Genomic DNA, 114,770 nt, shown 5'->3' on the forward strand with positions numbered 1-114,770 from the left:
TTCGACGCCGTCGGCAACGCGCTGCTCGGCGCCCGCACGCCGGCCCGGGTGGCGTTGCTGTTCGACTGGGACTCGTGGTGGGCGCGGGAGCTCACCGACGGCCACAGCCGCCACCTGCGATACCTCGACGTCGCACTCGCTCACCACCGAGCGCTCTGGGACGCCGGGGCCCAGGTCGACGTCGTGCCCGTGACCGCACGGCTCGAGGGCTACGACGTGGTGGTCGTCCCGACCCTCGAGATGGCCAAGGGGGACATCGCGGAGCGGCTCGAGGCCGTCGCCCGCCGCGGCGGCAGCGTCGTCATCACGGCCATGTCCGGGCGCGTCGACGAGGACGTCCTCGCGTTCCGCGCCGACCCGCCCGGCCCGTTCGCCGACCTCGCCGGGGTGCGCGTCGCCGAGACCGACGCCCGGTTCCCGGGCGAGCTGAACCCTGTGACGCTGGCGGCAGCCGGGTCCGAGTGCGCCACCAGCGGGGAGCACGTCTTCGAACTCCTGGAGGCCGCGGGGGCGGACGTCGTCGGCACCTACGGCTCCGACTTCTACGCCGGCACCCCGGCCGTCACCCGCAACCACGTGGGGGAGGGGGAGGTCTGGTACATCGGCACCGCACTGGACGGCGCCGGGCTGGACTGGGTGCACCGGGGCGTCCTCGCCAGACACGACCTCCTCGGCCCCTACGCGGATCACCCCGGGCTCGAGTACGCAGTTCGGACGGTCGGGGACCGCCGGTTCGAGTTCCTCCTGAACCATTCCGGGGAGGCCGTGGAGGTCCCGGCCGCGTCGGCGGGCACGGTCCTGGTGACGGGGGATCGGGTCGAGGGTGGTCAGCTGCTGCAGCTCCCGCCGACGGGGGTGCTCGTGCTCGAGGTCGAGCGGGTTCCCGGGCCCGGGCCGAAGTGAGGGAGGATGGGCGCGTGAGCCGAGCACGGGTGGACCCGACAGATCCCCGCAGCAGCGCCTTCGGGCGCCTGACGGGTGCGGTCTACTGGTTCCTCGTCATCGAGCTCTGCTTCCTGCTGGCGGCCGCGCCCGGCTTCGTCGGGCTGCTGCTGCTGGAGCGCGACGCCAGCAACATCCCGCTGTTCGCGTTGATGCTGGTCCCGGTGGCGCCAGCCTTCTCCGCGGCCATGCACGCGCTCGCCCGGCGCACCGCCGAGTCCGACCTCGTCGTGTGGCCGCGCTTCTGGCACGGCTGGGTGCTGAACGTCCTCGACGTGCTGAAGCTCTGGGTGCCCGCGCTGGTGCTGGGCGCGATGCTGGCGATCAACATCGTCGTCGGCGCCGCCGCGGGTGTCGGCCCCGCCCTGCGCGCCGCCTCCGGGGTGCTGCTGGCGCTGGTGGCCGTCTGGGCGGTGATCGCCGTCGTCATCGCCACGTTCTTCCGGTTCCGCACCCGCGACACCGCACGCCTCGCACTGTTCTACCTGGCCGCCCGACCGCTCACGGCGCTCGCAGTGGCGTCCTTCCTCGTGATCGTGGTGGGCCTGATCGCGTTCACCTCCGACTGGGTGGCGGCGCTGGCCGGTTCCCTCCTGGCGGCCTTCCTGCTGCTGGTGGCCAAGCCGGTGCTCGACGACTGCCGGGCGCGCTTCGTCGAGGCCGAGGAGGCCTGACCGCCGGCGCGTGGGAGGCTGGGCGCATGATCTCGGACCTCCAGGGAAGACTGCGACGCGTCGGCGTGAGCGACGAGGACGTGGCCGAACTCGGCGTCGCGCTGCACGAGATCCGCACGCATCCCCGACGCGCCGAGCTGGCCACCGCGCTGCGGGCGCAGGTCGGCCGGATCCTGGGGGACGACACCGTCTTCGAGCCCACCGACTTCGAGCTCGGGTCCGTGGTGGGGGCCGTGCCGCTGCTGGCGCTGCTCGACGTCTGCGGTGACGTCGAGGACCACCTCCGCGGCCGCGGGATGCCCGCCGACGTCCGCACCGCAACCCTCTCGGAGATTGGTCGCCAGACCACCAAGACCCGACGCGTCCGCGGCCACGCCGGGTTCCAGGACGCCGCTTGGGTGGAGAGGGTCTTCCGCGGCGGGTTCGCCAACGTCGAGCGCCTGCAGTTCGAGCTGCTGCGCGACGACTCCCGCGGCGAGCACGTGCTCAACACCCACATCCCGGCCGGAGGGCAGCTGCCGCCCGACGTCGTCGCTGACTCGCTGCGTCGCGGCCGACGGGTGATGGGGGACGCGTACCCGGAACTCGGCCCGTTCACCACGGCGGTGTGCAAGTCCTGGCTGCTCGATCCCCAACTGCAGGACCTGGTGCCGGGCTCCAACCTCGCATCCTTCGCGGCGCTCTGGGAGCTCGAGGACTCCGAGCCCGGCGACGGCGAGGTGCTGTTCTTCGTGTTCGACCTCCCGCGCGACTCGGGCGGCCGGCTGGCGGAGCTGCTGCCTCGCCTGCAACCCCGCTCCAGCCTGCAGCGGGCCCTGCTGGATCTCTGGCGAGCCGGCGGCTCCATCCGCGTCCACCGCGGCTCGCTCCCGCTGCCGTAGCGGCGAGGTTGTTTCACCTCCACGAGGATCGCAGGACCCATGCAGCCGTAGAGTGCGAGCAGCACCATCCCGACCCGGACTCAACGTCCGAGCACCAAGAGGAGAACAGACCATGACCATCAAGGACATCGGACCCCGCCCGAACGCGTTCGACATCGAAGGGGCCACCCGGGGCAACGAGAACTACCGCACCGTGGCGTGGACCGGCAAGTACCTGCAGGTCACGCTGATGTCCATCCCGGTCGGGAAGTCGATCGGTCTTGAGGTCCACCCCGAAACCGATCAGTTCCTGCGCCTCGATGCGGGACAGGGCAGGGCCGTCATGGGCCCGGCCGAGGACCAGCTCGACTTCGAGCAGGACGTCTCCGACGGATGGTCCATCCAGGTCCCCGCCGGTACCTGGCACGACGTGATCAACACCGGTGACGAGCCGCTGCGCCTCTACGCGATCTACGCCCCCGTGCACCACGCACCCGGCATCACACAGGAGACGAGCGCCAAGGCCGAACAGGACGAAGCCGCCGGCAAGGACGAGCCTCCCGCGTGGACGGTCCAGCCCGAGGACGACGCGGCCGACGAGCACGCCGGCTGACCCCGACTCAGAAGATCCGGCGGCCCCGCTCGTCGGGGATCCCGGACTTCCGGAGGAAGTACGTGTTGACCTGGTCGCGCCACTCGGTGGCGGAGCGCAGCTGCTCGGCGAGGCGCTCGGAGACCCGCTCGAACAGGTCGTCTGGGACCCGCCCGCGCGCCTGCTCCCACGAGGCGACCATCCGCTCCACCCGCTCCACGCCGTCGAAGTGGGAGTCGTAGATGTGCTGGACGACGGTCTTCCCGCTGTGCAGCCTGTGCCCGTAGGGCAGGTGGTGGAAGAACAGCACCAGCTCGTCGGGGGTGGTGGCCGGGTCCTCGTAGCGGCTGCGCCAGGGTTCTGGGTACTGTCCGGCGAAGCCGGTGCCGGTGGCCACGCTGCGGTCGACGCCCACGCCGTCGCGGTCCGCGAAGTGGTAGGTCCCCCAGGGCGAGTACTCGTAGCCGTCTACGCTCGGGCCGTAGTGCTGACCCGGGTTCACCATGAACCCCACCCCCAGCGGCGCCGTGTACGACTCGTAGGTCTCCCACGAGTCGTCGAGGATGCCGTGGACGGTGCGCGCGAGTTCCGGGTCGTCGCCGAAGGTCAGGGCGATCCACTCGTCCAGCACCGCCGACGGCGCCAGCTGCGGGTCCCAGGACAGGCGTCCGAACGCGTAGAGGTTGGACTGCGCCAGTGGGTGGCCGGTCCAGAAGAAGTCGTCGCCGACGTTGGAGACCGCCGCCAGCCCGCCGCCCGCCAGCTCTGAGACGGTGGGCCCGTCATCGCCGGAGGGGCGGAATCCCAGCACCTCGCTCCAGGGCCTGCCGAGGTGGACTGCGTGCTGCTGCTGGCCGCTGTACTCCTGCGTGACCTGCAGTTCCAGCGCCAGCCGTGTGCCAGGCATCGCGGCCAGCAGCGGCGAGACCGGCTCGCGCACCTGGAAGTCCATCGGTCCGTGCTTGACCTGGACCACCACGTTCTCGTCGAAGCGGCCGTCGAGCGGGGTGAAGTGGTCGAACGCGGCCCGGGCGCGGTCGGTGGAGCGGTCCCGCCAGTCCTGGGTGTGGTTGTAGACGAACGCGCGCCAGTGCACGATCCCGCCGTGGGGTGCCAGCGCCCGGGCCAGCAGGTTGGCGCCGTCGGCGTGGTCGCGGCCGTAGGAGAACGGCCCGGGCTGGCCCTCGGAGTCGGCCTTCACGAGCAGGCCGCCGAAGTCCGGGATGGCCTCGTACACGCGGGCGACGGCGTCGGCCCACCACTGCGCGACCTCGGCGTCCAGCGGGTCGGACGTCGGCAGTCCGCCCAGCAGGATGGGCGCGGCGAAGCTCACCGACAGGTGCACCCGGATCCCCCACGGCCGGAACTGCTCCGCGATCCGGACCACCTCGTGGAGGTCGTCGGTCAGCAACCGGGCCTCGCGGGCGTGGACGTTCACGTTGTTGACCGCCACCCGGTTGATGCCGACTGACGCCAACAGCCGGGCGTAGGCGCCGACGCGGCTGAGGTCGGCACGGACCTCGCCGGCGTCGTAGAAGATGGATCCGCCCGAGTAGCCGCGCTCGACCTGCCCCATCACCGGATGGACGTCGATGTTGTCCCAGTGGTCGAGCATGCGCATCGCGTGGGCCGGGCGGTTGACCTGCCCGGGTACGTCGTCACCGAGTGCCCTCGCGCCCAGGCGGACGAGTTCGAACCACCCGTAGAGGGCACCCCGCTCGTCGCCGGCGACGACGTTGGTCACGCCGTCGCGCCGCACCAGCCGGAACGTCTCGGGACCGAGGCTCTCGTCGAGGTCGATGGTGACGTCGGCGTCGGTGGTGGCGGGCAGCATCGCGGCACGAGCCGCCTCGCGCCGCACGGTGTCGAGGAGTACGCCCTCGCCGTCGACACGGAGCGTTCGCCCCCGGAGGTGGTCGGTGCTGGATTCGGGCAGCCACATCTCGTGGTGGGTCATCGTCGGCCTTCGTCAGGGAATGGTATTGCCACGATACTAATAAGTGGCTCCTTCGCGAGGCGGTGTCCCACGCGCCGACCCGGCGCCGGCCGTCAGCCCCCGAGGAGGCCCTTCTCCGTGAGCCAGTCGGTGGCGATGGTGGCTGGGGAGGCCTTCTCGTCGCCCTGGTTGCGCGCGTTCATGGCGATCAGGTCCTCGGTCGTCAGCGCGATGTTGACCGCGTCGATGATGCCCTCGGCGTCAACCGGGAACGCGTCGCTGGCCAGCGGCACCACGTTCTGCGCGATGATCATGTTCTCCGGGTCCTCGAGCACCACCAGCCCCTCGTCGCTGATTGCGGGCGTGGTGGTGTAGATGTCGGCCATGTCGACGTCGCCCGCCACGAGCGCCTGGACGGTGAGGGGGCCGCCGCCGTCGTCGATGGGCGTGAACTCGATGCTCTCGGCGGGGACCCCGTAGATCTCGGTGAGGCCGGGCGGGCCGTAGGGGCGCTCGGCGAGCTCGGGGTTGCCGGCCACGCGCAGGGTCCCCTCGAACCCGGCCAGGTCTGCCAGGGAAGTGATGCCGTTGGTCTCGGAGAACTCCGAGGTGACGCACCAGGAGTCCTTGTTCTCCGCCTTGGCCGGGTCCAGGACGCGCAGGCCCTCGGGCACCGCCTCCTCGAGGGCCGAGATGATCGCGTCCGGCTCGGCCGCCGTCGCCTCCGGGTCGAGGAACTGCAGCAGGTTGCCCGAGTACTCCGGGACGATGTCCACCGAGCCGTCGGTGAGGGCCCCGTAGTAGATGTCGCGGGCGCCGATCTGCATGTTGCGCTCGACCGTGTACCCGGCCTCCTCCAGGGCCTGGGCGTACACCTCGGCGATGATCTCGTTCTCGGTGAAGCCGGCGGAACCCACGCGGATCGGGCCACCTGCCGCGGGTTCGGAGGCGTCGTCGGTGGTGTCCGGATCCTGGCCCGGATCGGCGGTGCCGAGCGGATCGGCGTCGGAGCACCCCGCCAGTGCGAGGGCGGCGACCCCGGCGGAGGTCAGTACTGTGCGGCGACTGAATTGGAACGAGGGCATCTTCGATCTCCTAGGCGTCCGTTGGTCCGACGGCAACGTGGACGCCCCGCGGGACGACCAGACGTTGCACGACCAGGATGAGCCCGTCCACCGCCAGGGCCAACCCGCCCACCGCGATCGCGCCACCCAGCATACGGGGGTAGTCGCTCACCGACAGGCCGTCGAGGATGAACCGGCCGAGGCCGCCGAGGCCGAGGTAGGCGCTGATCGTGGCGGTGGCGAGCACCTGCAGCGCGGCCGCCCGCAGCCCGCCCACCATCAGCGGCAGCGCGAGCGGCAGTTCCACCCGGCCCACGATCTGGAGCTCGGAGAAGCCGGTGGCGCGGGCGCCGTCGACCACGTCGTCGGGCACCTGGTCGAAGCCGGAGTAGGTCGCGGCCAGCAGGGACGGGACAGCCAGCAGGGCCAGCACGATGGTCGACGGCACCACCGCCCAGCCCAGCCCCAGTCCCATCGAGACAGCCAACAGCGTGAGCAGGCCGAGCGACGGCAGCGCGCGCACGGCACCCGAGACGCCGACGGCGAACGTGCGGCCCTTGCCGGTGTGCCCGATGTACATGCCCAGCGGGACGGCGACGACGGCGCCCACCACCAGGGCGAGTGCCGTGTACCAGAGGTGCTCCCAGGTGCGCGCGAGGAGCCCTCCGGGGCCGGACCAGTTGGCGCCGTCGGCGAGCCACTGCAGGGCTGCGATCACCTGGTTCATGCGCGGGTCCTGTCCGTCGCGCGCACCCACGGCAGCAGGACGCGGCCGATGGCCACCAGCACCAGGTCGAACACGGCCGCCAGCACCACGGTGCCGATGATCCCAACCCAGATCTCGGTGGGGAACGCGCGGCGGTATCCGTCGGTGAAGAAGTAGCCAAGGGAGGGCACTCCGATCAGCGCCCCCACCGAGACCAGCGAGAGCGTCGACGCGCTCACGACCCGGAGGCCTGCCAGCAGCGCCGGACCGGCCAGCGGCAGCGCCACCCGCCAGAACACCTGCCCCGGGGAGTGCCCGTGGGCGAGGGCGTCGTCGCGGGTGGCGAGGCCGACGGTGTCGAAAGCGTCGGCCGCGGTGCGCACCAACAGGGCGACGCCGTAGACGGTCAGCGCGACCACGACGTTGACCGGGTCCAGGATCCTGGTCCCGAGGATCACCGGCAACAGCACGAACAACGGCAGCGACGGCACCGCGTACAGGATGCTGCTGAACGGCAGCAGGGTGCGGCGGGCCAGGCGGCTGCGGTGCGAGGCCCAGCCGATCGGCACGGCGATCACGAGGCTGAGCACCACCGGAACCAGCGCGATCAGGGCGTGCTGTACGGTCAGGTCCCAGATGCGGGGCCAGTTCGCGCTGACCCAGGCGAGGTTCACGCGGGCCCCGTCGGGTCGGTGGCCACGCCGGCGACCCGGCCGTCGGCGTCCACCACCAGCCGGCGGCCGTCGCGCACCTCGGTGTGCAGGTGCCGGCGGGAGCCGCCGATGAAGTGGTGCACGAAGTCGTCGGCCGGCTCGAGCAGGATCTCCGCCGGGGTGCCCTGCTGGGCCACCTCGGCGCCGGTGCGCAGCACCAGCACCTCCTGTCCCAGCAGGAACGCCTCGTCGACGTCGTGGGTCACGAACAAGATGGTCTTGGCGAGCTCGTCCTGGATCTGCAGGAGCCAGGCCTGCAGTTCGTTCCTCACCACAGGGTCCACCGCACCGAACGGTTCGTCCATCAGCAGGATGTTGGGGTCGGCGGCGAGTGCGCGCGCCACTCCGACCCGCTGCCGCTGGCCGCCGGAGAGCTGGCTGGGGTAGCGGCGGGCCACGGACTCCGGCAGGCCCACGAGTTCGAGCAGTTCGCGCGCCCGGGCGTGCGCGGCGCGGCGCGTGCTGCCGCCCAGCAGCGGCACGGTGGCGACGTTGTCGATGGTGCTGCGGTGCGGCAGCAGGCCGCCGGACTGCATCACGTAGCCGATGCGTCGGCGCAGCTTCACGGGGTCGAGGTCGGAGACGCGGTCGTCGTCGATCCAGACGTCGCCGCTGGTGGGTTCCACCATCCGGTTGACCATCCGCATCAGGGTGGTCTTGCCGCAGCCCGAGGATCCCAGCAGGACCGCCACCTGGTGCGAGGGCACCTCGAGCGAGAAGTCGGCGACGGCCACGGTGCCGTCGGGGTAGGTCTTGTTCACGTGCTCGAAACGGATCAAGGCTGCCTCCCGGAGGTTCGGTTTCCAGCCTAGGGGAATGAGCCGCCAGAGGGGTCAGCCCTGCTTCAGCAGCAGGTCCGGGTCCTCGACGGCCCGCGCGCTGGCACGGGTGGAACGGGGAGTGAGGTCCGGGGCGAGGGCCTCGCGGCCGTCGAACACGAAGCAGTCGCCGTCGTAGTGATCGCCGCCCACCTCCTCGAAGTACTTCAGGATCCCGCCGTCGAGCTGGAACACGTTGTCGAGCCCGAGTTCACGCATGAAGATCACGGCCTTCTCGCACCGGATCCCGCCCGTGCAGTAGCTGACCACCGTGGCCCCCTCCAGGTCGGCCAGGTTGGCCCGCACCGCGTCGGGGAACTGGGTGAACCTCTCGATCCGCCAGTCGATGGCGTCGTCGAAGGCGCCGTAGTCCACCTCGAAGGCGTTGCGGGTGTCGAGCAGCACCACGGGGCGCCCGTCGTCGTCGTGGCCCTGGTCGAGCCACCGGCGCAGCGTCAGTGGGGCGACGCCGGGGGCGCGGCCGGTGGCCGGCTCGACGGCGGGGTGGTCCATGCGGATGATCTCGCGCTTGAGCTTGACCAGCATCCGGCGGAAGGGCTGGTGCTCCGACCAGCTCTCCTTCGCCTCCAGTGCGGCGAAGCGGGGGTCGGTCCGCAGCTCGGCCAGGAAGCCGCGCACCCCGTCCTCGGGTCCGGCGAGGAACATGTTGATGCCCTCGGGGGCGAGCAGGATGGTGCCCATCAGCTCCGCCGCGACGGCGGTCTCGCGCAGGTGGGTGCGCAGCGTCGGCCTGTCCTCCAGCGGGGTGAACAGGTACGCGGCGATGTTCAGCACTCGGTCCATGGCCGGAATTCTAGGAGACGAGCAGCGTCGCTCCGCCAACGTCGCGCCCGGTACCGGGGCGGCCGCGGCCCCGGGCGGCATAGCCTTGGGGGATGGCCATCCTGATCGACCCGCCAGTCTGGCCGGCCCACGGCACGGTGTTCTCGCACCTGGTCTCGGACTCCTCGTACGAGGAGCTGCACGCGTTCGCCGCCCGGGCCGGGATCGCGGAGCGCGCCTTCGACCTGGACCACTACGACGTGCCCGAGCGGATGTACGCGGACCTCGTGGCACTCGGCGCGCAGCCCGTCCGGGCGCGCGTGCTGGTCAAGCGGCTGATCGCCAGCGGCCTGCGACGCCGCAAGCACCTGGAGCCGCGCAGTTGAGTGGAGGCGTGCCGCGCGGTCTTTCCGCGTGACACGCCTCGGGTTCGCCGGGACCGGGCCGGCGGCTCACTGGTCGGCGAGCAGCAGGTAGAGCTTGCTGCGCGCGTCCCTCAGGATCTCCGCAGCCTGGGTGCGCTGCTCGGGGTTGCCGGTGCGACCGACGCTGCGCGCGGCCTCCATCAGCCCGTGTAGCAGTTCCCGAAGGTTCACCCCGTCGGGATCGCCCTGCTGGAACGGGTCCGTCCACGACGCAGACTGCTCGGCGACGTAGGCCTGCCCGGCCTCGGTGAGGGCTGCGAGCTTGCGGCCGCCGTCGGCGGTCACGGTGACCAGGCCCTCGTCCTCTAGCTGGCTGAGGGTGGGGTAGATCGCGCCAGGGCTGGGGGACCAGTTCCCGTTGCTGCGCTCTGTGATCGTCTGCATCAGCTGGTAGCCGTGCATCGGCTCCTCAGCGAGGAGGGCGAGTACGGCGGTGCGGACGTCACCGCGGCTGCGACGACGGGGTCCGCCGGGACCGCGTCCCCGACCTGGGCCGCCCATCCCGGGAGGGCCGAAGCCGGGTCCACCCTCCCCGAACCCGGGTGCGTGGCGCCGGCCGCCACGGCGGTGGCCACGGTGTCCGTGACCTCGGCCAGCCTCGCGGCCGGCCTCGAAGTTCATGTCGAATCGCTCGTTCATGCGAAGCTCCTTCCATATCGACATGCATCACGATATATCGCGATGTGGCGTAGGTCAAGCGGCCCCACCGTGCCGGGAGGTGTGCGATCCGCACGGTGACTAATCTGGGCGACGTGCCCGATGCTCCCGTTCCGGACGTCGGCGGCTGGTTCCGCTCCGCCGTCGAACACGTCCCCAACGCGCCCAGGATCCGGCAGTGGGAACCCCTCGGCGGGTTCGGGCGGAACTCGCCGGACGCGGTGGTGGCCGAGGCGCTCGAGTTGTTCCGCAACCGCCCGACCATGGTGCTGACGGGGGCTGGCATGTCGACCGGCTCCGGGCTGCCGGACTACCGCGGTCGCGACGCCAGGGTGCGCAACCCCATGACCTTCCAGGAGTTCGTAGGTTCGGACCTCGCCCGCCGCCGGTACTGGGCGCGCAGCACCGTCGGCTGGCTGACATTCGGCGCGGCCCGTCCCGGTGCCGCGCACCGACTCCTGGCTGAACTGGAGGAGCACGTGGAGGTGACCGGCGTGGTCACCCAGAACGTCGACGGTCTCCACCGGGCGGCCGGCTCGGCCCGCGTCATCGACCTCCACGGCTCACTCGACGGCGCCTACTGCCTGGAGTGTGGCCATGCCGTGCACCGACAGGAACTGCAGCGCGTGATGCTGCAACTGAACCCGGAACTGGAGGGTCGGCTCCAGGAGCTGGCGCGGGACTCGGCAACCGCCCCCGATGGCGATGCCGAGGTGGATCGCACTGAAACCTTCGCCTACCCGGCGTGTGCCGTCTGCGGCGGAATCCTCAAGCCCGACGTGGTGTTCTTCGGCGAGAATGCGCGCCGCGAGGTGGTGGCGGAGGCCTTCGGCACCCTTGAGATCGCCGAGGCGCTCGTGGTTCTCGGGTCCAGCCTCACGGTGATGAGCGGGCTGCGCTTCGTGCGTCGAGCCGTCCGCGAAAGCATGCCGGTGGTGATCGTCAACGACGGAGAGACCCGCGGTGACCCCCTGGCCACCGTGCGGGTCCACGGTCGTCTGGAGACCGTTCTCGCGCGCTGGTTGGACCTCGCTCGCCAGGCCTGAACGCCCGCTCGCGACCGCAGCGAACCCCCGGGCGCTTGGTGCCACTGGCAATTATTCGAGTATCGATACATTGGTGATTCCTGTTCACGCCGAACCTCAAGATTCTGTAAATCTTGACCAAATACAGTGAAAACACGTCCCGCAGGCGTCGCGGAGCGCGTAGTGTCCTCCGTGTCGGGACTCCTCGGCACAACTGAATCCAAGGGGCTCGTCCCAAGGTCGCGGTGAGAATTGCGCCGAAGCCGGACGAGCATGGAGTTTCGCTGGTCGCCGTGATCGCGGCCCACAAGGCGCAGTTCAACTGCGCCGGGTCCGACAAGGGTGGCTTTCTGGGGGGAAACAGGCGAGACCGAAGGATTCGATCGCAGGAGCGCTCGCACTGGGAGCCGGCAGGTTGGGGGACCTGCCGGCTCCGGCGCGTCCGCGCGAGAAACGTTCCTCTGACAACCCGGTTTCCTCGTGGTTGTGGTGAACTGTTCCCATGCGTGGAACGAATGTGAAGCGGGCCGTCGTCGTCGAGGATGATGACGACATCCGGGGGCTGCTGGAGATCGTGCTGGGACAGATGGGTTTCGACGTCGTCGGAGCCGTCACCGGCGAGCGGGGAATCGACGAGGTGCGGGACCTGAGGCCCGAACTCGTGACCCTGGACATTGGCCTGCCCGGCGTCGACGGGCTCGAGGTGCTGACGCGGCTGCGCGAGTTCCACACGGGCACGGTGGTCGTGGTGAGCGCCCGCGGCCGGACCGCCGACGCCGAACGCGCCCTCGCCGCAGGTGCGGACGGTTATCTGGTCAAACCTTTCAGGCCGCGGACCCTCCGTGAGGACCTGGAACGTATCATCGCCGAATGAGCAATCAGCCGACAGGTACGGACGCTGAGGGCTCGGGCTTGATGCCCATGCTGTCGCAACCGTTCCACACCTACCGACTCCGGACGCGGATCTTCCTGTCCCAGATGCCGCTCATGGTCACCCTGACCGTGTGCCTCGCTTTCATGGTGCTGACCGTGCGGCACCCGTTCGACTCGACACCGTTCCAGGCCGGCCTCCTCCTGGTCACGGCCATCACCGTGGCCGCGGCGCTCGTGCCCTGGGACAAGACCCCCCACGGCACCTATCTGGTGCTGCCGATGCTCGACTTCGTGGCCATCGCGCTGCTCGCCCGCGGCCAGCCTGACGTCCCCGCCATAGCCACGCTCCTCGTCTTTCCCGTGCTCTGGCTGACCTGGTCGTCCATCAGCCCGAGGGTGATGATCGTGGTCTCCCTGGTCGTTCCCTTCGTCGTGGTGTTCGTCCCGCGCATGCTTCACGATCCGGATCCCCTGGCCAACGAGGTGCTGGGGCGCTCCCTGGTGCTGGCCACCGTCTGCTTCGGCGTGTCCGTCGCCACCACCTACATGCAGCGCGAGATGGAGCACCACCAGGAGCAGTTGGGGCGTGAGAAGGAGATCAGCAGCAGCCGCCACCGTGTCCTCGAGGCCATCATCAACACCGCAGACGTCGGCGTCCTCGCCATCGACAGCGAGGGCCGCGAGATCCTGAAGAACCGCCGCCAGCACCGGTTGCAGGCCAGGGCCGAGCCCATCGAGCCCTCCGACGACCCCGGTGAGGGTCGGCTGCTCGTCTACGGCGGCGCCACGCGCGAGTTGCTCCCCACGCAGGACCGGCCGGTCCGACGGGCCGCCCGCGCGGAGAGGTTCACGCGCGAGCGGCACTGGCTGGGGGCGGGGGCCGACCAGCGCGCGGTGAACGTCTCCGCCAGCCCGATGCGCGACGAGGCCGGAGAGTTCACCGGCTCCGTCCTGGTGTTCGAGGACGTCACCGAGCTCGTGGCTGCCCTGGCGGCGCAGGACGAGTTCGTCGCTGGCATCTCCCACGAGTTCCGGACGCCGCTGACCTCCATCATTGGCTACGCCGACATCCTCCTCGAGCGCCCGGAGGAGGCCTTCTCCGCCAACGACCGACGCAGTCTGATCGTGGTCCAGCGCAACGCCGAGCGTCTCCTGGGGCTCGTCAACGACCTGCTCGGCAGCGCCGCGGGAGTGATCGCCGTCACGCACGACCGGGTGGACCTCGCCGGGATCGCGAAGGAGTGCACGGAGGCGGCCGACCCGTCGGCACGCATGGCCGGTCTGACGCTGGAGCTGGAGTCCTCCGGCCCGGCCTGGGTGCTCGGCGACCGGGGCCGACTGGCGCAGGCCTTCGACAACCTGCTCTCCAATGCGATCAAGTACACCGAGAGCGGCGGGGTCGTGGTGCGGGTGGGCGTCCGCGACGGCCTCAGCTTCCTGGAGGTGGAGGACACCGGCGTCGGCCTGACCCCACAGGAGCAGCGGCAGATCTTCGATCGCTTCTACCGAACCGAGGGCGCCCGCGCGTCGACGGTGCCGGGCAGCGGCCTCGGGATGGCCGTGGTCAAGGCCATCGTGGACGCGCACCGCGGTGAACTGCGACTGGACAGCGAGGTCGGGCGCGGTACCCGCATGACCATCCTCATCGACTGCGCGGATCCGGCCGGTCCCTCGAAATCCAGGTCGATTCCCGGCGCAGCAAGGAGCGCTTGACGTCCTCGCCCCAGGCGAAGCCACCCAGGCTGCCGTCGCTGCGCAGCACTCTGTGGCACGGCACGAACAGCGCCGGCGCGTTGCGGGCGCAAATGCCTGCGGCGGCACGCACGGCCTGCGGTGACCCGATGACCTCGGCGAACGCCGTGTAGCTGAGCGGCTCGCCGGGACGGATCCGGCGCAGCGCCTCCCAGCCCGCGAGTTGCAGCGCAGTGCCGTGCTGCCGGACCGCGACCTCTTCGATGGCGGTGGGGTCGCCGTCGTAGTAGGAGGCCACGGCGACAGCAGCGGGGGAGTCTCCGGCGGTCACGACGTCGGGCCGCAGGCTGGGGTGGATGCGGGCGACGACGGCCTCGACGTCGCTGCTCCAGCCGGAGGCCAGCACGGCCCCGTCGGAGTCGACGACGATCGTGAACGGCCCGTCGGGGGTCTCGAGCGTCTGCACGGTGGCGGTCATGGTGTCTCCTTCTTGGCGGGTGCGGCGGCACGCCACAGGTGCATGGACAGGTAGCTGCGCCAGGGGGCCACCCTGGCGGCCCAGGCGGTGAGCGACTTGGGGTCGTGGGGGATGCCCGTGCGGGCGGCGCCCGAGCGGAGGGCCAGGTCGCCAGCGAGGAGGACGTCCGGATCGCCCAGCACGCGCATGCGGACGTAGTCGGCGGTCCAGGGGCCGATGCCGCGGCGCCCCAGCAGGAGCGTGCGCTGCTCGACGGGGTCATCGGCGTTGCCGAGGGACAGTTCGCCGGAGACCAGCGCGGCGGCGGTCTCCGTGATGGCGCGGATCCGCGCGGCCGGTCCGGTCAGGACGTCGGAGCCACGCTCGGCGATGTCGGCCATCGACGGGAACAGCCGCCGGTTCGTGCCGGCGACGGTGACCTCCCGGCCCAGCGCCGCCACCAGACGGCTGAGGTGCGTGCGCGCGGCGGCCACGGAGATCTGTTGCCCCACCATCGCGCGCACCAGGAGTTCCTGCGGGTCGACGACGCCGGGGAGCCGGATCCCCGGCGTGGCCGCCACGAGCGGGGCCAGTTCCGGGTGGGCTGCCAATGCCACGTCCACGGCCTGCGGGTCGGCGTCGAGGTCGAACAACCGGCGGACCCGGGCGACCAGCGTGGCCAGGTCGTCGAGGTGCTCGAGCTGGGCCTCCAGGCGCAGCCCGTCGGCGACGGCCAGCCGGAACCACCCGGTTCCCGAGGGCAGCTGCAGCGTGCGCTCGAAGGAGGTCGCGTCGCCCGCCTCCACGCCGTCGAGGGCGCGAGCGGCCAGCCACGCGAACAGGCCGGAGTGGTCGAAGGGTTCGCGAACCGGCAGCGCGAGAGTGAGCCCGGCCGGCGCGGTGCGGCCGCGACGCGTGGCCCGCAGCTGCGTGGGCGTCAGGTCGTAGACCTCGCGGATGGTGTCGTTGAACTGGCGCACGCTGGTGAAGCCGGAGGAGAAGGCGACGTCGGTCGCGCTCAGGTCCGTGCCCACCAGCAGCAGCCGGGCGGTGTTGGCTCGCTGGGCGCGGGCCAGTGCGAGGGGACCGGCGCCCAGTTCCGCCGCAAGCAGCCGTGTCAGGTGGCGGGGCGAGTAGCCCAGCCGGGCCGACAGGCCGGGGACACCCTCGCGTTCCACCACGCCGTCGGAGATGAGCCGCATGGCCCTGGCGACGGCGTCGCCCCGCAGGTTCCACTCCGGTGAGCCCGGTGCGGCCTCGGGGAGGCAGCGCTTGCAGGCGCGGTAGCCGGCCTCGTGCGCGGCGGCGCTGGTTGCGAAGAACGTGACGTTGGCGGGCTTCGGGGTGCGGGCGGGGCAGCTCGGGCGGCAGTAGATGCCCGTGGAGCGGACGGCCGTCACGAACTGGCCGTCGAAGCGGGTGTCCCGGGCGGAGATCGCCCGGTACCGCTCTTCGAAGCCCGGTCGCTGTGTCATGGATCCCACTCTGGCACGCCCGCGGGGCGCGCACTAGCGGGTTTCGGACATGACTGTGCGGACGTGTTGGGCCGCGCTGCCGGTCGGATGGAGGTCGGTGTGGCTAGTCTTGCCGCATGCGGGTGCGCGAGGACATCAAGAGCTGGCTGACGGACATGGATGGTGTGCTCGTCCACGAGAGCCATGCGCTCCCCGGTGCGCAGGAACTGATCCGGCAGTGGACCGAGGACGGCACCGAGTACCTCGTGCTCACCAACAACTCCATCTACACCCCGCGCGACCTGGCCGCCCGGCTGCGCGCCTCGGGCCTCGACGTCCCCGAGGAGCGGATTTGGACCTCCGCCCTCGCGACGGCGGACTTCGTGGCGTCGCAGAAGCCGGGAGGATCGGCGTACGTGATCGGCGAGGCCGGCATGATCACCGCCCTCCACGAGCGCGGCTTTATCATGACCGACCGTGACCCCGACTTCGTCATCGTCGGCGAGACGCGCACCTACTCGTTCGAGCAGGTGACCACCGCCATCCGCCTGATCGCCGCCGGCGCCCGCTTCGTCGTGACCAACCCCGACGCGACCGGTCCCAGTGCCGACGGGATCCTGCCCGCCACCGGCGCCATCGCCGCACTGATGACCAAGGCGACGGGGCTGCTCCCGTACGTCGTCGGCAAGCCGAACCCGATGATGTTCCGCTCCGCGCTCAACAAGATCGGGGCGCACTCCGAGGAGACGGGGATGATCGGTGACCGCATGGACACCGACATCGTCGCCGGCATGGAGGCCGGCCTGCACACCGTGCTGGTGCTGACCGGCATCGCAACGCGCGAGAACATCCAGACATTCCCCTTCCGGCCCGTGGAGATCCTCGACGGCGTGTACGAGCTCGTCCGGGACTACAGCCCCGGGGCCCCCGACGCCTAGCCGGCGCGCAATTCGCCCACCAGAGCGGACCATCTGGGAGAATGTGGACAAGCTTTCCGACGTCGCAAAGGACACCAATGGCTGGCTGGCCCCAACTCCAGACCGCACTCGCCGCGGCACTCGCCTCGCTCAACCCCGGGGGGAACCTCGTGGTGACGAAGGCGTCGCCGGAGGTGCGGATGCAGTTCTCGGTCTCGCCCGAAGGTGACCAGTTGCACGCGGAGGTCACCAACGGCACCGCCGACGACGACCGCCTGCCCGGCCGCGGGTGGGAGCTCTGCGACGCTTGGGGTGGCGTCTGGCGTCGCTCCACCGTCTGGCCCGCCACGACGGAGCAGGTCACCGAAACCGTGACCGAGGCGGCATTCGTGGTCCGCGGCCTGTGGGGCAACCCTCGGCCGGAGGGGTTCGGCTACCTCGCTTGGGAGGAGCCGGCGCCGGCGCCCGCGTGGCAGTTCTGGAAGTCGGCGAAGGAGAAGCCGCTGACGTTCCCGGACCTGGGCCTGCCCAAGGCACCCGAACCCGACCCGAACTCCTGACCCACAGCGCCAGCCACATGAGAGTTCTCTAATCCCACGCTCCGGCGGGCCTAATGTTCGGCCGGTTGACTGGAGCATGTCGAAGGAGGAGACGATGTCACCAGCCAAGAGAACGGTCACCTGGGTCGCTGCTGGCGCGCTCGGACTGGTGGTCGTCCTGGGCGGAGTGATCGCATCGGTCGCCAGCCCGGGCGACGACGGCGAGCGCGAGCCCGCGATCACCATCGCGCCCAGTTCCGTCCCCAGCAGCGCGTCGCCCAGCGAGTCCGCTGACCCGGCAACCAACTCCCCGACGCCCAGCCCCACGGCCACGCCGACGACCTCGGCGCCGACGACCACCCCGCCGGCCGCCACCGCGCCGGCCAACACACCGCCGCCGCCGGCACCGCAGACGACGAAAGCGGCGCCGCCGGCCAAACAGCCGGTCAAGCAGCCGGTGCAGCAGCCGGTCAAGCAGGTCCCACCGCCGCCGCCCGTGCAGGCCGACGACGACGACGATGACGACGACTGGGACGAACGCGATGACGACGATGATGACTACGACGACGATGACGACGATGACGACTGACTCGTCCAGCGTCTGACCCCCTGAACGGCTGCCCCGGTGTCCCCCGCGCCGGGGCAGCTCCTTGTTGAAACACCATGTTTACGTAACCATTCCTGTGTTACCGTGCACGCGGCAGCTACTTCCGGACTCAACGATGAGGGGAAATCGAATGCGCGTGAACAAGGGGACCAGGGTCGGTGCGCTCCTGGCCACGACGGCGATGGTGACCGCCGGTTTCGTCACCTCCCAGACCTCGGCGGCAGCGCCGGGCGACGACGTGGGCAGCGCGCCCGACGTCACCATCACCGTCGATCCCAGTTACGCCAACCCCGACTTCGAGGGCTGGGGCACCTCCCTGATCTGGTTCGCCAACGCCACGGGCGACTACCCCGACGAGGTCCGCGAGGCGCTCTACGAGCTGGTCTTCGGCCAGGAGGGCCTCAGGCTGAACATTGCCCGCTACAACGTCGGCGGCGGAAACGCGCCCGACGTCACCGACTACCTGCGCGCCGGCGGCGCCGTCGAGGGCTGGTGGCAGGCGCCGGAGGGCACCACCCGCGCGGACAAGGACTGGTGGGACCCGAACAACCCCGAGCACTGGAACGAAGACGCCGATGCCACCCAGCGCTGGTGGGTGGAACGCATCAAGGGCGACATCACGCACTGGGAGGCGTTCTCCAACTCGCCGCCGTGGTTCCAGACCGTCTCCGGCTACACCTCCGGGGGCTTCAACTCCAGCGCCGAGCAGATCAGGGCCGAGTCAGTCGAGGACTTCGCGGCCTACATGCTCGGCGTGGTGGAGCGGCTCGAGGACGCCCACGGCATCTCCGTCGACACCATCGACCCGCTCAACGAGCCCAACACCAACTACTGGGGAACCACCCTGGTGGACGGGGAGCCCGTGGGCGGCCGCCAGGAGGGCGCCCACGTCGGTCCGGCCAGGCAGGCCGAGATCCTGGACGCGCTCGCGGCCGGACTCGCTTCGGCGGATACCAGCACCGATGCCGTCATCTCCGCCATGGACGAGACCAACCCGGGCACCTTCGCCACCAACTGGCGCGCCTACGACGAGCAGACCCGCGCCGCCGTCAGCCAGTTGAACGTCCACACCTACGGCACGAACGGCCGCACCAGCGTGCGCGACATCGCCAAGATCGAAAACAAGCCGCTTTGGATGAGCGAGGTGGGCGGCAACTGGGGCGTGGGCCAGGACTTCGTGTCCATGGACCCGGGGCTCGGGCTGGCGCAGCACGTCGTCGACGACCTGCGGCTCCTCGAACCGGACGCCTGGGTGTTCTGGCAGCCCGTCGAGGACTTCGACAACATGGCCCCCGGCGGCGAGTCGGAACTGGGCATGAACTGGGGCTCCATCCAGCTGCCGTTCGACTGCACCGACACCGACACGCTCGAGACCTGCTCGATCCACACCAACTCGAAGTACGACACCGTGCGCAACTTCACCCACTACATCGAGCCCGGCTCCACCCTCGTGGCCACCGACGACGCCGACACAGTGGCGGCGGTCAACGCCTCCGGCGAGGGCGCCTCCGTGGTGCACGTGAACCCGAGCGCCGCCGAGCGGACCGTGAGGCTGGACCTCACCGGGTTCGCCGACGTCGCGGGCGCCACCGTGACGCCCGTGGTCACCACCGAGTCCTCACCGCTGGTGGCGGGCGAACCCGTCGCGGTGGTCGACGGCGTCGCCGACCTCTTGGTCCCCGCCCGTTCCGTGGTGACGTTCGAGGTGTCCGCGGTCTCCGGCATCGACGAGTCCGTCGCCCTCGGGCAGGAGGGCCACCTGTACCGGGTGGTCGGCACCCAGTCGGGCCGCGCGCTCGCCGACGGCCGCACCATCGAGGACGTCGACTCCTCCGACGCGTCCCAGGCCTGGTATCTCGAGCGCGTCTCCGGCGGCTTCACCAACAACGCCGCCTACACGCTCACCTCCGCCGCCGGGCAGGTCCTCACGTCCGACGACGGCGCCACCGAGTGGATTCTCTCCACCCCCGGCGACGGCACGTTCACCCTCGTCAACGCGCTGGACGAGCAGGTGTTGGAGGTCGGCAACCAGAACACGGCCGCCGGCTCCGACGTCACGATGTGGCAGCCGAACTCCGGCCCCAACCAGCAGTGGCGGATCGAGGACGTCACGCTGGCCACCGTCGACGACATCGAGGTCACCACCCTGGTGGGGACCCTGCCGGAACTGCCGGCCGAGGTCAGCGGCACCACCGTCGCCGGAACCTCCGAGACCGTCGCCGTCACGTGGGACGAGGTGCCCGCGTCCGCGGTCGCCGCACCGGGCACCTTCGCGGTCTCCGGGAGCTTCACCGACGTCGGCGGCACGGCCCACGACGTCAGTGCCACCGTCGCGGTGATCGCCGCCGAGTGCGTCCGGGACGCGCACACCACCGCCGCACCCGGAATCCTCGGGGAGCTGCCCACCACCGTCGCGGTGCTTGGCGCTGACCCGGCCGCCGGCGAGGTCCAGGTGCCCGTTGCCTGGGACCCGGTCACGGCCGCCGACGTGGCGGAACTGGGCCTCGTCGAGGTCGACGGCGTGGCCACGCTCCCCGACGGCACCACCGCCCCGGCCCGGCTGCTCGTGGACGTGCTCCCCGCCGTCGCCGCACCGATGGCGGTGAATCCGCAGGTCAGCGCCACCTTCGTCGAGCCCGGCTACGGGACCGCCGGTTTGGTCAACGGCAACCTCACCGACAAGGCCTGGTCCAACTGGAAGGCCAGCGACAAGAACCTGACCGACACCCTGACGGCGGCGTTCTCCTCCGAGCAGCAGATCGTCTCGGCCACCTGGCACTTCTACGCCGACGGCAGCTCCATGTCGTGGCCGGTGACGATCCAGGCCGAGGCGCTGCTCGAGGGCGCGTGGACGCCCGTCGGCGAGCCCGTCGAGGTGGGCGGGATCGCGGGCACCGGGCCCGTCGTCGAGGTTCCCCTGGACGTCGACGCCGCACAGGTGCGGTTCGTCTTCACCGCCCGCGACAACACCCACATGGTGGCCAGCGAGGTGACCTTCACCGGCATGGGCGTCAACCCCGTACTGCCCGAGCGCGAGCTGGGCTGCACCGCCCTCCCGGACACCGAGCCGACGGCCGAGCCCTCGAGCACGCCCTCCGAGACGCCCTCCTCGGAGCCGTCGGTGGAACCCAGCCAGGAGCCCTCGCGGACGGCGACGCCCTCACCCGCGCCGACGGTTACGGTCACCGTCGACGCGCCGGCTGGGGACGTCTACTCCATCCCCGGGTTCCACAACTTCGGCGGCCGGATGTGGCACACCACCTGTGAGCCCTACTCGCAGACGATCCGGTGCACCACGCAGATCTGGGCAAACAGCGTCACGGTGGTGGACGGCCGGTTCGTGCAGCGCAACGGCTGGGTGCACAACAACCTGACCTACCTGCCGTTCATGACGCGGGCCGCCTGGGCGACCAACCCGCTCGGCCACGACGCCGAGTGGATCGCCGCGGACGGCCGACGGTGGCGAACCGAGTGCGACACGGCCCAGACCGGCCGGAACGCCTGCCGCTCGTGGACGTGGTCGACGCTGGTCGCCTCGCAGCAGGGCGACGACGGCCGCTGGAGCCACCGGGTCACCCAGGACTGGGTGTTCAACAACATGGTCCGGTTCATGACCAGCTGAGGAGGCCTCAGACCAGGCGGTAGCCCATCCCGCGGACTGTCTCGAAGCGTTCCTTGCCCAGCTTGGTGCGCAGGTAGCGGACGTAGACGTCGACGACGTTGGAGCCGGGGTCGAAGTCGTAGCCCCAGACGTTGCTGAGCAGCTGCTCGCGGCTGAGCACCTGGCCGGCGTTCTGCAGGAAGGTGGCGGCCAGCGTGAACTCGCGGGCGGACAGGTCCACGGCCCTGCCGTCGACGAACGCCTGCCGGGTGCGCAGGTCCAGGCGCAGGCCGTTGTGCGAGAGCTCGGTGGCCGACGCGTCGGCCTGCGACTCCTTGCGCAGGCGCAGCCGGATCCGGGCCAGCAGCTCCTCGAAGCTGAACGGCTTGGGCATGTAGTCGTCGGCGCCACCCTCGAGGCCGGTGACGCGGTCGGTCACCGACGCTCGGGCGGTCAGCATGATGACGGGCACGTTGACGCCCTGGCCGCGGACGCGCTCGAGGACCTCGAAGCCGTCGATGTCCGGCAGTCCGACGTCGAGGATCACGAGGTCGAAGTTGCCGTGCACCGCGAGCGCGGCCCCCTCGGTGCCGGAGGCGGTGGTGTGCGTGGTGAAGCCGGCGGCCTTGAGGCCCTTGGCGACGAACGAGGCGATCCGCGCCTCGTCCTCGATGATCAGGATCGTGCTCATGTGTTCTCCTTCTCGGGGGCCAGCGGCAGCACGATGGTGAACCTCGACCCCACCCCGTACTCGGACTCGATTTCGAGGCGGCCCCCGTGCGCCTCGACGATGCTCTCGACGATGGACAGCCCGAGGCCTGCCCCGGCCTTCTCGGACACGCCCCGACCGCGCCCAAAGCGGGTGCGGATCTTGTCGATGTCGGCCTCGTGGATGCCGATGCCACGGTCCTCGACGCTCAGGCGAACCTCGCCGCGATCCAGTTCCGAGGCGAGCGTGATTGCGGAGCCGGGCTCGGAGTACTTCACGGCGTTGGCCACCAGCTGCAGCCACGCCTGCGTGATGCGGTCCGGGTCCAGCCACGCGTCTGCGGACTCGATGCCGCGCAGCCGCCAGCTGCGGTCGCCCAGGCCGCGGGACCGCTCGAGGACCTGGTCCGTCAGCGTCGCCAGGGAGAACCACTCCGGCTTCACGAAATCGCTCTGCTGCGACTTGGCGAGCGTCAGCAGGTCCCCGACCAGGCGACCCATCCGGTCCAGCTCGTCGAGCGCCAGTTCGCGGGTCTGGCCGACGTCGAGGGCATCGTCGACGTCCATCAGCTCGAGGTGCCCGCGCACGATCGTGAGGGGCGTGCGGAGTTCGTGGCCGACGTCGTCGAGCAGCCGGCGCTGGCCCTCCACGGACGTCTGGACCCGGTCCAGCATGCGGTTGATGCTGACCGAGAGCCTTGTCAGGTCGTCGTTGCCGCGCTCGGGCACGCGGCTGGTGAGGTCGTTCTCGTGGATGCTCTCCGCGGCCACCCGGAGCTCCTCGACCGGCTTGAGCAGCCTGCTGACCAGCAGCCACGACACGGCGGCCACGGCTAGCGTGGCCCCGGCCGCGACGAGGACGAACGCGAGCATCGTCTGGTGGAGTTCCTCGCGGGCGCCGTCGTAGTCGTGGACCTGGACCAGTGCTCCGATCTCGGTGGGGAAGTGCACCGGCGTGACCATGAACCGGTACTCGTGCTCGGCCGTGGTCACGGAGCCGCTCGAGACGTGGTCAAGGGTGGTCATGGGCTCGATGTGCGCCATCAGCTCGGCGTCCGACTCCGGCTTGAAGATGGCGTTGTCGGAGGACTGCCAGTAGAGCCGTCCATCGACGAAGCCCACCTCGCCCTCGTTCACGCTGAGGACCGAACGGGTCAGGTACAGGCCGAGGAGCTCCTGGGAGCCGGCGAACGGGAGTCCGGTCTCCGGGTCCATGCCCTCGGTGGCCAGCACGGTGAACTCCTGGCGGTTGCCCGCCAGTTCCGTCATGACCCGGCGCTCGATGGCCTCGGACTCCAGGAAGTAGACCAGCGTGCCCGTCACCGCGAGCGCGAACATGACCAGCAGCACCAGCGCCAGGGAGATCCGTTGCCGGATGGTCACCCGGCGCGGTTCCTTCCTCGGTCCGGTGGCGGTCACCACTCCATTCTTGCCCATCAGGCCCCGACCGTGGCCCGGGCGAGGACGGCGTCGAGGATCTCGGGGGAGTGGTGGCTGTGCGCTCCGAAGCGGGCGTTCACGCCCAGCACCACGGGCGTGCCGTTGCCGCGACGACGGATGTTCACCTCGGCCGGGCCCAGGATGCCGAGCTCGCGGCAGGCTGCCAGCGCCAGGGCTGCGACGTCGGGTGCGCTCACGCTCTCGACCGTCTCCCCTCCCTGCGCCCCGGAGTTGAGCGTGGTGGTGGTGGTGGTGACGACGTCGTCGCGCTCGTCCCGGGTGAGGTGCACGTCGGCGCGGTTGGCGGTCCCGGGGATGAACTCGGCCACGATCTCGGCGGAGGTGAACTGGGGTGCGTCCGCCCAGCTCTCGAACACCCGGATGCCGTCGCCACCCGCGGTGCGGGGACGGGCGACGAACGGCTCGCCGATGAGGTCGCGGACCGGCCGGGACACCTGCCAGCCGTGCACCGAGAGCGGAACCCCGATGCCGGCGGCAGCGAGCCGCCGGGTGGTGAGCCAGCGGTCGTTCGCGGCGATGACTGCCTCCAACGGCGCGATCACCGCCTGCGGCAGGTTGTTGGCTGCGGCGACCAGGTGCAGGTCGCCGCCAGTGGGGATCAACAGGTCGACGCGGTGTCGGGCCAGCAGTCCGGCGATTTCGTTGACGTAGTGGGGGTCCCCGACGCTGGGGAGGCGGAGCCACTCGTGGGTCCGGTCGGGAGCGGGCAGCTGGTCCGCGCCGATGCCGTGGAGACCGCGTTCGAGGAGTTGGTCGAGCACGCTGCGGCCCGGGGCGGTCGTGGCGCCGGTGACGAGGACGCGCATCACGCACCACCTCCTGCGAATGTGACGGACCACGTGTACATGCGCTGATTCAAGCGGGCGGGTCTGAGTGGCATGTGAGAACCAGATGAGAACGCCCTAATGCTGGCGGCGCGGCGTCTCTTTCAGACAGGTGGGGTGGGGGATCGGGATCACGAGCATAATGTCCGCCATGCCCAAGATCTCTGCGCCTACCGTTGCCGAGCACCGCGCGACGCGTCGCGCCGCCCTCATCCGCGCTGGCGAGGAGGCCCTGCGCGAGGGAGGGCTCGCCGCAGTCATCCCGCGTGGCGTCTGCGAACGCGCCGGACTGTCGCGGTCGAGCTTCTACGACTACTTCACGACGCGCGACGACCTCCTCGCGGCCATGGCCATCGAGGCCATCGAGCGGTGGGACGCGGAGCTGGACGTGGAGCTGGCGGGCGTCGAGCGGGGCCTGCCTGCGCTGCGCCGGTTCGTGGAGGCGACGATGTCGATGACGGCGGACGGTCGCCACGAGATCGCCGGCGTCCTCCGCGACGTCAACCTGGCGCCCAGCGACATGGAGGACCTGATGGAGCTGCACGAGGTGCTCATGCGCCCACTCCTGCGGATCCTGGGAGACCTCGAAATCGCCGAGCCGGGCACGGCCATGGTGCTCGTCAACGGGGTGCTCGGTGCCGGCATCCAGCTCGTGTCCCACGGCACCGACCACCGGTTGGTCTCCGAGGAGGTGTACCGACTCCTCACGAGCGGCCTGGTCGGGTGAGCGTTCCCGGCGGCCTGTCGGGATGATTTTGATGTGGGGGCAAGCGGATCTAGACTTGCAATGTTCCCGACACCGCGTCGGCAAACTTCACCCGCATAGGTCTCCCCATGTTTCTAGCCCTCCGCGAACTACAGTTCGCCCGTGGCCGGTTCACGTTGATGGGTATCGTGATCGCCCTCATCTCCGTGCTGGTCGTACTACTCTCCGGTCTCTCCTCCGGCCTCGTCAACCACGGGGTCTCCGGCCTCATGGCCATGCCCGTCACCAACTTCGCCTTCGACGGCGGGACCATCAAGGACAACGCCTTCAGCCGCTCCGTCGTGGAGGAGGACCAGCTGGCCGTCTGGCAGGACGCCGAAGGCATCACCGACGCCGAGCCGATGGGCGTCAACATCGTCAACGGTGTCGCCGACGACGGCACCCAGATCGACCTCACCCTGTTCGGCATCGAGCCCAGCGGCTTCCTCGCCCCGACGGTCTCCTCCGGCGAGCCACTCGGACCGCTGGACGGCATCGTCGTCTCCGAACCCCTGCGCGACAAGGGCATCGAGGTGGGCACCGTCGTGACTCTGGACCGCCTCGACCTCGAACTCACCGTCGTCGGCTTCACCGAGGGCCAGGCGACGTTCGGGCACGTCGACGTCGCCTACCTGCCGCTCGACACCTGGCGGCTGATGGCGGCCGGGCTGGCCGAGCCGGGAGCCCCGACGCAGGCGCAGGTGGACGGGATGGACTTCCCCTACTCCAGCGTGATCGCGCTGCTGGCCGACGATGGTGCCGACGTCGACCTCGCCGCCATCGACGCCGACGCCGGCACCATGACGATGTCACTGTCGGAGTCGTTCAACTCCTCGCCCGGCTACGAGGCGGAGACGCTCACCCTCAGCATGATCCAGATCTTCCTGTACGCGATCTGCGCGCTGGTGATCGGGGCGTTCTTCACCGTCTGGACGATCCAGCGCACCCACGACATCGCGGTGCTCCGCGCGATGGGTGCCTCCAGCGGCTACCTGCTGCGTGACAGTCTCACCCAGGCCATCCTGCTCCTGTTCGGCTTCTCGGCCCTCGGGTTGGCCGTCGGAGTGGGGATGGGTGTTGCGATGCCGGACGCCATGCCGTTCGACCTCGAGCCGGTCCCGATCGCAGTCTCCACCGCACTCACCATCGGCCTCGGCCTCGTGGGTGCAGCCGTCGCGGTCCTCCGCATCACCCGAGTCGACCCGCTCCGAGCCCTGGGAGGCCAGCGATGAACCAGCAAGACGTCTACGCACTCGACATCGATTCCGCCGTTCTCGAACTGGGCGACGGCGAGTCCAAGGTCCGCGCTCTCGACGAGGTCTCCATGGCCGTGCCGAGCGGCGAGTTCGTGGCTGTCGTCGGTCCCTCGGGATCTGGCAAGTCGTCGCTGCTGGCCATCGCCGGTGCGCTCACCCGGCCCGACAGCGGAACCGTCCGCGTGCACGGCACGGACCTCGCGACGCTGTCGCGCCGCGACACCACCGCGTTCCGCCTGCGCAACATCGGGTTCGTGTTCCAGTCCGGCAACCTGATCCCGGCGCTGACCGCGGCGGACCAGCTCCGACTCGCCGCCAAACTGGCCGGCAACGGCCACGTCGACCCCGGGCCGCTGCTGGAATCGGTCGGGATGGCGCACCGTGCGAAGCACCGTCCGGGTGAGCTGTCCGGCGGCGAGCGCCAGCGCATCGGCATCGCCCGGGCGCTGGTCAACAACCCCAGCCTGCTGCTGGTCGACGAGCCGACGGCCGCCCTGGACCGCCGGCGCAGCCACGAGGTGGTCCAGCTGCTCGCCGACCGCGCACACAGCGAGAACGTGGCCGTCGTCATGGTCACCCATGACCGCGACGTCCTCGAGCACTGCGACCGCATCCTCGAGATGGTCGACGGTCGACTGGGAGAGCCCGCACTCGTCCACTGACCAGGATGAATCCGCTGGTGTCAGCGCCGCTGGCGACCGCTGTTCCTCGGGTGGTCGCGGGCGGCGCGTTCGTTGCCGTGCCTGTAGTTGCCCGTCACCCGCGCCATCAACTGCTGTTCATCGCCCGCCCCCACGTCGGCGAGGAAGTCCGACGCCCGCCGGCCGCGCAGTACCCCGGCCTGTCGGCCATGGTGGGTGATGGCTACGGTGCCGTCCTTCCGGACGGAGTACTCGAAGCCCTCCGGTGCGTTGCCCATGTCGCCAGTAAACCCCGCCCCCACCCGTTGGTCGAGTAGGGCGCGGAACCACCGTTGGTCGAGTAGGGCGCCCCGCGCCCGTGTCGAGACCCCGCAACCGCTCCCCGACGTGCCCAGCGCCCTTCGCAGGAAGCCCGGTCAGGCAGTGATGTCCCAGTTGAGGAGCTTGGCCTTGTCAGCCTTGGACGTCGAGCCCTGCAGCGTCAGCAGTTCGGAGTAGATGCCTCCGGTGGTGGCCAGCTCGGCGGGCGTGCCCACCTCGTCGATGGCGCCGTCGCGGATGGTGACGATTCGGTCCACCGTGGAGATGGTGGACAGGCGGTGGGCGATGATCAGCGTGGTCCGGCCAGCCATCAGTTCCTCGAGGCCGGCCTGCACCTGCCGTTCGGCCTTCGTGTCGAGGGACGACGTCGCCTCGTCCAGCACCAGGATGGGAGCGTCCTTCAGCATGGCCCGCGCCACGGCGATCCGCTGCTTCTGGCCGCCGGAGAGCTTGACGCCGCGCTCCCCGATCTCGGTGTCGAACCCGCGGGGCAGCTTCTCGATGAAAGCCAGCGCGTTGGCTCGGCGGGCAGCCTCGCGCAGTTCCTCGTCGGTGACGTCGCTGGTGCCGTAGGCGATGTTGCCGCGGACGGTCCCGGAGAACAGCGAGGCGTCCTGGAACACGACGCCGATCTCCCCGCGCAACGCCGCCGTCGGCACCTCGGTGGTGGAGCGGCCGTTGACGGTGATGGTGCCTGAGGTGGGGACGTAGAGCTTCATCAGGAGGTTCACGAGCGTGGTCTTGCCGCCGCCGGACTCACCGACGAACGCGATCCGCTCGCCGCGTCGGATGGCCAGTGACACGTCGCGGAGCACCAGGTCGTCCTCGTAGCCGAAGTCGACGTCGTCGTAGGTGATGACCGGGTCGGTGTCCACCCACTCCACTTCGTGGGCGGCCTCGTCCATCGGGTTGTGGGGCTCGTCGGCCTGGTTCATGACGAGGTAGTACTCGTTGCTGCCCGTGATGGCGCGCTGGGTGCTGTCCACGATGTAGCTCATGCCGGTGATGGGCTGCTTGGCGATGTTGACCAGCTGCACCAGCAGCACCATGGTGCCGACAGTGAACTCGCCACGCGCGGTCTGGATGAAGATGATCAGGTACAGCCCGAAGAACACGAGGTCCAGCACCGCGCGGCGCAGCACGTCCATCGAGTGCCACCACCGGGACTGCTCCTGTGTGATGACCACGGCCTTCTCGAAGCGACCCGTGAACTGCTTCAGCTCCAGCCGCTCCGTGACGAAGGACTTCACCACGCGCATCTGGCCGATGACCTCGGCGAACCGGCCGCCGGCCTGGTCGTACTCCTCGTTCTTGAGCGTCTCCAGCTTCTGCCAGCGCCGCGACGTCAGAGCCGTCAGCCACACGAACGTCGGGTAGATGACCACCAGCAGCAGCGCCAGCCACGGGGAGTGGAACGCGGAGATCACCAGCACCGCCAGCACTGTCAGGATGGTGGTGAAGAAGCCGTTGGCGACGTTCTGCAGGTAGTCGGTGATCGAAGTGATGGAGCGGTTCAGGCGCGAGATGAGCGTGCCGGTGAGCTCCGAATCGAAGTAGCGCTGCGGCAGCCGCAGCAACTTGTCGAAGTAGCGCTGGGAGAGGATCACCCTCAGCCGCGTGCTCATGACGTCGCCGAGGTAGCCGCCGACGTTGGTCGAGAGCGTCGCTGTCAGCATGATCCCCAGCAGCGCCACCGCCAGCCAGACCAGCGTGGTGACGTCGCCGCCCTCGCCCGTGGCCATGTCGACGACAGTCTGCGTGGCCTGCGCGATCAGGAACGGCGCGAGCAGGGTGGTGGCTGCCGTCAGCACCGACGCGGCGATGATTCCGACGTAGAGCGGCCAGAGGGTCTGGGCGGTGCCCATGATGCGGGCGATGCTTCTCACGCCTCACACCCTATTCACCTGGGACAACCCCCGGTGGAGCGTGTCGAGACCACCCCGGCACAGGTCTCGACACGGGCGCGGGGCGCCCTACTCGACCAACGGGGGAGGAGAGGGCGCCCTACTCGACCAACGGGGGAGGAGGAGGGCGCCCCTTCCGTGTCAGCGCTTGAACAGCACCAGGTTGTTGAACACCTCAGTGCTCACCCAGCGGTAGCCGGTCGCAGTCGCCTCGACCACCCTTGCCTCGATGTGGCTGCGGCAACCACCACGACCCGTGGTGCTGGTGTCGCACTCGGTGACCTCCGTCCAGTCCTCACCGTCGTCGGAGACCGAGACGGTCACCTCGGCGGGTCGACCGTTGGCCGAACCCTGACGGGGCAGGAAGTTCAGCGCGCACAACTCCAGCGAATCACCGGCATCCATTTCAACCCAGTGCGGGTAGGCGGGCTCGGCCGAGGACCACTGCGAGTGCCAGTAGGTGCTGGGGTCGCCGTCGAAGGCGGCCGCGACGAAGCCGCTCGGCGCCGGCTCGCCGCTGGTCTGCTCGGAGGACACGTCCACGGGTGTGGGGGAGAAGGTGGGTCCGCAGGTCCCGGTGATGATCACCCCGGCGACGGTGGTGCCGCCGTCGTAGGTGACGGCGAAGCTGATCACGTTGGTGCCGATCGCACCGTCGGAGGCGACGGTGAAGGTCGCATCATGTACTCGTCGGCGCCCATGTGCCAGTAGTCGGTGGTGAAGACGCCGTCGTACTGGTCGACTAGACCGGTGTAGAAGTCCAGGGCCTCGGGATGGGACAGGTCGAGCTGGTTCTGGTTCCGGTTGCCCGCATTGTTGCGCAGCTGCAGATCCGGACGGTGCTCGAGCCAGATGCCCAGGTGGCCCGGGGAGTTGATCTCGGGAATCACGTCGATCCCCAGCACGTCGGCTTTGGCCACCAACTCCGCGACGTCGTCGCGCGTGTAGTAGGACCAGGTGTTGTTGCGCGGATCGTCGGTCTCGAGCTTCATCTCCAACAGGAGGTGGTTGAGCTTGAGGTCCGCCATGTCCGTCAGGAGACGGTCGATGAAGTCGGTCTGGATGTTGATCTGGCACGCGCACAGCGTGACGCCGCGCTCCTCGTACATCGGGACGTCGAGGGACGAACCTGCCGGGAGCGTCGTGGTCTGGCGCAGGAGCTGGGACAGGGAGCGGGTGCCGTAGAAGGCGCCGCGCTCGTCGGCAGCGGTGATGGTGACGCCGTCCGAGGCGATCTGCAGTTCATAGCCCTCGGTGCCCAGTTCGGTGGTGCGGGCGGTGTCGAGGACGATTTCGATGTCGTCGGCGTCTGCGCCGGACGTGGCGATCTCGACTGCCCCCGGGGTGGCCGGCACCAGATCGGTGGCGGCGTTGGCCGGGTTCAGGTAGACGTCAGTTCCTGTGCGAAGACAGCCGCGCGCGGTGCGAACTCGGCCGGCGCGACGATGCGGGTGCTCTCGCCGAGGCTCCACTGGCCCTCAGCGCCGGTCCAGTTGAGCGACGGGATGGTTGGGGGCAACTCCCCGGCGGCGAACGGCGTGATGCCGTCTTCCGGAACTGGGTCCGCGTTCGAGACCAGCGGGAGGCCGACGGTGGCGAACAGGGCCACCGCGGCCCCCAGGCCGATCCTGGCCCATGCGGTGGGTCCAGGTGCCGTCGGCCTGCTGGCTGGACTGCACGAGGGAGCCGAAGATGTAGCTGCGGCAGGCGCCGTTGCCCGTCACCGCGGTGTCGCACTCGGTGCGCCAGCGTCGTCCCTCGTCGGAGAGCCAGGTGCCGGTCTGCCCGAGCGGGTTCTGGCTCCACTGCGCCCTGGTCATTCCCGGCAGGTAGGTCAGGTTGTTGAACTTCCAGCCGGTGCTGCCGACGAAACGGCCGCCGACGAACTCCACCTGGGTGGCCCAGATCTGGGTGGTGCAGCGGGTGGTCTGCGAATACGGCTCGCACGCGGTGTACCAGAAGCGACCGTTCACGTTGTGGTAGCCGGGCTCGCCGTAGACATCGACCCTGCCGGAGGAGGTCGGCGCCGTGGTGGGCGCCTGCGTGGGTGGCGTCGGGCGGGCGGTCGGTTCCGTGGGTTCCCCCGTCGGCTCGGTCGGCTCCTGCGTCGGTCGGACGACTCCTGGGGTGTGGGCAGGACCTCGGACGGGGCGACGGCGCTCGCCGGAGACCCCGAGACCACGACTCCTGTGACCAGGAGTGCGGCCGAGGCCAGTACGCAGGCGAGCTTCTTCATCGGGTTCCCTTCACGACGCTGTGTGACGGGAGTCATGTTGCCCCGCCGCACCGACACCCTCGAGGGTTCAGCCCCAATCGCTCACTCGGCCTGCCGGCGTCACAAGGTTGCGCCGAACGCGAAACCGCCAGCCCCCCGAAGGGACTGGCGGCCTGCTGCAGCTTGGATCAGCGCTCGGTGATCGGCACGTAGTCGCGCTCGGTCTCGCCGATGTAGATCTGGCGCGGGCGGCCGATCTTGCGCTTCGGGTCCGCGTGCTCCTCGCGCCACTGGGCGATCCAGCCGGGGAGGCGGCCCAGGGCGAACAGCGCGGTGAAGTAGTTGGCCGGGAAGCCCATCGCCTCGTAGATCAGACCCGTGTAGAAGTCGACGTTCGGGTACAGCTTGCGCTCGATGAAGTACTCGTCGCTGAGGGCGGTGTCCTCGAGCTCCAGCGCCAGGTCCAGCAGGGCGTTCGACTTGCTGGAGTTGCGCAGCAGTTCGTCGACGTGGCTCTTGATGATGCGGGCGCGGGGGTCGTAGTTCTTGTAGACCCGGTGGCCGAATCCCATCAGCTTCACGCCGGACTTCTTGTCCTTGACCTGGTTCATGAAGGTCTTGGCGTCGAGGCCGTCCTCGCGGAGCTTGACCAGCATCTCCAGCACGGCCTGGTTCGCGCCGCCGTGCAGCGGGCCGGAAAGGGCGTTCACGCCGGCCGACATGGAGGCGTAGATGTTGGCGTCGGAGGAGCCGACCATGCGCACGGTGGCGGTGGAGCAGTTCTGCTCGTGGTCGGCGTGCAGGATGAACAGCGTCTCGAAGGCCTTGACCACCGCTGGGTCGATCTCGTACTCGGCGACGGGCGTGCCGAACGACAGGCGCAGGTAGTTCTCGACGTAGCTCAGTTTCTTCTGCGGGTACATGAACGGCTCGCCGACCGACGACTTGTAGGCGTAGGCGGCCAGCGTGGGCATGGATCCGATGAGGCGCAGCGTGGCCTCCTCGACCTGGGCGTCGTCGTGGGGGTCCAGGTTGTCGCGGTTGAAGGCGCCGAGCGCCATGATGCCGGCGGAGAGCACCTGCATCGGGTGGGCGCCCCGCGGGAACATCCGGTAGAGCTCGCGCATTCGCTCGTCGAGGAGCATGCGGTCGGAGACCTTGTGCTCGAAGTCGGCCAGCTCGTCGGCCGTGGGCAGCTGTCCGTAGATCAGCAGGTAGGAGGTCTCGAGGAAGGTGGCCTGGGAGGCGAGCTGCTCGATCGGGTAGCCGCGGTACTGCAGGACGCCGGCGTTGCCGTCGATGAAGGTGATTGCGGAGGAGCAGGAGGCAGTGTTCACGAAGCCGGGATCGAGCGTCACGTTGCCGGTGGTGGCGAGCAGCTTGGAGATGTCGTAGCCGTCATTGCCCTGTGCCGCCTCGACGAACGGGAGCTCCAGCTCGGTGTCGCCGTGCTTGAAAGTGGCGCTTTCGGTCATGTTCAGATGTGCCTTCCTGGGGACTACGACGTCTGTGCCGCGGTGTCATCAATGGCTGTGCCTGCGTGTGCCCAGCCAACCATACAGCGTTGAACCCAACACTATTCGGGCCGAGACGGGGCGCCTCGGCGGCTTTCAGCGTAAGCGCGGAGGCGCCCTTTGGCGAAAACATGTCCCCCCGGAACTGGTTGACTTTTCAACTAGATGGGTGCATAGTTGAGGATGCAAGCACTTCTACAGACACCCACCCGAGGAGAATCATCATGGCAAACCACCAGGAGCTGAACGGCGAGTACACCGTCGACGCGTCCCACACCACCCTGGCCTTCGTCGCCCGGCACGCGATGATCACCAAGGTCCGCGGCACCCTCGCCGCCTCCGGCCAGGCCGTCCTGAACGCCGCCGACCCCAAGGCCTCCAGCATCACCGTCACCGCCGACACCACCTCGGTGAACACCGGCAACGCCGACCGCGACGCCCACCTGCGCAGCGCCGACTTCTTCGAGTCCGAGACCTACCCGAACATCACCTTCACCTCCACCGATGTCACCGTCGTGGGCGACGACGAGCTCCAGGTCACGGGCGACCTTACGATCAAGGACGTCACCCAGAGCGTCACCATCCCGCTCGAGTACACCGGCACCGTCGTCGATCCCTTCGGCGCCACCCGCGCGGGCTTCGAGGGCAAGCTGCCCGTCAAGCGCTCCGAGTTCGGCCTGACTTGGAACGCGGCCCTCGAGGCGGGCGGCGTCCTCGTCTCCGACAAGGTCACCCTCGAGTTCGACGTGGCCCTGGTCAAGAACGCCTGATCCACCTCCTTCGGGAAGACGAAGGCCCGGACAGCTCTCAGCTGTCCGGGCCTTCGCGCCGTTGGTGAAAGGAATCAGATGCCGTCCCGCGTCTCAGAGCGGGTCACCTGGTCACCGGTGTTGGGGTCGTTCATGACGCGGGTCTCAGTGCTGCGATGCCGCTGCGAAGCGATGAGCGACCAGATCACGCCGAAGACACCGCAGGCCATCAGGATGTAGCCGGCGATGTTGATGTTGAAGAACGAAACCGTGTCCTCGCTGATCGCGAAGGCAAGGATCGCACCCAGCGCCAGCAGGAAGATCGAGGTACCGATACGCATGTCTTGTCCTCTCTAGTACGGAAGCGACCACGGGGGCCGCGTTTCGTCACTCTAGCGCCGACGCGTCCGATCCACGCGCCAGACACCTGCAGTTCACCAATCCTCGCTACGTTGAGCACGTGAACAGCAACCAGCCGCCGTCGGGGCACCTCTACGATCCCGCAACGGCCGACGACGTCGTCGACATCACCCTTGGCGCCCTGCCAGACACGCCCGCTCCCAAGTGGAAGGTCTTCAGTTGGGGCCTGTGGGACTGGGGCACGCAGCCGTTCAACACGGTCATCACCACGTTCGTGTTCTCGGTCTACATCACCTCCTCGGCGTTCGGCACCGAGAACCAGACCTCCATCGCCCTGTCCATCTCGACGGGCACCGCCGGCCTGCTGATCGCCCTGCTCGCCCCGATCCTAGGGCAGGGCGCAGACCGCTCCGGAAGACGCATGTTCCACCTGCGCTGGCAGACGTGGCTGCTCGCGGCCATCTCGGCGGCGCTCTGGTTCGTCGCGCCCGAGCCGTCATACCTCGTGCTCGGGCTGGTGCTGCTCGCCGCCGGCAACCTGGTGGGCGAGATCGCAAACGTCAACTACTACGCGGCCATCGACAAGGTCTCCACCCCCGGGACCGTGGGCCGCATCTCCGGGCTCGGCTGGGGTCTCGGCTACATCGGCGGCATCGCGATCCTGCTGCTGATCATCGCCCTGCGCGGCTCGGAGTTCGGCGCCGACGACGTGCGCTTCTCCATGATCGTGTGCGGCCTGTGGACGCTGGTGTTCACCATCCCGATCTTCGTCGCGCTCCGCGACGAGAAGGTCGAGAACCCGCCGCCGCGCCGGTCCCTGCCCGAGTGCTACCGCGACCTGTGGCGCTCGCTGCAGCGCGTCTACCGCGACAACCCCCACACCGTGTACTTCCTGCTCGCCTCCGCGCTGTTCCGCGACGGGCTCGGTGGCGTCTTCACCTTCGGCGCGGTCCTGGCCGCCGGCACCTTCGGGTTCGAGTTCTCCGAGGTGATCATCTTCGGCGTCGCCGCCAACCTCGTGGCCGGCGTCTCGACGATGGCCTTCGGCCTGCTCGACGACAAGCTCGGCCCCAAGAGGGTCATCCTGATCTCGCTGTCCTTCCTCGTCGTGCTGGGCCTCGGCGTGTTCTTCCTGCACGACCAGGGCAAGACCGTGTTCTGGGTCCTGGGCCTTGCCATGTGCATCTTCGTCGGCCCTGCCCAGTCCGCCAGCCGGTCGTTCCTCGCCCGCGCGATCCCGGAGGGCAAGTCCGGTGAGATCTTCGGCCTCTACGCCACCACCGGGCGTGCCGTCTCGTTCCTGTCCTCGACTTTCTTCGGCCTGTTCATCGTCATCGGCGCCGAGATCACCGGCAGCCAGGAGACGCAGTACTTCGGCATCCTCGGTGTCGTCGTCGTCCTGCTGGCCGGCCTGCTCGTCATGATCCCGGTCAAGGAGGGCGGCCACAGCTTCAGCAAGCAGTAGTCGGTATCAGCGGCCCCCCGGCCGCCTCTTCAGGAGAAGTAGCAGCATTCGTCCCGCCTGCGGGGGACAATCGTCGTGCGGGTCATCAGCGCTGGGGGGTGTGTGATGGGGTTTCGACGGCCTACGGAACCGCGTGTGCTGGCCTCGGCGCGCTCCCGCGGCGCGGCGCCCGTGGGTCCACGCACGAAGCAACAGGCACCCGCGCCCGACCTCGCCCTCCAGCACCCCGACGTCGTGGGTGCGCTGCTGGAGGCCACCGCCTGGACTTGCGCCTACTGCGAGCGCCCGCTGACCGGGTCCGGCCCTGACGGCGTCATCGCCACCCACCACCGCCCCACCTGGGGCGCCGTCGACACGGACGGCACAGTCACCTTGGATGCCTACCGCTGGCTCGCGCTGGTGTGGGACAACATCTACCCGGCCTGTGCCGACTGCGTCCGGGCCAAGGGGACCCGCTTCCCGGTCGACGGCCCCCGCGCGAGGCCCGACTCCGGCCTGTCGGCCGAGCGTGCCCTGCTGCTGGATCCCGCGGTCGACGACGCGGACGCCCACCTCCGGTACGGGGCCGATGGCCAGGTGGTGGCGCTCACCCGGCGGGGCAACGCGACCATCGAGGTGCTGGCGTTGAACCGGGACGCCCTCGTCGGCGCCCGGCGTCGCCTGGCCGAGGAGCCGGGCCAGGTGCTCGGGTTCCCCACGATGCGGCGCCAGGCCGGCGGTCTCCCCACGGGCGAACGGGTGGACCGCGAGGAGATGCAGGGGGCCGCCCCACCGCCGCAGTCCCTTCCGGCCGGGCCCGCCCTGCCGTCGGGCGAGACCGGCTACGACCTCAGCGTGCGGCTGGCCGACGGCGAGAAGCAGCAGTACTTCCAGGCCACACAGTGGATCGAGCGGGTGGTCATCCGGAACTTCCGCCCCATCCGGGAGCTCGAGGTGGACCTGGCGCGCTCCACCAGCGAGCAGGGCCCCTGGACGGTCCTCCTGGGCGAGAACGGCAGCGGCAAGAGCTCCATCCTGCAGGCCGTCGCGTTGACCCTGATGGGCGGTGAGCAGCGCCGCGCGCTGGGCATCGACGCCCGCAGCTACCTGCGCCACCGCGCGCGCAAGGGCCTGGTGCAGGTGTTCCTCACTGGCCGCCGGGAACCGCTCGAGCTGCGCTGGGAGCACGGCGACGTCGAGTTCACCGGCCCCGAGCCGGTGCCGGTGCTGCTGCTCGGCTACGGCGCCACGCGGCTGTTGCCGCGGCACGCCGACGCCGGTGCCGACTCGCGGGCCGTGCGTGTCGACAACCTCTTCGACCCGCTCCTGCCCCTCACCGACCCCACCTCCTGGCTCCTCTCCCTGGAAGACGACACCTTCGCCGACGTCGCGGCTGGCATCCACGACCTCCTCGCCCTCGACGGCGACTCCGAGCTCGTGCGCACCCGCGAGCACGTCCGCCTGCGCCAGGGGCGGGCCGAGTCGGACCTGACCACCCTCAGCGACGGCTACCAGGCCATGGTGGTGATGTCCTGCGACATCCTGCGCAGCGTGCTGACCATGTGGCCGCAGGCGTCGCTGGCCGAGGGCATCGTCCTGATCGACGAGGTGGGCGCCCACCTGCACCCCCGCTGGCGGATGCGGATCGTCACGGCCGTGCGGCAGCTCCTGCCGCGCGTGCAGTTCATCATCTCCACCCACGACCCGCTGTGCCTGCGCGGCGTCCTCGACGGCGAGGTGGTCGTCGTGCGCCGCAACAGCGAGGGCGACGTCGTCACCATCGTCGACCTGCCACCCGTGGCCGGCATGCGGATCGACCAACTGCTCACCTCCGAGCACTTCGGCCTGGGCAGCACCGACGACCCGGAGATCACCGAGCTGTGGGAGACGTACTACTCGCTGCAGGGCCTGCGGCGCCCGGACGACGAGCAGCTGGACCGGCTCGACGCCGTGCGCGCGCGCCTCGACGAACTCGAGCAGCTGGGGACCACCGAGCGCGAACGGCTGCTGCTGGCGGCCGCGGACCGCTACATCGCGCGCCGCCGCGAGGCCGGCGACGCGGTGACGCCGGGCCCGGCAGCCGTCACCGCGGAGCTCTCGCAGCTGTGGGCGGAGAACCTGCCCGGGGTGAAGAAATGAGGAAGGTGCCGCTCCCCGCCGCCCCGCCCGGGCTGGACTCGGAGCGGGCCAGGCAGGAGCGCGCCGACGCCCTCGCGTTCTACGAGGACTGGGACGGCGCCGCGAAGTTCGCGTTCGACGCCTACAAGGCCGCCGACGTGCGGCCCGCGCTGGAGGTGGCCTTCGGCGGCAAGTGCGCCTACTGCGAGACCTACTACGGGGCGACGCAGCCGGTGGCCATCGAGCACTACCGCCCCAAGGGCGCGGTGGTGGTCGAGGGCAGCACGAAGCCCAAGCCGCCCGGCTACTACTGGCTGGCCAGCGACTGGACCAACCTGCTGCCGTCGTGCACCGACTGCAACAGCCCGCGTGGCCAGGACCTGCCGGGGGAGCACCGCACCGCGGGGAAGGCGAACGCGTTCCCGCTGGCCTCCGAGGACACCCGGGCGCACGCGCCCGGGGAGGAGCAGGACGAGGACCGGCTGCTGCTGCATCCCTACTGGGACTTCCCCGAGAAACACCTCACGTTCGTGTGGGGCACCGACTCGGTCAGCGACGGCTGGGTCGAGCCCCGCCGCAGCAGCTCGGGCCGCGTGAGCGCGAAGGGGGACGCCACCATCAGGGTGTGCGCCCTGCAGCGCCGCGGCCTGGTCAAGGCCCGCCGGGAACGGCTGGTCGACCTCGTCGCCCACCTCGAGGGCGTCGTCGAGGCCCGCGACAACGCCGTCGCACACCCGGACGACGCGCGCTTCGTCGAGCAGTTCGCCCGGCGCGTGCGGGAGGTGGCCCGCTTCGTCGAGGACCACGCCCCCTACAGCGCCATGGCCAAACAGGTCGTGGCCGCCTACCACGACAGGCTCTTCGGTCCCAAGGAGGAACCATGACCCGCATCGACCACTACGCGGCGCCGCCCCTGGAGTGCGACATCGTCATGAAGGGCGGCATCACCAGTGGCGTCATCTACCCGAGGGCGGTCGCGGAACTGGCGCGCACCTACCGGCTGCGGTCGGTCGGTGGGGCGTCGGCCGGGGCCATCGCCGCGGCCGCCGCGGCCGCGGCGGAACTGGGTCGGGCAGAGGGCGGCTTCGAGGAACTCGACACCCTGCCCCGCGACCTCACCGCGCCCGGCCCGGACGGCCGCTCGACGCTGTCCACCCTGTTCCAGCCCACCCGGACCGCTGCGCCCCTGTTCCGGCTGCTCGGCGCCGTCGGCGACAAGGAGGGTGCCGCGAAGGGGGCTGCCGTCGTCGGCGGCCTGCTGCGCGGCTACTGGTGGGCTGCACTGCTGGGCGCGCTGCCGGGGCTGGCGCTGGTGGTGCTGGGAGCCCTCGGAACGGGGACCGGTCGGGTGGCCGGGATCATCGGCGGCGTCCTGCTGCTCCTGGTGGGTGTCGTTGTCGGGGTCGCGCTGGCCGCTGGCAGGACCCTGGGGCGCGTCGCCTCCGACGGGTTCGGGATGTGCACGGGCATGCCGGGCGTCGATTCCGGGGCCGCCCCGGCCCTGACGCCGTGGCTGCACGCGAAGGTCCAGTCGCTGGCACGGCGCGCTCCGGATGCGCCCCCGGTGACCTTCGGACAGCTCGACGACGCTGGCGTCAAGCTGCGCATGATGACCACGAACCTCACCCGCCACCAGCCGATGGCCATGCCGTGGCGCAGCCACGAGTACTTCTTCGACCCCCAGTACCTGCGCACCCTGTTCCCCGACGACGTCGTGGACTGGATGGTGGCGCACCCACCCGCGGCGGGAGGGTTCTCGTCGCAGCTGCTGCGCGCCCAGGCCGGGAACCTGCGGCCGTGGCCGGACGCGCGCGACCTGCCCGTTGTCGTCGCAACCCGGATGTCCCTGAGCTTTCCGGTGTTGATCCAGGCGGTCAGGCTGGCCGCCGTCGACTACGGCCAGCCCGGCAACCGCGTTGCCCGCGAGGCCGTCTCCGCGTGGCGCAGGGAGCACCGCGACGGCACCGTCGAGCAGGCGCTGGCCGAGCTGCAGCCGCCGGAGTTCTCGCCCGTCTGGTTCACCGACGGCGGCCTGTGCGCCAACCTGCCGGTCCACTTCTTCGACTCGCCGCTGCCCAAGCACCCGACGTTCGCGCTCAACCTCGGACCGTTCCCGCCCGGGCGCTCCAAGCGGCCCGACGAGCGCGCCAACAGCTACCTGCCGACCGTCAACCAGGGCGGCGCCACCCGTGGCTGGTTCCCGCTGCCGACCGACGGCCTCGGCGCCTGGGGAGGTTTCGCCGGGATCATGCTGCACACCGCCCGGGAGTGGGTGGACGCCGGGCAGATGACGATGCCCGGCTACCGCGACCGGATCGTGACCGTGCACCACACCGCCTCCGAGGGCGGGATGAACCTGGACATGCCGCACGAGGTGGTCTCCGCCCTGGCCGAACGTGGCCGCCAGGCGGCGGGCAAGCTGGTCGCGGCGTTCGGTCCCACAGGTGATGCCTGGACCTACCACCAGTGGATCCGGATGCGCACCTCCACCGCCGGCCTGAGTGGCTGGATGGCGGAGTTCCTCGACTCCTACCGGAGCCCGCAGCCGGTTCCGTACCCGAACCTCGCGGGGGAGGGTGCCGACGCCGAGCTGCCGTCGTACTCCGTGGGGGTGGGGGACCGGCGGCTGGTCAACCAGCACGTCGACGAGCTGGTGGACCTCGCCCGGTCGTGGGGCGGCGACGACGCTCTTGCCAAGGGGGCGCCCAGCCCGCGGCCGCAGCTGCGGCTGGTCCCCGACGACGGGACGGCGGAGGGTCTGAGCGAGTGAGCGTCGGGGCACCCGCCGCGCCCGGCCCGGGTGGCTAGCGGCTGCCCCACTCCCACGGGACGGTGCTGAGGAGGCCCTGGCCCTCCAGTCGGGTCTCGCCGACTTCCTTCACCAGGTGGTGGTGGGTGACGGCGTCCTCCGCGCCGAGCGCGAGCAGCGGCTGGATCAGTGCGTCGGAGTGTGAGACCACCATCACCTGGGTGCGTGTGGCGACGTCCGTCATCAGCCGTGCCAGCACCGGTAGCACGTGCGGGTGCAGGCTGGTCTCGGGCTCGTTGAGCACCAACAGGCTCGGCGGTTGCGGGCTGAGCAGCGCGGTGGCCAGCAGCAGGAACCGCAGCGTGCCGTCGCTCAACTCGTCGGCGCCCAGCGGGCGCAGCATTCCGGGTTGGCGCACCTGCAGGTGGAACCGCCCGTCGGTGCCCTCCGCGTCGATGAGGACCTCGCTGCCGGGGAACGCCTCCTCGAAGGCCCGTGCGAACGGCCCGGCCCAGGCCGACTCGAGGACGGTTTGTACCGCGGCGGCGAGGTCGTGGCCGTCGTCGGCGAGTACCGGGGTCCAGGTGCCGACGCAGGAGGAGCGGGCGGGGGCGGCGGAGTCGGTGCGGAAGCTGTCGTAGAAGCGCCAGCCCGAGACCACCTGCCGCATCCAGCCGATGTCCGGGTAGCCGTCGGGATCGGACAGTTCCGAGAGGATGCTGACCCGGGCCGAGAGCTTTGAGCCCACGGTGCGCGACTCGTCGTCGAAGACGGTCACCGTCGAGTTCTTGCGCTGCACCAGCCGGGAGGCCGGACGCAGGACGGGCGCGGCGAAGATCTCCTCGCGCTTGATCTGGGGGTCGCGGACGAAGGCGGTGGGGCTGGGGATTGGCAGCCCGATGTCGATCAGGTAGGCGAGTTCCGGGGTGGCGAACCCCAGCATCAGGCTGACCGGCTTGCTGCGCGACGAGGAGCCCTGCACTGCCACCTCCCCGCGGCGCATGGCTCCGGAGATCCGTTCGGGACCTGCCCACAGCACCCGGTCCAGGCCGCCTTCGGCGGCCAGGGAGCCGACGACCCCCGAGGTGGCGGTTCCCGCCAGCAGCCGCATCGCGCGGTAGAGGCTGGACTTGCCCGAACCGTTGGCGCCCGTGACCAGCGTGACGGGTGCCATCGGGACGGCGAGGTCGCGCAGCGAGCGGTAGCCGTGCACGGCGAGCGTGGTGATCATGGCGACAACCTACGGGGCCACACTGACGCCTCTCCCGGGCAACCCGCTGAGAACTGAACCGGGAACTCCGTGGGGCCGCGAATGAGTCGTTTCATTTTTTGTTCCGGGTCGCAGTATCAGCAGGGTCTCCGATCGCCCCGCGTGGCGGGGCCGACCTTCACGCCAGGATGGCCTCCACCGCCGCGTCGATCTCGCGCAGCATGGTGGGGTCGGTGCCGGGCATCGGCGCGATGATGGTGTCCCCGCGGGCGGCGTCGGAGGGGATCCCGAGCAGGTGGATGCGGTGCCGCCCGGCCGGTCCGATGAGTTCGCTGGTGACCTCGTCGATGGCGAAGGCCGGGCCGAGGGAGCGGTCGCCGTGGGCGGTCAACCTTCCGAACGGCTGCGCCAGGCCCTGCTCCAGCAGACCGGAGATGATCGGGTCCTGCGTGAACCGGCCGTCGTGCAGCCGAACCCACGCGTCCAGCAGCGCCGGCGCCTCCACCCGGGACCCCTCGATCAGCGGGGAGTGTGCCACGAATCCGGTCTCGCCCACCTCGACCGTGATCCTCGGTCCCACGAAGCGCACCAGTCCTGCGTCCACCAGGGCCAGCAGCTGCGCCGCCCGGAAGGCCGGCGGCCCGGAGCCGATGGTGCCGCCGAAGGAGAGGAACTCGCGCAGGTCACCCTCGTAGCCCTCGGCGTCGATGCCGTCGAAGGCGGCCAGCTCGGTGAGGAACCTGCGCGCGGCGTTGGCCTCCCACAGCCCGGCCTTGAACGGTGAGTCGAGCCCGAGGCGGGCCTCGGCGAGGTCCGAGGCCACCCGGTCGACGATGAACTCCTCGTAGGAGTCCCGGCCCTGCGGGTGGACGTGCTCGTGGAGGAGGGCGTGGAAGTCGAAGGGTGGTAGCTCGTCGGGGAGGAGGTGCACGATGGCCGGGGCCAGCTCCCACGGCTCGTTGGCGTCGATGAGTTCGATGATCGCGTCCAGGTCGATGTCGTGGAACCGGGCCGCGGTCTCGTAGTAGGCCTGGGTGGCGTCGCGGGCGAGCAGGGGGAGGAAGTCCTCGGTGAACCGCAGGGGCCGGCGGGCCCGCCAGTCGACTGCGCAGACGCGGGCCAGCTTCACCGCCGGCGGCAGACCCTCGTAGACCGACTTGGCGCGGAACGGCAGCCCCTTGCGGGAGCCGACGTGCAGGATCGGCTCCTGCCCGCTCGGCACGTAGCGCAGGCGCTCGCCGTCGGGCTCGAACCGGCCGCCGCGGCCGATGGTGAGCATGGACATCGAGTCGAAGAAGCCCATCCCGAATCCGCGCACGATCACCGGCTCGCCGGCACGGATCCCGGAGAGGTCCTGCTCGATGGGGCTGTCCGGCGGCACCCACGTCACGTCCACGCCGGAGGACTCCACGGCGGCCGCGAGCGCCTTGTCCGCGTGGTTGGGCTCGCTCTCGAGCCACCCCAGGGCCAGGGCCACGGCGTCGGCCCGCAGCACCTCGCCGTCGGCCAGCTCCACGACGGGGCGCCCTGCATCGTCGGTGGTGACCCGGGTGGCGCGGGTGCGGTGCCAGACCACCTGCACGTCGGGGCCCAGCTTCGCCAGTGCGGTGCGCAGCACCCAGTCCTGGTAGAGCCCGAACAGGGCACGGCTGGGGTGCGAGCCGGGGCCGGCGGCGGCGACCTCCGCGCGGAACGCCTCGTCGGCGGCGACCAGCTCGACGTCGGCCCCCTCCAGGAACGCGCGGCGGTGGGAGTCGGGGATCGGCGGCGCGTCGGCGGGCTCGCCGGTGATGGTCTCGTGGGCCAGGCGGCACCACTCCCACAGGGTGGGGCCCTCGACGACGGGGCCCGCGCCGCTGAAGGAGTCGTCGGTGAACATGGTCACGGCGCCGGCGAGGGTGTTCATGCACATGTCGCGGTCCTGGTCGGTGCGCCAGAGCCGGCCCGCCCCGGGCTGAGCGTCGTCGACGAGGTGGAGGGTCAGTTCGCGGTTGCCGCGGGCGCCGATGCGCTCGAGCAGGGAGACGCCTCGCGGCCCCAACCCGACGATCACAACGGTCAGTGCCGAATCCGCCACCACTCCACCCTTCTGTTCATGCCCCACCCCGCAACAACCGGGATCGTCTCGATTTCATTCCCGTTCACATGATCGGGAATAACCGGCGCGCGGCGGTGGTTGCCGGGTTCGGACGCACGCCTGCGTCCTGAGTCATCGCAAGGAGTAGGAACAATGCGTCCATCCATCAGGAAAACCCTGGCTGCCACCGCCTCCGCCGTTGCCATGCTGGCCATGGCCGCCTGTGGGCAGGACGCCGGCCCCGCCGAAGGCGGTGGTGGTGAGGACAAGGCCACCAGCGTGACGTTCGGCGTCGTGGGCCCCAAGACCGGTGACCAGGCACAGTACGGCGAGGACTGGCAGAAGGGCTTCGACCTGGCGCTCGAGGAGCTGAACGCCGAGGGCGACGTCGAGTACAAGATTGACTTCCAGGACTCCCAGGGCCAGCCCGCGCAGGCCAGCAACATCGCCCAGAAGTTCGTCTCCGACGACAACATCTACGCCGCGATGGGCGACTTCTCGTCCGCCACCTCCATGGTCGCCAGCCCCGTGTTCCAGCGCGGTGAGCTCGTCCAGCTGGGCATCACCAACTCGCACCCCGAGTTCACTGACACCGGCGACTACATCTTCGCCTCTCCGGTGACGCAGGCCGTCGAGGGCCAGCTGCAGGCCGACGGCGCGAAGGCGCTCGGCGACAAGGCCGCCGTGTTCTACCTCAACACCGACTGGGGCATCACCACCTGGGACGTGTTCGAGGACCGCGCCGCCGAGAACGGCCTGGAGATCGTCTACTCCTCCGCCGTCGAGGAGGCCTCGACCGACTTCAAGCCGCTGCTGCTGAACGCGAAGAACGCCGGCGCCGACGTCGTCTACATGCTCACCTACTACAAGACCACCTCGCTGCTGGTGCAGCAGGCGGGCGACGTCGGTCTCGAGGCCGAGTTCGGGGCCGTAGGCTCCAACTACTCGCTCGAGTTCCTCGAGCTCGCCGGTGACGCGGCCGACGGGGTCTACATGGCCACCACGTTCTTCCCGGCCTCGGAGGATCCCGAGGTGAAGGCCTACGTCGAGGCGTTCACGGAGAAGTACGGGTTCCAGCCGAACCTGTTCAACACCTACGCCTACGACGGCGTGAAGGCCCTGGCGAAGGCCTACGAGGAGTCCGACGGCACCCGCCAGGGACTGCGCGACTCCCTCGCCACCAGCTCCGAACTGCCCTCGATCGTCTACGGCACCTACGGCTTCAACGAGGAGCGTCGCATCGACAACCCGACCTTCCGCTGGATCCAGGTCAAGGACGGCGAGTTCGTCGAGGTCGACCCGCTCGTCGAGTGATCATCCCGGCCCGGCCGAGCGTGGAAGCGCCCGGCCGGGCATCGGCCGCTCGTGGGAACGCCCGGCCGGGAATCTGGTTCGCCACCCTTGGTACAAGACGCTCCGGATGTGTCGGGAGCCTCGTGACCCCGGGGTGGCAAGCCGACGCAAGGGTGGCGAACGCCACTGACGGGCCGACGCCCGAGCAGCAGGAAAGAGAATCGTGGACACAGTTCTGGCCGGACTCATCAACGGCAACGCCTACGCGCTGATCGCGCTGGGCCTGTCGTTGGTCATCGGCGTCGCAAACGTCATCAACTTCGCCCAGGGCTCGCTGTTCGCGGTGGGTGCCATGGTGGGCTGGTTGATGACCACCAGCCTCGGCCTGCCGCTGTGGGTGGCGGTCATCGTGGCGATGGCGGTCACCGCCCTGCTCGGGTGGGTGATCAACGAACTCGCAGTCAAGCCGTTCGCGGGCAAGGCCCCGATCGCGGCGGTGTTGTCGACGATCGCCATGATGATCATCCTCGACGCGTCCAACGAGCTCATCTTCGGCCCCGAGCTGCGCCCCATGCGCACCGGCCTGCCCGACGTCTCGTTCCAGCTGTTCGGCCTCACCATCAACCCGATCGACATCGTCATCCTCTGCACCTCGGTGGTGCTCATGGTCGGCCTCGCCGCGCTGCTGCGCTTCACCCGTTTCGGCCGGGCCGTGCGCGCCACGTCGCAGGACCGCGAGGCAGCCGCCCAGATGGGCGTGCCCGTGAACCGGGTGCAGGCGCTGGCGTTCATGCTGGCCTCCTCGCTCGGCGGGCTCGCGGGCGTGCTCGTGGCCGCCTACTTCACCACCATCTCGCCCACCCAGGGCTTCACCATCGGCCTTGCCGGCATCGCCGCCGCGACCCTCGGTGGCCTCGGCTCGCTGCTGGGCGCCGTCGTCGGCGGCCTCATCCTCGGTGTCATCGAGGCCTTCGGCGTCTCGCTGTGGGGCGACGCCGCCCGCCAGATCATCACCTTCGGCGTGCTGCTGCTGGTGCTGTGGATCCGCCCGCAGGGCCTCCTGGGTGCCAAGGCAATCAAGAAGGAACCCCTCACCGGTACGTTCTTCGCCGCTGCCCGCAAGATCCGCGTCCCGTGGTGGGGAGTGCTGCTGCTCGTGCTGATCGGCGCCGTGCCGATGGTCCCGGGGCTGCTGGACGGGTACACCGTGCAGGTGGGCATCCAGATCATCCTGTTCGCGCTCGCCGCGCTCTCCATGACCATCCTCGGCGGCCAGGCGGGCCAGCTCTCGCTCGGTCAGGCCGGCACCGTGGCGCTCGGCGCCTACGCGCTGGCGCTGCTCACCAAGAACGCGGGTCTGCCGTTCCTGCCGGCGGTGCTGATCGCGGGTCTGATCGGTGCAGTGATCATGACCGTCGTCGCCGCGCCCAGCTGGCGCCTCAGCGGCCACTACCCTGCGATCGCGACGCTGGCCACCGGTGCCGCGATCACCGCCGTCGCCGCCAACTGGAACTCCGTCACCGGCGGCGGCGCAGGCATCGCGCTGATCCCGCAGGCCGAGGTCTTCGGGATCGTGCTTTCCAGCAACTCCGCCCGCTACGGCCTGGTGTTCGTCGTGCTGCTCATCCTGTGCGGCCTGGTGTTCCTGTGGAGCAAGTCTCACGTCGGCATGTACTGGCGCGCCATCCGCGACGACGAGGTGGCCGCCCGCGCCGCCGGCATCGCCACCCCGCAGTACAAGTCCCTCGCGTTCGGCGTCTCCGGCTTCATCGCCGGCATCGCCGGAGCGCTGTGGGCCGCCGACTACGGCTTCATCGACCCGAAGACCTTCCCGCCGATGATGAGCTTCCAGATCGTCATCGTCGCGGTGCTGGGCGGCATGCTCAGCCCGATCGGCGCCATCCTCGGCTCCGCCGTGATGGTGGGCGGCCTGGAGCTGTTCCGATTCTCCGCCTCGGCCCGCCTGCTGGCCTACGGCCTGATCCTGCTCCTGCTGATCCGGTTCCGCCCGCAGGGCCTGTGGACCCACTTCGACTGGTTCGACCGCCTCAAGCAGCGGTTCGGCCGCAACAAGGACTCCGAGCTGGAAGGGAGCGACGCATGAGCGCCGTACTGACTGTCGACGGGCTGACCCGCAGCTTCGGCTCGCTGGTGGCGGTCGACGACTCCAGCTTCGAGATCAACGAGGGGGAGGTGGTCAGCGTCATCGGGCCCAACGGCTCCGGCAAGTCCACCACCATCAACCTCATCTCCGGCGAGCTGCGGCCGGACTCCGGCAGGGTGCTGCTCGACGGCGTCGACATCACGGGCCACCCCCCGGACAAGGTCGCCCTCGCGGGGGCGCGTCGCACCTTCCAGAACGGGCGGGTCTTCGGCAACGCCACCGTCGAGGAGAACGTCATCCTCGGCCAGACCCCACTCGCGGAGAAGGTCTACCCGCTGCGCGCGCTGCGCGGCATCCCGGTGCTGCGCTGGCTCTCGCTCACCGCGGAGATCCTCTGGGCACTCATCCCCTCCCGCGGCAAGCGGCAGGAGCGCGAGCGCATGCAGGAGCGCGTCACGGGGCAGCTGGCCCGGTTCTCCGACAGGCTCACCCCGCGCCGGCAGCACAACGCCGCCACCCTCTCCTACGCCAACCGGCGGCGCACCGAGATCGCCCGCGCGCTGGCGTCGTCGCCGCGGCTGCTGCTGCTCGACGAGCCCACCGCAGGCATGAACACGTCGGAGACCGCGGAGGTCATGAACCAGCTGCTCGAGCTCAAGGAGCAGGGCCAGACCATGCTCCTGGTGGAGCACAAGCTGGACCTCGTCATGACGGTCTCCGACCGCGTGGTGGTGATGGACTCGGGCGCCATCATCGCCGAGGGCACCCCGGCGCAGGTGCAGAACGACCCGCGCGTCATCGAGGCCTACCTCGGCAAGAATCGCGCCACCCGGCTGCAGAGCGGCCACGACATCGAACAGCTCACCGAGGGCGATCCACTGGGGACGAACTATGTCATCTGAGAAGAAGCAACCACTGCTCGAGGCCCGGGACGTCAACGTCCACTACGGCCAGTTCCACGCGCTCCAGGACGTCAGCTACACCATCGGCAAGGGCGAGATCGTGTCCCTGCTCGGCGGCAACGCCTGCGGCAAGTCCACCAGCATGAAGACCATCCTTCGCCTGGTGGCTCCCAGCTCGGGCAGCATCACCTTCGACGGCGAGTCCACGCTCGGCATGTCCACCGCCGACGTCGTCAGCCGCGGCATCGCCTCGGTGCCGGAGGCGCGCCGTGTCTTCCCGGAGATGACCATCGAGGACAACCTCCTGGTGGGTGCCTACACCAGACGCGACGGCTCGGCCGAGATCCGCAAGGACCTCGCCGCCCAGTACGACCTGTTCCCGCGGCTGGCTGAGCGGCGCCGCCAGCAGGCCGGCACGATGTCCGGCGGCGAGCAGCAGATGCTGGCGTTCGCGCGCGCACTGATGAGCCGCCCGAAGCTGATCTGCATGGACGAGCCGACGATGGGTCTGGCCCCGATCATCGTGGACCAGGTCCTCGAGACCATCCAGCGCATCAACTCCGAGCTCGGGCTGTCGGTGTTCATGGTGGAGCAGAACGCGGAGCTCGCGCTGTCCATCGCGCACCGAGGCTACGTCCTGGTCAACGGCGTCGTCACCCTCTCCGGCGGCGCGAACGAACTGATCCGCGACCCCCGGATCCGCGAGGCCTACCTCGGCCAGAAGGCCGCCTGAGCCGCACTGGCAGCGCTGCCGCCCTGCAAATGTCAGGGTTTACCCCGACGATAGCCGCGCGCTCCCAGCCCTAGGCTTCAGCAGTCAGGTGCCCGCCGGTGCGGGCATCCGCTGGTTTCAGGGGGGGGGTTGGGGATGCGGGGAGTTGCGCTCGGTGCATGGGTGGTGCTCACGGCCTTGTCGGCGCTGGGCGTGTTGCTCGCGTCGTCGCCGACGGTGCGTGCCGCGAACCCTGACGCCACGGTGACCACCACCGCCACGGCTACGACGACGGTCACGGCCACCGCCACGTCGTCGACCACGGCCACGGCCACCGCGCCGGTTGCCACCACGACGGCCACCGTCACCGCGACGGCCACCGCCACCACCACCGCGACCTCGACGGCCACCGCCACGGCGACGGCCTCGCGGACCGTAGTGGTGACACCGGAGCCGGAGCCGACGGTGACCACCACCGAGACCGTGACGCCGCCGCCCGTGGAGAAGGACCTCTACGAGACGCCGGGACGCCACACGTCGGCGGGCAGGCAGTGGATGACTGCCTGCGAGCCCTACTCGGTGACCCACCGCTGCTGGACCTGGATCTGGGGGACCCGGGTCCAGCACGTGGGCGGTGACCGGTTCCTCGCATCCGCGGGCTGGGTGTTCAACAACCTCACCTACGTCGCGTCGCCGAAGTCGCTGTGGGTGGGCAACCCGCTGGGCAGCGCCGGCTCATGGACCGACGAGGAGGGCCGCCAGTGGCGCACCGAGTGCAACACGCCGGTCACCGGCGGCAACGGTTGCCGCTCCTGGGTGACCACCAAGGTCGCGGCGCGCACCGCGGACGGGTTCGGATTCGTGCGCACGGAGGTGTTCAACAACATCGTGCGCTTCAGCTGAGGTGTATCAGGACGACGGCGGGGGACTCTTGGCCGTCTGAGAACCGAATGTTTGCAGCGGACCGGGGCCGGACGGCACCACCCGCGCGGGACGAGCCCCTCGGGGGCAGGGGGATGAAGATGTCAAGCAGGAATCGCGGGTTGACGGCATTGCTGGCCACCTCGGCACTGGTGCTTGGAACGGTCGGCGCACAACCGACCACGGCGACGGCCGACGCCACCGGTTTCGTGCTCAACCGGACCGGGTTCGGCGGCAACGCCGTCGTCAGGATCGAGCAGGGGGTGCTGACCCGCAACTGCGACCAGATCTACACCGCCTCGGACATCTACGTGGTGCCCACCGGCTCCGTCACCGGTACCGGCGCGACCCTCACGGACGTCAGCGGTGAACCCAACACCATCATGAGCCAGGCCGGCGGCGGCCTGTTCTTCGACGAGATCATCGGCTTCACCGGCCCGAGCGGGAAGATCCCAGAAGGCACCTACGACATCGTGGAGGACACCTGCCAGGACGGCGTCTTCGACAGCAGCAACGGTGAGCAGGGCTTCGACTCCATCCTCACCAACGCCTTCACCGTCGAGTACCCCGGTGGCGTGCCCCCGCTGCCGAGCGCGGCGATCACAGCCATGAAGGACGGCGCCCGCGAGCAGTCGGCGTACTGGACCGGCACTGCCGCCATGTACTTCGTCCTCTTCGCGGTCGAGACCGTGCGCGACCTCAAGGCGATGGACCTGAAGACGCGGATGGGCAGGTACCTCAACTTCTACTGCCTGCTCGATCCCGGCATCGAGGGGTCCCCGATGCCCGTCACGCCGTGGTGCCCCACGGTCAGCATCCTAGGGGCCACCGAGCTGCGGGCCGCCGTGGTGAAGACCATCCTCGACAAGGCGCTCAACTACTCCGGCATCGCGGCCGACCCGCCGGACTTCGACTACGCCGATCCCAGCGTGCCCGCCCCGGTGGACACCTTCGATGCCGTCACCGGCGGCCTCGGGGAGGCGTCACTGCTCGACCACGCCACGCTGCTGGCGCACGACAAGGCACTCTCCGCCGCCTTCCTCGGCGCCCTCGAGAAGTACCAGGGGGCGCAGATCGACGACGACCCGGCCGCTGCGCTCATGCACGCCCGCTCCGTCCAGAACTACGCGATCGCGCTGAGGGACGTGCAGTCGGCGCAGGCCACGACGGCCCAGAACTACTACAACCAGTCACGCACCTCACCCAGCGTCGACACCGTGATCGCACAGTGGGAGACGTTGCAGTCCGAGGTGGCAGCCAACGGCTTCACCGACGAGGACCGCCGCGAACTGCTGAACGCCGGGTTGGACGAGCAGGAGATCGCGAGCCTCGCCGAGGCCATCGTCGGCGTCGACCTGGACCGGGAGTTCGAGAACGTCCCGGCGCTGCTGAACGGACAGACCACCGCGAACAACCAGATGGGCGCCGCCTGGGTGCAGCTCCACAACGAGTTCATCCCGATCGTCCAGACGCTGGAGGAGGTCGTGGCCGTCCAGGGCCTCGCGGCCGCTCCCGCCCTCGACGCCCGCGGCCCCTACAGCGCCAGCGTCACCCGTGCGCTCACGCTCAGCGCCGTCTGCGCGGACTGTGTCTCGGTCGCCTGGGACCTCGACGGCGACGGCGTCCACGACGACGCCACCGGTGCGCAGGTCTCGCACACCTTCACCGCCGGCAGGCACGTGGTGAGCGCGCTCGGCACCGGCGAGGGCGGCGGCCGCACCGTCGACCACGCCGTCGTGAACGTCACCGGCGGCAACACCGCTCCCCGCCACAATGCGAAGACGCCGCGGGACGGTGACGTCGAACTCGTCGTCGGAGCCCAGCAGGAGTTCACGGTGACCCCGTACGACGCCAACTCCGACACCCTGGAGACCGTCTGGACCGTGGACGGCGTCGCCGCGGCCACCGGCACCAGCCACACCGTCACCGCGACGGCGGACTCCCCGCGGCAGGTGGTGGCCGTCAGCACCGACCCGTCGGGCGACTTCGCGACCACCCGGTGGGTCGTCGTGCCCATGCAGGCCGACGCCGACGGCGACGGCTGGCACGCCAACGTCGACTGCGACGACACCAGCGCCACCGTGCACCCCGGCGCCGCGGAGATCGGCGGCAACGGGATCGACGACGACTGCGACCCGGCCACCTCAGACGCAGGCGCACCCACCGCGGCCTTCTCCCACGTGCCCGGCCTGGCGATCATCGGCGAGCCCGTCACCTTCACCGACCGTTCCACCGACCCGGAGGGCGACCTCGTCGCCTGGGCCTGGAGCTTCGGAGACGGCGCCACCTCCGACCTGCAGGACCCCACCCACACCTTCACGGCGGCCGGTACGCGCACCGTGACCCTCGAGGTCACCGACGGCGACGCCATGTCCGCCAGCACCAGCCGTGAGGTGACGGTGACGGACCGACCCGTCGCGTCGTTCACGTTCGAACCGGCCGACCCGAGGTCCGGCCAGGAGGTCGCCTTCACCTCCACCTCCGTCGACGCCGACGGGATCGCGCTGCTGGAGTGGGACTTCGATCACGACGGCTCGACCTTCGACGTCGACAGCACCGAACCCTCGCCCAGCCATGTCTTCGGGACCAGCGCCACCGTCGCCCTGCGCGTCACCGACAGCCTCGGCGTCGTGTCAGAGGTCGTCACCGCGCAGGTCGGCATCACCGGACCCCCGGTGGCGGCGTTCAACCCGCGGCCCGCGAACGGCGGGACCAACATGGCGCTGGTGCAGCACGGTGCATCGGCGGTCAACTGGTCCAGCCAGTACGGCACCCAGTACTCGGCGACGGAGCTGATCGACGTCGACTACCCCAGCGGTGAGACCGGCTGGTTCACGGCCACCGGACTGGCGAACAACCAGTGGGCCACCTTCGACCTGGGCGCCCCGTACCTGGTCGACCGGATCAAGGTGCAGCCCGACGGGTCCAGGACCTACCGGCCGGCCGACGTGAGCTTCGGCCTTTCCAGCAGCGGCAGCACCAGCGGGTTCACCACCGTCTTCGACGGTGGACTCGCGGACAACGCCGAGCTGCAGGAGATCGAGCTCGACGCGCCTGTCGAGGCGCGGTGGCTGCGCTTCGACGTGCTGGCCAACCGTGGCGCCAACCACGTCAGGACCACCAAGCTCGAGGCGTGGACGGGGCAGGTGGGCGACGCCGAGGTCACCTTCCACGACCTGTCCAGCGACCCTGACGGCGACTCCGACATCGTGTCTCGGGTGTGGGACTTCGGCGACGGCGCCACGTCTTCTGAGCCGAGCCCCACCCACACCTACGCCGGCCCCGGACTGTACGAGGTCACCCTGACGGTGACCGATTCCACCGGCAACACGAGCTCCCGCTCCCTGTCCCAGATGGTGGTCGGGCCGCAGGTGACCACTGCCTTCACCTCCGCCGCCGGCGCGGTGGAAGGTGGCAACACCCGGTTCACGAACGCCAGCACCGTTCCGTCGAACTCCGCCGTGGTGCACCGCGAGTGGACGTGGGGTGACGGCAGCGCGACGATGCAGGGCACGCTGAGTCCGTACCACCGCTACACCGATGACGGCACCTACGAGGTGACGCTGACCCAGACCGACACCTACGGGTTCACCACCACCGACACCCAGCAGGTGGAGGTGGCCAACGCAGCCCCGACCGCAAGCATGCCGGGGAGCACCACGACCTGGGTGGACCAGGAGATCCCGTTCAACACCATCACCGTCGGCGACGCGGGGTCGCTCGACGCCCAGTCCCTGCAGTGTTTGCTGGACCGCGGCGACGGCAGCGACGTCGTCGAGGTGCCCCAGTGCACGACCGCCCGGATCCGGCTCCCGCACACCTACACCGAGGCCGGCGAGTACACCGCCACGCTGCGGGTGGTGGACAAGGACGGCGGCGCGGTGGAGGCGGCGACGCAGGTGACCGTCGAGAAGCGCCCGCTCCACGTCGTGGTCCACGCCGTTCCCGGCACGGCCAGGAACGGTGCGGTCGACGTCCGGGCCATCGTGCTGGACGCCGTCGACTGGACACCCGTGCAGGGCGCCGAGGTGAGGCTGGACGTGGACGGCAACACCGCCACCGTGGCGTCGAACGTCGGGGGAGAGGTGACCGCACGGCTGCCGTTCGTCGGTCCGGAGGGCCGGTTCTCGGCCGAGACCACCGAGACCCGCGTCCACCTGGTCGGGTCCAACACGACCGCGCTGACCTCCGCGCAGCGACCCCCGGGTGACGTCTTCTTCATCGTCGACGAGTCCGGCAGCATGGGCAGCTACCAGCAGCGGATGCGGGAGAACCTCGTGGCCATGTCTGAGCAGCTCGCCGACAGCCTGGACCACCAGATCGGTGTCGCGGGCATGCCCACCAACGTGCACGGCCTGTTCATGAAGACTCCGCCCACCAACGACCTGGACGCCGTGGTCGCGGCCACGAACACGCTCAACACCTCCAACGGGGGAGAACTCGGGATCGACGGCGTGGTCATGGCCTCGCGGGCCTCGGTGGGTTGGCGCCCGGGCGTCGGGAAGTGCCTGGTGCTGATCGGCGACGAGCCGGCGCAGCGCCGCTCCGGAACCACCGACGAGATGGCCCACGAGGCGCTCGCCGACGCCGGCATCATCCTGTACTCCATCATCAACATCAACGCGCAGACCGTCTCCTACCAGGAGTTGGCCACCCAGTCCGGGGGTGCGTTCTTCGACATCAACGCCTTCCGTGACGACCCGGAGCCGGTGCTCGAGGCGCTGCTGGCCAACTGCGCCAGCTCCATCGTCGAGCGCCCGGACCTGAACGTCACCGTCGACGACGGCCTGGCGGAGGTGGTCGAGGGAGCCACGGTGGAGTACACCGTGACCGTCGCCAACTCCGGCCCGATCGGGGCCACGGGAGTGGCGACCACGGTGACGCTGCCCACGGGGCTGGCCTTCGTTTCCGCCTCCGACGGTGGCACCCACGACGGCGGCACCGTCAGCTGGCCGGCGTTCACGCTCGCCGGTGAGTCGAGCGTCACCCGCACGTTCACCGTCGAGGTCATCGGGGCGCCCGGCGACACCGTCACCGTCACCGCAACGGCTGCGGACGACGGTGCCGGCGGCGAGGACGTCACGCCCGGGAACAACTCCGACGGCGACACCGACACCATCGTCGCCGCACCGACGCCGGAACCGTCCGAGACGCCGACTCCCGAACCTTCGGAGAGCCCGACGCCGGAGCCTTCGGGGACGCCAACTCCGGAGCCCTCGGAGAGCCCGACGCCGGAGCCGGACGTCACCGTCACGGCCACCGCGACCACAACGGCGACGACCACCACCACCGCCACGCCGACGGTGACCACGAGTCCCACTGTCACCGCCACGGCCACCGCGACGACGACGACGACGGCGACCGCAACGGCCACCGCCACCACCACCGCGACGGCGACGTCGACCCGGACCGCCGCCCCGGAACCGGCGCCGACGGTGACGGCCACCAGGACGGCAGAGCCCCAGGACCTCTACGAGACCCCCGGCTACCACGAGTCCGGCGGCCGCAAGTGGATGACGGTCTGCGAGCCGTACTCCGTCACGCACCGCTGCTGGACCTACATCTGGGGCACCCAGATCAAGGGCGGACCCGGTGGCTACCACAAGGTGAACGGCTGGGTGTTCAACAACCTCACCTACATGGCCTCGCCGCGCGCGATGTGGCGGGACAATCCGCTCGGGCACACGGCCTCGTGGGTCGACGAGGAGGGCCGCGGCTGGCGCACCGAGTGCGACACGTCGATCTCGGGCCGCAACGGCTGCCGCTCCTACGTCACCACGAAGGTGCTGGACCAGACCCCAGACGGGATCCGCTTCGTCCTGGCCGAGAGGTTCAACAACATCGTCCGTTTCACCATCCGATGAGACCCTCGGCCGGGCCACTCGGGGGATGGTCCGGCCGAGCCACTCGCGGTCGCGAGCAACGGCCGCAGCCGCCGCGGCCGGGAGTCTGCGGCCCGCAGGAGTTCGCGCCCGTGCTGTTCGGTCTTGCCCGTCCTACAGCGCGGGCGCGAACGAATAGCACGGGCGCGAACTGATCGGCGCGGTTCAACGGGCGGGACGATCCAGACAGCGACGAGCAACCAGCGCACGTCTGGGCCGGTGGCCGCTACTGTGGTCGCAACCCGTTGGAGGGAGCTTCTTTGAAGAACATCGTCGTGTTCTCCGGGTCCGCGCACGAGGCGCTGGCGGACGAGATCTGCAGCAACCTCGGTATCGAGCGCTCGCCGGTGAAGATCTCACGGTTCAGCAACGACTGCCTGCAGGCGCAGCTGCTCGCCAACTGCCGCCAGCGCGACGTCTACATCGTGCAGCCACTGGTGCCGCCCACGCAGGAGCACCTGATGGAGCTGCTGTTGATGGTCGACGCGGCTCGGGGTGCGTCAGCGAAGCAGATCACCGCGGTGATGCCGCACTACGCCTACGCCCGCTCGGACAAGAAGGACGCCTCACGCATCTCCATCGGCGGCAGGCTCGTGGCGGACCTGCTCCAGACCGCCGGCGTGGACCGCGTGCTGACCATGGCCCTGCACGCACCACAGGTGCACGGCTTCTTCAGCGTCCCGGTGGACCACCTGACCGCCCTCGGCGTGATCGCTGAGCACTTCCGCGGACGCGACCTGAACAACCACATCGTCGTCTCCCCCGACCTCGGCAACGCCAAGCAGGCCACCCTCCTCGCGCGACTGCTGGGCCTGCCCGTCGCCGCCGGCAACAAGCAGCGGATGGCCGACGACAAGGTGGTCATCGAGTCCATCGTCGGCGACGTCACGGGCAAGACCGCGATCGTCCTCGACGACGAGATCGCCACCGGTGGCTCCGTGGTGGAGATCGTGCACCGGCTCGTCGACTTCGGGGCGACGTCGGCCACCGTCGTGTGCACCCACGGCCTGTTCACCGGCAACGCCGTCGAGAAGCTGACTGGCAGCCAGTACATCACCGAGGTGATCTCCACCAACACGGTGCCGGCACCCGAGGACTTCCCAGGGCTCACCACCCTGAGTGTCGCCTCCCTGTTCGCCGACGCCATCGACCGCATTCACAGCGGCCGCTCCGTCTCGAAGCTGTTCAACGGCGTCGACCCGGCCTACGCCCCTCCCGAGGAGGAACTGCCCGGGTTGTTCTGACTCGCGCCGGGACGTTGGCGAACTGATCCGACGCTGGCGAATTGCGCCGCGTCGGTCAGCGGCGTCGGTAGCGCTCCAGCACCTCGCGCCAGCTCGGCACGATCGTGCCCTGCTCCCGCATCAGGTGGCGCAGTCTGCGGCGGCTGACGTGGATGGCGACCAGCCCCACGGCGAAGATCGGAAGCTGGACCATCATCGCCCAGCGCAGCTGCTGGCCGGTGTACCCGTCGCCGTCGCTCATCAGGTCCACGAGGATGCCGATGGCGAGGATCGCGAACGTGCTGGCCGAGAACGAACCGGTGATGACGATCCCGTTCGCGGCGCCCAGCCGGTGCGCGGGCAGGTTGGTGCGCGTGAAGTCCAGGCCGATGGCGGTGCCGGGGCCGCCGGCAGCCGTCGCCACCACCAGCAGGATCAGCAGCCAGAACGGTGCGGGTCCCGGCCAGAACAGCACCGCGACCCAGCAGGCCAGGTTCGCCCAGATCACCAGCAGCGCCAACGTGCTGCGGCGCAGGGGGTGGCGGCTGGTGAGCCAGCCGATGAGGGGTCCGAAGACCGCGCCGATCACGGCCGTCAGGATGAACAGCGCCGACGCGGTGGTCTGGCTCAGTCCCTGGCCGACAACCAGGAACGGGATGCCCCACATCATCACGAAGGTGTTGGCGGCGAACCCTCCGGTGAGGTGGATCCAGAAGCCCAGTGTCGTGGCGGGGTGCCGGGCGACGGCGGCCAGCTCGCGCGGCATCTCCCGCAGACGTTCGCCGCTGCGGGCGCGCTCCATGCCCTCCGGCACGTCCCGGATGCCCAGGTAGACCACCACGGCCATCACGAAGGAGACGCCGGCGGCGAACATGAACGTCGGGCGCCAACCGGACAGCGCCACCATCGGCAGCAGCGCCCCCACCGAGGCCACCTGCCCCAGCTGCCCCATCAGGCCGACCATCTGCTGCAGCAGCGGCACCCGGCGCGGCGGGAACCAGAACGGCAGCAGCCGCAGCGCACCGGTGAAGATGCCCGCGTCGCCGACCCCCAGCAGGATCCTCGCGCCGATCGCCACGGGCAGCAACTCCGTCGTGGCCATCACCACCTGCGAGACGCCCATGATTGCGGTCCCCAGCGCTAGCACGGTCCGCGATCCCCATCGGTCCAGCAGGATCCCGACCGGGACCATCATCAGCGCGTAGGTGGCCAGCTGCACCACCACGAACGTCGACACCACACCGGCCGTGGTGCCGAAGTGCTCCGCGGCGTGGATCCCCACGACCCCGAGACTCGTGCGCTGCATGATGGCGACGGCGTAGGCCAGTACACCGATCGAGAACAGACCCCACGCCGCCGGGGTGGCGCGGGCGGGGGAGGGTGCCGTCACCGCATCAGGCCCCGATCGTGGCGGCGTCGATCACGTAGCGGTAGCGCACCTTCGAGGCGACGACGTCGTCGTAGGCCCGGTCGATCTCCTCGCCGCCGATGACCTCGACCATCGGCCGGATGCCCTTCCCCGCGCAGAAGTCGAGCATCTCCTGGGTCTCGGGGATGCCTCCGATGTTGGAGCCGGCGAGCGCCCGGTTGCGGTGGATCAGGTTGCCGATGCCGACGCTGGTGGGCGACGACGGCAGCCCCAGGACGACCATCGCGCCGTCGGTGTCCAGCGTCCTGAGCAGGGCGTCGGTGTCGATGCCGTCGGAGACGGTGCAGATGAGCAGGTCGAAGGAGTTGCGCAGGCGCTTCAGCGTGCCCTCCTCCGACGTCGCGTGGTAGGCGACGGCGCCGAGCGCGAGACCGTCGGCCTCCTTGGAGCGGGTGCGGGACAGGACGTGGGTCTCGGCGCCGAGCGCGGCGGAGATCTGGACCGCCATGTGGCCGAGGCCGCCGAGCCCGACGACGCCGACCCGTCGGCCCGGACCCGCGCCCCAGCGGCGCAGCGGGCTGTAGGTGGTGATGCCGGCGCACAGCAGCGGGGCCGCGTGCTCGAGGGAGATCTCGTCGGGGATGTGGAGGGCGTAGTCCTGCTCGACGGTGAAGCCGGTGGAGTACCCGCCCGCGGTGGGGAGGCCGTCGCGCCCGATGGAGTTGTAGGTGCCGACGGTGCCGCCCTCGCCGGTGCAGAACTGCTCCTGGCCGTCCTCGCACTCGGGGCAGGTGCCGCAGGAGTCGACGAAGCAGCCGACGCCGACCCGGTCGCCCACCTGGAACTTCGTCACCTCGGAGCCGACACGCGTGACGGTTCCGGAGATCTCGTGGCCGGGGACCAGCGGGAAGCGGGCGGGTCCCCACTCCTCACGCGCGGTGTGGATGTCGGAGTGGCAGATCCCGGCGTAGGCGATCTCGAAGTAGATCTCGGTGGGCCCCGGTTCACGGCGGGTGATGGTGGTGCGGGCGAACGAGCCGGTGGGGGAGTCGATCGCGTAGGCGCTGACCTCGGGCACTGAACCTCCTGGATTGAGCGACGCTCTCATCCTAGTTCCGCCCGTGCCCCGTCGGGACGCAAACCCTGCTCGATCGTCGCCGGCACGCAGCGCGGCTGTTCGGTCGGGCCCGCGACGGGTCACTCGTCGGAGACGGCCTCGATCCAGCTGATCGCGTCGTCGGCCTCGGAGGCACCGGGCTTGGGCTCCTCGGCGCCGGCGTCGGGGACGGCGCACTCCGGCCTCACGCCGGGCTCGGGGCCGAACTCCTTGCCGCCGAAGACCTCCTCCTTCACGAACTCGTAGTAGCCGGCGAACTCGCCGGTGTCGTACGGGTTGTTCAGGGCGCAGCGGCCGACGTAGTAGCCGACGACGTCGGCGAAGGTCTCGGACTTGGAGCTGCCGGCGTAGTCACCGAAGCGGCCCTCGCTGCGGAACAGGTCCCCGAACTCCTGCCAGTAGGCGGGGTTGGAGTGGCGGTCGGAGTTGAGCACGTGCGCGATCTCGTGGATCACGAGGCGGACGAGCCGACCCTCGTCGCCGGCGTCGAGCGCCTTGGCGAACTTGGCGAAGTCCAGGGTGACGTAGCTGCCCTTGGTGAGGCTCCAGTCGCCCCACGCCCAGCCGGAGATCCGGTTGGCGTTGAGGCCGACGTTGCCCTTCACCTTGGCCTGCAGGTTGGTGATGTAGTCGGTGCAGCTGACGGCGTCCAGGGTCTCCCACAGGATCTTGATGGAGGCACGGTTGTCCTCGGTCCACTGGGTGCCGGCGAGCTTGAAGCCGAAGTTGGCGGTGATCTGGGCGGCGATCGCGTCGATGCCGACGTCGTCGCCCGGCCATTCGAAGGTGACCGCGCACGGGGTGGGGATGCCGCTGACGGGGGCGACGGGGGGAGGGGCGACGGGCAGGGCGATCGCCTGGGCAGCGCCCAGGGTTGCTGCGGTGGCCACCACTGCAGTGGTGACTCGCGTCAGCAGCTTGCGCACCGAACCACTTCCCTTCCCGGACCGTCCAAGATTCTCTCAGGTTTCTCAGAAATGCAAACCACTCTCGCATCCCGGACACCCACCCGCCCCCGGGGCAACCTCGAAACGGATGAACAAGTGGTTCCGGGCCCGGTAACGGGCGCAGAACCACTGGTCGAACATCCCGTGGGGCGAGCGCGGACGGCCATCGCGGACCAAGTGTCTGCAGACTACTCTGAAGCCCATGGGTCAATTCGTTCTCAACCGCAGCCAGAACCCCACCTCGGAGGCTGAGCGCAACGCCGCGCTCGCAGATCCCGGCTTCGGGCGGTTCTACACGGACCACATGGCCGTGATGAACTACACCGAGGGTCAGGGCTGGCACGATCCCCGCCTCATCGCCACCGAGGACTTCTCGCTGCACCCCGCCGCGGCCGTGCTCCACTACGGCCAGGAGATCTTCGAGGGCCTCAAGGCCTACCGCCGCGAGGACGACTCCATCTGGTTGTTCCGTCCCGAGCGCAACGCCCGCCGCTTCATGGGTTCCGCCGAGCGCCTCGAGATGGCCGTCCTGCCCGAGGAGACGTTCCTCAATGCTGTGACCGAACTCGTCGAGCTCGAGCAGAACTGGGTCCCCGAGGGCGTGAACGAGCAGAGCCTCTACATCCGGCCGTACATGATCGCCGACGAGCCGTACCTGGGCGTGCGCGAGGCGCACCGCTACATCTTCGCCGTCATCGCCACCCCGGCCGGCGCCTACTACCCCGAGCCCGTGAAGCTGTGGATCACCCCCAACTTCACCCGCGCCGCCAAGGGGGGCACCGGCGCTGCCAAATGCGGTGGCAACTACGCCGCCAGCCTTGCCGCCGCGAACGAGGCGGCCAAGCACGGCTGCGGCCAGGTGCTCTACACCGACGGCGCCGAGCACAAGTGGCTGGAGGAGTGCGGCACGATGAACTTCATGCTGGTCACCGCCGACGGCCAGCTCGTGACCCCCGCGCTGGGCTCGATCCTCGACGGCGTGACCCGCAACTCCATCCTCGCGCTGGCGACCGACCACGGCCTCAAACCCGTCGAGCGGCCCGTGTCCATCGACGAGATGTGGGAGGGCCTCGACTCCGGCCACATCACCGAGACGTTCGCCTGTGGCACCGCGGCAGTGATCACCCCCATCGTCGGCTTCAACTCGCCCGATCGTGGCGAGGAGGCGGTCGGCGACGGCACCCCGGGTGTGAAGACCCGTGAGATCCGCGAGCACCTGCTGGAGATCCAGTACGGCCGCGCCGAGGACAAGCACGGCTGGATGCGCCGCGTCGTCTGACCGGCCGTCCGACTGGCAGCGGGGGTGGTCTCGGTCTCGACACGCCGACTCGTTCCTCGTCGGCTACTCGACCGGCGGTGGAGGGGCCCGCTGATCGAGTAGTCGCCGCGAGGAACGAGCGGTGACGTGTCGAGATCACACCGAGCCAGTCAGCCCTGCGCCAGGACGTCCTTCATCGACTCGGGGCCCCAGGTGATGAGCTGTGCGTTGGGGTAGGCGGTGAACAGCACTGCGTTGCCGTGTCCGACGAACACCTTGCCGCCGGGGATCTCGGCGAAGACCTCGTAGCCGGCCTCGGCGGCGCTGGCGTTGACCATCTCGACGACGGCGGTCTCGTCGGCGTCGGCGATCATGATCGAGGTGGGCAGCGCCTGGGTGACGAGTGCGTCCTCAGGAATCCGCAGTCCGGTCGGGATCTGCATCTCCATCATGTTCGCCGTGATGGTCTCGGTGGAGACCTCGCCCTCGAAGGTCTGGGGTTCGCCCTCCTCGCCCTCGACGGGCGGCGGGTTGGTGTCGCCCGGGTCCGCGGGGGCGCCGGTCTCAACCTGCTGGGTGCCGTCCGGGGTCGGCGTCTCCGGATCGTCGCCGGAGCAGGCGGTGAACAGGGACACGGCCGCGAGGCCTGCCAGCCAGGCGGCGAGGGACTTCTTGGTGCGCATGGCGGCAATTCTATGCGCCGCTGCAACCCTTGCCGACGCTAGTCTCGGGCGCATGCAGGAGGAAGCCGAGGTCACCGTCGCCGAGTTGGTGCGCCGCGCCGAGGCCCTCGCCGCGTCCTCGACGCGCGCGATCCTCGGCATCGTGGGGCCTCCGGGCGCGGGCAAGACCACCCTCGGCAGCGCCGTCGCGGAGGCGCTCGGGGAGCGCGCCGCACTGGTGCCGATGGACGGCTTCCACCTCGACAACCCCGTCCTCGAAGCACTGGGACGGCGCAACCACAAGGGTGCGCCGGACACGTTCGACGTCGCGGGCTACGTCGCGCTGCTCCGGCGGCTGCGCGCCCAGGACGAGGTCCTCTACGCCCCGCGGTTCGACAGGTCGCTGGAATTGGCCATCGGCAGCGCGCTACCCGTCGCGCCCGACGCGCCGCTGGTGGTCACCGAGGGCATCTACCTACTGCACGACGGCGACGGCTGGGACGCGGTCCGCCCGCTCCTGGACGAGGTGTGGTTCATCGACGTCGCACCGGACGAGCTCCACCGGCGACTCGTGGCACGGCGGATGGCCGACGGCGAGTCCGCGCAGCAGGCGACGGCCTGGGTGGAGGGCGTCGACGCGGTCAACGGGGCGCTCGTGGAGCGGGGCCGCAGCAGGGCGGACCTCGTAGTGCGGATCTCGCCCGCCGGGCACTAGGCTCGGGCGCGGCACGAACTAGCACAGGAGGAGCCATGACCCCTGGGGACTACGCCCACCGCAAAGCCGTCCGCGCCGACCTGCTGCGGTTCGCCGCCGGGTCCCGGCACGAGCACGGTTTCGGGTACCTCGACGACGCCGGCGCCGTGGTTCCGGACCGTCCCGTCGAGTTGTACGTCACCTGCCGCATGACCCATGTCTTCGCGCTGGGCCTGCTCGCGGGCGAGGAACCGGCCGACGGCGGCCCCGACGCCGCGACCCTCCGGGACCTCGTCGACCACGGCGTCGCCGCACTGCTCGACGGGCCGCTGCGCGACACCACCGACGGCGGCTGGTTCGCCGCGGTGAACCCCGACGGCAGCGTGTCCGGCGCCAAGCAGGCGTACGCGCACGCGTTCGTCGTGCTGGCCGGCAGCAGCGCCGTCGCTGCCGGGGCGCAGCGCGGACAGGAGCTCCTCACCGCGGCCCTGCGCGTCCAGACGACGCGGTTCTGGGACGAGGCCGAGGGCCTGGCGGTGGAGGAGTGGAACGCGGACTTCTCCGAGCTCGACGACTACCGCGGCGTCAACTCCAACATGCACACCGTAGAGTGCTACCTCGCAGCCGGTGACGTCACCGGCGACCGGGTCTGGCACGAGCGAGCCGGGCGGATCGCCGAGCGCGTGGCCGGGTGGGCCCGCGGCAACCAGTGGCGCATCCCCGAACACTTCAGCACCGCCTGGGAGCCGATGCTCGAGCACAACCGGGACCAGCCCACGCATCCGTTCCAGCCCTACGGCGCCACCGTCGGGCACGGGCTGGAGTGGGCCCGGCTGCTGGTGGCCGTCGACCAGAGCCTCGGCGAGGACTCGCCGGCCGGGCTCATCGAGGCCGCCGTCGCGCTGGCCGACCGCGCCTTCGCCGACGGCTGGGCCGTCGACGGCGCCGACGGGTTCGTCTACACCACCGACTGGGACGGCAACCCGGTGGTTCGTGCCCGGATGCACTGGGTGCTGGCCGAGGCCATCGCCACCTCCACGGTGCTCGCCCGCGTCGCCGGGGAAGAACCGCACCGCACCGACCTGCAGCGCTGGTGGGCCTACGCCGACGAGTACCTCATCGACCACGAACTCGGCTCCTGGCACCACGAGCTGGACGAGACCAACGCGCCGGCGGCCACCACCTGGCCCGGCAAGCCCGACGCCTACCACGCCTACCAGGCGGCCATCATCGCGGATCTCCCGACGACGCCCTCGTTCGCGGCAGCCCTGGCGTCCTCCCGCGGGGCGTCGCTGGACGACCGTCCGGAAGCGCACCGCTGAGATGCCGATGCGGGCCATCATCGGCACCCTCGGCTACGTCCGCCGCGGCGACGAGGTGCTGCTCGTGCACCGTCAGCGCGCGGGCGACGACCACCAGGGCAAGTACAACGGCCTCGGCGGGAAGCTTGAGCCGGGCGAGGACGCCGTCGCGTGCCTGCGTCGCGAGCTCCTCGAGGAGGCCGGCATCGTCGCCACGTCGCTGGCGCTGCGGGGCACCATCGCGTGGCCGGGTTTCGGCTCGGACGGGTCCGACTGGTTCGGGCTCGTTTTCGTCGTCGACGGGTTCGAGGGGGAACCGCCCGAGCGCAACGAGGACGGTCCGCTGTCCTGGGTGCCGGTCGACCGGATCCACGAACTGCCGATGTGGGAGGGCGACAGGCACTTCCTGCCCCTGGTCCTCGACGACGACCCGCGCCAGTTCCACGCCGTCCTGCCCTACCGGGACGGAGTCCTCCAGACCGAGGGGATCGGGATCTGCCGGCTGTGACGAACCTCCCCAGACTCATCGCAACCGACCTCGACGGCACCCTCCTGCAGCCCGACACCTCCGTCTCGCCCCGCACCCGCGCGGCACTCGACGCGGCGCGGCGCGCGGGGATCATCGTCGTCCCCGTCACGGCCAGGCAGCCGATCGGCCTTCGGGCGATCGCGCAGGAGGCCGGCTTCCAGGAGTGGGCGCTGTGCGGCAACGCGGCGTTCTGCCTCCACCTCACCACCGGCGAGCTGCTGTTCCAGCGCACCCTGCCGGTCGACGTGCAGCGCGATCTCGTCGCGACCCTGTCCGCGCGCATCCCGGACCTGCGCCACGTCAGCATCCGCGACGCCGGCGAACTGTTCGTCGCGCAGGAGGGCTACGCCGCGCTCGCGTCCTTCACCGACCACCGCCGCGACCCCTCCACCATGGGTGGCGTCTCGCTCGACGACGTCCTCGCCGCCCCGAGCCTGAAGCTCGTCATCCGCCACGCCACCCTGTCCGCCGGGGAGGTCCTCGAGGTGCTCGACGAACTCGACGGCGGCGCCTTCGAGGCGACCACCTCCGGAGCCCCGTTCGTGGAGGTGATGGCTGCGGGCGTCAACAAGGCCTGGGGGCTGGCGCGGCTGTGCGAGCACCTCGGCGTCACAGCCGACGAGGTGCTCGCCTTCGGCGACGCGCGCAACGACGTCGAGATGCTGCGTTGGGCGGGCCGGGGCCTCGCGATGGCCGACGCTGACGTCGTCGTGAAGGAGGCGGCCGACGGTGTCGCGCCCGCCAACAGCGACGACGGTGTGGCGCAGGTCATCGAGGACCTGCTGGCCGCTGCGCGCTGAACTCGGGGACGGTTCAGGGTCTCCAACCATTGTCCTTGACCCTTTCGAGGACAACACTGGAGGTGGCCGCGGTGCAACCGCGTGACCGGAAAAGGAGTCGCAGACCATGAACGAGAACAACAAGCCCGGTGGTTGGTACGACACGAACGCCACCAAGTCCGACGGCGAGCAGCACAGCCAGTCGGACAAGACCAAGGAGCAGCTCGACGCGCTCGGCGAGGACGCCAGGCAGCATGCCGAGAAGTTCGGCGAGGCTGCCGTGAAGTTCGCGCAGGAGGCGGGCTACGCCGCCGCCGGGTTCGCAGGACTGGTCGGGGACAAGGCCAAGGCCTTCTACGAGGAGCAGAAGAAGCAGTACGCCGAGACCCACCCGGACCAGGACAAGGACCCGGGCGCCAAGGAGTTCCTCGAGCAGCTCTCGGAGAAGCTGAACAAGTTCGTCGATGACCTCGCCAAGGGCTTCAAGGACATGGCCGAGCGTGGCCGTGAGACCAAGCAGCCCGAGGGCGCCGGCGAGCAGACGGCCGCGCAGGAGGACGTCGCAGACTTCGGCAGCGTCGACCCGGTCAATGATCCCGCCGACCTGCACGAGGATCCCTTCACGGACCAGACGTCGCACGACGCCGTCGACGACGAGCGCAGGGACATCTGAGGCCACCCACACCCAACCCACCGACCCGACCCGCCGCACGGAATCGTCGCAGGGGGAGCCCGCTCCCTCTGGTCCCGATCCGCTCGGCGGGTCGGGTCGTCCCGTGCCGGCGCCCGACCCCAGCCGGCCGGGCGGCGCTACTCCCGCGAGAACAGCAGCAGGTCCGGCAGGCTCGTGGCGAAGTAGTCGGTGACACCGTCGTCGCGGACCGGTGCGGGAGCGGTGTACCGGGGCCGGGCCTCGCCGAGGTTCGCGGGCGGGTCTGCCGGGGCGAGCCCGAGGGACCGGAGGGTCTCGTCCCAGGCTGCCACCGCCTTGCCCTCGCCGCCCTCCCACGGGTGGAACCGTCGACCGGTGAGGATCTCATGGGCGCGCCGCGCGTCACCGTGCCCTGCCAGCAGCGTGACGTACTCGATCGTGAAGTCGTCGCGGGTCAGGACGATTGGCTCCGACCCGGCCAGGCGCTCGAGCCGCGTCGCCGGATCGTGGCCCAGCCGGATCGCCAGCTGGTCCTGCTCGTAGCGGATCCGCGCGTCGTCGGGATCGGCGGCCACGGCCCGCTCGTAGAGCCGCCAGGCGAGGTCGTCGTCGCCGGCGACGTTGTACGCGGCCAGCCCGGCGTTGCGCAGCAGGACCGGGTGCTCGAGGCCCAGGTCGATCGCCGAGCCCCACAGCGCCATCGCCTCCGTCCGCCTGCCGTGGTGGTAGTGCAGCATCCCCAAAAGGTGCTTGGCGACGGGGTCGGCCGGGTCACGCTCCACGGCCGCGGTGAGCACGTCGAGTGCGTCCAGGCCGTTGGGGAAGGCCCGGCGGAGGTCACGCCCGGCGTGCTCTCGGTGCTGCTCCGCCTCGCGGGACCGTCCCAGGAGGTCCAGCACGGAGGCCGCCGCGTACCCGGCGACCGGCCGGAAGTTGCCCTCGGCCGTGGACGGCGCCGCGACCACCTCCTCGAACAGCGCCAGCGCACCGGTGGCATCGCCGGCGTGCAGGAGTTCGAACCCGACGTCGAGCAGCACTCCGGCGTCGGTGGGCCGGGACCGGCCGGCCAGCACCCTCGACGTGGCGTCCAGCGGGTCCTCGGCCAGCGCCCGCTCCAGCACCCTGTCAGCCTCCGCCAGCCGCCCCAGGCGGCGCAGGACGATGGTCCGCAGCCCGGCCCGGCGGGGGTCGTGGCCGACGACCCCGTCGAGGGTCTCCAGGACCCGCAGGGCAGCCCGGTTGCGGCCACGGTGGGCCAGCAGCTGCGCGAGTTCGAACCCGGCGGCCGCGGCCCAGGTGCCGTCCCAGCCCGCCTTGCCGAGCGCCTGCTCGGCCTCGTCCAGCTTCTGCTGGCGACGCAGCGTCAGTCCGAGCAGGTAGAAGGCCTCCGTGTCGGTCGGGTTCGCGTTCCTGCGCGTCAGGCGGGCGAGTGCCGTGCGCGCCAGCGCCTCCGCCGCGGCGTAGTTCCCGACGCGCAGCTCCCGCTCTGCCAGCGCCAGGTTGGTCCTCACGTCGCCGGGGTCGCGGCGCAGGGCCTCGGTCCAGTAGGGCAGCGGCGAGCGCGTGGGGTGTCGGTACTGGCTCAGGTGGAGTCCTGTCAGGTAGAGCTCCTCCACCGTCGCGGTGTCCGCGGGGCTGGGTGGTTCGTCGGCGGCCTCGGGCTCGGGGCGTTCGTCGTCGGCCTGTGCGGTCCACCGGACCAGGGTGCTGCCGTCGGCGGACCGCAGCTCCACACTGGGGCTGCCGTCCCCGGCCGCCTCCTCCTCGATGCGCGCTACGACGCCGGGTGCCATGTCGACCACCCGGCGGGCACTGATCCGACCATCCCTCAGGATGACCAGTTCCGCGTTTCGTCGGTGGGACGTGACGGCGAAGCTCGCCACGACCGCGCCGTCGCGCCGCACGTTCACGGCGGCGTCCGGGGTTGCCGCGTGCGCGGGACCGAGGTTCGGGATCGGGTACCAGAACTGGGAGAACACCTTGGTCTCGCCGGGGAGCAGCCACGAGAAGTCCGGCTGGTTGTCGGTGTGGACGCCCGCCATCAGCTCGACGTAGGGCCCGTCGGAATCGGTCAGTTGTGCATCCCACGCGTGCCCGAAGGGGGCATCGCCCCAGGTCCACATCTTCTTGCCCGGCGAGACCCTGCGCTCCGCCCAGTGGACGACGCCGGCGCCGGCGGTGTGGTCGTAGCCGCCGAAGAAGTCCCCCTGGGAGTCGACGACCATGTACGACGTCGGTACGGGAATGTTGTGGTAGCGGTCGATCCTGTCGGATCCGGGATCCCGGGCGCCGCGAGCGGCGTAGTCGACGCCGTAGTACTCCCGGTCCGCCGCAGGGAACGCGGTGATCGCCCTGCGGGCGTGGTCAGCGACGTGGTGCACGTCCTCGGGGAAGAAGGACTGGTAGTCGTCACCCACGTAGGCGGCGACGTTGGCCCACCACAGGAAGCTCTGCCGCAGACTCGTCCTGTTGTGCAGGCGCACGACGGCCTCCACCACCGAACTTTCCGGCCGCAGCCGGATCCCGTGGTGCGCCGACATCCGCTCGAACGGCTCGTGGTCGTGGCACCACACCGTCACCGAGCCGTCGTCGTCGCGCTCGATCCTCGTCTCCACCGGCAGGTAGGTGCCCGGGCGGTGGTGCTGGGGCCAGTTGAACTCGACCCCGCCGCTGATCCACGGGCCGCCGAGACCCACGAGCGCAGGCTTGATGACGTTGTTGCGGTAGAAGAAGTCGTAGCCGGTGGCCTTGTCCAGCCCGACGTGGATGCGGCCCCCGAGCTCGGGCAGCAACATCAGCCGGACGTGCGCGTTCTCGAGGTGGACCGCCTGCCACGGCCGGTCGCGCGCCTCGTCGGAGACGTGCTCGACGAAGGGCAGCGGGTAGACGCGGCCGGAGGAGCCCTGGTAGACGCGGTGGTCGAAGTACATCGGGTGCACGCTCGGCTCGCCGGACTCGTAGGTGCGGATGGTCACGGGCTCCTCCCACGCGACGGCCCCGCCCCGCGCCAACGCCTCGGCCAAGTCCGAGGGCGCGTCCGGCAGCCGGATCGTGCGCGCCTCGTCGGGGGTGTGTTCGGGTCCGGGGGCGGGGGCATCGGTGCGCATGAGGTGCCTCGTTCTCGAGTCTCTTGGGTTTCCAGTGCCCGCTCGTGCGTCGAACGGGCACAACTGCCGGGTGTCCAACCCAAGTATGGGCGGAAAGCGCTTCTCGCGGGCGCTGTCCGGTGGGCGGTGCAAGACCGGAGCCGAGGCGCCCGGACCTGCGCCGTCCACCTCGTCCTACTGCGCGGTTCTGAGCGAGCGTCTGCTCAATTGGGCAGAAACCGCTGTTCACTTGTGGATCAACCTCTCGTCACGAGCCCGCTGTTGTGGTTTGGTTGGGTGCGGGTAGTCCGGTCGTGGCCAAGGTTGGTTCCGGGGCACCCACGCATGGCCACCAGTACCGGGCCCAACCGGTTGGTCGTGCGCGACTTCAAGCTTGGGCCCGAGATCATTTCGCAACAGGAGACACCGATGTCTGAGCAGGCAGCCGATACCGCCGTCCTCGTCGAGGAGCGCAGCTTCCCACCCAGCCCTGAGTTCGCGGCAGCCGCGAACGGCACCCAGGACTTGTTCGACCGGGCAGGAGAGGACCGTCTCGCGTTCTGGGCCGAGCAGGCCCGCAGGTACGTCAAGTGGGACAAGGACTTCGAGGAGGTGCTCGACTGGTCCGACGCCCCCTTCGCGAAGTGGTTCGTGGGCGGCAAGCTGAACGCCTGCTACAACGCCGTCGACCGCCACGTCGAGGCCGGAATCGGTGACCGCGTCGCGTTCCACTTCGTCGGCGAGCCCGGCGACCACGAGGCCGTCACCTACGCGGACATGCACGTCCGCGTGCAGCGCGCCGCCAACGCACTGATCGACCTCGGCCTGCGTGCCGGTGACACCGTCGCCATCTACATGCCCAACACCCCCGACGCCGTGGCCGCGATGCTGGCCTGCGCCAGGATCGGCGCGCCCCACTCCGTCGTCTTCGGCGGCTTCTCCGCCGAGGCGCTGCGCACGCGCATCGACGACGTCGGCGCCAAGCTGGTCATCACCGGCGACGGCCTCTACCGCAAGGGCGCCCCGTATGCACTGAAGCCCGTGGTCGACGAGGCCCTCGCCTCCGGTGAGACCACCGTCGAGAACGTGCTGGTGGTGCAGCGCACCAAGCAGGAGATCGGCTGGGTGGAGGGCCGCGACCACTGGTGGCACGAGGCCCTCGAGGCGGCCGACCCGACGCACGAGCCCGAGGCCTTCGACTCCGAGCACCCGCTCTACATCCTCTACACCTCCGGCACCACCGGGAAGCCGAAGGGGATCCTGCACACCACCGGCGGCTACCTGACGCAGGCTGCCTTCACCAACCACGTCGTCCACGACATCCACCCCGAGACCGACGTCTATTGGTGCACCGCCGACATCGGCTGGGTCACCGGCCACTCCTACACCGTCTACGGCCCCATGACGCTGGGCGCCACGCAGGTGATCTACGAGGGCACCCCCGACCAGCCCCACAAGGGCCGCTTCTGGGAGATCGTGCAGGAGCACAAGGTCACCATCCTCTACACCGCCCCCACGGCGATCCGCACGTTCATGAAGTGGGGCCGCGACATCCCCGAGCAGTTCGACCTCTCCTCGCTGCGCCTGCTCGGGTCCGTCGGCGAGCCCATCAACCCCGAGGCCTGGATCTGGTACCGCGACGTCATCGGCGGCGGCCAGACCCCCGTCGTCGACACCTGGTGGCAGACCGAGACCGGCGCCATCATGATCACCCCGATCCCCGGCGTCACCGCCGCCCGACCCGGGTCCGCCCAGCACCCCATCCCGGGAGTCTCGGCGCTGGTGGTCGACGACGAGGGCCGGCCCGTCGAGCGCGGGTCGGCCGGCTACCTCGTGGTGACCGAGCCGTGGCCGTCGATGCTGCGCGGCATCTGGGGAGACCCGCAGCGCTTCAAGGACGGCTACTGGAGCCGCTTCCCGGGCATCTACTTCGCCGGCGACGGCGCCCGACTGGACGAGGACGGCAACATCTGGATCTCCGGCCGGATCGACGACGTGATGAACGTCTCCGGGCACCGCCTGTCGACCGCGGAGGTCGAGTCCGCCCTGGTCTCGCACGCGAAGGTGGCAGAAGCCGCCGTCGTGGCCGCCTCCGACGAGGTGACCGGCCAGGCGATCTGCGCGTTCGTCATCCTGCGGCAGGACGCCGTCGAGGAGGCCGACGAGGTGGGCGAGGGCGCCGAACTGGTGGCCGAGCTGCGCAACCACGTGGCCCACGAGATCGGCAGCATCGCCAAGCCGAAGAAGATCATGGTGGTGGCGGAGCTGCCCAAGACCCGCTCCGGCAAGATCATGCGCCGCCTCCTGCGCGACGTCGCCGAGCACCGCGAGCTCGGTGACGTGACGACGCTGGCCGACGCCTCGGTGATGAACCTCATCTCCGCCGGCATCGCTTCCGGGAAGGGTGAGGACTGACCGAACCGACCTTTCGGCCCGGCGCCCCCGGCCGTCAGCCGGCCAGCGGCTCGGGGACGTCGGGGGCCAGGCAGTCGGACCGCAGCCAGACCCGCGAGCCCTCGCCCAGGTCCAGTCCCCGCGCGGTGGCGCGGGTCATTGTCGCGACGACGGACTCGCCACCGTCGGTCAGCACCGTCACGCGCACCTCGAACCCGACCCGCAGGGCCCGCCGCACGGTCCCGGGAATTGATCCGGGGGAGTGGGCGGTGGTGACCTCGACGTCGTGGGGACGCACCAACTGGCCGTCGAGCCGGGTGGTGGGTCCGAGGAAGCTCATCACGAAGTCGTTGGCGGGGGTGTCGTAGAGCTCGTCGGGGCTGCCGATCTGCTCCACCCGGCCCTCGTTGATGACGACGATCTCGTCGGCCACCTCGAGCGCCTCCTCCTGGTCGTGGGTGACGAAGACGGTGGTCACGTGGACCTCGTCGTGGAGGCGGCGCAGCCAGTCGCGCAGTTCCTTGCGCACCTTGGCGTCCAACGCGCCGAACGGCTCGTCGAGCAGCAACACGTTCGGCTCGATCGCCAGCGCGCGGGCCAGCGCCATCCGCTGCCGCTGCCCGCCCGAGAGCTGCGACGGCAGGCGGTGCGCGAACTGGCGCAGGTGCACCAGGTCCAGCATCTCGTCGACGCGGGCCCGGATCTCGTCCTTGGGCCGCTTGCGGATCTCCAGCCCGAACGCGACGTTCTTCGCCACGCTCATGTGCTTGAACGCGGCGTAGTGCTGGAACACGAACCCGACGTTGCGCTTCTGCGCGGGCAGCCTCGTCGCCTCCACCCCGCCGATGGCGATGGAGCCGGAGTCCGTGGTCTCCAGCCCGGCGATGATCCGCAGCAGCGTTGACTTGCCGCCGCCGCTGGGGCCCAGCAGGGCCGTGAGTCGCCCCGTCGGGATGGACACGTCGACGTTGTCGAGCGCCACGAAGTCCCCGAAGCGCTTGTTGATGCCCTTGACCTCGATGCTCATCGCGGGCTCCTTCCTTGGTTTCTCGTCCGGCCGATCACCGGTTGCCCCTGGGGCGGATTGCGGCGACCACGACGATGCACGCCACCGACACCATCGCCAGCAGGAACGCGACGGCGTAGGCGCCGGGCTGGTTGAAGTTGAGGTACTGCTCCTCGACGACGAGGGTCGCGGTCCGCGTGGAGCCGGAGATGTTGCCGGAGACCACCTTCACGGCGCCGAACTCGCCGAGCGACCGTGCCAGGGACAGCACGACGCCGTAGACGACGCCCCACTTGATGGCGGGCAGCGTGATCCGGCGGAACGTCTGGACGGCCCCGGCGCCGAGGCTTCGGGCGGCCTGCTCCTGCTCGGTGCCGATCTCCTCCAGCACCGGCACCACCTCGCGGATCACCAGCGGCAGCGCGACGAACGCCGTCGCCAGGATGATGCCTGGGGTGGCGAAGATCACCTGGACGCCGGCGCCCTCCAACGCCGGGCCGAACCAGCCGCTGCGCCCCCCGTAGACCAGCACCAGCGCGAGGCCGACCACGACGGGGGAGACGGACAGCGGCAGGTCGATCAGGGCGCTGAGCACCCGTTTGCCGGGGAACTCGTAGCGCACCAGCAGCAGCGAGACCCCCACGCCGAACACCGTGTTGACCAGCACGGCCACCAGCGCGACGACCACGGTCAGGCGCAGGGCGACGATGATGTCCGGGTCGGCGAGCACGCCCAGCAGCACACCGGGCCCGTCGGCGAACGTGTTGATGGCCACGAGCGAGACGGGCCACGCCACCAGCAGGAACAGGTAGGCGACCACGACGACTCGCAACCCCCACCGCAGCGACCTAGCCCCTGCCACGGCCGGACACCTTCCGCTGGACTACGTCGAGGGTGACGATCACCGCGAGGGCGATGACAAGCAGCACGGCGGCGATCGCGGCCGCGCCGGGGAGGTTGTCGTTCTCGATGCTGCCGAGCATCCGAACCGAGGTGACCTCCGTCTGGAACGGCAGGTTCCCCGACAGCAGCACCAGCGAGCCGTACTCGCCCATCGCGCGGGCGAACGACAGCGTCGCGCCGGCGATGATCGCGGGGGCGAGGCTGGGCAGGATGATGCGGCGCAGCACCGTGAACCGGCTCGCGCCCAGCGAGACGGCCGCCTCCTCGACCTCCACCTCGATCTCCTCCAGCACCGGCTGCACCGCCCTCACGACGAACGGCAGCGTCACGAACAGGAACGCCAGGAACACGGCCGAGGACCGGTTCGCCACCGAGATCCCGAACGGTCCGTCGCTGCCGTAGAGGGCGAGCAGCACCAGCCCGGCGACGATCGTCGGCAACGCGAACGGGATGTCGATCAGCACCTCCAGCACCGAGCGACCCCAGAACCTGTCGCGCACCAGCACCCAGGCGATCACCGTCCCCATGACGACGTTCACCGCTGTCACGAGGAACGCGTGCATGACCGTGAGTCGGATGGCTGCTGCGGTCTGCTCGTTGGTGATGGCGGCCCAGAACGCGGGCCAACCGCCCTGGCTGGCGGTGACGATAATCGCCAGGAGCGGGATCAGCACCAGCAGGCTGAACCACAGCATCGCGACGCCGAGCCCGAGTCCCGCGGACCGGGTGAGGGTCGAGCGCCTGGGCGCCGCAACCGCGACGGCGGTCACCGGGTGGCTTTCCCGGAGTGGGCGATCGCCTCGGTGACGATGCCACCCTCCTCCGCGAAGAACTTCTCCGTGAGTGTCGGCCAGTCGACGAAGTCGTCCTCGATCGTGAGCAGGTGCGGCACCTGCGGGAACGGGTCCGTGGGGTCGGCCGAGCCCTCGACGACCCCGCCGAAGTCGACGCCGTCGCGGATCGGGCGGAAGCCCTTCAGTGCGAACTCCCTCTGGCCGGCGTCGCTGAGCACGAACTCGAGCCAGTCCTCGGCCGCGGGGGTGGCGTCGACCAAGATCGTGCCGGGGTTCTCGATCAGCAGCGTGGTCTCGGGGACCACGTACTCGAAGCCCTGGCCGTGCTGCGCGGCGAGGATGGCCTCGTTCTCGTAGGCCATCAGCACGTCGCCGGTGCCTGCGAGGAAGCCGGTGGTGGCGTCGCGGCCGCTGTTGGGGAGGGCGACGACGTTGGCGAAGAACTGGTCGAGGTACTCGGCGGCCTCCTGCTCGGTGCCGCCGTCGGCCACCACCTGCCCCCAGGCCGCCAGCGCGTTCCAGCGGGCCGCGCCGGAGGAGGCGGGGTTGGGGGTGATGATCTCGACCCCGGGCCTGACCAGGTCGGCCCACGAGCGGATGCCCTTCGGGTTGCCGTCGCGGACGCCGAACACCACGACCGACGACGACACCACGCCCGCGTTCTCCCCCTGGTCCCAGTCCTCGGCGACGAGGCCCTCCTCGACCAGGCGGGTCACGTCGGAGGCGACGGAGAAGTGGACGTAGTCGGCGTCGAGCCCAGCGACGACGGAGCGGCTCTGGTCCCCGGACGCGCCGTAGGACGTCTGGAAGGAGACACCCTGCCCGGCCTCGGTCTGGTTGAACGCCTCGCCGATTGCCTTGTTCGCGGCCTCCGGGACGGCGAAGCCGACGATCCTCAACGTCTCCGCCGTGGACCCGTCAGGCGGTGCGGCGGTGCTCGGGGAGCTGCAGGCTGTGAGCCCCAGTAGTGCGGCGGTGGTCGCTGCGAGCGCAGCATGCAGCCGTTGGCTCATGGCCCTTCCCTCTTCTCCGGAGCTAGGTCTCTGCCGACATGACAGAGCACGGACGCTACGGGACCGGGTGGGGCGCTGAACAGGGAAATCGGGCCCGTTCGCCGGGCAGCGAAAAGACCGCCGGATCGGGAATTAAACGGGGGCACCGGTGGTTGTGAAGAGATCGCCGCGACGCGGCCGCGCACCCGTCGGAGGGCGACGGTTCGGCGCAGGATCGCCCCCTCAGGAGTCGATGATCTCCTGCAGCAGCCCAACGGCGTCCGCGTCGCCGAGGCCGAGGCGGCGCGCCCGTTCGAGGTACTCGCGGGCTGCGGCGGTCGCCTCCGAGCGGGCCGACGCCTCGGTGCCCACGACGAAGGATCCGTGGCGGCCCCGGGTCTCGATGATGCCGGCCGCCTCGAGCTCGCGGTAGGCGCGGGCGACGGTGTTGGCGGCGACGCCGAGCTCCGTGGCGAGACGCCGCACGGGCGGCAGGCGCTGGTCGGCGGGCAGCTCGCCAGAGGCCCGCTGCGCTGTGATCTGGGCCTTGATCTGCTCGAACGGCGGCGTCGGCAGGGTCGGGTCAACTCTCAGCACGGGTGCTCCTCCCAGCGACGGCGCTGCGCGGGCGGGCGCCTGCCCGGACATGCCCGAGAAGGGCGAAGTGTCCTGTGGCGAGCGCGTATCCGAAGGCGAGGATCGGAAGGTGGCCTACTGGTTCCGCTGCCGGGACGTCACCACGGTGTGCGAATGCTGAGATGGCAACGCCGAAGGCGAGGAGAGGTCCGATCGCCAGGATCGTGCAGAGGTCACGCCGCCGGTACGCGTAGCTCCACGTCAGTTCGTCGGCATCGCCGGCGAGTAGGGGTTGCGCGGCGAACCAGGACGCGAACACCCAGCCGGCCACGGTCGCACAGGCACTCACGACACCCAACCCGAGCACCCATGAACTCATCTCCGGACGCATTGCGAGAGACGCGGGCACGTAGGTCGCGAGGAACCCGGCTTGGGCCAGGGTCGCCGCCACCCAGGCCCAGATCGGAATCCACTCGCGCAGCGGACGGACGCGGGCATCGGAGACCGCGGTTCCCGACGAGCGGTGGCCGTTCCCCTCGCGGGCCACCAGCAGCGCGATCACGATCCCGCGCCCCACGAAGGCGGCCGCGAACAGAACGAAGGCGAGTGCCTGGAACGACGGGGGACCGGCAGGGAGCACGAGCAGGATCGATGCGCCGGTCAGGATTGCGCTGCCGACCAGACCCCTACGTTCCCGGTACTGGTCACGGGCGATGACGGCCGCCGAAGCCGGGACTCGTGGAAGTCCCATGGGGCGCAGGACGCCGTTGAGTGCGTACCGCTCGCGCCGCGCGTAGTCGGAGGAGGTGTAGCTGGCGTTGACGCATGTGACAGCCATACCGCCAACCAGGAGCGCGAGGATCACCGCGTATGCGTCCAAGGCACCTCCCTGTGTTCGAGCCCTGCAGTAAATGTAGCAATACATTCAGGGGTGTGTCCCGCTGATACTTCGACCCGGAACTCTCCGGGAGGGCAACCTGAAACGTCCCATTTTCGTTCCGGGTTCGAGTATCAGCGGGACGGTCAGGTGCCCCCGGTCAGAGGGCCTTCGCGTGCGCCACCAGACGGTCGAACCCGGCGTCCAGGTCCTCGTCGAACCGCTGCGATTCCGGGTGCGCGTCGAACCAGGCGATCTGCTCGTGCACGGCCACGTCGTAGGTGACCGTCGGGTTGAACTCGGGCACGAGGGCGCGCAGCTTGGAGCAGTCGAAGACCATCGAGTGCGCCTTGTCGCCGAGGAGTCCGGGGCCGAGGTCCGGCAGCGCCCGCGCGATCGTCTCCGACGCGACCGGCACCAGTTCCGGCTCCGCCACCCCGGCGGCCCGCGCCAGCCAGGTGTAGATCTGGTTCCACGTCGGCGAGTGCTCACCCATGATCTGGAACGAGTCGCCCACCGCCAAGGGATTGCCGAGCAGCCCCACGAACCCGACGGCGAAGTCGTCGGTGTGCGTGACGGTCCACAGCGACGTGCCGTCGCCGGGCACCACCACCGGCCGACCCGCCCGCAGCCGCGCAACGTCGGTCCAGCCGCCCATCGTGAGCAGCATCGTCTCGTCGTAGGTGTGCGAGGGGCGCACGATCGTCGCCGGGAACGCGTCGTCCCGGTGTGCGCGCACCAGCACGTCCTCGCAGGCGATCTTGTCCCGCGAGTACTGCCAGAACGGGTTGCGCAGCGGCGTCGACTCCGTCACCGGCAGCCGCGACGGCGGGGTCTGGTAGGCCGAGGCGGACGAGATGAACACGTACTGGCCGGTGCGACCGGCGAAGCGCTCGACGTCGCGGGCGACGTGCTCCGGCGTGAATCCCAGGAACTGGGCCACGACGTCGAACTCGCGCCCGGCGAGCGCCTCGTCGACGGCGTCGCCGTCGGAGACGTCCGCGACCAGCGACTCCACCTCGTCCGGCAGTTCGTGCCTGGTGGACCGGCCGCGGTTGAGCACGCTGACGCGGTGCCCGAGCCGCACCGCTCGCTCGACGGACGCGTGCGAGATGGTGCCGCTGCCGCCGATGAACAGGATGTCGAGGGGGTTGCGGGCGCCGGTCATGTCAGGCCTCCTGGCTGTAGATGAGCACCGTGTACGGGCCGATGTCGATGTTGGCGTGGGCCGGGAGGTCGTCGTCCTCCTCGTGGAAGGCGGTCACGTCGAAGCTGTCGAAATCCCCGAACAGGGGGCTGTAGGCCTTGGCGTCGCTGTTGAGGCGCAGCTTCCACAGGCCCTCGGCGGGCATCCCCATCCGGTAGCCCTCGTAGCTGTTGTTGCTCAGGTTCACCACCACGACGACGTCGTCGCCGGGGCCGCCGTCGAACCAGCGGTGGAAGCCCAGGACGTTGTCGTCGTCGTTCACGTGGAAGACGTTCAGCCCACGCCCGGTCAGCCCACGGGTGTGGCCGGACCGGTTGAGGCGGAGGTCGATGAGGTTGCGGTAGAGCAGCTCGATGCCGCGGAAGCGGGCGTTGCGCTCCCAGTCCAGCGGGTCGTCGTCGGTGAACCAACCACCCTCGAGCACCTCCTGGCCCTGGAAGATCATCGGGATGCCGGGGCTGGTCATGACCAGGGCGCCGCCGATGGTGGAGCGCTTCTTCGCGTGGTAGCCCTCGGAGTCCACCTCGTCGATCTCGTGCGGCACCCGCGCCGACCCGTTGGCCACCTCGTCGTGCGACTCGGTGTAGATGACGCGGCGGATGGGATCGCCGTCGTAGGTGTGCTCGATGGCGGCGCGGACCTCGGCCAGTGAGCGGTGCTCGTCACGCATGGCGGTGAGCGCCTCCCGGACGGGGTGGACGAACTCGGCGTCCCACTGGGCGTGGAAGCCGGCACCCCAGTCCTCGAGGCCCACGACACGGTCGTGGCCGTGGAGGTCTTCGGCGATGGTGATCCGGCCGGGGAAGTCGTTGCGGACGGTCTCGGTGATCCAGCGCATCAGGCTCCAGCCCTCATCGAGGTCAAAGCCGGACCCGTCGACCGAACGCATGTACGGCGTCATGTCGAGGCGCAGGCCGTCGATGTGGTAGTCGCGCAGCCACATCATCGCGTTGTCGTGGATGAAGCGCCGCACCTCCTCTCGCCCGTAGTCGGGGCGGGTGTCGCCCCAGGGGGTGGCGGAGCGGTGGTCGTTGTAGAAGTAGATGCCGCCCTTGTCGTTCTCGCTCCAGCCGTCGAACTGCCACAGGTCCAGGTCCGAGGGCCCGAAGTGGTTGTAGACGACGTCGAGGATGACCGCGAGGCCACGCCTGTGCGCCTGCTTGACGAGGTCCTTGAACGCGTCCGGGCCGCCGTAGGCGGACTCGACGGCGTAGATGTGGGCTGGGTTGTAGCCCCACGACAGGTCGCCGGCAAACTCGGCGACGGGCATCACCTGGATGGCGTTGACGCCGAGCCCGACGAGGTGGTCGAGGTGCGAGGCGACGTCGTCGAAGCCGCCCACCTCCTCCTGGGAGTCCTCGCGGAAGAACGTGCCGACGTGCATCTCGTAGATGACGAGTTCGTGGTGCGGCGGGCAGTTGGCGGAGTCGCCCTCCCAGTCGAACTGGGAGTGGTCGTGGATGATGCCGTGGCCCACGGAGTTGGTGACTGCCTGCGCGTACGGGTCGATCCGGTCGGCCTCGAAGTCGCCGTTGACGAGGTGGAACTTGTAGCCCTGCCCGGTCCGGGCGCCGTCGACGAAGCCGTACCAGTAGCCGTTGTCCTCACTGTCCAGCGGGTTGGCGTCGCCGTCCCAGTCGTTGAAGTCGCCGATGACGCTGACGGAGTCCGCGTGCGGCGCCCACACGCGGAACCCGACGCCGCCTTCCGCGACGATCGCGCCCATCCCGGGCAGCGGTGATTGGTTTACCTGTTCGGACATCAAGCTCCTGATTCTCGATTCTGCTGAGCCCAGTCTGTCGCAACCACATGCAGACCGCGGCCCGGTTGGGCAACTTCCACGTCGGTCGAGGTGTCAGCTCGTGACGTGGGCCACAACGGCTGCGATCACGTCGGGATCGCGCAGGATGCGCTGGTGGCCCAGGCCGGTGGTCGTCAGGAGCTCGGCGTCCTCCCATGAATCGGCGAGCAGTGCGGTCCCGGTGTACGGCGACTCCTTGTCCTCCAGGTCGTGCACCACCAGCGTGCCCGGCGGGCCGGGGAGCGCGGTCAGGTCGAAGTCCGCGAGCGGGCGGCCGGCGAGGGCCTCGAGGCGGGTGTCGAACAGTGCCCGGGTTCGGGCACCGTACCCGAGGGTCTGGCTCATGGCGCGGGTCAGGGACATGACGTTCGGGTGCGGGGCCAGCAGCGCGAGCTTCTCGACGGGCATGCCACCCGCGATCGCGAGCGCCGTAGAGGTGCAGCCGAGGGAGTGGGCCACGACCGCGCCGGCACGGCCGTGCGTCGCGGTGGCGGCGGTGAGCGCGTCGATGAACTCGATCGCGGTCGCGCGCCCGGGGCCGAGGATGCCGGGGGCCGACTCGCCGTGGCTCGGCGCGTCGACGGCGACCACGCGTCGTCCGGCCGTCACGAGGGGGTCGACGAAGCCCCCGAGCTGTCCGCGCCAGCCGCCCCAGCCGTGCATCAGGTAGACGGGCTCGCCCTCACCCCAGATCTCGACGGCCACGGAGCGGCCGTCCGGAAGGGCCAGTCTGGAAGTCTCGCCGGGGCTGGTGCGCTCGTCGCGGCGCCGGCCGCGGGTGTTCGGGACCGTGCACCAGATGCGTAGCGCCCAGCGGGCGGCGACGTCTGGTGCCATCCGGTCCAAGAGCTTGAACGCGGTTCGTGCAGCCGTGAGCTGCAGGGTGTTCCGGGGCCGCCGTCGGCCCGTGGCGGACTGGGTGGGGGCGCGGTTGCTGGTTGCGGTGATCATGGTTGCTCCTGGGGGCGGGACTGGGCGAGCAGGCGCTCGAAGGCTGTTCGGGCGCGCTGCTCGGCGAGGGGGTCGTCGAGCAGCCGGTGCCAGTGGTAGAAGGCGAGCATGATGCCGTCGAGCTCAGCCGCGAACTGGTCGGCGTCGACGTCGGGGCGTAGGTGGCCCTCCTCGATGCCGGTGCCCACTATCCGGGCGATCGAGGCGTACAGCTGGCGGTGGTCGTCAGCGAGTTGGTCACGGACGGCACCCTCCTGCTCGTCGAGTTCGGCGCTCGACTTGACGAAGAGGCAACCGCCGGGGGAGCGCATCACGCCGCTGCTGATCCAGTTCTCGAAGAGCGCGCGCAGCCGAGGCTCACCCCGGGGTTGGCCAAGCGCGGGAATCACCACCTCCTCCGCGAACTCCCGGGCCGCGTGTGCCAGGACGGCGAGCTGCAGGTCCTCCTTCGAGCCGAAGTGCGCGTAGAGACCGCTCTTGCTCAGCCCGGTGGCGCTCGCGAGGGTTCCGATGGTCAGGCCCGTCAGGCCGACGCGGTAGGCGGCCACCACGCCCTCGTGGAGGATGGCCTGCTTGGTCGACGCGCCCTTGCTCACGGACCGAAAATAGCACGATCGTTCGTGCTTGTACAGGGTCGTTTGCGTCAGGGTGTGCTGGGCAGGGTGAGGATCTCGGCGCCGCCCGCGGTGATGGCGACGGTGTGCTCGCTGTGGGCGGTGCGGGCGCCGGTGGCGCTGCGCAGGGTCCAGCCGTCGTCGTCGACCACCAACTCATCGGTGTCGAGCATCACCCACGGCTCGATGGCGAGCAGGAGGCCCGGGCGGAGCCGGTACCCGCGGCCCGGCCTGCCGCTGTTGGGGATGTGTGGGTCCTGGTGCATGGTCGAGCCGATCCCGTGACCGCCGAACTCGGTGTTGACCCGGTAGCCGGCGCCCTCGAGGACGGTGCCGATTGCGTGCGAGAGGTCGCCGGTCTTGGCGAGCGGGCGGCAGACGGCGATCGCCGCCGTGAGTGCCCGCTCGGTGACCTCGATCATGGCGACGTCGTCGGCCGACTTCGGCTGGCCGACGATGAAGCTGATGGCCGCGTCGGCCGCGATCCCGTCCTTGCTGACAGCGAGGTCAAGGGTGAGCAGGTCGCCGTCGGCGAGGGCGTAGTCGTGGGGGAGGCCGTGCAGGACGGCGTCGTTGACGCCGGTGCAGATGTAGTGCCCGAAGGGTCCGCGGCCGAAGGACGGGGCGTAGTCGACGTAGCAGGACTCGGCGCCCGCGGCCTCGATCATCTCCTTGGTCCAGGCGTCGATCTCGAGCAGGTTCGTGCCGACGGTGGCGCGGGACCGCATGGCCTGCAGGATGTCGGCCACGAGGGCTCCGGAGACGCGGGCGCGGCGCACCTCGGCGGGGGTCAGGATCTCGATCAATGTGCTGCCTTCCTCGATAGCGTCGAACACTACTCCCGCCCCGAGGGCGTGCGCCTGTTCGAGGGTCGGACTCCGCCGGAGCGTATCCTGCGGGGAATGGAGGACCGATGAGCAGACTGTGCCGAAGCCTGGTGGGCGGCGCGAGCGCCGCGGGTTTGCTGCTGCTGGGAGCCTGCACGCGTGGTGTCCCGGTGGACGACTTCTCCAACGGCGGGCCGCCGGTGGCGGTGACCCCCGCGGTGACCGTGGATCCGTCGGCCACCGACGCCGCGGGCACGCCCCCGCCGACCAGCGGGCAGAGCCGGGAGGGCTCGCCCACCTCGGACGCGGTATCCGACGACCCTCCCGTCGCGGTGGTCAACATCGGCGATGACGAGGAGTACCGGGTCTCCAGCGACGAGCCCGTCACCGTGCACTGCGCCGGCCGCGGCGTCGTCGTGGTGGCCTCCCCGGCGCCCGTGACCGTCACCGGCGTGTGCGGCGACGTGGAGGTGGACGCCGTCGGCGGCACGGTCACGGTCGAGACGGCGGACCAGCTCCAGATCGACGGCCACGAGAACCAGGTGACGGTGGACGCCGTCGGCAGCGTCGACGTCCAGGGCGACTCGAACCAGGTGCAGGTCGGGCAGCTGGCGTCCGAACTCGAGCTCAGCGGCGCCCGCAACACCGTCACCTTCGACTCCGGCAGCCCCGAGGTCAAGGACGAGGGCATCGGCAACCTGGTCAACTGACATCGGGGGTTCCCCGGCGGGGTGGGTTGGTACAAACTTGGACCACCCGAGCCCTCAGGAGCACAAGATGCAGGACCTGTTCGCAGCCACCTGGTCCGGCGAACCCTTCCGGCTGTTCAGCTGGCAGCACCTCACGATGCTGGCCGTCATCTTCGGGCTGGCCGTCGGATCGGTGCTGTGGGGCCGTCGGCTCGGGGAGGACGACCGGCGGCGGGTGCGCATCACCCTGGCAGCGGTGATGTCGGCCAACATCGTCGGCTGGCAGGTCTGGAACCTGGCGACCGGGCTGTGGACCGTCGAGCTGATGCTGCCGCTGCACCTGTGCTCGGTGATGGGCGTGGTCACCGTGTTCGCGGTCCTGACCCGTTCGACGACGCTGGTGAACCTGTCCTGGCTGCTGGGTGTCGGTGGCGCGCTGCAGGCGCTGCTCACACCCGAGGTGGCGCCGTTCGGGTTCCCCCACTACCGGGTTTGGCAGTCGGCGTTGGCCCACGGGTTGCTGGTGATCGTTCCAACCTGGCTGGTGTTCGTGGAGCAGATCCGCCCGACCTTCATGTGGGTGCTGCGCTGCCTCGGGATCCTGCACCTGTACGCGCTGGTGGTGTTCGTCATCAACTGGGCCATCGGCAGCAACTACCTCTACGTGAACGGCAAGCCCGCGTTCGCCACCGTGCTGGACCTGCTCCCGCCGTGGCCCACCTACCTGGTGGTGCTGGAGGTGTTGGTGGTCTGCCTGATCACCCTCGCGTGGCTCGGCGGCAGGCGCTGGCGGGACGAGGAACGGGTCGATGCCTGGGGAGCGGAGCCGACGACGGCCTGACTTAGGTGATCGTGGCTGCCGCGTCGCCGTTCGCCACCGGCGCCCTCGCCAACGCCTCCCCGCGCGCAGGACATAGGCTGGGCGCCGTAGAGAAGGAGGACCGATGACCGACGCCGTCGAGGACGTGCTGGCCGAGCTGGCCCAGCTGGAGGACCCCAGGGCTCGCGCCGTGAACGAGAGCCATGGCGACGACCACGGGGTGAACCTCGGCAAGCTGCGCGCCGTCGCCAAGAACCTGAAGACCCAGCACCCGCTGGCGCTGCAGCTGTGGGCCACCGGGGACACCGCCGCCCGCCTGGTCGCGCTGCTGGTGTGCCGTCCCAAGTCCTTCACCCGGGACGAGCTGGACACCATGCTCCGCGAGGCCCGGGCACCCAAGGTGCACGACTGGCTGGTCAACTACGTCGTCCGCAAGCACCCCGAGGTGGAGGACCTGCGCCTGGCATGGCTCGCCGACCCGGACCCGGTGGTGGCCAGCGCCGGCTGGGCCCTGACCGCCGACCGCGTTGTCCGCCAGCCCGACGGTCTGGACCTGGACGGGCTGCTGGACGTGGTGGAGGCCGAGATGAAGGACGCCCCCGAGCGGCTGCAGTGGCAGATGAACACCTGCTTGGCCAACATCGGCATCAACCACGAGCCGCAGCGTGAGCGGGCGCTGGCGATCGGCGAGCGGCTCGGAGTGCTGAAGGACTACCCGACGCCGAAGAACTGCACCTCGCCGTACGCGCCCATCTGGATCAACGAGATGGTGCGCCGCCAGAGGGCCTGAGTACCAGCGTCGCGTAAGCTCTTGAGATGAGCGAACTCACGTATCCAACGGGGCGCGAGGGTGCGTTGAGGGCAACGGGCTCGAACGACGGGGAAGCCCCGCGGGTCCTCGTCCTGGGGTCGAGCGGGTACATCGGTGGCCGCCTGACGCCGAGGCTGCTGAACGCCGGCTACCGGGTCCGCGTGCTGTCGCGGTCACCGGCCCGCACCAGATCGTTTCCCTGGGGTGACCGGTGCGAGGTCGTCGAAGGCGACGCCGGGGACGCCGACGCCGTCAATCGCGCCATGCGTGGCGTCGACGTCGTGCACTACCTCATCCACTCGATGGGTGCGGGCGCGAGTTTCGAGGCCGAGGACCGGCGGGCTGCGACGGTCGTGGCCCGGGCGGCGGAGACACACGGGGTCGGCAGGATCATCTACCTGAGTGGGCTCCACCCCGACGGGGCAGACCTGTCCCCGCACCTGCGCTCGCGTGTCGAGGTGGGAGAGATCTTCCTGCGCTCGAAGGTGCCTGCCCTCGTGCTCCAGGCCGGGGTGGTCATCGGCTCCGGTTCGGCCTCCTTCGAGATGGTCAGGCACCTCACCGACGTCCTCCCCTGGATGCCGGCCCCCAAGTGGGTCCGCAATCGCATCCAGCCGATCGCCGTGCGCGACGTGCTCCACTATCTCCTGGGTGCCACGCGAGTCGGCGGGCAGCCGAACCGCTCCCTGGACATCGGCGGACCCGACGTCCTCACGTATGCCGAGATGATGAACGGCTACGCCGCCGAGGCCGGCCTGCCGAAGCGGGCCATCCTGGCGCTTCCCGTCCTGACACCGAGGCTCGCCTCGCTGTGGGTCAATCTGGTCACCCCGGTTCCCAGTTCGATCGCGCGCCCGCTGGTGGCGTCGCTGCAGAACGACTGCGTGATGAGGGACCGGGACATCGACGAGATCGTGGCGCCGCCGGAGGGGGGCCTGACTGCCTATCGCGACGCCGTGCGCCTGGCACTCGGACGGTTGGACGCGGACGTGGTGGAGACCAGTTGGCAGGACGCCGCGGTGCCGGAAGCCCCGAGCGACCCGCTGCCGAGCGATCCCGATTGGTCCGGGCGCACCGTTTTCACTGACAGTCGAGAGCTGCACACCTCCGCTCCGGCGGAACGGCTGTGGTCCGTCATCGTGGGTGTCGGAGGTGACAACGGTTGGTACTCCTCGGCGCTGCTGTGGGCCGTACGTGGGTGGCTGGACCGTCTCGCCGGGGGAGTCGGGCTGCGGCGGGGGCGGCGCAGTCGCGGCTCGGTGCGGGTCGGGGATGCGATCGACTTCTGGCGGGTGGAGGTGGCCGAATCCGATGAGTCAGGGAGCCTGCTCCGGCTGCGCGCGGAGATGCGGGCACCTGGTTCCGCCTGGCTGGAACTGCGGGCGCTGCCCGAACCCGACGGTGCACGCTACGTCCAGCGTGCGATCTTCTTCCCCCGTGGTCTGACCGGCCGCCTGTACTGGTTGGCGGTGCTGCCGTTCCACGGATTCATCTTCTCGGGAATGGCTGCTCGGATCACGGCGACGGCCGAGGACAAGCTGAAATGACCGGCAACGACCCACTTGCACGGGGGACGACAATGGCCCCGGGCCCGAACTGACAGAGATGGACAACGAGATGACACCTGAGACACCTGTACCGAACGCCTCGCCCGCCTGCGCAAGCGGAGAGCCCTACGCGAACGGGCCGCAGCACTACGACGCCGTGCTCCTGGCGGGTTTCGGTGGCCCGGAGGGCCAGGAGGACGTGATCCCGTTCCTGCGCAACGTCACGCGGGGACGCGGCATCCCGGACGAGCGTCTGGAGGAGGTTGCCAAGCACTACCGCCACTTCGGTGGCGTCAGCCCCATCAACGCCCAGAACCGGGCCCTCAAGTCGGCGCTCGAGGCCGAACTCGCCGCACGTGGGTTGGAACTGCCCGTGTACTGGGGGAATCGCAACTGGGCGCCGTATCTTCCCGACGCCGTCCGGGACGCTGCCGACGCGGGGCACACCCGGCTCCTGGCGTTCGCGACCAGCGCCTACAGCTCCTTCTCCAGTTGCCGCCAGTACCGTGAGGACCTGGCCCGCGCGCTCGCCGAGACTGAATTGGGCAGCAAAGTCACCATCGACAAGATCCGCCAGTTCTTCGACCACCCGGGCTTCGTCGACTCGTACGTGGACAGCATCGTCGAATCACTGCTGGGCTTCATGGACGACGGCATCGAGGCCGTCGGCCTTCGCGTTCTGTTCGCCACCCACTCGATCCCGGTCGAGGACGCGCAACGCTCCGGACCGCGGGACCGTGATTTCGGACCCGGCGGGGCGTACGCGGCGCAGCATCTCGCCGTGGCGGCCGCGGTGATGGAGCGGGTGGCGAGCCGGGATGCGCGGTTGAGCGCAATCGAGTGGGAGTTGGTCTACCAATCACGCTCCGGGCCTGCCTCCCAGCCGTGGCTGGAGCCGGACATCTGTGACCGCATCGAGCAGCTCCCGGCGGAGTCAGTCGAGGCGATCGTGATCTCCCCGATCGGTTTCGTGAGCGACCACATGGAGGTCCTGTGGGACCTGGACACCGAAGCCCTGGAGGCCGCTGAGGCGGCGGGTCTCCGCGCGGCAAGATCGGCGACGCCTGGTGTGGCACCTGCGTTCGTGTCCGGGATCGTCGACCTGGTCCAGGAGCGGCTCGAGGGGACTGCTCCCGAGGATCGTCCTGCGGCCACGTCGATGGGCCCGTGGTTCGACGTCTGCCGACCGGGGTGTTGCGAGAACGTGCGGGCGGGGTTCAAGCCGGCGGTCGCCGGCGTCGCCCCCTGAGGGGGTCGACTGTGGGCCGAGGGCCCGCGACGGGTGGCAGTGACCTGCGTCACTCCACCGCGTGCGGCAGCTTCACCTTCCCGGTGCCGCGACGCCCCGGCCGCGACGGCGGGGGCACGACGGGGCCGATGTCGCCGTCGGGCGCGATGTCGAGGTCGACTATGACGGGGGCATGGTCGCTCGGCAGCTTGCCCTTGCGCGCCTTGCGGTCCACCCAGGCGGCGGCGACCCTGTCGGCCACCGGCTGCGATGCGAGGACCAGGTCGATCCGCATGCCGTAGTCCTGGTGGAACATGCCGGCGCGGTAGTCCCAGTAGGAGAACAGCCTGTCGTGCTCCGGCCAGCGCGCGCGCAGGACGTCGACCAGTCCGAACCCCTCCACCCGCTGCCGCTCGGCGGCGGTGACATGGGTGTGGCCGGCGAACGCGGCGGGGTCGAACAGGTCCTGGTCGGAGGGGGCGATGTTGATGTCGCCGCAGAGCGCGACGTCGTCGGGTCCCTCGGCCACGACCTTCGCGAGCGCGTCGAGCCAGGCCAGCTTGTACTCGTAGTGCGGGGAGTCCACCTCGCGCCCGTTCGGCACGTACAGCGAGTGCACGCGCACGCCGTCGCAGGTGGCGCTGAGAGCGCGCGCCTCGGTGCGGTCCTCGTAGTCGGGCTGCCCGGCGAAGTTGGCCTCGACGTCGTCCAGACCGACGCGCGAGAGCAGCGCCACGCCGTTGAACCCCCCCTGCCCGTGGTGGGCCACCTCGTAGCCGAGCTCGGTGAGCGTCCCGGAGAACAGGTCGTGGAATGCGGAGTCGGTGAGCTTGGTCTCCTGCAGGCACACGACGTCGGGCTTGCGCTCCTCGAGCCACGGCAGCAGCCGCGGCATCCGTTGCTTGGCCGAGTTCACGTTCCAGGTGGCGATCCTCACGTCTGCGAGGCTACCCCGAGTCCCGGTTTGCGGTTCGCCGGAGTGCTGGCTTCCGGCATCCTCCCACCGAACCTGTGGTGTGGGCGGGTGCGCGCCGTAGGCTTGGCGGGTGAACAAGTCGCGCCGCAGTTCGGGCAAGAAGTCGTCCCGCAACCCCGGGAAGGCGCCCGCATCGCGTGCGCTGACGGGCGTGCGCCTCACCGACGCACTGGTGGCGGGTTGGCGGCCGCTGCAGCGTTTCGAGGTGGCCGGGTTCGCGCTGTTCCGCTCCCACGGCGTCACCAAGCGCGCCAACAGCGCCGTCGCGCTGGACGCACCGGAGGACGACGAGGCCCTGCTCGAGGCGATCGGCCGGGTCGAGCAACTGTGCGCGATGGCCGGTGACAAGGCCTGCTTCCGCGTGATGGGCGCCCACGGCCCCGCCCAGCTGGACGCGCTGCTCGCCGAGCGCGGCTACACCGTCGCCGGGGAGAGCACCATCTTGTCCCTTGCGCTCCCCGCCGCGCGCGAGTTCGTCCCGCACACCTCGGCCGAGATCCGCGCCGGGGAACTGGACGACGACTGGTTCGACGCCGCCTGGCAGCTCGCGCCCCGGGAGGGGGAGGGCGCAAAGGAGGCCACCCGCTCAATCATGGCCGCGACGCCGGCCGTTCAGGTGATGCTGCGCCCGGGCGCGGACGCGGCCGAACCGTTGGAAATGCTCGCCGTCGGCCGGGCGGCGCTGGTGGAGGCAGGCAAGCAGAGCGTCGCCGTGCTGAACGTGATCACGGTCGCGCCGGAGCAGCGTCGGCAGGGTCTGGGACGGGCGGTGTCGGAGACGCTGCTGGCGGTCGCGGCCGCGCACGGCGTGGAGCGCGCGCTGCTGGAGGTCGAGCGGGACAACACGGCCGCGATCGCGCTCTACCGCGGCCTCGGGTTCGAGCCCTTGGGGGAGTACCACTACCGCGTGGCGCCCGGCGGGAACTGACCGGGGTCCAGAGGGGATTGCGGCCCGTACGATGTGCCCATGAGCGAACAGAAGACCGTCCCCACCGACGCGGACGTGCAGGCCTTCCTCGAGACCGCCACCCCGGCCAGGCGCCGCGACGACGGCCTCCGGGTGGCGGAGATCTTCCGCGACGTGACCGGCACGGAACCGGTGATGTGGGGACCGACCATGGTGGGCTACGGCAGCTACCGCTACGTCTCGCCCAACGGTCGGACCAAGGGCGAATGGCCCAAGGTGGGCTTCTCGCCCCGCAAGGCGCAACTGGTGATGTACGGGCTCAAGGACCTCCCGGAGGGCGCCGCGCTCCTGCCCGAGCTGGGCGGCTACACCGAGGGCGCCGGCTGCGTCTACGTGAAGAAGCTCGACGACGTGGACCTGGACGTGCTGCGTCGGCTGGTGGCCATCGGGTGGTCCCGCACCGACGACCCCGAGCCCAGCTGACCGCCCCGGGAATGGACCTGCTGCTGGGACGCGTCGCCGACGCCGACCCCGCCCTCGAGATGGCCGCCACCACCGCGCTGCTGCGCCGGGTTGCCGACGGGGGCGTGGACTCGGCGCTGCGGGTGTTCCGGCCGACGCCGATGGTGGCGTTCGGGCGCCGCGACGCCAACCGCCCCGGCTTCCCCGCCGCCGCCCAGGCATGTCGGGAGGCGGGATTCACGCCCGTGGTGCGCGCGTCCGGCGGCCGCGCCGTCGCCTGCACGTCGAGCACCATCGTGCTGGACCACGTGCAGCACGACCCCACCTCGCCCGGCGGCATGGAGGCCCGCTTCCAGGACTTCGGCGCGATGCTCGCCGACGTACTGGCTGACTTCGGCATCGACGCCCGCGTGGGCGAGGTGCCCGGTGAGTACTGCGCCGGCGCGCACTCCGTCAACGCCGGCGGCACGGTCAAGCTGATTGGTACCGCCCAGCGGATGGTGCGCCACGCCTGGCTGTTCAGCTCCGTGGTGATCTTTGACGACGCCGCCCGGCTGCGGCCGCTGCTGGCCGACGTCTACGCCGCGCTCGAGCTGCCGTTCGACCCCGCATCAGTGGGCGCCGTCGCCACCGAAGCGCCAAGGACCACCCTCGACGTCCTGGAGCAGGCCTTCATCGGCGCCTACGACGACCGCTTCGGTCTGGTGGAGTCGCGCCCGGACGAGGCGCTCCTGGCCGCGGCCCGTGCCTTGGTCCCGGACCACGTGGGCCCGTAGGCGCCTCTCCAGTCTCCCTGGTGTGCGAGCGGCAGCGAGCCTCGAAGGGCTCGGCGGCTCCAGTGCCTCGAAATCGCTTTCCGCTCACGCTGGTCACCACCCCTCCCAGAGCCGCCGGCCCCGCCACTCCCCGGGCGGCCCGAACGCCCGCGACAAGGGGGTGACTCCCTCCCCTGAAACAATGGCGCAGCCACGAATGACGTCTTCCCCCAAGAAGGAACTCTGTGACTCAGCACCCCCAGGGCCCCGGCAACGGGCCCGGAACCCAGCCCGACGGACGCCCGGACTTCCCCCAGTCAGGCGCTCCCCAGCAGCCGGGACCGCAGTTCCGGCCGGCCCCGGAACCGCCCACGACCCCATCGCGTCAGAGCGGCCCGCAGTTCCAGGAGGCGCCCCGGCACCGGCCGGGCCCGCCGCCGGGCCAGGGCCCGCAGTTCCAGGCCGCGCCGCAGGGTCAGGGCCCGCAGTTCCAGCAGGGCCAGGAGTACCAACCCCAGCATTACGGCCAGCAGCCCTACCCGCAGCGCCCGGGAGCCCCGGCGCCCGGGCGCCGGAACCGAACGTGGCTGACGGTCGGCATCATCGTTGTGGTGGTCGCGCTCCTCGCGGGAGGTTGGGCGCTGTTCGGGCGTGACCTGCTTGCGGGGGAGGAGCCCACCGACGAGGTCACGGAGTCCACCGAAGGCGAGGTCCCCCAGGGCGATCTGCCGGAGAATCCGGTCATCGACGCCCCTGAGGTCATCGATGAGGTGGCGGAGGCCGCGGGGCTGACCTGCCACGACGAGGCATCCACCGGCGTGCAGATCAAGGGCTGCTACCTGCACGACCCGGGTCATCTCGTCACGCTGCGCTTCCGTATCAATGAGGACGCGGAGATCGACAAGCTCTCGCTCACCCTCCTGCACAACGACACCACGCCCGAGCAGCGCTCCCAGGAACTGGTGGCCCTCGTCGACCCGATCCTGCCGACGCTGCCCATCTCCGACGCGGACCGTGAGGCGTTCCTCGCCGCCATCACCGGCACGGAGACCAACGTCGACGGCGAGACCGAGTGGCGCGAGGACCTCACCGGCCGCTTCAGCTACCGCTTCGGTGCCGACACCAGCAGCCTCGACATCGGCAACTCGTCGACGGACTTCATGGCCGCCATCCCGCTGTCCGACGACCCGGCCGGCGTCATTGCCGGCCTCGAGGAGCTGGACTGGCTCTGTGAGGACGAGGACGCCACCTTCACGTGCGAAGGCCCGGGCCGCGGCACCATCATGGGCGCAGTCTCCACCGCGGGGCAGGACGAGCCGAAGCTCACCGGCTTCACCGTCTGGTTCGACGGCCAGGAGCCCCTCGCGGACGAGCCCCGGATGCTGGACGCCTACGCGGTGCTCGCGGCCTCGGGCGACAAGGGCGAGGCGCTCGCCGTCGGCCTGCGGATGCTGTGCGAGGGGGAGAAGCAGTTCTTCAACTCCGACGCCCAGTTCTACCGCGGCGACGCCTACTACGAGGTCAAGGGCGTCCAGTTCAACTGAGCACCCCACAGTGACGGCGTAGAAGTTCAAGACCCGCTACGGCACCGTCAGCTTCGACGACGTGGCCACACTCGACGACGGCGCGATGTGGGGCGTGTCGTTCGCCATCGCCCGGCGCCCGGCCGGGAGGGTGACGGCGGCCACGGCCACCGCGAGCATCAGGGAGCCGGCCACCACGAGGAGCGTCTGCACCTCGAACCGGTCCGCCAGGGGCCCGAAGATCCCGACGCCCAGCGGCATGGCCAAGGCCATCACGATCCCCATGAACCCGAACACGCGCCCCTGCATCCCGGGCTCCACGGACTCCTGGATCAGGGTCATCGACGGGGTCGAGAAGTAGGGGACGTTGAACCCGACGGCGAACATGAACGCCGCCAACACCCAGACGTTCGGGCTCAGGCCGGTGCCGAGGGTGAACACGCCGAACGCGACCGAGGTGACCACGATCATCGCCACCCGGTTGCGGCTCCCCGCCCAGACGGAGATGAGCAGCCCCGCGGCCAGCATCCCGACGCTGAACGCGAGCTCCACCGCGGCGAGCAACCACACGTCGTCGCCGAAGCGTCTGGTCACCAGCAACGGCATCAGTGACGACGGCGCGGCCGCCAGCACGTAGACCAGGGCGAACAGCAGCAGCAACCACCGGATGAACTCGTGCCCGGCGATGTAGCGCACGCCGGCGACGAGGTCCCCGAAGTAGGAGGCAGGCTCTTCGGTGCGCTCCACCGTGGGGACCCGCACCAGCAGCACCAACCCGATGCCGATCACTGCGGTGACGACGTCGACGAGGAAGATGCCGATGATGGACAGGTTCGCGTACACCACGGCCGCCAGTGCGGGTGCCACGAGCATCATCGCCGACTGGATGGTGGCGTTGATGCCGTTGACGCGCATCAGCTGGTCGCCCGGTGTGATCTGGGGGACCATCGCGGACACTGCCGGCAGCTGGATCCCCGCGCCCACCGAGCGGACCGCGAGCGTGGCGTAGACCAGCCACAGTCCGTCGTGCCCGGCAAGCATCAGCAGCGCGAGCCCCAGGGTGGAGGCGGCGATGCTCGCGTCGGCCGCCACCAGCAGGAGTTTGCGGTTCATCCGGTCCGCCCAGACGCCGCCGAAGACGGAGACCACCGCCTGCGGCAGGAACCCGAAGACGCCGGCGAGCGCGAGCACCAGTCCCGAGCCGGTCTCGAGCGTGAGGTGCCACATGATGGCGTACTGCACCAGCATCGAGCCGAACAGCGACGCCGTCTGGCCGGACAGGAACAGCACCACCTGGCGGCGCCAAGGCGTCGTCGCCTCCCCCTGGGCGGGGGAGGCGACGACGGAGGTGTCCGTGTTGGTCATCGGGTCCCTCCTGCGGTGTCGCTGCGGGCGCGCCCGCGCCACAGCTGGACGACGGCCAGCGCGCCGGCCACCACCGGCAGCACCTGGAGCCAGCCCAGGACGGGTGCCAGGCCGACGTCGCCGGATGTGTCGACGACGCCCAGGCCACCCGCCGCGATGCCGGCGCCGGCCACGAGGGCGACGGTGGCCAGCACCGGTGCCCAGTGCTTGCCGGCGCGAACGGCCCAGGCCGTCACCACCCACCCGGCGGCACCGACGAGGCCGACGACGGCGAGGATCACGAGGTAGGCCGTCGTGGCCGCCCCGATCTCCGTGGCCGAGTAGCCCGGGTAGGAGGCCGCCAGGTGTTCAGCCATGAAGCCGGTGGTGGCGGCGTCGACGAACGGGTAGATCGTGGCCACCGCCGTCAGCAGCAGTCCGGCCCAGAGGAAGGGCTGGACAGCCGGGCGGTTGGTGAGGCCCTGCGTGGATGCGTGTGTGGTCATGTCAGTTCCCTTCTGCGTTACGCACTTCCGTTCTGAAAGTGACTGTCAGACAGAGAGCTACTGTATACACGGAAGAGGCTCGCTCCAAACTGGTAGGGTCGGGGCATGGCAGGACTGAGGCAGCAGTGGCGTCGGGACGCGATGCGCGTCATCCAGGACAAGGCCCTCGATCTGTTCGACGAGCGCGGCTTCGCGGCCGTCACCATCGAGGAGATCGCGGCGGCCGCGGAGGTGTCGGCGTCGTCGATCTACCGGTACTTCGGCACCAAGGAGCGGCTGCTCGCCGCGGACGAGTTCGAGACGATGAGTGCCGAACGGCTGGCCGAGATCCTGGACCCGGCCGATCCGGTGGGGAGCCTCGTGGCCGCGGTCGAGCGCTACGAGTCACCTGGCGACGGCGCGGCCGACGCCGGCGCTGCAGCGCGCCGGATCCGGTACTTCTTCACCGAGCCCTCCGTGCGGGCCGCCGCTCTGGCGACGCTGGACCGCGCGGCGGAGCAGATCGCACCAACCTTTGAGGAACACGGCATGACCGCAGCGCAGGCGCGCGTGGCAGCCAACGCCCTCACGTTCGGCTACTTCGCCGCCCTCGAGACGTGGCACACTGACGGTGGTGTGCGCCCCATCGCCCACTACGTCGAGGAGGGCCTACGGCCGTTGCGCGCAATTTGGGCCGGCACCACCGGTTGAGTTGTGCGCTCCGTGCGTGTCGAGACCTCACCTTTGGTCTCGACCGAGCCGCGGGATGGCAGACTTGTGCGGTGACGACAAGCGAACAACCGGCCATCCAGGTCAGGCCCAGCACCGGCGGGCAGTCCGGCATCCAGTGGACCTGGGTGCTGCGCACGGGCCTGCTGCTCGTGCTGGCTGCGGTGATGCTCTGGCTGGTCTTCAACGTCGAGATGCCTTCGATCGGGGAGATCCCGGGCTACGTCCGCGGCATGCGCACCACCGTCGTCGACCTCGGGTTCTGGGCCATCCCGGCGTTCATCGGCCTGTACGCCGCCGTCGCACTGACCCCGATCCCGGTGACGGTCATGGCGGTCTCCGCAGGAATCCTGTTCGGCACCGTCGTGGGCAGCGCGGCGTCAGTGGTCGGCGTCCTCATCGGCTGCTGGGGCGCCTACTGGTTGGCGCGGGCGGCGGGCCACCAGGTCGTTCGGAAGATCCTGGGACGACGCGGGGCCAGCATCGAGGAACGGCTGGACGACAAGGGGTTCGAGGCCGTGTTCCTGCTGCGGGTCCTGCCCGGCCTGCCTTACTGGCCCGTGAACTACGGCAGCGGCGCCTTCGGCGTGACCCAGCGCAACTTCGTCGTCGCCACCGCCATGGCGGCGATCCCCGGACAGATCTCGCTGGTGGCCATCGGGGCGTTCGTCGTCGACCCGTCCCTGCTGAACGGACTGGTGGTCGCAGTCGCTTGGGCGGTCGTGCTGGTCATGACCATCTGGGCCTACCTCAGCGTGCGCGGCAAGACCGACGTCAGCCTGCCCGGTGCGGACCTCGCCGAGAGCGCGGACTGACCGAGGCTCACCGGATGCGACGACGCGTCCTGGGGCTACGCTGACGGGCATGGCCGACGAACCCGCCCAGATGTCCGAGGAGCAGATCCAGCTCGCCAACCAGCTCTTCGACCTCGCCCGCGCCGGTGAGACCGAGCAGCTGGCCGCCTACATCGACGCCGGCGCCCCACTGGAGATGCACAACGCCAACGGCGACACGTTCCTCATCCTGGCCGCCTACAACGGTGCGCCCGAGACCGTCGCGATGCTGATCGGCAAGGGCGCCGATCTCGAGGCCGAGAACAACCGCGGACAGCGCGCCCTGACCTGCGCGGTGTTCAAGCAGGACGTGGAGTCCGCCACCCACCTGCTCAACGCCGGAGCCGACCCCGACGCCGGCACCCCCTCCGCCCGCGCCACGGCCCAGATGTTCGGTTTCACCGGGATCGACGGCTTCCCCACGGCCCAGTAGGGCCCACCGCTAGGGAGGTCTCGACACGCACCCGCTCGTTCCTCGCGGGCGCTACTCGACCAACGGAGCATCCAGCGCCCGTGTCGAGACCAACGGGGCCGCTTCCCGCTGGTCGAGTAGGGCGCCCCGCGCCCGTGTCGAGACCAACAGAAGCCCAGTCAGACCGAGCAGGAATGGAGAAGCGATCCCCCGGCGCGCTTCGTAGCGTTGTGGTCGTGGAGGTGCAGACGGCACCTCCGAAGACGGGAAGTGAGGGAACATGTCAGCGACGAAGAGTGGTTTCACCGAGGAGGAGCGCGCCGCCATGAAGCAGCGTGCTGAGGAGTTGCGGTCCACCAAGGGTCTCAAGGGTGCGGCCAAGCTCGCCCGCGAGGTCGAGGACTGCGCGAAGGCGATCGACAAGTTGACCGGGGTGGACCAGGAGGTTGCCGTCCGTCTCAACGCCATCGTCAGCGAGGTTGCGCCCGACCTCAACCCGAAGACGTTCTACGGGTTCCCGGCCTACGCCCGGGATGGGAAGGTCGTGGTGTTCTACCAGCCGGCGTCGAAGTTCAAGACGCGCTACGGCACCGTCAGCTTCGACGACCCGGCCAACCTCGACGACGGGCCGATGTGGCCGGTCTCGTTCGCCGTGGTCGAGGTGACCGACGCCGTCGAGAAGAAGCTCCGCGAACTGGTGAAGAAGGCCGTCGCCTGAACCCCGCGTTCGTCCGGCGTCAGGAGCAGGTCAGTTAGCCTGCGCTCACGCGGTTCGCTTGCGCTGCAGCGCAGGCCAGTTTGGTGGGCGCAAGCCAACTGCAGACGGCGCGAGCCGGGTTCTGACGCGGCCGGCTCCGCAGCAGAATCTCAAGCGCTAAAAGCTGACAATGGTCGATGATGGGACGGTGACCATCACCACCGCCATCTTCCAGAGACTCGTTCGCGCCGATCGCTCGGAGCAGTCGGCCGAGGAGCAGGGCCAGACGGCACGCAATGGCTTCCGGCAGATGGTGGCCGACGGCCTGCAGAACATCGGGGACCAGGTGGTCAACGCCAAGACCGTGCTGCCGTGGGCGCTTTCCGCCGTCGGTGCACCCTCTGCCCTGCTCGCTCTGCTGGTGCCGGTGCGCGAGTCCGGCTCGATGCTGCCGCAGGCGGCGATGGCGCCGGTACTGCAGAGGTCTGCCCACCGCAAGCACTTCTGGTTGCTCGGTGCCATGGGGCAGGCGATCGCGGCGGCGGGCATGGCGCTCGCCGTCGGTCTGGCCTCCGGCTGGGTGGCCGGGGTCGCCGTCGTCGCGTGTCTCGCCTTCTTCGCCCTGGCACGGTCGCTCAGCTCCCTGGCCGGCAAGGACGTCCTCGGGAGGACCGTGCCGAAGGGGGAGCGCGGCCAGATCAGCGGTCTCACGTCAATGCTCTCCGGGGCGGTCGCGATCACTCTGGGACTCGTGATCCGACTGGTCGGCGGGCAGGAGGCCGGAGTCCACCTGTTGGCCTGGTTGCTGGGTGCGGCTGCGCTTGCCTGGGTACTGGCGCTCGTCGTCTTCGCCAGCATTCGCGAGCCGTCGGGCGAGGTCGTCGAGTCCGACGACGGAGCCGGTTGGGCGAGCGAGTCGTGGGCGCTGCTGCGCGAGGACGCACCGTTCCGCCGGTTCGTACTGGCACGCGGGTTGCTGCTCGTCTCGGCGCTGGCCCCGCCGTTCGTCGTCGCCATGGCAGCCAGCGAGGGAGGCCATGGGCTGGCCGGGCTGGGTCCCTTCGTGATCGCGCAAGGCGTCGCGGGACTCCTCGGTGGTCGACTGGCGGGCCGGCTCGCCGACCGTTCCAGCCAGCGGCTCATGGTCTGGGGAGCCGTGCTGGCCAGCGGCGTCATCGTGGCCTTCCTGCTCCTGCAGGCGGTTCCCGAGCTGCGCGTCGGCGGTTGGCTCCACGCGGTGGCCTTCCTGGTCCTGGCGATCGCCCATGTCGGCGTCCGGGTCGCGCGCAAGACCTACGTCGTCGACATGGCTGGTGAGGAGCGACGCACCCGCTACGTCGCGATCTCCAACACCGCGATGGGTGTGCTGTTGTTGGTCGTCGGAGCGGTCTCCGGTGGGCTGGCGCTGCTCGGTCCCGAGGTCGCACTCGCATTCCTTGCGGTGCTCGGCCTCGTCGGTGCGTGGGTTTCCCACACGCTGCCGGACACGAGCAAGGGGGCGACTTCCTGACGCGCGCCCTCAGGGAGCTGTCGGGGTCAGGTGTCGTTCGGTAGGTGCGCTGCCACATAGGCGGCGACGAGTTCGGGCCGGATGCGACCCTTGTCGCCGACCTCGTACCCCGCAGCCTTCGCCCACGCTCGCACCACCGCGGGCTTCGGGGGTTTCGGCTCTGGCGCGGGGGCGCCGTCGAGTTCCCCGAGTGGCCGCTCGGTGTCTCCTGCCAGCGCGGCCTCGTTCAGGCTCGCGGCGAGGAATCGGTAGGTCCACTCCTGCGCCAGCTGGCGGGTCTCGGCGAAGATGATGGGCACCGTCGGGAAGCGGGCCTGGGCCTCGGCGATGGCGTCGGCGACGACCGCGGGCCGGACGAACTTGAGGTCGAACACCTTGGAGTAGCGGTCCTCGACGACGATCGCTGCCCGCGGTAGCCCGGCCAGGGCGGCCAGCAGATAGTTGCCCTTCCCGCTGGTCAGCGTGGCGACGAGGTCCTGGAGGGACTTGCGCTCCACCGAAGCCACCAGTGCGCCGTCGGCCTCGACAGCGTAATCACCGGCGGGCAGGGGTGCCTTGCGGGTCAGCGCCTGCTGGTGGGTGAACTTCCAGGCGTAGCGCTCATGGACGTCGACGACGATCTCCAGTTCGTCGAGCCCCTGCGCCCGGGCGGTGGGGACACGGACGTTGGGTCGGGCCTGCTTGGTGGTGCGGGCCGACTGCCAGAAGATCATCTCCCTGCCGCGAGCCACGGTGAGGACGAACTGGGAGCGGTTCTCGCGGCCACGGTCGAGGACCAGGTCGATGGCCGCGCCCCGCTTGGTGCACGAAGTCGTTGGCACCTGTTCGAGGATCTCCGGATCCTCCGGCCACGAGGCCCGATGGCAGTAGACCTTCGACGTGCGGGGCCACATCTCGCGGACCTTCAGCACGATCCCGTCGACGCCCAGCGGGATCCGGACCAGGTAGGGCAGCGAGGTGCCCTCCTCCGGGTTCCGAGCGATCACGAAGTCATCGGCCACGCGGCCAGCCTAGTGGAACGGTGACTGACGGGACCCCTGGTGGGCGGGGAGCCGGATGGCTGCAGTCCCGGGTTTCGGGCGGATACTGCCGCGAGCCCCACGTACCAGTACGGATCACTCCCGACCGTAAACCGGCCTCGCGTTCGCCGGTGGCTCGCCGACCTCGCCGACGGTGTGGCCGCTGCAGGCCGTCCTGGTCACGCTGGCGCGCTCGATGCGCGATACGGTGAACCAGCGCATGGCATCGCGCAGGCGGCACCACGCGACCAGGTACCACTGGCCGCCCGTGGAGGCGAACAGTACGGGTTCGACGTCGCGGGTTGTGGTCGTGCCCCGCCCCGATGTGTAGCGGATGCGGACCACCCGCTGCTCGGTCATCGCCTCCTCGAGCGCCGACCTGGTGGCGCGCGAAGCGGTGGGAGGCGCGTTGACCCAGACGCGGTCGGCCAGTTCCTCTGCCCGTGCCCGTGTCCCGGGGTCGAGGCGGTCCAGGATCTTGCGGACCCCGGCCGTTGCCAGGTCGGAGTAGGGCGCGTCAGGTGCGGCGGCCACTGCCGCCATGAGCGCCACGGCCTGCGCCGGGGACAGGCTGACCGGCTGCAACGTCGCACCCATCGCCAAGCCGTAGCCTCCGCCCGGGCCGGGACGCGACCAGACCGGCGCGCCGCTGCTGTCCAGCGCAGCGAGGTCTCGCTTGACCGTGCGCACGGAAACGCCGAACTCATCCGCCAGCCGCTCGGCTGAAACGCCCCGGGACCCGCTTCGCCGTAGCGTCTCGGACAGGGCGTGGAGTCGCTCCGCCCGCTTCACCGCCCAGCCCTCGTCGAATTCATGACACAAATGGTGACACACGGCTGTCCTTGGCGTCAGAGAAGGTGGAGGCATGACAACCAACATGAGCGCTCCGACCATCATTCTCATCGCCGGCCACTGGTTGGGCGCCTGGGCTTGGGACGAGGTGCTCGAACACCTCGACAACGGCCACACCCGTGCAACCGCGATGACGCTCCCCGGCCTCGACGGGGACGACCCGGAGCGTACGACGAGAACCCTCGACGACCAGAGCGCGGCCGTGGTGGACCTCCTCACCCGACTCGGGGTGTCCGAGGACCATCCCGCGACGATCGTCGCCCACAGTGGGGCGAATGGCCCCGTCAGTCTGGTCCTCGACAGGCACCCCGAGCTTGTCCATCGGGTGGTGTGGGTGGACTCGGGTCCTGTGGCGGCGGGCGGCGCCTTCGCCCCGGACCTCCCGGCTGGGGTCGAGGAACTGCCACTGCCGCCCTTCGAGGTCCTAGGGCAGCAGGCGAGCCTCGAAGGCCTGAGCGCAGAGGTCCTCGAGCGGTTTCGCTCCCGGGCGGTCCCCGAGCCGGGCACCGTGCTCCGCCAGAGCGTGGAGCTCACCGACGAAGCCCGCCGAGAGGTCAGCACCACCCTGGTGTGTTGTTCGATCCCCGGGGCGCAGGTACTGGAACTGGCAAGGGCCGGACATCCCATGTTCGCCGAGGTCGCGCACCTCAGGCACCTCGACGTCGTGGACCTGCCGACGGGGCACTGGCCCATGTGGAGCCGTCCGGGCGACCTCGCCCAGATCATCCAGGCAGCGGCAGGCGGCAGCGCGCCTGCGGCCAGCGCCTGACCAGTGGCCGAACCTCGGAGGAGCACGCCCGAAGCTGGCGTTCTGAGGTCAGGCGAACAACTCCCTGTAGTGCTCCTTGAGGGCTGGGTAGTAGTCGTCGAAGTCGATGTCGGCGGGATCGGCCCCGGTCTCGGCAAGCATCAGGCGGTCCAGGTAGTACTGCCAGCCGGGTCCCACGCCTTCGGCCAACTGCGCGTCGGGAACGCTCTGAGCGAAGGTCAGGGTGGTCACGCCATTTGCCTCCACGAGGTCGATCCGGAAGTCCCAGACCTGCGGCCCTTCTTCGGATGGCGACGTCGACGTCACGCGCAGGCGGTGGGGCGCATCGCACTGGTGGATCGCCATGTGCTCCTCGGGGATCTCGTCGCCCTCGAAGAGCATCCTGAACCAGACCTCGCCGTCGGCCGGGTCGCCGCGCCAGGAGCCGATCCAGCGGGCGAGCCTGCCGGGGTCGGTGACGGCGGCCCAGACGTCCTCGGCTGGGGCACGGAAGGTGCGAGTGAACTCGACGAAGTCCTGGCCGTCGTGCACCTGCTTGGTGCCGCGGTCGGAGGTTGGGGTGATCATCCTGTCTCCTTGTGCTCGTGGGTTGCGGTGCTTGGTGCACGTTCGCGGTCGTGGCCGGCGCGTCGGACCTCGAGGTCGAGCCTGTCGAGGGTGTGCTCCGGGATCCTCGGGGTGCTGGTGGTGGTGAGGCTCTCCAGCAGCGCGCGGACCGGCTCGAGGCCGTCGGTCACGAGGCGGTAGTGCCGCTCGCGCCCGACGTCGTCGGCCTCCACCAGCCCGGCCGTGGCGAGCACCCGGAGGTGTTTGCTGATCGCCGGGCGGCTGACCGCGTGGTCCCCGGCCAGGTCCACCACGCGGGCGGGGCCCCGGCTGAGCCGCAGCAGCAGCGCCCGGCGCACCGGATCTGCGATCGCAGCGAACGTGTCCATGCATCAATTAGTAACTTTGCGGTTACCAAATGTCAAGGGTGTCGGACCACGGGTCGCGGAAACTCAGTCCAGCGCCCGGCGCAACCGCTCGGCGTAGGCGGCGGCCTCGCCGTCGTCGTACTTGGTGCGTGGCCAGAAGAAGCCGCGCAGGCCGTCGCCCTTGGTGCGGGGCACCACGTGCACGTGGAGGTGTGGCACCGACTGGCTGACGACGGTGTTGACCGCCGTGAAGCTGCCCTGCGCGCCCAGCCCTTCCCGCATCGCGACGGCGAACCGCTGGACCGTGCTGAACAGCGGGACCAGCAGCTCGGCGGGGAGGTCCTCGAGCGTGTCGAAGTGCGTCGTCGGGCAGACGAGCACGTGGCCCTTGAACACGGGCCGGTGGTCCAGGAACGCGACGACGTGCTCGTCGCGGTGGACGACCTCGGCCTCCACCTCGCCCGCGACGATCCCGCAGACGAGGTCAGACGGTGCGCTCATGGCTCCATCCTGCCGGATTCCCAGCATCCGCCCAGCCGGTTCACAGCTTCCTGCCAGCAGCGGGATCGACGGTGGAGGTGTCGGACAGGTCTCCGACGGGGAACCAACCGGAAGGAAAGACCATGAGGAACAAGGCAATCATCGGGATCTCCGCGGCGGCGATGGCCGCGGGGCTGGGGTTCGGCGTCGGTCAACTGGCCAGCGCAGAGGACGAGACCACGCCGACGCCCACCGCGACGTCGAGCCAGAGCGAGGTCTGGGGCCACGCGCCCGGTGGCGTCGGCGAGCGGGGCTGGGGGAACGGCCCTCGCGCGGAAATGGGCCTCGACATCGAGGCGCTCGCCGAGCAGCTAGGTGTGGAGGAGACCGCGCTTTCGGAGGCGGTCGAGGCGGCCCGCGAGGCGATGTTCGCCGACGGAAGGCCGACCGGGCAGACCGCTGAGGAACGCGAGGCCGCCCGGGAGGAGCGCCACTCCGAGTTCGCCGCTGGGATCGCGGCCGAGCTCGGCCTCGACGAGGCGGACGTGCTTGCCGCACTCGAGGAGGTCGCCGCCGAACGCGTGGCCGCGCGGGCTGCGGACGACCAAGCGGTGCTCGACGAAGCAGTCAGCGACGGCACGCTCACCCAAGCTGAGGCCGACGCCGTCGCCAAGGCGATCGAGGAGGGGATCGTGCACGTTCGGGGAGGCCACGGCCGCTGATCCTGGCGCCGACGGTGGCCCTCTGCCACCGTCGGGGCCGGTGCCGCCGGAGCCCGCTGATACTGCTACCCGGAACTTTCCGCAGGGGGTCGTCTGAAGCGCGTCCTTCAGGATCCCGGTAGCAGAATCAGCGGGAACGGCGCGCCCGAGTCGATGCCGTCCGGCCGGTGGCTCCACTGCCAACCCCAACCCAGCCCAAGCACAACGGTTTTGATAACGATTTCACGATGATCTTGAAAGCGTTATCAAAACTGTGCTTCACTACTCGTGCACGTGACGAAGTAGAGATGCAAGGGAGGGATCGTGACGGCAATCCGCTGGGGACACGACGCGCTGGTGCTCGAGATCGGCCATGGTGCCGACGAACCGGTGGCGCTCCGCTCGGCGGAGGCCGGCGGCGTCCGGATGACGACGAGCGACCTCGTTCCGGTGGTGCAGGTCCTCACCTCGGACCACGGCCACGCCCTCGCGAGTTCCCGCCTGGGCATGTCGGAACTGGGGCAGTCTCTGCGACTCACGGACTTCCGGACAGGCTCCGAGGAAGGTCGCCACCACCTCGAGCTCGAGATGGCCACCACCGGTCTCGAGGTCGTCACCACCCTCGAGTCCTTCGACGGCGTCGCCGCCCTCACCGCCCGGACCACCGTCACCAACACGTCCTACGCACCTGTCACCCTCCTCGCGGTCAGCAGTTGGTCTGCCCCGCTCGGCAATCGTGAGGATCTCCCGGTCGGGAACACCGACTGGCGACTGCACCGCGCCCGCAGCGACTGGCTGGCAGAGAACCGGTGGGAGGACGTCGCCCTCGGCGAGCTCTTCCCGCGCATCTCGCAGCACCTCACCGGCCACCGCCCGCGCGGACAGGAGGCGATGGTCTCCACCGGCACCTGGTCCTCCGGCGAGTGGACCCCGGTCGCGGCCGCGAGTTCAGCGGACCAAGGCGTCGCCTGGGTGTGGCAGGCGCTGCACAACGGTGCCTGGCGCATCGAACTGGGCGAGGAGTACCGCGATTTCGAGGTGGCGGTCTCCGGCCCCAACCACATGGACCACGGCTGGAGCCGCACCTTGGTGCCGGGCGAGTCCTTCACCACGGTGCCGGCCGCGGTGGCGCTCGGCTCCGACCTGACGGACGCCGTCGCCGCCGTCACCGAGCTGCGCCGTCGGACCCGCCGGCCGCACGCGGACAACGAGTCGCTGCCGGTCATCTTCAACGACTACATGAACACGCTCAACGGCGACCCGACGACCGCCAAACTCATCCCGCTCGTTGACGCCGCGGCCGCGGCCGGTGCGGAGATCTTCTGCATCGACGCCGGCTGGTACGACGACTCCGGCTTCTGGTGGGACTCCGTCGGCGCGTGGCTGCCGTCCACCACCCGTTTCCCCGGTGGCCTCGGTGAAGTGGTGGAACGGATCAGCGGGCACGGCATGGTGCCCGGCCTGTGGCTCGAGCCCGAGGTGATCGGCGTGCGCAGCCCGCTGGCCGATCAACTGCCCGACGAGGCGTTCCTGCAGCGCGGCGGCCAGCGGCTGGTGGAGCAGGATCGCTACCACCTGGACTTCCGGCACCCGGCAGCAGTGGCCCACGTCGATGCCGTGGTGGACCGCCTCGTCACGGACTTCGGCGTCGGCTACTTCAAGTTCGACTACAACATCAACCCCGGTCCCGGGACCGACCACGCGAGCTGCAGCGTCGGTGACGGCCTCCTCGAGCACAACCGCGCCCACCTGGCCTGGCTCGACTCCGTCCTGGACCGACACCCGGCGCTGGTCATCGAGAACTGTGGCTCCGGCGCCATGCGCGCCGACGGTGCGCTCCTGTCCCGGCTGCAGCTGCAGTCCACCTCGGACCAGCAGGACCCGCTGCTCTACCCACCAATCACCGCCTCGGCGCCGATGAGCATGCTCCCCGAGCAGGCCGCCAGCTGGGCCTACCCGCAGCCGGGGATGTCGCCCGAGGAGGCGGCGTTCTGCCTCGTCACCGGGCTCCCGGGCCGCTTCTTCCTGTCCGGCTACCTCAACAACATGACAGAACCGGAGCTGGAACTGGTCCGCGAGGCCGTGGTGCTGACCAAGGAGATCCGGCACGACATCCGACGCTCCACGCCCGTCTGGCCGCTCGGCCTGCCCCGGTGGGACGACCCGTGGGTGGCCCTCGGCCTCGACGTCGACGACACCACGCTGCTGTTCCTCTGGCGACGCTCGGACGCCCCCGCCGCGGAACTGCGGCTGCCGCGCTTCGCGGGCCTCGACCCGCGGATCGAGACCGTGTTCCCCAAGAACCTCACGCCCTGGCAACTGGCGTGGAACGAGACGGACGGGGTGCTGCGCGTCGACGCAGATGCCGCCCCGGCCGCACGCATGATCCGGATCAGCCACAAGGGCGGATCCGGCCCCCGAGAGCTCGCCTGAGGCGAGTCGACCAAAGGAGATTCCAATGAAGAAGTCCCTGGTACGGGCGGCTGCGGTCGCCCTGACAGCGGGAGTCGCGCTGACGGCTTGCAGTGACCCTGGAGTGCAGGACCCGTCCAGCCCCACTGAGGGCGGGGGCAGCGCCGCCGCCGAGTGGCCGGCGGAGGACGCCAACCTTGACGGTGTCACCCTGACCATCTGGGCGGCTCAGAACTCGAACAAGACCGCGGACCCGGTCATCGCCGGATTCGAGGAGCTGACGGGCGCGACGGTCGAGGTCGTGACCATCCCCGATCCGTACGAGCAGGGTATCCAGACCAAGGTGGCCACTGGCGACAAGCCGGACCTCGCATTCTGGCAGCCCACCGAGTCCCAGCTCAACGCACTCAACGCCACCAACAACCTCCTCCCGCTCGATGGGGCACCGTGGCTCGACGCCATGGATCCGGCGCTGAAGGACCTGACCGGGTTCGTGGGCGACACCCGCTATGCCGCGCTGATCAGTACCCCGGCCGTGCAGGGCGTCTACTACAACAAGGAGGTGTTCGCCGAGGCGGGCATCACTGAGACCCCCGGCAACATCGAAGAGATGATCGAGCTCGCCCGCACCCTCGACGCCGACGGCGTCACCCCGTTCCACGAGATGGCAGCTGACCGCTGGGGCACCCAGTGGTGGGTCCAGATCCAACTCGCCAACGCTGCCAAGGACGGCCTGTGGGACCGGGTGAACGCGAACGAGGAGCAGTTCACCGACGAGACCATCATGACCGCCATCAACAACTACAAGGGCTGGATCGACGAGGGCCTGTTCAACGACGACATCAAGACCGCCACGTTCGAGGACCAGGGAGACGCCCTGCTGGCCGGCGATGCAGCCATGGTGGTGCAGGTGAACTCCTTCTTCGGTCAGCTGCAGGCCAAGGCCGACACCGCCGAACTCGACGAGAAGATCGGTTTCTTCCCGATCAGCCCCGAGGGTAACGTCGGCACCTCGATCCCAGACCAGTCCAACGCCGTCGTGGCGTTCAAGACCGGCGACGCCACCCAAGAGGCGGCTGCCAAGCAGTTCCTGTCCTACTGGCTGGGCGATGGCTACGCCGACTTCGTGCAGGCCGCAAACACCATCTCCCTGCAGCCCGACGTCTCCAACCCCGACGGCGTCCCGCAGGCGCTGCTGGACGTGCACGCGTCGTTGGCCGACTCGGTGGGGTCCATGCAGTCCCTCGCCGTGGCCAACCCGGACCTGTACATCAACCTGGCTGACATGATCCAGGGCACCAAGACCCCCCAGCAGGTGGGTGAGGCGACGCAGCAGCAGTTCGCCGAACTCGCCAAGGCCCTCGGCGCCGAGGGATTCTGATACTCCCGGGTGGGCGGTGACCCCCGAACCGCCCACCCGGTCTTCCCGGAAGGAAACCCATGTCCACGCTCTTCGCCGAGCCGACCCGCGCGGGACAGGCCGCCGGTCACGGGCGCCGCACGGACCACCCCGCGGTCTTCCTCGTGCCCGCGCTGGCGGTCCTCGTGGTGTTCTTCTTCGTGCCCACGCTGTTCAACTTCGTCTACAGCTTCACCGACTGGTCCGGCTTCAAGTCGGACATCAACTTCGCCGGGTTCGACAACTTCAGCTCCCTGCTCGGCAACGGGTCGCTCCTCAACGCATTGAAGGTCACGCTCATCTACGCCACGCTGGTGGCGGTCTTCCAGAACCTGTTCGGTCTCATGCTGGCGTTGCTGTTGGAGCGCGACACCTGGCTGAACCGCACCGCCCGGGTGCTGTTCTTCATTCCCGTGATCATGTCCGCCCTCGCCGTCGGATACATCTTCAGGGCGATTCTGAAACCCGACGGCTCCCTCAACGGCATCCTGTCGTTCATCACCGGCCTCGACGTGTCCATCGCCTGGCTCGGCAGCACGACCTGGACCATCCTCGTCGCGGCCCTGGTGCACTCCTGGAAGTGGATGGGCCTGTCGATGCTGATCTACCTCGCGGGACTCAAGACCATCAGCGAGGACGTGCTCGAGGCTGCGCGCATCGACGGCTCCAGCTGGTGGCAGACCTTCGTCCAGATCAGGTTCCCGCTGCTCGCCCCAGCCGTCACGTTCAACGTCGCAACCGCCCTGCTCGGCTCCATGAATGGCTTCGACGTGGTGCAGGCCCTAACCGAGGGCGGACCCGGCGGCACCACCGAACTGCTCAACATCTTCATCTTCCGCACCTTCGGTCAAGGGCTGTTCGCCCAGGCGACGACGATGAGCCTCATCCTGTTCCTCACCGTCACGCTGATCGCCTTCCCCGTCGTGCGCTACCTCCGCAAGAGGGAGGAAGTCCTATGACCGCCCACACCCCTACCAAGCCCTCCGTCGCCACCCGGCGCCGCATCAAGCCCGGACGGGTTGCGCACCAGTTGGCAGTCGTGGCCATCACGGCGCTCCTGCTCGGGGTCCCCTTCTGGCTGGTGGTGGTCACCGCCGGCAAGAACCAGGCAGAGGCGCTGAATCCGAACCTGGCGCTGCCCAGCCAGTGGCAACTGCTGGAGAACTTCGCGACCGTCTTCTCCGAGGGGCGGATGCTCGCGGGCTTCTTCGGCAGCCTTCTGATCATGGTGCCGTCAGTGGTGGGCGTGCTGATCCTCGGCTCGCTGGCCGCCTGGGTGCTGGCCCGTCGGGCTGAGCGGTGGATGGCGGTGCTGTACACGCTCGCCATCAGCGGCGTCGTGCTCCCGCCCGCCGTGGTGACCATCGTGCTGCTCCTGCGCCAGCTCGGCCTGGCGGGCACCGTGCCCGGGATGGTCGGCGTCTACATGGGCATGTACCTGTCCACGGCCATCTTCCTCATCACCGGATTCGTCAGGACCATCCCCGTGGAGCTGGAGGAGGCTGCCCGCGTCGACGGCGCCAAGCCGCTACGGATCTTCTTCACCATCATCCTGCCGTTGCTGGTGCCGGTGCTCGCCACCACCACGATCATGCTGTGCCTCTACATCTGGAACGACGTGTTCTACGCGCTGTTCGTGATCGGCGGCCGCGTGGACACGCTGCCCCTCAACCTTTTCCAGGTGGCCAGCGCCGGCCTCTACCTCAACAACTGGCACCTGATCTTCGCGTTCATCATCCTGATGAGCCTGCCGCTGCTGGTGACGTTCATCGTCGCCCAGCGGCGGATCGTCTCGGGCATCACGGGAGGTGCGGTGAAGTGAGGGTCACCAGGACGTCCACAGCCCCGCTACGCTTCGGGGTCATGGAGACCAGTGCGGCGGCGAGCGGGCAGGAACCTGCCGTTGCCGCCCGCGTGCCGGCCACCATGAAGGACGTCGCCCTGCTGGCGGGCGTCTCAGTGCCGACGGTGTCCCGATTCCTCAGCGGTAGCGCCAATGTCCGAGCCGACAAGCGCGAACGCGTCGCCGCCGCCATCCAGGAGTTGGACTTCACACCGAACGCCTCGGCGCGGGTGCTGGTCGGCGGCAAGCCGAAGGTGATCGCCGCGGTCGTGGGCAACACATCGCGCTACGGCTACGCCGAGACCATCCGCGGGCTCGAGGAGGCCGCCCGGGCCGACGGCTACGTCGTGACGTTCACCGTCATCGAGGAGGCCGACGAGGAGTCGCTGACCGCGGGCATCTCGCTCGTGCTCTCGCAGGCGATCGCCGGCGTGGCGGTCCTCAAGTTCGACCCGCCGGGCGTGGCCGCCATCAAGCGGATCCCCGAGTGGATGCCGGTGGTGGCGCTCTCGGGCGTGCGGGACACCGCCTACGCGCAGGCCGTGATCCGGGAGTCCGTGGCGGCCCGGCACCTGGTCGAGCACCTCCTGGAACTGGGCCACGAGACGGTGCACCACGTCCGGATCCCGCCGTCGCGCCGGGAGGACGGCCGCACCGCCGGTTGGCGGCGGGCGCTCAAGGATGCCGGCCGTGAGGTCCCGGAGGTGTTCGAGGCCAGTTGGGACCCGCAGTCGGGTCGCGACGTCGGGAACGTCATCGCGGAGCGGGATGACGTCACCGCCGTGTTCTGTGGCAACGACGAGATCGCCATGGGCGTGATGGCCGGGCTGCGGGACAAGGGGCTCCGGGTGCCCGAGGACGTCAGCGTCGTGGGCTTCGACGACCATCCGCTGTCCTCGCTGTGGCACCCCGCGCTGACCACCGCGCGCCAGGAGTTCGCGGACATGGGGCGCAACGGCTGGGAGCTGCTGAAGGAGCAGATCCACGGCGCCAAGGACCACCCGCTGGTCTCCTCGACCCCGGACGTGATCATCCGCGAGAGCACCGCCCCGCCCCGCGGCAACTGATCTGATAACGCTTTCAAAAAGCGGTTGACCTGACCCCAAACGCGTTGTAGCGTGGGCTTGAAAACGTTATCAAGGTCGATCACGAACCAAACCCCCAACCCCCGATCCCCCCTTCGCCACGGTGGCGGCAACCCGTTTTCGCCGGACAGAGAAGTTTCGACAGAGAGGTCTCCCATGCCATTTCCTACTGCCTCCAGCAGGGCCCGGGCCGCGGGCGTAGCGGCCCTCGGCCTGGCCCTGGTGGGTCCGCACCTCGTCCACGTGCCCATGGCCGTGGCGGAGGAGTCCCCCGACCCGCTGCTCCTGTACACGTTCGAGGGCGACGCTGCGGCCGCCACCATCGTCAACGAGGGCACCCTGGGCAGCGCGTTCGACGCCCGCGTCGTCGCTGCCGAGTCCCTGCCGCGCGGCACCGGCCCCACGGCGGAGCTCGGGGCGTCGGGCAGGTTCCCCGGCGGGGCGCAGAACACCTCGCAGGAGGGCAAGCCGTACCTGGAGATCCCCAAGGGCCTGTTCGACGGGATGGAGGCCATCACGGTCTCCACCTGGATCAACTGGAACGGCGCCAACGCCAACCAGCTGCCGTGGGCCTACATCATCGGCAGCGACGCCCTACCCGCCAACAACTGGGGTGTCTACTACCAGCCCAACGAGGGCGGCCAGTCCAAGGCGGTCGCGAACTCCGGCTCCGAGGTGAAGGCGGTGGCCAACGAGCCGCTGGCCTCGAACACGTGGGTGCACCTCACTAGCGTCGCGGACGGCGAGTCGCTGTCCTACTACATGAACGGCAGCCTGGTCTCCAAGGTGGCCGTGCCGCTTGACTTCACCAAGCTCGGCGAGCCGGACAGCACCCGCTCCGGGCTGATCGGCACCGTCCCCTGGGCCCCCCAGTGGGCCGCGCTCTTCGGCGGTGAGTTCGATGACTTCGCCGTCTACGGGGCCGCGCTGAACGCGGAGCAGGTCTCGACGCTGTTCACCGACTACGTGGGCGGTATCGCATCGGTGGAGGACTCGGTGTTCGAGGTCTCGACGCCGGCCTCGGTCAGCCCGCAGCTGCCCGTCACCGCGTCAGTGGTCACGGAGTCCGGGTTCGCCACCGAGGCGCCCATCGCCTGGGACCAGGTACCACCGTCGGAGCTCGCCACCCCCGGCAACACCTTCGAGGTGCAGGGGCGGATCTCCGGTTGGGTCGAGCCGCTGGTGGCTCGGGTCACTGTCGAGGAACGTCCGCTGCAGGACGTCGTCGTCGACTTCGCGCAGAACACCGGCGCATTCCGGGGCGGCGCCTCGGGCACCCTCTACGGCCTCGGCGACGAGCAGTCGCCCACGCAGGCGATCGTCAACGGCGCGGCCATGACCAACGTGTCCCAGAAGCCGCCCTACGGCACGCAGCACCCGGGCGGTGACGCGTTCAACATCGAGGACACGTTCTTCGACAAGCACGGCAAGGACCTGTACGTCTACACGCAGGACTACTACCCGGACTGGCCCTACAACCGTGGCGTGCGCCCGGGTGACGACAGGAACTACCTGCGCACGGACGGCATCCTGACCGGTGAGTACACCAACGACCCCAACGGTGTGTGGGACTACCTCGAGGTGCTGGAGATCGTGGTCGACGAGGTGGCCCGCGAGGCCACCAACCCCGAGAAGTACGTGTTCATCCCGTTCAACGAGGTGGACCTGCAGTGGCTGAACAGCGACTCCCTCTACGACCGCTACATGCACCAGGGTGGCCAGCCTGACAGCTACACCCCGAACGGCGAGACCGACTGGGAGGCGGCGTGGAACGTCATCACCGGCACCTACGCCAAGCATGGGCTGGAGCGGCCGCAGATCGCCGGCCCGGGTGATGCGGCGTGGCGCGGCGAGGCCAACATCAAGGCCTTCCTGGACATGGCCATCGAGACCGACACTGTCCCGGACATCTACGTCTGGCACGAGCTGCGCGGCTACCAGTGGCTGCCGGTCCGCGCGGGCCTGTTCCGCCAGTACGCGCAGGAGCTCGGCCTCACCGGGGACGAGGTCCCCGAGGTCAACATCACCGAGTGGGGCGCCTCCAGCGACATGAGCTCGCCGGCCAACCTGCTCCGCTGGTTCGCCAGCTTCGAGGCAGCCAAGGTGGACGCCCAGACCGCGTACTGGACCGCCTCCGGCACGCTCTCGGACAACTATGCCAAGGTCAACGCCGGAAACGGCGGCTGGTGGCTGTTCAAGTGGTACGGCGACCTCACCGGGTCCGACACGGTCAAGGTGGTCACCGGTGAGCAAAACGCCATCGCGGCCATCGACGAGGACGCCCGCCGGGCACAGGTGATCGTCGGCGGGCTCGCCAACGGCAACGACGGTGGACTACGGCTCACCGGCCTGGACACGGGTGTGTTCGGCTCCGCGGTGGACTTCGAGGTTCGTGAGAACCTGGTCAGCGGCACCGACGGCATCGCCGCCGCGCCGCGGCTGGTGGCTGCCGGCAACGACGTCGTGCTGACGGACGGCCAGCTGCAGCTTCGCATCCCGTCACGGAACGACAGCAGCACCTACCAGGTCATCATCACCCCAGCCAGCGACGCCGACCCGGAGGCCGCGCTCGCGCAGCAGTCGGGCCGCTACCTCCTCGAAGCCGAGCAGGGGTTCCTCACCGACGCCCAGGTCCGCACCCCCAGCGGCTACCGCGCCTCCAACAACCGCGACGTGGCAGGCTTCGCCGCGGTGGGTTCGCGCGCTGACTGGACCGTCGACGTCGCCGAAGCCGGCCGCTACCGGCTGCAGGTGCTGGGGGCCACGCCCGGCGTCGTCGCGCAGCACGCGCTGTTCGTCGACGACGAGTTCGCCACCACCGTCACCTACGGCGCCAACGCCATCAAGCCCAGCAACGTGGCGACGGTGGCCCGCGGCAGCGCGGAGGTCTACGTGGACCTGGAGGCCGGTGAGCAGACCCTGAGCCTGCGCGCCAGCCAGGACGGTGCGGACCTCATGCCCGGCGCCGGCGAGGCCGGGGGAGTCACCCTGGACCGCTTCGAGTTGGTCCGCGTCGGAGACGCCGCCAACACCGAGGAGCTGACCTACCCGGCCAGCACCTTCCGGCTGTTCGAGGGCGCGGGCCTCGACGGCGGCAGCGCCGTCCTCACGGCCGGCCAGCGCGCGGACGTGTACCTCTCCAACCACGAGTCGGGCTACTACGACCTGACCGCGGACTGGGAGGGCACTGACCTGGAACTGCGCGTCAACGGCCGCACCGCCGCCATCTTCGCCGACGGCGAGTCCACGGTCACGGTCCATCTGCCGGAGGGCATCACTGAGGTGGAGCTCTTCTCCGCCCAGGGTGCGAATGTGTCTTCGCTCAGCACCGTGCGCAACGAGGCGGCTGACGCCAACATCGTCCGCATCGAGGCCGAGGACCTGGACGTCGTGGAGCTGGGCGGCACCGCCCGGGTGGCGCAGTTCTCGTCGCAGCTCACCAATGGCACCAGTGCCTTTGTGCAAGGTCTGGGCATCACCGATGCCAACCCGGCCAACGAGGGCACGCTCACCATCCCGCGCCTTGCCGGCTTCGACGCCGCGGGCGAGTACGACGTCGTCATCCACTACTCGAACGACGACATCGAGGGCACGCACGACTACAACCCGCAGGTGGTTGACCTCGGGCTGCAGGCCAGCGAGGCAGGCACCGAGGGGTTGGCGGGGCGCACGACGTTCCGCTACACCTACGGCGCGCTCAACTTCTGGGAGGCGGTCATGCCGCTGACGTTGAGCACGGACGCGGGTGCCATCACCTTCGGCAACACCCGCTCGACGCTGTACATCGACGAGGGCACTGAGTGGGGCACGCATGACGACGTCATTCTGCCCGGCTACGCCATGGCGCCCGACGTAGACTGGTTGGCGATCGCGCCGTTCGTGGTCGGTGGTGCACCCGCACCGGAGCCGGAGCCCTCGGAGCCGGAGGAGCCGTCGGAGCAGCCGAGTGTGGAGCCGTCGCCCACTGCGACGGTGACGGTCACGGCGCCCGCCAAGCCCGGTGACTTGTACTCGACGCCTGGCTTCCACAACGTGAACGGACGCTGGTGGTACACCGAGTGTGAGCCGTACTCGCAGACCATCCGCTGCACGACGGAGATCTGGGCCAGCAGCGTCAAGGTGGAGGCCGGTCGGTTCGTGCAGACGAACGGGTGGGTGTTCAACAACCTCACCTACCTGCCCTTCATGAAGCGCGCGCAGTGGGCGAACAACCCGCTGGGAGTGGCTGGTGAATGGACGGCGTCGGACGGGCGTCGTTGGAAGACGGAGTGCGACACGGCCCAGACGGGTCGGGACGGGTGCCGTTCCTGGGTGTGGTCCAGCATTGTGGCCAGCAGTCAGGGTGCTGACGGTGTCTGGTCGCACCGGGTGACGGAGGATTGGGTGTTCAACAACATCGTCCGCTTCAAGGTGAGCTGACCCACCGGCACCTGAGCCTCGAAGGGCGCACGCCAGCGCCCTTCGAGGCTCACCCATGCTCCGAAGGAAGCCGGGCTACTTCCCTACCGGCAATACTGGACCCCATGGCACAGCAGTTCTCGGAGATCATCGACCGGCTCCAGAAGTTCATCGAGGCCCAGCACATCTACTTCGTGGCGACGGCGGCGAGCACGGGCCGGGTCAACGTCTCTCCGAAGGGCCTGGACTCGCTCCGGGTGCTGGGCCCCAACCGGGTGGTGTGGCTGAACGGCACGGGCAGTGGCAACGAGACCGCCGCTCACATCCTGGAGACCAACCGGATGACCATCATGTTCTGCTCGTTCGAGACCAAGCCGCTGATCCTGCGGCTCTACGGAACGGCCAAGGCCATCCACGTAGGCGAGCCGGGCTGGGATGAACTGCTGCCCCTGTTCCCGCCGATGAAGGGATCCCGCAACATCTTCGACGTCGAGGTCGACCTGGTGCAGACCTCCTGCGGTTTCGGTGTTCCGTTCATGGACTTCGTCGAGGACCGCGACACGATGGACAAGTGGTCACAGAAGAAGGGGGAGGGCGTGGTGGACTACCAGCAGGCGAACAACCACTTCAGCATCGACGGTTTCCCCACCGGCCTGCCCGTGGTTTGAGGCTGCGACCAGTTCGGTGATGCGGTTGACGGTGGCGGTGTCGGTTAGGAAGTTCTGGCCGAGTTCATGTCGGCCGGGTCGGGTTGCGCGCATGGGGGAGCTCCTGAGCCAAGAAGGGTGGGGAGCCGGACAGTGTGGAACCACCGCCCGGCGGGAGGCCGTGCGGCGCGAACGCGACACTGTTTCTGAGGAAGGGTTGCGGGTCCGCGCCGTCAGTGGCGGCGGGTCCGAACGAACATCATGCAGTTGCCCATGGACAAGACCGTATGCGCCGACGGCGTCGGAAGCCAAACGCGCGGTTGGCTGGGGAGCCGCTGGTCAGCGTCGGATGGCCGCGTAGGTCTCGGCGAGCGCTCGGGCGGAGACGTCGACGAGTTCCTTCCAACCTAAGGACTCCTCCGTGGCGGGGTCCGAGACGTGCTTGACCATCACCAGTTCCACGCCCAGCACCCGGCAGGCGTGGGCGATGGCGAACCCCTCCATGTCAACCAGCTGGCA

The 114,770-nt window shown here is 69.9% G+C and carries 104 protein-coding genes (2 of these 104 only partly in view); 57 read left to right on the forward strand and 47 right to left on the reverse strand.

Annotated features, from left to right (window positions below; translation table 11 throughout):
* From FOJ82_RS14380 to FOJ82_RS14395, 4 genes are all read left to right on the forward strand, one after another.
* Positions 1-903, forward strand: the 3' portion of a protein-coding gene (locus FOJ82_RS14380) for a beta-galactosidase (protein ID WP_143939176.1). Its footprint begins 1,146 nt before the window's first position; only the last 903 of its 2,049 coding nucleotides appear in the window; the start codon falls outside the window, past its left edge; its stop codon occupies positions 901-903.
* 14 nt (positions 904-917) lie between these two features.
* The gene (locus FOJ82_RS14385) at positions 918-1,616 is read left to right on the forward strand and encodes a DUF624 domain-containing protein (RefSeq protein WP_185975815.1); all 699 of its coding nucleotides are present in this window, start codon (positions 918-920) and stop codon (positions 1,614-1,616) included.
* Between the two features lie 26 nt (positions 1,617-1,642).
* Positions 1,643-2,497 carry an acyltransferase domain-containing protein gene (locus FOJ82_RS14390; RefSeq protein ID WP_143939178.1) on the forward strand — a complete coding sequence of 285 codons (855 nt, stop codon included), beginning with the start codon at positions 1,643-1,645 and terminating at the stop codon, positions 2,495-2,497.
* A gap of 112 nt (positions 2,498-2,609) precedes the next feature.
* Positions 2,610-3,089 carry a cupin domain-containing protein gene (locus FOJ82_RS14395; RefSeq protein ID WP_143939179.1) on the forward strand — a complete coding sequence of 160 codons (480 nt, stop codon included), beginning with the start codon at positions 2,610-2,612 and terminating at the stop codon, positions 3,087-3,089.
* A 7-nt stretch (positions 3,090-3,096) separates the two neighbouring features.
* On the opposite strand, the gene FOJ82_RS14400 is transcribed toward FOJ82_RS14395, so the two are convergent.
* From FOJ82_RS14400 to FOJ82_RS14425, 6 genes are all read right to left on the reverse strand, one after another.
* On the reverse strand, positions 3,097-5,025 hold the full coding sequence (locus tag FOJ82_RS14400) for an alpha-glucuronidase (RefSeq protein WP_143939180.1): 1,929 nt from the start codon (positions 5,023-5,025) through the stop codon (positions 3,097-3,099).
* Positions 5,026-5,117: 92 nt separating this feature from the next.
* Entirely contained in the window at positions 5,118-6,089 is a 972-nt protein-coding gene (locus FOJ82_RS14405) for an ABC transporter substrate-binding protein (RefSeq protein WP_143939181.1), read from the reverse strand.
* Positions 6,090-6,099: 10 nt separating this feature from the next.
* A complete protein-coding gene (locus FOJ82_RS14410; protein ID WP_143939182.1) occupies positions 6,100-6,795 on the reverse strand; it encodes an ABC transporter permease in 696 nt (231 codons plus the stop codon).
* Complete coding sequence (locus tag FOJ82_RS14415) at positions 6,792-7,448, reverse strand: ABC transporter permease (protein WP_143939183.1); 657 nt, start codon at positions 7,446-7,448, stop codon at positions 6,792-6,794. Before FOJ82_RS14415 ends, FOJ82_RS14410 begins: the two co-directional genes overlap by 4 nt.
* Positions 7,445-8,266, reverse strand: coding sequence for an ABC transporter ATP-binding protein (locus FOJ82_RS14420; protein WP_143939184.1), 822 nt, complete (start codon positions 8,264-8,266; stop codon positions 7,445-7,447). Before FOJ82_RS14420 ends, FOJ82_RS14415 begins: the two co-directional genes overlap by 4 nt.
* A 54-nt stretch (positions 8,267-8,320) precedes the next feature.
* Entirely contained in the window at positions 8,321-9,109 is a 789-nt protein-coding gene (locus FOJ82_RS14425) for a sulfurtransferase (protein ID WP_143939185.1), read from the reverse strand.
* Positions 9,110-9,201: 92 nt separating this feature from the next.
* On the opposite strand from FOJ82_RS14425, the gene FOJ82_RS14430 reads away from it, so the two are divergent.
* Positions 9,202-9,474 (forward strand): DUF4031 domain-containing protein, encoded by a 273-nt coding sequence (locus FOJ82_RS14430; RefSeq protein WP_143939186.1) that lies wholly within the window; start codon positions 9,202-9,204, stop codon positions 9,472-9,474.
* A 66-nt stretch (positions 9,475-9,540) separates the two neighbouring features.
* Here the strand turns inward: FOJ82_RS14430 and FOJ82_RS14435 are convergent, their stop codons facing one another.
* Positions 9,541-10,152: a PadR family transcriptional regulator gene (locus tag FOJ82_RS14435; protein WP_221933180.1), complete on the reverse strand. Its 612-nt coding sequence runs from the start codon at positions 10,150-10,152 to the stop codon at positions 9,541-9,543.
* A gap of 113 nt (positions 10,153-10,265) precedes the next feature.
* Between FOJ82_RS14435 and FOJ82_RS14440 the strand changes: the two genes are divergently transcribed.
* The 3 genes from FOJ82_RS14440 to FOJ82_RS14450 all read left to right on the forward strand — a co-directional run bounded on the left by FOJ82_RS14440 (position 10,266) and on the right by FOJ82_RS14450 (position 13,781).
* Positions 10,266-11,216: an NAD-dependent protein deacetylase gene (locus FOJ82_RS14440; protein WP_246099902.1), complete on the forward strand. Its 951-nt coding sequence runs from the start codon at positions 10,266-10,268 to the stop codon at positions 11,214-11,216.
* A gap of 481 nt (positions 11,217-11,697) precedes the next feature.
* On the forward strand, positions 11,698-12,069 hold the full coding sequence (locus FOJ82_RS14445) for a response regulator transcription factor (protein ID WP_143939188.1): 372 nt from the start codon (positions 11,698-11,700) through the stop codon (positions 12,067-12,069).
* Positions 12,066-13,781, forward strand: coding sequence for a sensor histidine kinase (locus FOJ82_RS14450; protein WP_143939189.1), 1,716 nt, complete (start codon positions 12,066-12,068; stop codon positions 13,779-13,781). The genes FOJ82_RS14445 and FOJ82_RS14450 overlap by 4 nt, the downstream gene beginning before the upstream one ends.
* On the opposite strand, the gene FOJ82_RS14455 is transcribed toward FOJ82_RS14450, so the two are convergent.
* Positions 13,711-14,238: a methylated-DNA--[protein]-cysteine S-methyltransferase gene (locus FOJ82_RS14455; protein ID WP_143939190.1), complete on the reverse strand. Its 528-nt coding sequence runs from the start codon at positions 14,236-14,238 to the stop codon at positions 13,711-13,713. The two genes, FOJ82_RS14450 and FOJ82_RS14455, sit on opposite strands and share 71 nt — an antisense overlap.
* Positions 14,235-15,692 carry a DNA-3-methyladenine glycosylase 2 family protein gene (locus FOJ82_RS14460; protein WP_143939191.1) on the reverse strand — a complete coding sequence of 486 codons (1,458 nt, stop codon included), beginning with the start codon at positions 15,690-15,692 and terminating at the stop codon, positions 14,235-14,237. The genes FOJ82_RS14455 and FOJ82_RS14460 overlap by 4 nt, the downstream gene beginning before the upstream one ends.
* A 116-nt stretch (positions 15,693-15,808) precedes the next feature.
* On the opposite strand from FOJ82_RS14460, the gene FOJ82_RS14465 reads away from it, so the two are divergent.
* From FOJ82_RS14465 to FOJ82_RS16335, 4 genes are all read left to right on the forward strand, one after another.
* Positions 15,809-16,609 (forward strand): HAD-IIA family hydrolase, encoded by an 801-nt coding sequence (locus FOJ82_RS14465; RefSeq protein WP_143939192.1) that lies wholly within the window; start codon positions 15,809-15,811, stop codon positions 16,607-16,609.
* Positions 16,610-16,686: 77 nt separating this feature from the next.
* Complete coding sequence (locus FOJ82_RS14470; protein ID WP_143939193.1) at positions 16,687-17,148, forward strand: TY-Chap domain-containing protein; 462 nt, start codon at positions 16,687-16,689, stop codon at positions 17,146-17,148.
* A gap of 94 nt (positions 17,149-17,242) precedes the next feature.
* A complete protein-coding gene (locus FOJ82_RS16330; RefSeq protein WP_185975816.1) occupies positions 17,243-17,716 on the forward strand; it encodes a hypothetical protein in 474 nt (157 codons plus the stop codon).
* 148 nt (positions 17,717-17,864) lie between these two features.
* On the forward strand, positions 17,865-21,356 hold the full coding sequence (locus tag FOJ82_RS16335; protein WP_185975817.1) for an Ig-like domain-containing protein: 3,492 nt from the start codon (positions 17,865-17,867) through the stop codon (positions 21,354-21,356).
* Between the two features lie 7 nt (positions 21,357-21,363).
* Here the strand turns inward: FOJ82_RS16335 and FOJ82_RS14485 are convergent, their stop codons facing one another.
* From FOJ82_RS14485 to FOJ82_RS14495, 3 genes are read right to left on the reverse strand one after another with little or no spacing between them, the layout of a single operon-like run.
* Positions 21,364-22,026: a response regulator transcription factor gene (locus FOJ82_RS14485; RefSeq protein WP_143939195.1), complete on the reverse strand. Its 663-nt coding sequence runs from the start codon at positions 22,024-22,026 to the stop codon at positions 21,364-21,366.
* Positions 22,023-23,462 carry a sensor histidine kinase gene (locus FOJ82_RS14490; protein ID WP_221933181.1) on the reverse strand — a complete coding sequence of 480 codons (1,440 nt, stop codon included), beginning with the start codon at positions 23,460-23,462 and terminating at the stop codon, positions 22,023-22,025. Before FOJ82_RS14490 ends, FOJ82_RS14485 begins: the two co-directional genes overlap by 4 nt.
* A 17-nt stretch (positions 23,463-23,479) precedes the next feature.
* Positions 23,480-24,310 carry an ATP-grasp domain-containing protein gene (locus FOJ82_RS14495; RefSeq protein WP_246099910.1) on the reverse strand — a complete coding sequence of 277 codons (831 nt, stop codon included), beginning with the start codon at positions 24,308-24,310 and terminating at the stop codon, positions 23,480-23,482.
* Positions 24,311-24,479: 169 nt separating this feature from the next.
* Here FOJ82_RS14495 and FOJ82_RS14500 point away from each other — a divergent pair, with 169 nt between their 5' ends.
* The 3 genes from FOJ82_RS14500 to FOJ82_RS14510 all read left to right on the forward strand — a co-directional run bounded on the left by FOJ82_RS14500 (position 24,480) and on the right by FOJ82_RS14510 (position 26,991).
* Positions 24,480-25,055: a TetR/AcrR family transcriptional regulator gene (locus FOJ82_RS14500; RefSeq protein WP_143939198.1), complete on the forward strand. Its 576-nt coding sequence runs from the start codon at positions 24,480-24,482 to the stop codon at positions 25,053-25,055.
* Between the two features lie 107 nt (positions 25,056-25,162).
* Positions 25,163-26,305 (forward strand): ABC transporter permease, encoded by a 1,143-nt coding sequence (locus FOJ82_RS14505; protein WP_143939199.1) that lies wholly within the window; start codon positions 25,163-25,165, stop codon positions 26,303-26,305.
* Entirely contained in the window at positions 26,302-26,991 is a 690-nt protein-coding gene (locus tag FOJ82_RS14510; protein WP_143939200.1) for an ABC transporter ATP-binding protein, read from the forward strand. The genes FOJ82_RS14505 and FOJ82_RS14510 overlap by 4 nt, the downstream gene beginning before the upstream one ends.
* Positions 26,992-27,011: 20 nt before the next feature.
* Here the strand turns inward: FOJ82_RS14510 and FOJ82_RS14515 are convergent, their stop codons facing one another.
* The 6 genes from FOJ82_RS14515 to FOJ82_RS14540 form a co-directional block, all read right to left on the reverse strand.
* Positions 27,012-27,248 carry a hypothetical protein gene (locus FOJ82_RS14515; RefSeq protein WP_143939201.1) on the reverse strand — a complete coding sequence of 79 codons (237 nt, stop codon included), beginning with the start codon at positions 27,246-27,248 and terminating at the stop codon, positions 27,012-27,014.
* A 138-nt stretch (positions 27,249-27,386) separates the two neighbouring features.
* Entirely contained in the window at positions 27,387-29,177 is a 1,791-nt protein-coding gene (locus FOJ82_RS14520; protein WP_143939202.1) for an ABC transporter ATP-binding protein, read from the reverse strand.
* Positions 29,178-29,336: 159 nt separating this feature from the next.
* Positions 29,337-29,831 carry a discoidin domain-containing protein gene (locus FOJ82_RS14525; RefSeq protein ID WP_185975818.1) on the reverse strand — a complete coding sequence of 165 codons (495 nt, stop codon included), beginning with the start codon at positions 29,829-29,831 and terminating at the stop codon, positions 29,337-29,339.
* A complete protein-coding gene (locus tag FOJ82_RS14530; protein ID WP_185975819.1) occupies positions 29,828-30,550 on the reverse strand; it encodes a family 20 glycosylhydrolase in 723 nt (240 codons plus the stop codon). The genes FOJ82_RS14525 and FOJ82_RS14530 overlap by 4 nt, the downstream gene beginning before the upstream one ends.
* 123 nt (positions 30,551-30,673) lie before the next feature.
* Positions 30,674-31,168, reverse strand: a complete 495-nt coding sequence (locus FOJ82_RS14535; RefSeq protein ID WP_143939204.1) for a hypothetical protein — start codon at positions 31,166-31,168, stop codon at positions 30,674-30,676.
* Positions 31,169-31,598: 430 nt separating this feature from the next.
* Complete coding sequence (locus FOJ82_RS14540; protein WP_143939205.1) at positions 31,599-32,885, reverse strand: citrate synthase; 1,287 nt, start codon at positions 32,883-32,885, stop codon at positions 31,599-31,601.
* 263 nt (positions 32,886-33,148) lie between these two features.
* On the opposite strand from FOJ82_RS14540, the gene FOJ82_RS14545 reads away from it, so the two are divergent.
* Entirely contained in the window at positions 33,149-33,694 is a 546-nt protein-coding gene (locus FOJ82_RS14545) for a YceI family protein (RefSeq protein WP_143939206.1), read from the forward strand.
* 74 nt (positions 33,695-33,768) lie between these two features.
* Here FOJ82_RS14545 and FOJ82_RS14550 read toward each other — a convergent pair whose 3' ends face one another.
* On the reverse strand, positions 33,769-34,014 hold the full coding sequence (locus FOJ82_RS14550) for a DUF6458 family protein (RefSeq protein WP_143939207.1): 246 nt from the start codon (positions 34,012-34,014) through the stop codon (positions 33,769-33,771).
* 119 nt (positions 34,015-34,133) lie between these two features.
* Between FOJ82_RS14550 and FOJ82_RS14555 the strand changes: the two genes are divergently transcribed.
* From FOJ82_RS14555 to FOJ82_RS14570, 4 genes are all read left to right on the forward strand, one after another.
* On the forward strand, positions 34,134-35,498 hold the full coding sequence (locus FOJ82_RS14555) for an MFS transporter (RefSeq protein WP_342780596.1): 1,365 nt from the start codon (positions 34,134-34,136) through the stop codon (positions 35,496-35,498).
* A 171-nt stretch (positions 35,499-35,669) separates the two neighbouring features.
* On the forward strand, positions 35,670-37,616 hold the full coding sequence (locus tag FOJ82_RS14560; RefSeq protein WP_185975820.1) for an AAA family ATPase: 1,947 nt from the start codon (positions 35,670-35,672) through the stop codon (positions 37,614-37,616).
* On the forward strand, positions 37,613-38,479 hold the full coding sequence (locus FOJ82_RS14565; RefSeq protein ID WP_143939209.1) for an HNH endonuclease family protein: 867 nt from the start codon (positions 37,613-37,615) through the stop codon (positions 38,477-38,479). Before FOJ82_RS14560 ends, FOJ82_RS14565 begins: the two co-directional genes overlap by 4 nt.
* Positions 38,476-40,365, forward strand: a complete 1,890-nt coding sequence (locus FOJ82_RS14570) for a patatin-like phospholipase family protein (protein WP_143939210.1) — start codon at positions 38,476-38,478, stop codon at positions 40,363-40,365. The genes FOJ82_RS14565 and FOJ82_RS14570 overlap by 4 nt, the downstream gene beginning before the upstream one ends.
* A 34-nt stretch (positions 40,366-40,399) precedes the next feature.
* Here the strand turns inward: FOJ82_RS14570 and FOJ82_RS14575 are convergent, their stop codons facing one another.
* Entirely contained in the window at positions 40,400-41,575 is a 1,176-nt protein-coding gene (locus FOJ82_RS14575) for an AAA family ATPase (RefSeq protein WP_143939211.1), read from the reverse strand.
* A 157-nt stretch (positions 41,576-41,732) separates the two neighbouring features.
* Positions 41,733-43,631: an FAD/NAD(P)-binding protein gene (locus FOJ82_RS14580; protein WP_185975821.1), complete on the reverse strand. Its 1,899-nt coding sequence runs from the start codon at positions 43,629-43,631 to the stop codon at positions 41,733-41,735.
* Positions 43,632-43,784: 153 nt separating this feature from the next.
* On the opposite strand from FOJ82_RS14580, the gene FOJ82_RS14585 reads away from it, so the two are divergent.
* The 4 genes from FOJ82_RS14585 (at position 43,785) to FOJ82_RS14600 (ending at position 48,663) form a co-directional block, all read left to right on the forward strand.
* Positions 43,785-44,945 (forward strand): ABC transporter substrate-binding protein, encoded by a 1,161-nt coding sequence (locus FOJ82_RS14585; RefSeq protein WP_143939213.1) that lies wholly within the window; start codon positions 43,785-43,787, stop codon positions 44,943-44,945.
* A gap of 202 nt (positions 44,946-45,147) precedes the next feature.
* Positions 45,148-47,028 (forward strand): ABC transporter permease, encoded by a 1,881-nt coding sequence (locus FOJ82_RS14590; RefSeq protein WP_221933182.1) that lies wholly within the window; start codon positions 45,148-45,150, stop codon positions 47,026-47,028.
* Complete coding sequence (locus FOJ82_RS14595; RefSeq protein ID WP_143939215.1) at positions 47,025-47,930, forward strand: ABC transporter ATP-binding protein; 906 nt, start codon at positions 47,025-47,027, stop codon at positions 47,928-47,930. The genes FOJ82_RS14590 and FOJ82_RS14595 overlap by 4 nt, the downstream gene beginning before the upstream one ends.
* Positions 47,920-48,663: an ABC transporter ATP-binding protein gene (locus FOJ82_RS14600; RefSeq protein ID WP_143939216.1), complete on the forward strand. Its 744-nt coding sequence runs from the start codon at positions 47,920-47,922 to the stop codon at positions 48,661-48,663. The genes FOJ82_RS14595 and FOJ82_RS14600 overlap by 11 nt, the downstream gene beginning before the upstream one ends.
* Positions 48,664-48,740: 77 nt before the next feature.
* Here FOJ82_RS14600 and FOJ82_RS16340 read toward each other — a convergent pair whose 3' ends face one another.
* Positions 48,741-49,115, reverse strand: a complete 375-nt coding sequence (locus FOJ82_RS16340) for a hypothetical protein (protein WP_185975822.1) — start codon at positions 49,113-49,115, stop codon at positions 48,741-48,743.
* Between FOJ82_RS16340 and FOJ82_RS16345 the strand changes: the two genes are divergently transcribed.
* The 3 genes from FOJ82_RS16345 to FOJ82_RS14615 all read left to right on the forward strand — a co-directional run bounded on the left by FOJ82_RS16345 (position 49,108) and on the right by FOJ82_RS14615 (position 56,689).
* Positions 49,108-49,545, forward strand: a complete 438-nt coding sequence (locus FOJ82_RS16345; protein WP_185975823.1) for a hypothetical protein — start codon at positions 49,108-49,110, stop codon at positions 49,543-49,545. The two genes, FOJ82_RS16340 and FOJ82_RS16345, sit on opposite strands and share 8 nt — an antisense overlap.
* A gap of 119 nt (positions 49,546-49,664) precedes the next feature.
* Positions 49,665-55,427, forward strand: a complete 5,763-nt coding sequence (locus tag FOJ82_RS14610; protein WP_185975824.1) for a PKD domain-containing protein — start codon at positions 49,665-49,667, stop codon at positions 55,425-55,427.
* A 278-nt stretch (positions 55,428-55,705) separates the two neighbouring features.
* Entirely contained in the window at positions 55,706-56,689 is a 984-nt protein-coding gene (locus FOJ82_RS14615) for a ribose-phosphate diphosphokinase (RefSeq protein ID WP_143939218.1), read from the forward strand.
* Between the two features lie 55 nt (positions 56,690-56,744).
* Here FOJ82_RS14615 and FOJ82_RS14620 read toward each other — a convergent pair whose 3' ends face one another.
* The 3 genes from FOJ82_RS14620 to FOJ82_RS14630 form a co-directional block, all read right to left on the reverse strand.
* The gene (locus FOJ82_RS14620) at positions 56,745-58,058 is read right to left on the reverse strand and encodes an MFS transporter (RefSeq protein WP_143939219.1); all 1,314 of its coding nucleotides are present in this window, start codon (positions 58,056-58,058) and stop codon (positions 56,745-56,747) included.
* Between the two features lie 4 nt (positions 58,059-58,062).
* Positions 58,063-59,145, reverse strand: a complete 1,083-nt coding sequence (locus tag FOJ82_RS14625; protein ID WP_185975825.1) for an NAD(P)-dependent alcohol dehydrogenase — start codon at positions 59,143-59,145, stop codon at positions 58,063-58,065.
* 89 nt (positions 59,146-59,234) lie between these two features.
* The gene (locus FOJ82_RS14630; RefSeq protein ID WP_143939221.1) at positions 59,235-60,080 is read right to left on the reverse strand and encodes a hypothetical protein; all 846 of its coding nucleotides are present in this window, start codon (positions 60,078-60,080) and stop codon (positions 59,235-59,237) included.
* A 223-nt stretch (positions 60,081-60,303) separates the two neighbouring features.
* Here FOJ82_RS14630 and FOJ82_RS14635 point away from each other — a divergent pair, with 223 nt between their 5' ends.
* Positions 60,304-61,380 carry a branched-chain amino acid aminotransferase gene (locus FOJ82_RS14635; RefSeq protein WP_143939222.1) on the forward strand — a complete coding sequence of 359 codons (1,077 nt, stop codon included), beginning with the start codon at positions 60,304-60,306 and terminating at the stop codon, positions 61,378-61,380.
* 149 nt (positions 61,381-61,529) lie between these two features.
* Here FOJ82_RS14635 and FOJ82_RS14640 read toward each other — a convergent pair whose 3' ends face one another.
* Positions 61,530-62,042 (reverse strand): hypothetical protein, encoded by a 513-nt coding sequence (locus FOJ82_RS14640; protein ID WP_143939223.1) that lies wholly within the window; start codon positions 62,040-62,042, stop codon positions 61,530-61,532.
* A gap of 52 nt (positions 62,043-62,094) precedes the next feature.
* Here FOJ82_RS14640 and FOJ82_RS14645 point away from each other — a divergent pair, with 52 nt between their 5' ends.
* From FOJ82_RS14645 to FOJ82_RS14665, 5 genes are all read left to right on the forward strand, one after another.
* Positions 62,095-62,736 carry a nucleoside/nucleotide kinase family protein gene (locus FOJ82_RS14645; RefSeq protein WP_143939224.1) on the forward strand — a complete coding sequence of 214 codons (642 nt, stop codon included), beginning with the start codon at positions 62,095-62,097 and terminating at the stop codon, positions 62,734-62,736.
* Positions 62,737-62,771: 35 nt separating this feature from the next.
* Positions 62,772-64,037 carry an AGE family epimerase/isomerase gene (locus FOJ82_RS14650; protein ID WP_143939225.1) on the forward strand — a complete coding sequence of 422 codons (1,266 nt, stop codon included), beginning with the start codon at positions 62,772-62,774 and terminating at the stop codon, positions 64,035-64,037.
* A 7-nt stretch (positions 64,038-64,044) separates the two neighbouring features.
* Positions 64,045-64,524 carry an NUDIX hydrolase gene (locus FOJ82_RS14655; RefSeq protein ID WP_221933183.1) on the forward strand — a complete coding sequence of 160 codons (480 nt, stop codon included), beginning with the start codon at positions 64,045-64,047 and terminating at the stop codon, positions 64,522-64,524.
* Positions 64,521-65,345: a Cof-type HAD-IIB family hydrolase gene (locus FOJ82_RS14660; RefSeq protein WP_143939227.1), complete on the forward strand. Its 825-nt coding sequence runs from the start codon at positions 64,521-64,523 to the stop codon at positions 65,343-65,345. Before FOJ82_RS14655 ends, FOJ82_RS14660 begins: the two co-directional genes overlap by 4 nt.
* A gap of 106 nt (positions 65,346-65,451) precedes the next feature.
* Complete coding sequence (locus tag FOJ82_RS14665) at positions 65,452-65,997, forward strand: hypothetical protein (protein ID WP_143939228.1); 546 nt, start codon at positions 65,452-65,454, stop codon at positions 65,995-65,997.
* A gap of 137 nt (positions 65,998-66,134) precedes the next feature.
* Here the strand turns inward: FOJ82_RS14665 and FOJ82_RS14670 are convergent, their stop codons facing one another.
* Entirely contained in the window at positions 66,135-69,083 is a 2,949-nt protein-coding gene (locus FOJ82_RS14670; RefSeq protein ID WP_143939229.1) for a DUF5107 domain-containing protein, read from the reverse strand.
* 408 nt (positions 69,084-69,491) lie between these two features.
* Between FOJ82_RS14670 and acs the strand changes: the two genes are divergently transcribed.
* Positions 69,492-71,477 (forward strand): acetate--CoA ligase, encoded by a 1,986-nt coding sequence (gene acs / locus FOJ82_RS14675; protein WP_143939230.1) that lies wholly within the window; start codon positions 69,492-69,494, stop codon positions 71,475-71,477.
* Between the two features lie 34 nt (positions 71,478-71,511).
* Here acs and FOJ82_RS14680 read toward each other — a convergent pair whose 3' ends face one another.
* From FOJ82_RS14680 to map, 11 genes are all read right to left on the reverse strand, one after another.
* The gene (locus tag FOJ82_RS14680; RefSeq protein WP_143939231.1) at positions 71,512-72,483 is read right to left on the reverse strand and encodes a sulfate/molybdate ABC transporter ATP-binding protein; all 972 of its coding nucleotides are present in this window, start codon (positions 72,481-72,483) and stop codon (positions 71,512-71,514) included.
* 34 nt (positions 72,484-72,517) lie between these two features.
* On the reverse strand, positions 72,518-73,324 hold the full coding sequence (locus FOJ82_RS14685; RefSeq protein WP_246099903.1) for a sulfate ABC transporter permease: 807 nt from the start codon (positions 73,322-73,324) through the stop codon (positions 72,518-72,520).
* Positions 73,311-74,135, reverse strand: coding sequence for a sulfate ABC transporter permease subunit CysT (gene cysT / locus FOJ82_RS14690; protein WP_143939232.1), 825 nt, complete (start codon positions 74,133-74,135; stop codon positions 73,311-73,313). Before cysT ends, FOJ82_RS14685 begins: the two co-directional genes overlap by 14 nt.
* Positions 74,132-75,172, reverse strand: a complete 1,041-nt coding sequence (locus tag FOJ82_RS14695; RefSeq protein WP_143939233.1) for a sulfate ABC transporter substrate-binding protein — start codon at positions 75,170-75,172, stop codon at positions 74,132-74,134. Before FOJ82_RS14695 ends, cysT begins: the two co-directional genes overlap by 4 nt.
* Positions 75,173-75,394: 222 nt before the next feature.
* A complete protein-coding gene (locus tag FOJ82_RS14700) occupies positions 75,395-75,748 on the reverse strand; it encodes a GntR family transcriptional regulator (RefSeq protein WP_246099904.1) in 354 nt (117 codons plus the stop codon).
* Complete coding sequence (locus tag FOJ82_RS14705) at positions 75,735-76,607, reverse strand: hypothetical protein (protein ID WP_185975826.1); 873 nt, start codon at positions 76,605-76,607, stop codon at positions 75,735-75,737. The genes FOJ82_RS14700 and FOJ82_RS14705 overlap by 14 nt, the downstream gene beginning before the upstream one ends.
* A 157-nt stretch (positions 76,608-76,764) precedes the next feature.
* Entirely contained in the window at positions 76,765-77,772 is a 1,008-nt protein-coding gene (locus tag FOJ82_RS14710) for an NAD-dependent epimerase/dehydratase family protein (protein WP_143939236.1), read from the reverse strand.
* A 1-nt stretch (position 77,773) separates the two neighbouring features.
* Positions 77,774-79,573 carry an alpha-amylase family glycosyl hydrolase gene (locus FOJ82_RS14715; RefSeq protein ID WP_143939237.1) on the reverse strand — a complete coding sequence of 600 codons (1,800 nt, stop codon included), beginning with the start codon at positions 79,571-79,573 and terminating at the stop codon, positions 77,774-77,776.
* Positions 79,574-79,666: 93 nt separating this feature from the next.
* Positions 79,667-80,563, reverse strand: coding sequence for an alpha/beta fold hydrolase (locus tag FOJ82_RS14720; protein ID WP_143939238.1), 897 nt, complete (start codon positions 80,561-80,563; stop codon positions 79,667-79,669).
* A complete protein-coding gene (locus tag FOJ82_RS14725; protein WP_143939239.1) occupies positions 80,560-81,159 on the reverse strand; it encodes a TetR/AcrR family transcriptional regulator in 600 nt (199 codons plus the stop codon). Before FOJ82_RS14725 ends, FOJ82_RS14720 begins: the two co-directional genes overlap by 4 nt.
* Before the next feature lie 47 nt (positions 81,160-81,206).
* Positions 81,207-81,983, reverse strand: coding sequence for a type I methionyl aminopeptidase (map, locus tag FOJ82_RS14730; RefSeq protein ID WP_143939240.1), 777 nt, complete (start codon positions 81,981-81,983; stop codon positions 81,207-81,209).
* A gap of 107 nt (positions 81,984-82,090) precedes the next feature.
* Here map and FOJ82_RS14735 point away from each other — a divergent pair, with 107 nt between their 5' ends.
* The 5 genes from FOJ82_RS14735 (at position 82,091) to FOJ82_RS14755 (ending at position 87,120) form a co-directional block, all read left to right on the forward strand.
* A complete protein-coding gene (locus FOJ82_RS14735) occupies positions 82,091-82,714 on the forward strand; it encodes a DUF3060 domain-containing protein (protein ID WP_143939241.1) in 624 nt (207 codons plus the stop codon).
* 67 nt (positions 82,715-82,781) lie between these two features.
* Entirely contained in the window at positions 82,782-83,534 is a 753-nt protein-coding gene (locus FOJ82_RS14740; RefSeq protein ID WP_143939242.1) for a YwaF family protein, read from the forward strand.
* Positions 83,535-83,637: 103 nt separating this feature from the next.
* Positions 83,638-84,303: a DNA alkylation repair protein gene (locus tag FOJ82_RS14745; RefSeq protein ID WP_143939243.1), complete on the forward strand. Its 666-nt coding sequence runs from the start codon at positions 83,638-83,640 to the stop codon at positions 84,301-84,303.
* 26 nt (positions 84,304-84,329) lie between these two features.
* Positions 84,330-85,871 (forward strand): SDR family oxidoreductase, encoded by a 1,542-nt coding sequence (locus FOJ82_RS14750; RefSeq protein WP_143939244.1) that lies wholly within the window; start codon positions 84,330-84,332, stop codon positions 85,869-85,871.
* 70 nt (positions 85,872-85,941) lie between these two features.
* Positions 85,942-87,120 carry a ferrochelatase gene (locus tag FOJ82_RS14755; protein WP_143939245.1) on the forward strand — a complete coding sequence of 393 codons (1,179 nt, stop codon included), beginning with the start codon at positions 85,942-85,944 and terminating at the stop codon, positions 87,118-87,120.
* Positions 87,121-87,169: 49 nt separating this feature from the next.
* Here FOJ82_RS14755 and FOJ82_RS14760 read toward each other — a convergent pair whose 3' ends face one another.
* Entirely contained in the window at positions 87,170-88,036 is an 867-nt protein-coding gene (locus tag FOJ82_RS14760; RefSeq protein WP_143939246.1) for an exodeoxyribonuclease III, read from the reverse strand.
* Between the two features lie 109 nt (positions 88,037-88,145).
* On the opposite strand from FOJ82_RS14760, the gene FOJ82_RS14765 reads away from it, so the two are divergent.
* The 4 genes from FOJ82_RS14765 (at position 88,146) to FOJ82_RS14780 (ending at position 91,743) form a co-directional block, all read left to right on the forward strand.
* Entirely contained in the window at positions 88,146-89,003 is an 858-nt protein-coding gene (locus FOJ82_RS14765; RefSeq protein WP_143939247.1) for a GNAT family N-acetyltransferase, read from the forward strand.
* A 39-nt stretch (positions 89,004-89,042) separates the two neighbouring features.
* Positions 89,043-89,465, forward strand: coding sequence for a DUF1801 domain-containing protein (locus FOJ82_RS14770; RefSeq protein ID WP_143939248.1), 423 nt, complete (start codon positions 89,043-89,045; stop codon positions 89,463-89,465).
* Between the two features lie 11 nt (positions 89,466-89,476).
* Complete coding sequence (locus FOJ82_RS14775) at positions 89,477-90,220, forward strand: lipoate--protein ligase family protein (RefSeq protein ID WP_143939249.1); 744 nt, start codon at positions 89,477-89,479, stop codon at positions 90,218-90,220.
* 224 nt (positions 90,221-90,444) lie between these two features.
* On the forward strand, positions 90,445-91,743 hold the full coding sequence (locus tag FOJ82_RS14780) for a hypothetical protein (protein ID WP_143939250.1): 1,299 nt from the start codon (positions 90,445-90,447) through the stop codon (positions 91,741-91,743).
* A gap of 36 nt (positions 91,744-91,779) precedes the next feature.
* On the opposite strand, the gene FOJ82_RS14785 is transcribed toward FOJ82_RS14780, so the two are convergent.
* Entirely contained in the window at positions 91,780-93,087 is a 1,308-nt protein-coding gene (locus FOJ82_RS14785; RefSeq protein ID WP_143939251.1) for an MFS transporter, read from the reverse strand.
* Positions 93,084-93,572: a hypothetical protein gene (locus FOJ82_RS16525; protein WP_221933184.1), complete on the reverse strand. Its 489-nt coding sequence runs from the start codon at positions 93,570-93,572 to the stop codon at positions 93,084-93,086. The genes FOJ82_RS14785 and FOJ82_RS16525 overlap by 4 nt, the downstream gene beginning before the upstream one ends.
* A 105-nt stretch (positions 93,573-93,677) precedes the next feature.
* On the opposite strand from FOJ82_RS16525, the gene FOJ82_RS14795 reads away from it, so the two are divergent.
* From FOJ82_RS14795 to FOJ82_RS14815, 5 genes are all read left to right on the forward strand, one after another.
* The gene (locus tag FOJ82_RS14795; RefSeq protein ID WP_143939252.1) at positions 93,678-94,262 is read left to right on the forward strand and encodes a TetR/AcrR family transcriptional regulator; all 585 of its coding nucleotides are present in this window, start codon (positions 93,678-93,680) and stop codon (positions 94,260-94,262) included.
* A 71-nt stretch (positions 94,263-94,333) separates the two neighbouring features.
* A complete protein-coding gene (locus FOJ82_RS14800; protein ID WP_143939253.1) occupies positions 94,334-95,095 on the forward strand; it encodes a TVP38/TMEM64 family protein in 762 nt (253 codons plus the stop codon).
* 49 nt (positions 95,096-95,144) lie between these two features.
* On the forward strand, positions 95,145-95,546 hold the full coding sequence (locus FOJ82_RS14805) for an ankyrin repeat domain-containing protein (RefSeq protein ID WP_143939254.1): 402 nt from the start codon (positions 95,145-95,147) through the stop codon (positions 95,544-95,546).
* Between the two features lie 259 nt (positions 95,547-95,805).
* Positions 95,806-96,243 (forward strand): hypothetical protein, encoded by a 438-nt coding sequence (locus FOJ82_RS14810; RefSeq protein ID WP_143939255.1) that lies wholly within the window; start codon positions 95,806-95,808, stop codon positions 96,241-96,243.
* Positions 96,244-96,430: 187 nt separating this feature from the next.
* Entirely contained in the window at positions 96,431-97,732 is a 1,302-nt protein-coding gene (locus FOJ82_RS14815) for an MFS transporter (protein WP_221933185.1), read from the forward strand.
* A 26-nt stretch (positions 97,733-97,758) separates the two neighbouring features.
* On the opposite strand, the gene FOJ82_RS14820 is transcribed toward FOJ82_RS14815, so the two are convergent.
* Both FOJ82_RS14820 and FOJ82_RS14825 read right to left on the reverse strand, forming a co-directional pair.
* On the reverse strand, positions 97,759-98,733 hold the full coding sequence (locus FOJ82_RS14820; protein ID WP_143939257.1) for an ERCC4 domain-containing protein: 975 nt from the start codon (positions 98,731-98,733) through the stop codon (positions 97,759-97,761).
* Between the two features lie 114 nt (positions 98,734-98,847).
* On the reverse strand, positions 98,848-99,654 hold the full coding sequence (locus tag FOJ82_RS14825) for a helix-turn-helix transcriptional regulator (protein ID WP_342780597.1): 807 nt from the start codon (positions 99,652-99,654) through the stop codon (positions 98,848-98,850).
* Here FOJ82_RS14825 and FOJ82_RS14830 point away from each other — a divergent pair.
* The gene (locus tag FOJ82_RS14830; protein ID WP_143939259.1) at positions 99,617-100,372 is read left to right on the forward strand and encodes an alpha/beta fold hydrolase; all 756 of its coding nucleotides are present in this window, start codon (positions 99,617-99,619) and stop codon (positions 100,370-100,372) included. The two genes, FOJ82_RS14825 and FOJ82_RS14830, sit on opposite strands and share 38 nt — an antisense overlap.
* A gap of 48 nt (positions 100,373-100,420) precedes the next feature.
* Here the strand turns inward: FOJ82_RS14830 and FOJ82_RS14835 are convergent, their stop codons facing one another.
* The 3 genes from FOJ82_RS14835 to FOJ82_RS14845 all read right to left on the reverse strand — a co-directional run bounded on the left by FOJ82_RS14835 (position 100,421) and on the right by FOJ82_RS14845 (position 101,787).
* Complete coding sequence (locus tag FOJ82_RS14835) at positions 100,421-100,939, reverse strand: SRPBCC family protein (RefSeq protein ID WP_143939260.1); 519 nt, start codon at positions 100,937-100,939, stop codon at positions 100,421-100,423.
* Entirely contained in the window at positions 100,936-101,307 is a 372-nt protein-coding gene (locus FOJ82_RS14840; protein ID WP_143939261.1) for an ArsR/SmtB family transcription factor, read from the reverse strand. Before FOJ82_RS14840 ends, FOJ82_RS14835 begins: the two co-directional genes overlap by 4 nt.
* Positions 101,308-101,370: 63 nt before the next feature.
* A complete protein-coding gene (locus FOJ82_RS14845; RefSeq protein ID WP_143939262.1) occupies positions 101,371-101,787 on the reverse strand; it encodes an HIT family protein in 417 nt (138 codons plus the stop codon).
* A 122-nt stretch (positions 101,788-101,909) separates the two neighbouring features.
* On the opposite strand from FOJ82_RS14845, the gene FOJ82_RS14850 reads away from it, so the two are divergent.
* The 8 genes from FOJ82_RS14850 to FOJ82_RS14885 all read left to right on the forward strand — a co-directional run bounded on the left by FOJ82_RS14850 (position 101,910) and on the right by FOJ82_RS14885 (position 114,272).
* Positions 101,910-102,488 carry a hypothetical protein gene (locus FOJ82_RS14850; RefSeq protein ID WP_143939263.1) on the forward strand — a complete coding sequence of 193 codons (579 nt, stop codon included), beginning with the start codon at positions 101,910-101,912 and terminating at the stop codon, positions 102,486-102,488.
* A gap of 303 nt (positions 102,489-102,791) precedes the next feature.
* On the forward strand, positions 102,792-104,900 hold the full coding sequence (locus FOJ82_RS14855; RefSeq protein WP_143939264.1) for an alpha-galactosidase: 2,109 nt from the start codon (positions 102,792-102,794) through the stop codon (positions 104,898-104,900).
* A gap of 25 nt (positions 104,901-104,925) precedes the next feature.
* Positions 104,926-106,260 (forward strand): ABC transporter substrate-binding protein, encoded by a 1,335-nt coding sequence (locus FOJ82_RS14860; protein WP_143939265.1) that lies wholly within the window; start codon positions 104,926-104,928, stop codon positions 106,258-106,260.
* A gap of 59 nt (positions 106,261-106,319) precedes the next feature.
* On the forward strand, positions 106,320-107,237 hold the full coding sequence (locus FOJ82_RS14865) for a carbohydrate ABC transporter permease (protein ID WP_185975827.1): 918 nt from the start codon (positions 106,320-106,322) through the stop codon (positions 107,235-107,237).
* Positions 107,234-108,100 (forward strand): carbohydrate ABC transporter permease, encoded by an 867-nt coding sequence (locus FOJ82_RS14870; RefSeq protein WP_143939266.1) that lies wholly within the window; start codon positions 107,234-107,236, stop codon positions 108,098-108,100. Before FOJ82_RS14865 ends, FOJ82_RS14870 begins: the two co-directional genes overlap by 4 nt.
* Positions 108,101-108,141: 41 nt before the next feature.
* The gene (locus tag FOJ82_RS14875) at positions 108,142-109,188 is read left to right on the forward strand and encodes a LacI family DNA-binding transcriptional regulator (protein WP_185975828.1); all 1,047 of its coding nucleotides are present in this window, start codon (positions 108,142-108,144) and stop codon (positions 109,186-109,188) included.
* A gap of 174 nt (positions 109,189-109,362) precedes the next feature.
* Positions 109,363-113,625, forward strand: coding sequence for a LamG-like jellyroll fold domain-containing protein (locus FOJ82_RS14880; protein WP_143939267.1), 4,263 nt, complete (start codon positions 109,363-109,365; stop codon positions 113,623-113,625).
* 104 nt (positions 113,626-113,729) lie between these two features.
* Entirely contained in the window at positions 113,730-114,272 is a 543-nt protein-coding gene (locus FOJ82_RS14885; RefSeq protein WP_143939268.1) for a pyridoxamine 5'-phosphate oxidase family protein, read from the forward strand.
* Between the two features lie 318 nt (positions 114,273-114,590).
* Here the strand turns inward: FOJ82_RS14885 and FOJ82_RS14890 are convergent, their stop codons facing one another.
* Positions 114,591-114,770, reverse strand: partial view of a nucleosidase gene (locus tag FOJ82_RS14890; protein ID WP_143939269.1) — the end only. It continues 357 nt past the right edge of the window; 180 of the gene's 537 nt are visible here — the last part of the coding sequence; the start codon falls outside the window, past its right edge; the stop codon is at positions 114,591-114,593.

The organism is Tessaracoccus rhinocerotis (assembly GCF_007197885.1).
Taxonomy (GTDB): domain Bacteria; phylum Actinomycetota; class Actinomycetes; order Propionibacteriales; family Propionibacteriaceae; genus Arachnia; species Arachnia rhinocerotis.

Bases quoted from the DNA above. Each gene is read 5' to 3' on its own strand.
- FOJ82_RS16335 (WP_185975817.1), top strand. From the start codon at position 17,865: ATGCGCGTGAACAAGGGGACCAGGGTCGGTGCGCTCCTGGCCACGACG.
- FOJ82_RS14865 (WP_185975827.1), top strand. From the start codon at position 106,320: ATGTCCACGCTCTTCGCCGAGCCGACCCGCGCGGGACAGGCCGCCGGT.
- FOJ82_RS14595 (WP_143939215.1), top strand. From the start codon at position 47,025: ATGAGCGCCGTACTGACTGTCGACGGGCTGACCCGCAGCTTCGGCTCG.
- FOJ82_RS14500 (WP_143939198.1), top strand. From the start codon at position 24,480: ATGCCCAAGATCTCTGCGCCTACCGTTGCCGAGCACCGCGCGACGCGT.
- FOJ82_RS14785 (WP_143939251.1), bottom strand. From the start codon at position 93,087: ATGACCAACACGGACACCTCCGTCGTCGCCTCCCCCGCCCAGGGGGAG.
- FOJ82_RS14425 (WP_143939185.1), bottom strand. From the start codon at position 9,109: ATGGACCGAGTGCTGAACATCGCCGCGTACCTGTTCACCCCGCTGGAG.
- FOJ82_RS14565 (WP_143939209.1), top strand. From the start codon at position 37,613: ATGAGGAAGGTGCCGCTCCCCGCCGCCCCGCCCGGGCTGGACTCGGAG.
- FOJ82_RS14635 (WP_143939222.1), top strand. From the start codon at position 60,304: ATGGGTCAATTCGTTCTCAACCGCAGCCAGAACCCCACCTCGGAGGCT.
- FOJ82_RS14430 (WP_143939186.1), top strand. From the start codon at position 9,202: ATGGCCATCCTGATCGACCCGCCAGTCTGGCCGGCCCACGGCACGGTG.
- FOJ82_RS14610 (WP_185975824.1), top strand. From the start codon at position 49,665: ATGTCAAGCAGGAATCGCGGGTTGACGGCATTGCTGGCCACCTCGGCA.
- acs (WP_143939230.1), top strand. From the start codon at position 69,492: ATGTCTGAGCAGGCAGCCGATACCGCCGTCCTCGTCGAGGAGCGCAGC.
- FOJ82_RS14545 (WP_143939206.1), top strand. From the start codon at position 33,149: ATGGCAAACCACCAGGAGCTGAACGGCGAGTACACCGTCGACGCGTCC.
- FOJ82_RS14670 (WP_143939229.1), bottom strand. From the start codon at position 69,083: ATGCGCACCGATGCCCCCGCCCCCGGACCCGAACACACCCCCGACGAG.
- FOJ82_RS14585 (WP_143939213.1), top strand. From the start codon at position 43,785: ATGCGTCCATCCATCAGGAAAACCCTGGCTGCCACCGCCTCCGCCGTT.
- FOJ82_RS14680 (WP_143939231.1), bottom strand. From the start codon at position 72,483: ATGAGCATCGAGGTCAAGGGCATCAACAAGCGCTTCGGGGACTTCGTG.
- FOJ82_RS14795 (WP_143939252.1), top strand. From the start codon at position 93,678: ATGGCAGGACTGAGGCAGCAGTGGCGTCGGGACGCGATGCGCGTCATC.
- FOJ82_RS14845 (WP_143939262.1), bottom strand. From the start codon at position 101,787: ATGAGCGCACCGTCTGACCTCGTCTGCGGGATCGTCGCGGGCGAGGTG.
- FOJ82_RS14405 (WP_143939181.1), bottom strand. From the start codon at position 6,089: ATGCCCTCGTTCCAATTCAGTCGCCGCACAGTACTGACCTCCGCCGGG.
- FOJ82_RS14870 (WP_143939266.1), top strand. From the start codon at position 107,234: ATGACCGCCCACACCCCTACCAAGCCCTCCGTCGCCACCCGGCGCCGC.
- FOJ82_RS14875 (WP_185975828.1), top strand. From the start codon at position 108,142: ATGGAGACCAGTGCGGCGGCGAGCGGGCAGGAACCTGCCGTTGCCGCC.
- FOJ82_RS14745 (WP_143939243.1), top strand. From the start codon at position 83,638: ATGACCGACGCCGTCGAGGACGTGCTGGCCGAGCTGGCCCAGCTGGAG.
- FOJ82_RS14395 (WP_143939179.1), top strand. From the start codon at position 2,610: ATGACCATCAAGGACATCGGACCCCGCCCGAACGCGTTCGACATCGAA.
- FOJ82_RS14695 (WP_143939233.1), bottom strand. From the start codon at position 75,172: ATGAGCCAACGGCTGCATGCTGCGCTCGCAGCGACCACCGCCGCACTA.
- FOJ82_RS14850 (WP_143939263.1), top strand. From the start codon at position 101,910: ATGAGGAACAAGGCAATCATCGGGATCTCCGCGGCGGCGATGGCCGCG.
- FOJ82_RS14830 (WP_143939259.1), top strand. From the start codon at position 99,617: ATGACAACCAACATGAGCGCTCCGACCATCATTCTCATCGCCGGCCAC.
- FOJ82_RS14650 (WP_143939225.1), top strand. From the start codon at position 62,772: ATGACCCCTGGGGACTACGCCCACCGCAAAGCCGTCCGCGCCGACCTG.
- FOJ82_RS14575 (WP_143939211.1), bottom strand. From the start codon at position 41,575: ATGATCACCACGCTCGCCGTGCACGGCTACCGCTCGCTGCGCGACCTC.
- FOJ82_RS14750 (WP_143939244.1), top strand. From the start codon at position 84,330: ATGAGCGAACTCACGTATCCAACGGGGCGCGAGGGTGCGTTGAGGGCA.
- FOJ82_RS14600 (WP_143939216.1), top strand. From the start codon at position 47,920: ATGTCATCTGAGAAGAAGCAACCACTGCTCGAGGCCCGGGACGTCAAC.
- FOJ82_RS14640 (WP_143939223.1), bottom strand. From the start codon at position 62,042: ATGCGCACCAAGAAGTCCCTCGCCGCCTGGCTGGCAGGCCTCGCGGCC.
- FOJ82_RS14460 (WP_143939191.1), bottom strand. From the start codon at position 15,692: ATGACACAGCGACCGGGCTTCGAAGAGCGGTACCGGGCGATCTCCGCC.
- FOJ82_RS14810 (WP_143939255.1), top strand. From the start codon at position 95,806: ATGTCAGCGACGAAGAGTGGTTTCACCGAGGAGGAGCGCGCCGCCATG.
- FOJ82_RS14510 (WP_143939200.1), top strand. From the start codon at position 26,302: ATGAACCAGCAAGACGTCTACGCACTCGACATCGATTCCGCCGTTCTC.
- FOJ82_RS14755 (WP_143939245.1), top strand. From the start codon at position 85,942: ATGACACCTGAGACACCTGTACCGAACGCCTCGCCCGCCTGCGCAAGC.
- FOJ82_RS14735 (WP_143939241.1), top strand. From the start codon at position 82,091: ATGAGCAGACTGTGCCGAAGCCTGGTGGGCGGCGCGAGCGCCGCGGGT.
- FOJ82_RS14825 (WP_342780597.1), bottom strand. From the start codon at position 99,654: ATGAGAATGATGGTCGGAGCGCTCATGTTGGTTGTCATGCCTCCACCT.
- FOJ82_RS14485 (WP_143939195.1), bottom strand. From the start codon at position 22,026: ATGAGCACGATCCTGATCATCGAGGACGAGGCGCGGATCGCCTCGTTC.
- FOJ82_RS14740 (WP_143939242.1), top strand. From the start codon at position 82,782: ATGCAGGACCTGTTCGCAGCCACCTGGTCCGGCGAACCCTTCCGGCTG.
- FOJ82_RS14450 (WP_143939189.1), top strand. From the start codon at position 12,066: ATGAGCAATCAGCCGACAGGTACGGACGCTGAGGGCTCGGGCTTGATG.
- FOJ82_RS14455 (WP_143939190.1), bottom strand. From the start codon at position 14,238: ATGACCGCCACCGTGCAGACGCTCGAGACCCCCGACGGGCCGTTCACG.
- FOJ82_RS16330 (WP_185975816.1), top strand. From the start codon at position 17,243: ATGTCACCAGCCAAGAGAACGGTCACCTGGGTCGCTGCTGGCGCGCTC.
- FOJ82_RS14435 (WP_221933180.1), bottom strand. From the start codon at position 10,152: ATGAACGAGCGATTCGACATGAACTTCGAGGCCGGCCGCGAGGCTGGC.
- FOJ82_RS14495 (WP_246099910.1), bottom strand. From the start codon at position 24,310: ATGCGCGTCCTCGTCACCGGCGCCACGACCGCCCCGGGCCGCAGCGTG.
- FOJ82_RS14515 (WP_143939201.1), bottom strand. From the start codon at position 27,248: ATGGGCAACGCACCGGAGGGCTTCGAGTACTCCGTCCGGAAGGACGGC.
- FOJ82_RS14770 (WP_143939248.1), top strand. From the start codon at position 89,043: ATGAGCGAACAGAAGACCGTCCCCACCGACGCGGACGTGCAGGCCTTC.
- FOJ82_RS14885 (WP_143939268.1), top strand. From the start codon at position 113,730: ATGGCACAGCAGTTCTCGGAGATCATCGACCGGCTCCAGAAGTTCATC.
- FOJ82_RS14715 (WP_143939237.1), bottom strand. From the start codon at position 79,573: ATGTCCGAACAGGTAAACCAATCACCGCTGCCCGGGATGGGCGCGATC.
- FOJ82_RS14880 (WP_143939267.1), top strand. From the start codon at position 109,363: ATGCCATTTCCTACTGCCTCCAGCAGGGCCCGGGCCGCGGGCGTAGCG.
- FOJ82_RS14805 (WP_143939254.1), top strand. From the start codon at position 95,145: ATGGCCGACGAACCCGCCCAGATGTCCGAGGAGCAGATCCAGCTCGCC.
- FOJ82_RS14840 (WP_143939261.1), bottom strand. From the start codon at position 101,307: ATGGACACGTTCGCTGCGATCGCAGATCCGGTGCGCCGGGCGCTGCTG.
- FOJ82_RS14470 (WP_143939193.1), top strand. From the start codon at position 16,687: ATGGCTGGCTGGCCCCAACTCCAGACCGCACTCGCCGCGGCACTCGCC.
- FOJ82_RS14625 (WP_185975825.1), bottom strand. From the start codon at position 59,145: ATGAGAGCGTCGCTCAATCCAGGAGGTTCAGTGCCCGAGGTCAGCGCC.
- FOJ82_RS14645 (WP_143939224.1), top strand. From the start codon at position 62,095: ATGCAGGAGGAAGCCGAGGTCACCGTCGCCGAGTTGGTGCGCCGCGCC.
- FOJ82_RS14665 (WP_143939228.1), top strand. From the start codon at position 65,452: ATGAACGAGAACAACAAGCCCGGTGGTTGGTACGACACGAACGCCACC.
- FOJ82_RS14465 (WP_143939192.1), top strand. From the start codon at position 15,809: ATGCGGGTGCGCGAGGACATCAAGAGCTGGCTGACGGACATGGATGGT.
- FOJ82_RS14410 (WP_143939182.1), bottom strand. From the start codon at position 6,795: ATGAACCAGGTGATCGCAGCCCTGCAGTGGCTCGCCGACGGCGCCAAC.
- FOJ82_RS14445 (WP_143939188.1), top strand. From the start codon at position 11,698: ATGCGTGGAACGAATGTGAAGCGGGCCGTCGTCGTCGAGGATGATGAC.
- FOJ82_RS14860 (WP_143939265.1), top strand. From the start codon at position 104,926: ATGAAGAAGTCCCTGGTACGGGCGGCTGCGGTCGCCCTGACAGCGGGA.
- FOJ82_RS14550 (WP_143939207.1), bottom strand. From the start codon at position 34,014: ATGCGTATCGGTACCTCGATCTTCCTGCTGGCGCTGGGTGCGATCCTT.
- FOJ82_RS16525 (WP_221933184.1), bottom strand. From the start codon at position 93,572: ATGACCACACACGCATCCACGCAGGGCCTCACCAACCGCCCGGCTGTC.
- FOJ82_RS14775 (WP_143939249.1), top strand. From the start codon at position 89,477: ATGGACCTGCTGCTGGGACGCGTCGCCGACGCCGACCCCGCCCTCGAG.
- FOJ82_RS14835 (WP_143939260.1), bottom strand. From the start codon at position 100,939: ATGATCACCCCAACCTCCGACCGCGGCACCAAGCAGGTGCACGACGGC.
- FOJ82_RS14540 (WP_143939205.1), bottom strand. From the start codon at position 32,885: ATGACCGAAAGCGCCACTTTCAAGCACGGCGACACCGAGCTGGAGCTC.
- FOJ82_RS14505 (WP_143939199.1), top strand. From the start codon at position 25,163: ATGTTTCTAGCCCTCCGCGAACTACAGTTCGCCCGTGGCCGGTTCACG.
- FOJ82_RS14720 (WP_143939238.1), bottom strand. From the start codon at position 80,563: ATGATCACCGCAACCAGCAACCGCGCCCCCACCCAGTCCGCCACGGGC.
- FOJ82_RS14570 (WP_143939210.1), top strand. From the start codon at position 38,476: ATGACCCGCATCGACCACTACGCGGCGCCGCCCCTGGAGTGCGACATC.
- FOJ82_RS14655 (WP_221933183.1), top strand. From the start codon at position 64,045: ATGCGGGCCATCATCGGCACCCTCGGCTACGTCCGCCGCGGCGACGAG.
- FOJ82_RS14390 (WP_143939178.1), top strand. From the start codon at position 1,643: ATGATCTCGGACCTCCAGGGAAGACTGCGACGCGTCGGCGTGAGCGAC.
- FOJ82_RS14710 (WP_143939236.1), bottom strand. From the start codon at position 77,772: ATGACCGGCGCCCGCAACCCCCTCGACATCCTGTTCATCGGCGGCAGC.
- FOJ82_RS14400 (WP_143939180.1), bottom strand. From the start codon at position 5,025: ATGACCCACCACGAGATGTGGCTGCCCGAATCCAGCACCGACCACCTC.